105 protein-coding genes (1 of these 105 only partly in view) are annotated in these 114,444 nt (G+C 68.8%); 41 read left to right on the top strand and 64 right to left on the bottom strand.

What is annotated here, in order from left to right; translation table 11 throughout:
• The 4 genes from WA967_RS07810 to WA967_RS07795 form a co-directional block, all read right to left on the bottom strand.
• Positions 1 to 84 carry the 5' portion of an acyltransferase family protein gene (locus WA967_RS07810; protein ID WP_424420862.1) on the bottom strand. 306 nt of this gene lie to the left of the window's left edge, so 84 of the gene's 390 nt are visible here — the first part of the coding sequence; it begins with the start codon at positions 82 to 84; the stop codon falls past the left edge of the window.
• A gap of 141 nt (positions 85 to 225) precedes the next feature.
• The gene (locus WA967_RS07805) at positions 226 to 1,554 is read right to left on the bottom strand and encodes a phenylacetate--CoA ligase family protein (protein ID WP_424420860.1); all 1,329 of its coding nucleotides are present in this window, start codon (positions 1,552 to 1,554) and stop codon (positions 226 to 228) included.
• Positions 1,555 to 1,594: 40 nt separating this feature from the next.
• Positions 1,595 to 2,518, bottom strand: a complete 924-nt coding sequence (locus tag WA967_RS07800; RefSeq protein ID WP_424420858.1) for a glycosyltransferase family 2 protein — start codon at positions 2,516 to 2,518, stop codon at positions 1,595 to 1,597.
• The gene (locus tag WA967_RS07795; RefSeq protein ID WP_424420856.1) at positions 2,511 to 3,524 is read right to left on the bottom strand and encodes a glycosyl transferase; all 1,014 of its coding nucleotides are present in this window, start codon (positions 3,522 to 3,524) and stop codon (positions 2,511 to 2,513) included. Before WA967_RS07795 ends, WA967_RS07800 begins: the two co-directional genes overlap by 8 nt.
• Before the next feature lie 94 nt (positions 3,525 to 3,618).
• Here WA967_RS07795 and WA967_RS07790 point away from each other — a divergent pair, with 94 nt between their 5' ends.
• Together WA967_RS07790 and WA967_RS07785 are read left to right on the top strand one after the other, a co-directional pair.
• Positions 3,619 to 4,356 (top strand): CDP-alcohol phosphatidyltransferase family protein, encoded by a 738-nt coding sequence (locus WA967_RS07790; RefSeq protein WP_424420853.1) that lies wholly within the window; start codon positions 3,619 to 3,621, stop codon positions 4,354 to 4,356.
• The gene (locus WA967_RS07785; protein WP_424420850.1) at positions 4,349 to 5,263 is read left to right on the top strand and encodes a glycosyltransferase family 2 protein; all 915 of its coding nucleotides are present in this window, start codon (positions 4,349 to 4,351) and stop codon (positions 5,261 to 5,263) included. Before WA967_RS07790 ends, WA967_RS07785 begins: the two co-directional genes overlap by 8 nt.
• Here the strand turns inward: WA967_RS07785 and WA967_RS07780 are convergent.
• Positions 5,235 to 6,308, bottom strand: coding sequence for a glycosyltransferase family 4 protein (locus WA967_RS07780; protein WP_424420847.1), 1,074 nt, complete (start codon positions 6,306 to 6,308; stop codon positions 5,235 to 5,237). The genes WA967_RS07785 and WA967_RS07780 overlap by 29 nt on opposite strands.
• 329 nt (positions 6,309 to 6,637) lie before the next feature.
• Between WA967_RS07780 and WA967_RS07775 the strand changes: the two genes are divergently transcribed.
• From WA967_RS07775 to WA967_RS07765, 3 genes are all read left to right on the top strand, one after another.
• Positions 6,638 to 7,051, top strand: coding sequence for a hypothetical protein (locus WA967_RS07775; RefSeq protein ID WP_424420844.1), 414 nt, complete (start codon positions 6,638 to 6,640; stop codon positions 7,049 to 7,051).
• Positions 7,048 to 12,195 carry a PKD domain-containing protein gene (locus WA967_RS07770; RefSeq protein WP_424420841.1) on the top strand — a complete coding sequence of 1,716 codons (5,148 nt, stop codon included), beginning with the start codon at positions 7,048 to 7,050 and terminating at the stop codon, positions 12,193 to 12,195. The genes WA967_RS07775 and WA967_RS07770 overlap by 4 nt, the downstream gene beginning before the upstream one ends.
• Before the next feature lie 69 nt (positions 12,196 to 12,264).
• Positions 12,265 to 13,584, top strand: coding sequence for a hypothetical protein (locus tag WA967_RS07765; protein ID WP_424420839.1), 1,320 nt, complete (start codon positions 12,265 to 12,267; stop codon positions 13,582 to 13,584).
• On the opposite strand, the gene WA967_RS07760 is transcribed toward WA967_RS07765, so the two are convergent.
• Positions 13,471 to 14,769 carry a lipopolysaccharide biosynthesis protein gene (locus WA967_RS07760; protein WP_424420836.1) on the bottom strand — a complete coding sequence of 433 codons (1,299 nt, stop codon included), beginning with the start codon at positions 14,767 to 14,769 and terminating at the stop codon, positions 13,471 to 13,473. The two genes, WA967_RS07765 and WA967_RS07760, sit on opposite strands and share 114 nt — an antisense overlap.
• Before the next feature lie 105 nt (positions 14,770 to 14,874).
• Between WA967_RS07760 and WA967_RS07755 the strand changes: the two genes are divergently transcribed.
• Positions 14,875 to 16,239: a polysaccharide biosynthesis tyrosine autokinase gene (locus WA967_RS07755; protein ID WP_424420833.1), complete on the top strand. Its 1,365-nt coding sequence runs from the start codon at positions 14,875 to 14,877 to the stop codon at positions 16,237 to 16,239.
• A gap of 5 nt (positions 16,240 to 16,244) precedes the next feature.
• On the opposite strand, the gene WA967_RS07750 is transcribed toward WA967_RS07755, so the two are convergent.
• Positions 16,245 to 17,213 carry a DUF6492 family protein gene (locus tag WA967_RS07750; RefSeq protein ID WP_424420830.1) on the bottom strand — a complete coding sequence of 323 codons (969 nt, stop codon included), beginning with the start codon at positions 17,211 to 17,213 and terminating at the stop codon, positions 16,245 to 16,247.
• Between the two features lie 101 nt (positions 17,214 to 17,314).
• On the opposite strand from WA967_RS07750, the gene WA967_RS07745 reads away from it, so the two are divergent.
• On the top strand, positions 17,315 to 17,920 hold the full coding sequence (locus tag WA967_RS07745) for a hypothetical protein (RefSeq protein ID WP_424420828.1): 606 nt from the start codon (positions 17,315 to 17,317) through the stop codon (positions 17,918 to 17,920).
• A gap of 6 nt (positions 17,921 to 17,926) precedes the next feature.
• Here the strand turns inward: WA967_RS07745 and WA967_RS07740 are convergent, their stop codons facing one another.
• The 3 genes from WA967_RS07740 to WA967_RS07730 all read right to left on the bottom strand — a co-directional run bounded on the left by WA967_RS07740 (position 17,927) and on the right by WA967_RS07730 (position 21,315).
• Positions 17,927 to 19,105 carry a DUF1972 domain-containing protein gene (locus WA967_RS07740; RefSeq protein ID WP_424420826.1) on the bottom strand — a complete coding sequence of 393 codons (1,179 nt, stop codon included), beginning with the start codon at positions 19,103 to 19,105 and terminating at the stop codon, positions 17,927 to 17,929.
• A gap of 4 nt (positions 19,106 to 19,109) precedes the next feature.
• A complete protein-coding gene (locus WA967_RS07735) occupies positions 19,110 to 20,642 on the bottom strand; it encodes a sugar transferase (protein ID WP_424420824.1) in 1,533 nt (510 codons plus the stop codon).
• A gap of 229 nt (positions 20,643 to 20,871) precedes the next feature.
• Entirely contained in the window at positions 20,872 to 21,315 is a 444-nt protein-coding gene (locus WA967_RS07730; protein WP_424420821.1) for an adenylyltransferase/cytidyltransferase family protein, read from the bottom strand.
• A gap of 191 nt (positions 21,316 to 21,506) precedes the next feature.
• Here WA967_RS07730 and WA967_RS07725 point away from each other — a divergent pair, with 191 nt between their 5' ends.
• Complete coding sequence (locus WA967_RS07725) at positions 21,507 to 22,034, top strand: VanZ family protein (RefSeq protein WP_424420818.1); 528 nt, start codon at positions 21,507 to 21,509, stop codon at positions 22,032 to 22,034.
• 87 nt (positions 22,035 to 22,121) lie between these two features.
• On the opposite strand, the gene WA967_RS07720 is transcribed toward WA967_RS07725, so the two are convergent.
• The 8 genes from WA967_RS07720 to WA967_RS07685 form a co-directional block, all read right to left on the bottom strand.
• A complete protein-coding gene (locus tag WA967_RS07720) occupies positions 22,122 to 23,435 on the bottom strand; it encodes a lipopolysaccharide biosynthesis protein (RefSeq protein WP_424420816.1) in 1,314 nt (437 codons plus the stop codon).
• Positions 23,392 to 24,177: a glycosyltransferase family A protein gene (locus WA967_RS07715; protein ID WP_424420813.1), complete on the bottom strand. Its 786-nt coding sequence runs from the start codon at positions 24,175 to 24,177 to the stop codon at positions 23,392 to 23,394. The genes WA967_RS07720 and WA967_RS07715 overlap by 44 nt, the downstream gene beginning before the upstream one ends.
• Positions 24,174 to 25,283, bottom strand: a complete 1,110-nt coding sequence (locus WA967_RS07710; RefSeq protein WP_424420810.1) for a Coenzyme F420 hydrogenase/dehydrogenase, beta subunit C-terminal domain — start codon at positions 25,281 to 25,283, stop codon at positions 24,174 to 24,176. The genes WA967_RS07715 and WA967_RS07710 overlap by 4 nt, the downstream gene beginning before the upstream one ends.
• Positions 25,284 to 25,378: 95 nt before the next feature.
• Complete coding sequence (locus WA967_RS07705) at positions 25,379 to 26,470, bottom strand: polysaccharide pyruvyl transferase family protein (protein ID WP_424420807.1); 1,092 nt, start codon at positions 26,468 to 26,470, stop codon at positions 25,379 to 25,381.
• Positions 26,467 to 27,735, bottom strand: coding sequence for a hypothetical protein (locus WA967_RS07700; protein WP_424420804.1), 1,269 nt, complete (start codon positions 27,733 to 27,735; stop codon positions 26,467 to 26,469). Before WA967_RS07700 ends, WA967_RS07705 begins: the two co-directional genes overlap by 4 nt.
• A gap of 11 nt (positions 27,736 to 27,746) precedes the next feature.
• Positions 27,747 to 28,604 carry a hypothetical protein gene (locus tag WA967_RS07695; protein WP_424420801.1) on the bottom strand — a complete coding sequence of 286 codons (858 nt, stop codon included), beginning with the start codon at positions 28,602 to 28,604 and terminating at the stop codon, positions 27,747 to 27,749.
• Positions 28,601 to 29,560, bottom strand: coding sequence for a glycosyltransferase (locus tag WA967_RS07690; RefSeq protein ID WP_424420798.1), 960 nt, complete (start codon positions 29,558 to 29,560; stop codon positions 28,601 to 28,603). Before WA967_RS07690 ends, WA967_RS07695 begins: the two co-directional genes overlap by 4 nt.
• Positions 29,557 to 30,390, bottom strand: a complete 834-nt coding sequence (locus WA967_RS07685) for a glycosyltransferase (protein WP_424420796.1) — start codon at positions 30,388 to 30,390, stop codon at positions 29,557 to 29,559. The genes WA967_RS07690 and WA967_RS07685 overlap by 4 nt, the downstream gene beginning before the upstream one ends.
• A gap of 271 nt (positions 30,391 to 30,661) precedes the next feature.
• On the opposite strand from WA967_RS07685, the gene WA967_RS07680 reads away from it, so the two are divergent.
• On the top strand, positions 30,662 to 32,032 hold the full coding sequence (locus tag WA967_RS07680; protein WP_424420794.1) for a sugar transferase: 1,371 nt from the start codon (positions 30,662 to 30,664) through the stop codon (positions 32,030 to 32,032).
• Between the two features lie 153 nt (positions 32,033 to 32,185).
• Positions 32,186 to 34,204 carry a DUF4012 domain-containing protein gene (locus WA967_RS07675; protein WP_424420791.1) on the top strand — a complete coding sequence of 673 codons (2,019 nt, stop codon included), beginning with the start codon at positions 32,186 to 32,188 and terminating at the stop codon, positions 34,202 to 34,204.
• Positions 34,205 to 34,471: 267 nt separating this feature from the next.
• Here WA967_RS07675 and WA967_RS07670 read toward each other — a convergent pair whose 3' ends face one another.
• From WA967_RS07670 to WA967_RS07660, 3 genes are all read right to left on the bottom strand, one after another.
• The gene (locus WA967_RS07670) at positions 34,472 to 35,299 is read right to left on the bottom strand and encodes a response regulator transcription factor (protein ID WP_424420788.1); all 828 of its coding nucleotides are present in this window, start codon (positions 35,297 to 35,299) and stop codon (positions 34,472 to 34,474) included.
• Between the two features lie 94 nt (positions 35,300 to 35,393).
• Entirely contained in the window at positions 35,394 to 36,521 is a 1,128-nt protein-coding gene (locus WA967_RS07665; protein WP_424420786.1) for a hypothetical protein, read from the bottom strand.
• The gene (locus WA967_RS07660; protein ID WP_424420783.1) at positions 36,518 to 38,176 is read right to left on the bottom strand and encodes a sensor histidine kinase; all 1,659 of its coding nucleotides are present in this window, start codon (positions 38,174 to 38,176) and stop codon (positions 36,518 to 36,520) included. The genes WA967_RS07665 and WA967_RS07660 overlap by 4 nt, the downstream gene beginning before the upstream one ends.
• Positions 38,177 to 38,274: 98 nt before the next feature.
• Between WA967_RS07660 and coaA the strand changes: the two genes are divergently transcribed.
• A complete protein-coding gene (coaA, locus tag WA967_RS07655) occupies positions 38,275 to 39,216 on the top strand; it encodes a type I pantothenate kinase (RefSeq protein WP_424420781.1) in 942 nt (313 codons plus the stop codon).
• Positions 39,217 to 39,284: 68 nt separating this feature from the next.
• Positions 39,285 to 41,132: a glutamine--fructose-6-phosphate transaminase (isomerizing) gene (gene glmS / locus WA967_RS07650; protein ID WP_424420779.1), complete on the top strand. Its 1,848-nt coding sequence runs from the start codon at positions 39,285 to 39,287 to the stop codon at positions 41,130 to 41,132.
• A gap of 184 nt (positions 41,133 to 41,316) precedes the next feature.
• Here the strand turns inward: glmS and WA967_RS07645 are convergent, their stop codons facing one another.
• Both WA967_RS07645 and WA967_RS07640 read right to left on the bottom strand, forming a co-directional pair.
• Complete coding sequence (locus WA967_RS07645; RefSeq protein WP_424420776.1) at positions 41,317 to 42,150, bottom strand: endonuclease domain-containing protein; 834 nt, start codon at positions 42,148 to 42,150, stop codon at positions 41,317 to 41,319.
• Positions 42,151 to 42,418: 268 nt separating this feature from the next.
• Complete coding sequence (locus WA967_RS07640; RefSeq protein WP_424420773.1) at positions 42,419 to 43,861, bottom strand: family 20 glycosylhydrolase; 1,443 nt, start codon at positions 43,859 to 43,861, stop codon at positions 42,419 to 42,421.
• Between the two features lie 66 nt (positions 43,862 to 43,927).
• Here WA967_RS07640 and WA967_RS07635 point away from each other — a divergent pair, with 66 nt between their 5' ends.
• Genes WA967_RS07635 through tsaE form a run of 3 tightly spaced genes read left to right on the top strand, consistent with a single transcriptional unit; the run spans position 43,928 to position 45,872 of the window.
• Complete coding sequence (locus tag WA967_RS07635) at positions 43,928 to 44,287, top strand: holo-ACP synthase (protein ID WP_424420770.1); 360 nt, start codon at positions 43,928 to 43,930, stop codon at positions 44,285 to 44,287.
• Complete coding sequence (gene alr / locus WA967_RS07630) at positions 44,284 to 45,393, top strand: alanine racemase (RefSeq protein ID WP_424420767.1); 1,110 nt, start codon at positions 44,284 to 44,286, stop codon at positions 45,391 to 45,393. The genes WA967_RS07635 and alr overlap by 4 nt, the downstream gene beginning before the upstream one ends.
• Positions 45,390 to 45,872 (top strand): tRNA (adenosine(37)-N6)-threonylcarbamoyltransferase complex ATPase subunit type 1 TsaE, encoded by a 483-nt coding sequence (gene tsaE / locus WA967_RS07625; RefSeq protein WP_424420764.1) that lies wholly within the window; start codon positions 45,390 to 45,392, stop codon positions 45,870 to 45,872. Before alr ends, tsaE begins: the two co-directional genes overlap by 4 nt.
• A gap of 7 nt (positions 45,873 to 45,879) precedes the next feature.
• Here the strand turns inward: tsaE and csrA are convergent, their stop codons facing one another.
• From csrA to WA967_RS07485, 28 genes are all read right to left on the bottom strand, one after another.
• A complete protein-coding gene (csrA, locus tag WA967_RS07620; protein ID WP_424420761.1) occupies positions 45,880 to 46,131 on the bottom strand; it encodes a carbon storage regulator CsrA in 252 nt (83 codons plus the stop codon).
• Positions 46,132 to 46,140: 9 nt separating this feature from the next.
• A complete protein-coding gene (locus tag WA967_RS07615) occupies positions 46,141 to 48,198 on the bottom strand; it encodes a flagellar biosynthesis protein FlhA (RefSeq protein WP_424420758.1) in 2,058 nt (685 codons plus the stop codon).
• Positions 48,195 to 49,280: an EscU/YscU/HrcU family type III secretion system export apparatus switch protein gene (locus tag WA967_RS07610; RefSeq protein ID WP_424420755.1), complete on the bottom strand. Its 1,086-nt coding sequence runs from the start codon at positions 49,278 to 49,280 to the stop codon at positions 48,195 to 48,197. The genes WA967_RS07615 and WA967_RS07610 overlap by 4 nt, the downstream gene beginning before the upstream one ends.
• Positions 49,277 to 50,038 carry a flagellar biosynthetic protein FliR gene (locus WA967_RS07605; protein WP_424420752.1) on the bottom strand — a complete coding sequence of 254 codons (762 nt, stop codon included), beginning with the start codon at positions 50,036 to 50,038 and terminating at the stop codon, positions 49,277 to 49,279. The genes WA967_RS07610 and WA967_RS07605 overlap by 4 nt, the downstream gene beginning before the upstream one ends.
• A gap of 1 nt (position 50,039) precedes the next feature.
• Positions 50,040 to 50,312, bottom strand: a complete 273-nt coding sequence (fliQ, locus tag WA967_RS07600) for a flagellar biosynthesis protein FliQ (RefSeq protein ID WP_424420749.1) — start codon at positions 50,310 to 50,312, stop codon at positions 50,040 to 50,042.
• On the bottom strand, positions 50,309 to 51,256 hold the full coding sequence (gene fliP, locus WA967_RS07595) for a flagellar type III secretion system pore protein FliP (protein ID WP_424420747.1): 948 nt from the start codon (positions 51,254 to 51,256) through the stop codon (positions 50,309 to 50,311). The genes fliQ and fliP overlap by 4 nt, the downstream gene beginning before the upstream one ends.
• Positions 51,253 to 51,759, bottom strand: a complete 507-nt coding sequence (locus WA967_RS07590; protein ID WP_424420745.1) for a FliO/MopB family protein — start codon at positions 51,757 to 51,759, stop codon at positions 51,253 to 51,255. The genes fliP and WA967_RS07590 overlap by 4 nt, the downstream gene beginning before the upstream one ends.
• A gap of 3 nt (positions 51,760 to 51,762) precedes the next feature.
• Positions 51,763 to 52,419, bottom strand: coding sequence for a flagellar motor switch protein FliN (gene fliN / locus WA967_RS07585; protein WP_424420743.1), 657 nt, complete (start codon positions 52,417 to 52,419; stop codon positions 51,763 to 51,765).
• Between the two features lie 3 nt (positions 52,420 to 52,422).
• Entirely contained in the window at positions 52,423 to 53,337 is a 915-nt protein-coding gene (locus WA967_RS07580; protein ID WP_424420740.1) for a flagellar motor switch protein FliM, read from the bottom strand.
• 46 nt (positions 53,338 to 53,383) lie between these two features.
• Complete coding sequence (locus tag WA967_RS07575) at positions 53,384 to 54,205, bottom strand: flagellar motor protein MotB (RefSeq protein ID WP_424420737.1); 822 nt, start codon at positions 54,203 to 54,205, stop codon at positions 53,384 to 53,386.
• A complete protein-coding gene (locus WA967_RS07570) occupies positions 54,202 to 55,053 on the bottom strand; it encodes a motility protein A (protein ID WP_424420735.1) in 852 nt (283 codons plus the stop codon). The genes WA967_RS07575 and WA967_RS07570 overlap by 4 nt, the downstream gene beginning before the upstream one ends.
• Positions 55,053 to 55,304 carry a flagellar FlbD family protein gene (locus WA967_RS07565; protein ID WP_424420732.1) on the bottom strand — a complete coding sequence of 84 codons (252 nt, stop codon included), beginning with the start codon at positions 55,302 to 55,304 and terminating at the stop codon, positions 55,053 to 55,055. Before WA967_RS07565 ends, WA967_RS07570 begins: the two co-directional genes overlap by 1 nt.
• Positions 55,305 to 55,448: 144 nt before the next feature.
• Positions 55,449 to 56,609, bottom strand: coding sequence for a flagellar hook protein FlgE (locus WA967_RS07560; protein ID WP_424420730.1), 1,161 nt, complete (start codon positions 56,607 to 56,609; stop codon positions 55,449 to 55,451).
• Positions 56,610 to 56,629: 20 nt separating this feature from the next.
• Complete coding sequence (locus WA967_RS07555) at positions 56,630 to 57,049, bottom strand: flagellar hook assembly protein FlgD (RefSeq protein WP_424420728.1); 420 nt, start codon at positions 57,047 to 57,049, stop codon at positions 56,630 to 56,632.
• A 14-nt stretch (positions 57,050 to 57,063) separates the two neighbouring features.
• Entirely contained in the window at positions 57,064 to 58,656 is a 1,593-nt protein-coding gene (locus tag WA967_RS07550; RefSeq protein ID WP_424420726.1) for a flagellar hook-length control protein FliK, read from the bottom strand.
• A complete protein-coding gene (locus WA967_RS07545; protein WP_424420723.1) occupies positions 58,653 to 59,075 on the bottom strand; it encodes a hypothetical protein in 423 nt (140 codons plus the stop codon). The genes WA967_RS07550 and WA967_RS07545 overlap by 4 nt, the downstream gene beginning before the upstream one ends.
• A complete protein-coding gene (locus WA967_RS07540; protein ID WP_424420720.1) occupies positions 59,072 to 60,367 on the bottom strand; it encodes a FliI/YscN family ATPase in 1,296 nt (431 codons plus the stop codon). Before WA967_RS07540 ends, WA967_RS07545 begins: the two co-directional genes overlap by 4 nt.
• A complete protein-coding gene (locus WA967_RS07535) occupies positions 60,364 to 60,996 on the bottom strand; it encodes a FliH/SctL family protein (RefSeq protein WP_424420717.1) in 633 nt (210 codons plus the stop codon). Before WA967_RS07535 ends, WA967_RS07540 begins: the two co-directional genes overlap by 4 nt.
• The gene (fliG, locus tag WA967_RS07530) at positions 60,986 to 61,990 is read right to left on the bottom strand and encodes a flagellar motor switch protein FliG (protein ID WP_424420714.1); all 1,005 of its coding nucleotides are present in this window, start codon (positions 61,988 to 61,990) and stop codon (positions 60,986 to 60,988) included. Before fliG ends, WA967_RS07535 begins: the two co-directional genes overlap by 11 nt.
• Positions 61,990 to 63,609, bottom strand: a complete 1,620-nt coding sequence (fliF, locus tag WA967_RS07525; RefSeq protein WP_424420711.1) for a flagellar basal-body MS-ring/collar protein FliF — start codon at positions 63,607 to 63,609, stop codon at positions 61,990 to 61,992. Before fliF ends, fliG begins: the two co-directional genes overlap by 1 nt.
• A complete protein-coding gene (fliE, locus tag WA967_RS07520) occupies positions 63,609 to 63,938 on the bottom strand; it encodes a flagellar hook-basal body complex protein FliE (RefSeq protein ID WP_424420708.1) in 330 nt (109 codons plus the stop codon). Before fliE ends, fliF begins: the two co-directional genes overlap by 1 nt.
• 1 nt (position 63,939) lies before the next feature.
• The gene (locus tag WA967_RS07515; protein ID WP_424420705.1) at positions 63,940 to 64,332 is read right to left on the bottom strand and encodes a flagellar basal body rod protein FlgC; all 393 of its coding nucleotides are present in this window, start codon (positions 64,330 to 64,332) and stop codon (positions 63,940 to 63,942) included.
• Positions 64,332 to 64,673, bottom strand: coding sequence for a flagellar basal body rod protein FlgB (locus WA967_RS07510; RefSeq protein ID WP_424420702.1), 342 nt, complete (start codon positions 64,671 to 64,673; stop codon positions 64,332 to 64,334). Before WA967_RS07510 ends, WA967_RS07515 begins: the two co-directional genes overlap by 1 nt.
• 114 nt (positions 64,674 to 64,787) lie before the next feature.
• Entirely contained in the window at positions 64,788 to 65,060 is a 273-nt protein-coding gene (locus WA967_RS07505) for a hypothetical protein (RefSeq protein WP_424420699.1), read from the bottom strand.
• The gene (fliS, locus tag WA967_RS07500; protein ID WP_424420697.1) at positions 65,057 to 65,461 is read right to left on the bottom strand and encodes a flagellar export chaperone FliS; all 405 of its coding nucleotides are present in this window, start codon (positions 65,459 to 65,461) and stop codon (positions 65,057 to 65,059) included. Before fliS ends, WA967_RS07505 begins: the two co-directional genes overlap by 4 nt.
• Positions 65,458 to 66,828 carry a flagellar filament capping protein FliD gene (fliD, locus tag WA967_RS07495; RefSeq protein WP_424420695.1) on the bottom strand — a complete coding sequence of 457 codons (1,371 nt, stop codon included), beginning with the start codon at positions 66,826 to 66,828 and terminating at the stop codon, positions 65,458 to 65,460. Before fliD ends, fliS begins: the two co-directional genes overlap by 4 nt.
• 83 nt (positions 66,829 to 66,911) lie before the next feature.
• A complete protein-coding gene (locus WA967_RS07490; protein WP_424420693.1) occupies positions 66,912 to 67,799 on the bottom strand; it encodes a flagellin in 888 nt (295 codons plus the stop codon).
• Positions 67,800 to 67,908: 109 nt separating this feature from the next.
• Positions 67,909 to 68,712: a sigma-70 family RNA polymerase sigma factor gene (locus WA967_RS07485; RefSeq protein ID WP_424420690.1), complete on the bottom strand. Its 804-nt coding sequence runs from the start codon at positions 68,710 to 68,712 to the stop codon at positions 67,909 to 67,911.
• A gap of 299 nt (positions 68,713 to 69,011) precedes the next feature.
• On the opposite strand from WA967_RS07485, the gene flgN reads away from it, so the two are divergent.
• The 10 genes from flgN to WA967_RS07435 all read left to right on the top strand — a co-directional run bounded on the left by flgN (position 69,012) and on the right by WA967_RS07435 (position 77,048).
• On the top strand, positions 69,012 to 69,494 hold the full coding sequence (flgN, locus tag WA967_RS07480) for a flagellar export chaperone FlgN (protein ID WP_424420688.1): 483 nt from the start codon (positions 69,012 to 69,014) through the stop codon (positions 69,492 to 69,494).
• Positions 69,495 to 69,507: 13 nt separating this feature from the next.
• A complete protein-coding gene (flgK, locus tag WA967_RS07475) occupies positions 69,508 to 70,917 on the top strand; it encodes a flagellar hook-associated protein FlgK (RefSeq protein ID WP_424420685.1) in 1,410 nt (469 codons plus the stop codon).
• A gap of 10 nt (positions 70,918 to 70,927) precedes the next feature.
• Positions 70,928 to 71,809 (top strand): flagellar hook-associated protein FlgL, encoded by an 882-nt coding sequence (gene flgL / locus WA967_RS07470; RefSeq protein ID WP_424420683.1) that lies wholly within the window; start codon positions 70,928 to 70,930, stop codon positions 71,807 to 71,809.
• Positions 71,806 to 72,177, top strand: a complete 372-nt coding sequence (gene fliW / locus WA967_RS07465) for a flagellar assembly protein FliW (protein ID WP_424420681.1) — start codon at positions 71,806 to 71,808, stop codon at positions 72,175 to 72,177. Before flgL ends, fliW begins: the two co-directional genes overlap by 4 nt.
• A gap of 48 nt (positions 72,178 to 72,225) precedes the next feature.
• Entirely contained in the window at positions 72,226 to 72,822 is a 597-nt protein-coding gene (gene tsaB, locus WA967_RS07460; protein WP_424420678.1) for a tRNA (adenosine(37)-N6)-threonylcarbamoyltransferase complex dimerization subunit type 1 TsaB, read from the top strand.
• On the top strand, positions 72,819 to 73,280 hold the full coding sequence (gene rimI / locus WA967_RS07455) for a ribosomal protein S18-alanine N-acetyltransferase (protein ID WP_424420675.1): 462 nt from the start codon (positions 72,819 to 72,821) through the stop codon (positions 73,278 to 73,280). Before tsaB ends, rimI begins: the two co-directional genes overlap by 4 nt.
• The gene (gene tsaD, locus WA967_RS07450) at positions 73,277 to 74,344 is read left to right on the top strand and encodes a tRNA (adenosine(37)-N6)-threonylcarbamoyltransferase complex transferase subunit TsaD (RefSeq protein WP_424420672.1); all 1,068 of its coding nucleotides are present in this window, start codon (positions 73,277 to 73,279) and stop codon (positions 74,342 to 74,344) included. The genes rimI and tsaD overlap by 4 nt, the downstream gene beginning before the upstream one ends.
• Positions 74,341 to 74,781 (top strand): hypothetical protein, encoded by a 441-nt coding sequence (locus tag WA967_RS07445; protein ID WP_424420670.1) that lies wholly within the window; start codon positions 74,341 to 74,343, stop codon positions 74,779 to 74,781. Before tsaD ends, WA967_RS07445 begins: the two co-directional genes overlap by 4 nt.
• A gap of 396 nt (positions 74,782 to 75,177) precedes the next feature.
• Positions 75,178 to 75,918 carry a hypothetical protein gene (locus WA967_RS07440; protein ID WP_424420668.1) on the top strand — a complete coding sequence of 247 codons (741 nt, stop codon included), beginning with the start codon at positions 75,178 to 75,180 and terminating at the stop codon, positions 75,916 to 75,918.
• Positions 75,915 to 77,048 carry a hypothetical protein gene (locus WA967_RS07435; RefSeq protein WP_424420665.1) on the top strand — a complete coding sequence of 378 codons (1,134 nt, stop codon included), beginning with the start codon at positions 75,915 to 75,917 and terminating at the stop codon, positions 77,046 to 77,048. The genes WA967_RS07440 and WA967_RS07435 overlap by 4 nt, the downstream gene beginning before the upstream one ends.
• 8 nt (positions 77,049 to 77,056) lie before the next feature.
• On the opposite strand, the gene WA967_RS07430 is transcribed toward WA967_RS07435, so the two are convergent.
• Positions 77,057 to 78,241, bottom strand: coding sequence for a THUMP-like domain-containing protein (locus WA967_RS07430; RefSeq protein WP_424420662.1), 1,185 nt, complete (start codon positions 78,239 to 78,241; stop codon positions 77,057 to 77,059).
• A 134-nt stretch (positions 78,242 to 78,375) separates the two neighbouring features.
• On the opposite strand from WA967_RS07430, the gene groES reads away from it, so the two are divergent.
• The 3 genes from groES (at position 78,376) to WA967_RS07415 (ending at position 81,070) form a co-directional block, all read left to right on the top strand.
• Positions 78,376 to 78,672, top strand: coding sequence for a co-chaperone GroES (gene groES, locus WA967_RS07425; protein ID WP_067242196.1), 297 nt, complete (start codon positions 78,376 to 78,378; stop codon positions 78,670 to 78,672).
• 74 nt (positions 78,673 to 78,746) lie between these two features.
• Positions 78,747 to 79,661: an EamA family transporter RarD gene (rarD, locus tag WA967_RS07420; protein WP_424420658.1), complete on the top strand. Its 915-nt coding sequence runs from the start codon at positions 78,747 to 78,749 to the stop codon at positions 79,659 to 79,661.
• 122 nt (positions 79,662 to 79,783) lie between these two features.
• On the top strand, positions 79,784 to 81,070 hold the full coding sequence (locus tag WA967_RS07415; RefSeq protein WP_424420655.1) for an ABC transporter substrate-binding protein: 1,287 nt from the start codon (positions 79,784 to 79,786) through the stop codon (positions 81,068 to 81,070).
• Positions 81,071 to 81,196: 126 nt separating this feature from the next.
• Here the strand turns inward: WA967_RS07415 and WA967_RS07410 are convergent, their stop codons facing one another.
• The 4 genes from WA967_RS07410 to WA967_RS07395 form a co-directional block, all read right to left on the bottom strand.
• On the bottom strand, positions 81,197 to 82,000 hold the full coding sequence (locus tag WA967_RS07410) for an ABC transporter ATP-binding protein (protein WP_424420653.1): 804 nt from the start codon (positions 81,998 to 82,000) through the stop codon (positions 81,197 to 81,199).
• On the bottom strand, positions 81,997 to 82,977 hold the full coding sequence (locus tag WA967_RS07405) for an ABC transporter ATP-binding protein (protein WP_424420921.1): 981 nt from the start codon (positions 82,975 to 82,977) through the stop codon (positions 81,997 to 81,999). The genes WA967_RS07410 and WA967_RS07405 overlap by 4 nt, the downstream gene beginning before the upstream one ends.
• Positions 82,978 to 83,041: 64 nt before the next feature.
• The gene (locus WA967_RS07400; protein WP_424420650.1) at positions 83,042 to 84,019 is read right to left on the bottom strand and encodes a branched-chain amino acid ABC transporter permease; all 978 of its coding nucleotides are present in this window, start codon (positions 84,017 to 84,019) and stop codon (positions 83,042 to 83,044) included.
• A 1-nt stretch (position 84,020) separates the two neighbouring features.
• A complete protein-coding gene (locus WA967_RS07395) occupies positions 84,021 to 85,325 on the bottom strand; it encodes a branched-chain amino acid ABC transporter permease (protein WP_424420919.1) in 1,305 nt (434 codons plus the stop codon).
• Between the two features lie 319 nt (positions 85,326 to 85,644).
• On the opposite strand from WA967_RS07395, the gene guaB reads away from it, so the two are divergent.
• The 3 genes from guaB to WA967_RS07380 all read left to right on the top strand — a co-directional run bounded on the left by guaB (position 85,645) and on the right by WA967_RS07380 (position 90,177).
• Entirely contained in the window at positions 85,645 to 87,150 is a 1,506-nt protein-coding gene (guaB, locus tag WA967_RS07390; protein WP_424420647.1) for an IMP dehydrogenase, read from the top strand.
• A 199-nt stretch (positions 87,151 to 87,349) separates the two neighbouring features.
• Positions 87,350 to 88,720: an MFS transporter gene (locus tag WA967_RS07385; RefSeq protein ID WP_424420645.1), complete on the top strand. Its 1,371-nt coding sequence runs from the start codon at positions 87,350 to 87,352 to the stop codon at positions 88,718 to 88,720.
• Positions 88,717 to 90,177, top strand: coding sequence for a pyridoxal phosphate-dependent decarboxylase family protein (locus tag WA967_RS07380; protein ID WP_424420643.1), 1,461 nt, complete (start codon positions 88,717 to 88,719; stop codon positions 90,175 to 90,177). Before WA967_RS07385 ends, WA967_RS07380 begins: the two co-directional genes overlap by 4 nt.
• A gap of 145 nt (positions 90,178 to 90,322) precedes the next feature.
• Here WA967_RS07380 and WA967_RS07375 read toward each other — a convergent pair whose 3' ends face one another.
• The gene (locus tag WA967_RS07375; RefSeq protein WP_424420640.1) at positions 90,323 to 91,168 is read right to left on the bottom strand and encodes a DUF559 domain-containing protein; all 846 of its coding nucleotides are present in this window, start codon (positions 91,166 to 91,168) and stop codon (positions 90,323 to 90,325) included.
• A 290-nt stretch (positions 91,169 to 91,458) separates the two neighbouring features.
• On the opposite strand from WA967_RS07375, the gene WA967_RS07370 reads away from it, so the two are divergent.
• From WA967_RS07370 to WA967_RS07345, 6 genes are all read left to right on the top strand, one after another.
• Positions 91,459 to 92,577, top strand: a complete 1,119-nt coding sequence (locus WA967_RS07370; protein WP_424420917.1) for a GuaB3 family IMP dehydrogenase-related protein — start codon at positions 91,459 to 91,461, stop codon at positions 92,575 to 92,577.
• Positions 92,574 to 93,413, top strand: a complete 840-nt coding sequence (locus WA967_RS07365; RefSeq protein ID WP_424420637.1) for an SURF1 family protein — start codon at positions 92,574 to 92,576, stop codon at positions 93,411 to 93,413. The genes WA967_RS07370 and WA967_RS07365 overlap by 4 nt, the downstream gene beginning before the upstream one ends.
• A gap of 279 nt (positions 93,414 to 93,692) precedes the next feature.
• Positions 93,693 to 98,270: an ExeM/NucH family extracellular endonuclease gene (locus WA967_RS07360; RefSeq protein ID WP_424420634.1), complete on the top strand. Its 4,578-nt coding sequence runs from the start codon at positions 93,693 to 93,695 to the stop codon at positions 98,268 to 98,270.
• 140 nt (positions 98,271 to 98,410) lie between these two features.
• Positions 98,411 to 98,899 carry a DUF3817 domain-containing protein gene (locus tag WA967_RS07355; RefSeq protein WP_424420632.1) on the top strand — a complete coding sequence of 163 codons (489 nt, stop codon included), beginning with the start codon at positions 98,411 to 98,413 and terminating at the stop codon, positions 98,897 to 98,899.
• On the top strand, positions 98,896 to 100,482 hold the full coding sequence (gene guaA, locus WA967_RS07350; RefSeq protein ID WP_424420629.1) for a glutamine-hydrolyzing GMP synthase: 1,587 nt from the start codon (positions 98,896 to 98,898) through the stop codon (positions 100,480 to 100,482). Before WA967_RS07355 ends, guaA begins: the two co-directional genes overlap by 4 nt.
• 5 nt (positions 100,483 to 100,487) lie before the next feature.
• Positions 100,488 to 101,873: a glycosyltransferase gene (locus tag WA967_RS07345; protein ID WP_424420627.1), complete on the top strand. Its 1,386-nt coding sequence runs from the start codon at positions 100,488 to 100,490 to the stop codon at positions 101,871 to 101,873.
• An 8-nt stretch (positions 101,874 to 101,881) separates the two neighbouring features.
• Here WA967_RS07345 and WA967_RS07340 read toward each other — a convergent pair whose 3' ends face one another.
• The 4 genes from WA967_RS07340 to WA967_RS07325 form a co-directional block, all read right to left on the bottom strand.
• Positions 101,882 to 102,535, bottom strand: coding sequence for a DNA alkylation repair protein (locus WA967_RS07340; protein ID WP_424420624.1), 654 nt, complete (start codon positions 102,533 to 102,535; stop codon positions 101,882 to 101,884).
• A 4-nt stretch (positions 102,536 to 102,539) separates the two neighbouring features.
• Entirely contained in the window at positions 102,540 to 104,459 is a 1,920-nt protein-coding gene (locus tag WA967_RS07335; protein ID WP_424420621.1) for a TPM domain-containing protein, read from the bottom strand.
• Between the two features lie 234 nt (positions 104,460 to 104,693).
• On the bottom strand, positions 104,694 to 104,966 hold the full coding sequence (locus WA967_RS07330; RefSeq protein ID WP_424420619.1) for a GlsB/YeaQ/YmgE family stress response membrane protein: 273 nt from the start codon (positions 104,964 to 104,966) through the stop codon (positions 104,694 to 104,696).
• 188 nt (positions 104,967 to 105,154) lie between these two features.
• A complete protein-coding gene (locus tag WA967_RS07325) occupies positions 105,155 to 106,114 on the bottom strand; it encodes a Bax inhibitor-1/YccA family protein (protein WP_424420616.1) in 960 nt (319 codons plus the stop codon).
• 89 nt (positions 106,115 to 106,203) lie between these two features.
• On the opposite strand from WA967_RS07325, the gene WA967_RS07320 reads away from it, so the two are divergent.
• Positions 106,204 to 107,187: a glycerophosphodiester phosphodiesterase family protein gene (locus tag WA967_RS07320; protein ID WP_424420614.1), complete on the top strand. Its 984-nt coding sequence runs from the start codon at positions 106,204 to 106,206 to the stop codon at positions 107,185 to 107,187.
• 14 nt (positions 107,188 to 107,201) lie between these two features.
• On the opposite strand, the gene WA967_RS07315 is transcribed toward WA967_RS07320, so the two are convergent.
• The gene (locus WA967_RS07315; protein ID WP_298867617.1) at positions 107,202 to 107,600 is read right to left on the bottom strand and encodes a pyridoxamine 5'-phosphate oxidase family protein; all 399 of its coding nucleotides are present in this window, start codon (positions 107,598 to 107,600) and stop codon (positions 107,202 to 107,204) included.
• Positions 107,601 to 107,774: 174 nt separating this feature from the next.
• Here WA967_RS07315 and WA967_RS07310 point away from each other — a divergent pair, with 174 nt between their 5' ends.
• The 3 genes from WA967_RS07310 (at position 107,775) to WA967_RS07300 (ending at position 112,573) form a co-directional block, all read left to right on the top strand.
• Entirely contained in the window at positions 107,775 to 110,255 is a 2,481-nt protein-coding gene (locus WA967_RS07310) for an ATP-dependent helicase (RefSeq protein ID WP_424420611.1), read from the top strand.
• A gap of 47 nt (positions 110,256 to 110,302) precedes the next feature.
• Complete coding sequence (locus tag WA967_RS07305) at positions 110,303 to 111,439, top strand: SseB family protein (RefSeq protein WP_424420608.1); 1,137 nt, start codon at positions 110,303 to 110,305, stop codon at positions 111,437 to 111,439.
• 69 nt (positions 111,440 to 111,508) lie between these two features.
• Positions 111,509 to 112,573: a DNA polymerase domain-containing protein gene (locus WA967_RS07300; protein ID WP_424420605.1), complete on the top strand. Its 1,065-nt coding sequence runs from the start codon at positions 111,509 to 111,511 to the stop codon at positions 112,571 to 112,573.
• Between the two features lie 2 nt (positions 112,574 to 112,575).
• Here the strand turns inward: WA967_RS07300 and WA967_RS07295 are convergent, their stop codons facing one another.
• Complete coding sequence (locus WA967_RS07295; protein WP_424420915.1) at positions 112,576 to 113,586, bottom strand: ATP-dependent DNA ligase; 1,011 nt, start codon at positions 113,584 to 113,586, stop codon at positions 112,576 to 112,578.
• A 61-nt stretch (positions 113,587 to 113,647) separates the two neighbouring features.
• A partial coding sequence (locus WA967_RS07290) for a phytoene desaturase family protein (protein WP_424420604.1) occupies positions 113,648 to 114,444 on the bottom strand: 797 nt, incomplete at its 5' end.

The raw sequence follows: 114,444 nt of genomic DNA, 5'->3' as shown, positions 1-114,444 counted from the left end.
CGCACGCAGATAGCGGCGCCAGTCGGGCGTGCGCATCCAGGACGCGACGATGAGGAAGCCGCTGATCGCGAAGAATCCGTCCACGCCGATCTCCGTGGATCGAATACGTCATCGAACGTCGTTTTCCCATGATGATCCCCAGATCCCCAGTCGATGGATGCGAAAAGAGTAGTGACATCAGCTCGTGCGCGTCCATCCCCATGGAGCGCGCTGACGGCGCGCCGGTCAGTGGGAGGGCGCGTCGCTGATGATGAATCGAGTCTTGCCCGCCACGTGAGGGATGCTGTCGACGAGCTCGTACCCGACCTCGATCTGGCCATGTCCCAGTCCCCGCAAGAGGTCCACCGCTGCTCGGATCTCCTCCTCGGCATGCGCCGAGGATCCGAGGATGCACCGGAGCATCACGCTGTGGTCGGCCGATTGGACGAGCTGGAACTGTCGCACGGCGGTCGGTGTCGGGCTGAACAGCCCGGTCAGGGATTCGCCTGCGATCACGCCGCCATCAGGCAGGTGCAGTGCGTCCGCGGTGCGTCCGTCGATCGGGGCGATGCGGGGCAGCGTCACGCCGCACTCGCAGGGCCCGGTCAGAAGGCGGGTGCGGTCTCCGAGCCGGTACCGGATCAGCGGGAACACGCGGTTGGTCATGTCCGTTACGACGACCTCGCCGCTGCTGCCGGCGGGGGCGCTGCGGCCGGCGGCGTCGAGCACTTCGAGACGGCGCAGGTCGGAGAACACGTGCAGGCCGGAATGCGCGCGGCACTCACCGGCCATCCAGGGGATCTCCGACGAACGGTAGTGGTCGTATGCCGGAGCCCTGAGTGTCTCCTCGATCTCACGGCGCACGCCTTCGGGCAGGGCGGCCGCCGTCAGCGCGACTGCGATGGGGGGCACCAACGTCAGACCCAGACGACGCAGAGAACGGCAGAGCTCGAGGACGCCGCCGACGTATCCCACGATGATCGTGGGTTCGGCGTCGTTCCACTCCGTCACGAAGTCGCGGATCGCCTCGTCAGACATCGCACGGGCGTCGAGATGCAGCCTCTTGGACGGCCACCACTGCAGATCATGGCGGCGTTTCGCGGCGCCGACCAGCTGCTGGCGGTACAGGTCGGCGCGGTGGTCCCAGGGGTTCACGCCCCACCATCGGAAGAGCCGCCATTCGACCGCGCGGATGGGCACTCGCAGATCCCGCAGGATCCGCAGCGGCTCGCCCGTCGTCCCGCCGGACAGCGACTCGGCGCTGGTCCTGTCCGTCGCCTGCGGGGTGCGGATGCTGTCGAAATGATCCCGCACCATCTGCTTGTCGACGAGGGGCAGCTCCGTGAACGCTGCCGGGTCGGCCAGATCGGAGAGCGTGATCCCCTGTGCGGAGTAGAGATCCCGGTAGAACGGACTGTTCTGCATGGCGTACCGCGCGTGCGCGATGGATCGCTCGGCCGTCAGCGCGGCGAGCGACGCGGGTGCGAGACGCTCGTTCCGTTCCAGCTCCGCGGCCAGCGCGAGCGAGGACCGCGCGCCGATGCTCGTCTTGGCCTTGAAGATCAGACGCCTCATGCGCTCCCCTTCTTTCTTCCGTGAGCCCGGATGCCAGCGCTCACCGAGCGTACTCCGCGCCCCAGCGTCCGCGTGCGGCACGCATCCGGCCGACGGCGAACCATGCGCGGCGCTGCCCGACGGCGTTCCTCCTGATGTTCCCCGTGAGGCGACCAGCCAGGTGCAGCATGGTGAAGGTCAGCCATCGGATCAGGCCCCCGGCGAACGCGGCCACCCGGCCCGCGAACGCCCGCGCGCCGGTGAGTCCGTTCAGATCGACGCGGACCCGGATCTCACCGTGGCTGATCGTTCTCGTGCGCACGAATGCCCGCGTGACTCTTTCCAGCGGTATCTCGTCGCGGCAGACGGACTCCGCGCAGGCGACGATCGTGCCGCCGGAGCGGAGGATGTCCTGACCCAGACGCGTGTCCTCTCCACCGGACATCCCGAGAGACAGGTCGAAGCGCACGCCGGTGGCGCGCAGCGCATCGGCATCGAGCAGCACGTTACCCGTGACGAAGGTCTGCAGGTGGGCTCCGGTGGGGTGCGGTGTGCGCCGCATGAACCCGCCCGCGACGATCCACGGGTCGGCATCGGATGGCCAGATGTAGCGCACATAGCCCAGCACCGCGGTCGGACGCTGCGATTCCCACGTCTCGACGAGCGCTCGCAGCCAGCCGGGCTCGGGGAAGACGTCGTCATCGATCATGATGACCAGTTCGCCGGTCATCGCCGCGTCGAGAGCGGCCTGGCGCACAGCGGCGATGCCGGGCACCGGCTGAGCCAGGTATGCGGCGCGCGTCGCAGCGACGATCTGCGCGGCGGATCGTGCAGGGTCGTTGTCCACCACGATCACGCGGGTGCCACGTGGCGGAGCGAGCGCGGCGGCCTGAGCGGTGATCTCGGCGATCAGCCCGGGGAGCAGCTCAGTCCGGCGATACGTGGGAACGGCAATGAGGAGGTCGCGCGGCTGCGGGTCAGGCATTCCTGCCTCGCCGGATCTCGAATGCACGCTGGAACGCCTGGAGGTGTCGGGCGCCTGCGGCCGACCAGTCGCGAGCATCCAGCCTCGGAGGTGCGGCGGGGGCGGTTCGGAGCGACTCGTGGAAGGCGATCAGGTCGTCGCCGTCGAGCTCTCCGTCGAACATCGTGACCCATCCGGTGCCGACTTCAGCCGACAGGCTCTCGTTCACCTCGTTGCGGGGCACGAGCACGCGCCGATCCAGGGACAGCGCGGCGAGGACGGAGCCGGAGTTGTGCATGAAGCGGTAGGGCAGCACGACTCCCTCGGCGCCGAGGATCGCTTCGGCGAAGTCGTCCTCGGAGAGGTAGCGCAGATCCAGCCGGATGCGGTCGTCCAACGCGGCGCGCGCCGTGATGTCGTCGCGGATCTGCGCGCTGGTGGGATTGCCTGCGACGGACAGGCGCAGCTGCGGCGCGCGCTCCCGGGTGGTCTCGAACGCGTCCAGGAGCGTCTCCACGCCCTTGTACCGGCGGACGAGGCCCACGAACGCCAGCGATCCGGGCTCGGCTTCGTGCCGCGTGGCCGTGAACCAGTCCTTGTAGTGACCGTGGGGGATGAGGGCGGCCTCCCCATCGACCGGCGTGAACTCGTTCAGCACGATGCGCAGCGAGGTGCGGTCTTCGACCTTCTGCAGCATCCGCCGCTCCCAGCGGCCCACGTCGGGGAGACCGACATTGTGCGCGGTCCGCACGATGGCGATCCGGCTCAGCCTCACGCGCACCAGCAGGGCGGCGAAGAACATCCTGCGGGCGAGCGCCCTCAGGGGCGTCGAGCCGCCCATCAAAGACTCCGGCCAGTGCAGGTGGAGGACGTCGTACCGGCCGAACAGGGCCTGCCGACGGTCGAACCGCAGGTGCTGCAGCCCCGGCGTGGCCCGCAACGCCGCATCGAGCATGTGGATGTACGGATTGGTCGTCGAGCGGGGCGCCCCGAACGACTGCATCACTCGCAGGTTTGTATCAGCCATGTCTCCCAGATCTCGGCTCCCCCTCCAGTGTGCCAGGTCACTCACGGCCTATGCTCTCAGATGGGGAGAATCAGGGGATGAGGAGGGTCGCGGCATGACGGCCGAGAGCATCAGCGACGCCTATCGGCGTCTGGCGAGCGCGCAGAAGGGCCATGCGCGCGGTGCCCCGGGGTACTCGGTGTACATCAACCGCCGGATCGGTCGCTTTCTGGCGGCCTGCGCCCATCGTTGGGGGCTGACGCCCAACCACGCGACGATCATCAGCGCTGCCCATACCTTCGCGGCTCTGGTGATTCTCCTGCTCGTCACGCCGAGCGCGTGGGGCGGGATCGTGGTCGCCGTGCTGCTGGTGCTGGGCTATGCCTGGGACTCCGCCGACGGACAGCTGGCGCGCCTGCGCGGTGGGGGGAGTCTGTCCGGGGAGTGGCTCGATCATTTCATCGACGCGTTCAAGCTCGCGTCGATCCACCTCGTCGTGCTGGTGGCCCTGTGGTGGCACACGCCCTTCCGGGACACCGCGTGGCTCGTGGTCCCGCTGGTGTTCAGCGTGGTTCAGGTGGTCACGTTCTTCGGCATGCTGCTGAACGACCTGCTCAAGGGCAAGGTCGGCGTGCGCTCCACGCACTCCCGCGGAGGCGGAACCCTCCGGCGCTCGATGCTCCTGGTCCCCACCGACTACGGCCTGCTGTGCCTGATCTTCGTGCTGTGGGGCTGGCTTTCGGTATTCCTGGTCATGTACACCGCGCTGTGCCTGCTCAACGGCGGCTTCCTGCTGCTGGCAGCGGTGAAGTGGTTCCGCGAGATCCGCGCGCTGGAGTCGTCCGATGCATGAGCCGGCGCCCGCGTTCGCACTGGTCGTCGTCAATTACGGCTCGAGCGCGATGCTGGTGGAGAATCTCGCGCCGCTCCGCATGCCCGAAGGGGGATGCGTGATTGTGGTGGACTGCTTCACCGACGAAGCGGAGCGCGCGCGGGTCGCGGCGCTGACGGCGGCGCACGGGTGGCATGCGCTGCTGCTGGCTGAGAACGTCGGATTCGGCGCCGGCGTCAACGCCGGCGCCGAGGTCGCGATCGAACGGGGCGCGGAAGTCATCGTCACGCTCAATCCGGATGCGACCATCAGCACGGACGCGCTGACGGCACTGGTCTCTGTGGCCGCGGCGCGGCGGGCGCTGGTCTCCCCGCGGATCGTGACGAGCACGGGCGCGCCGTGGTTCGCCGGTGCCGATCTCTACCTCGACCTCGGCTTCTCCGCATCGCAGCGCCGGCGCCCGGAGTTCGCGGGGCGCCCCCGGCGCGAGTGGTCCACGGGCGCGTGCTTCGCGATCTCTTCGTCGCTGTGGCGGGAGCTGGGCGGGTTCGACGACTCCTATTTCCTGTACTGGGAGGATGTCGATCTCTCGCACCGCGTGTTGGATCTCGACGGGGAGCTGCTCGTCATCGACGTCACCGCGGTGCACGATGAGGGCGGCACGCACGCCGGCCGCCGGCAGGGACGCGCCAAGTCCGAGACCTACTACTACTACAACATCCGGAACCGGCTGCTGTACGCCGCCATCCATCTCGACGACGAAGGTGTGCTCCGCTGGCTTCGCAGTGCACGCAGGGAGTCGTACCGGGTGCTGCTGCAGGGCGGTCGGCGGCAGCTTCTGACATCCGCCGCGCCATGGCGCGCGTACCGCCGCGGACTGCGGGACGGCAGGGCGCTGGTCAGGCTGCGCCGACCGGATCTGCGCTGAGCGCCTCCCGCATCGTCCGCACCGCCGCCTGCCACGAGAACCGTTCGCGAATGCCGTCCACCGCCGTCTGCGCGGGGCGGTGCCCCCACGCGGCGTCTATCGCCGCACCGAGCGGTTCGGGGGACGTGCCCGGGTCGATGAACGCGGCGATGTCGCCGACCGTCTCGCGATAGACCGGGATGTCGCTGACCAGGAGCGGTGAGCCGAAGACCGCGGCCTCGACCGCAGGCATCCCGAAGCCCTCGTCGAGACTCAGCGAGATCGTCAGCTCCGCGCGCCTGTAGAGCCACGCGAGCTCCGCGTCCTCGACTCCGCCGAGGAACACCACGGCACCGGAATCCAGGAGGCGCCGCGCTTCCTCCGGCAGGGTCATCCCGACCCCGGAGTGCGCGCTGCTGCCCACGACGTACAGCGGCGAGGTCGGCGTGATCCGCGTGGATCGCGCGGCGCCGCGCAGCACAGACTCGAGATTCTTGCGCACGTTGAGACGGCCCACGGTGAGTGCGAACCCGCCGTCCCGCACGACGGGAGGCCGCCGCTCGCCGGCGCGGACGAGCGACGTCGGGGCTGCGAGGCCGGTGACGGCCGGTTGCGGCAGGTTCTTCCCGAGTCGGCGGATCCGGCCGGCCTCGGTGTGCGTGGAGGCGGCGATCACCGATGCAGTCCGCGCCCAGGGGAGCATCGGCGCGAAGTAGGCGCGCTCCTTCAGAGAGAACCACTCCGGATGCTCCTCGTACATCACGTCGTGGATGAAGACCAGGCTGCGCCCGCGTCGGGGGGCGTAGTTGTGCGCGATGGTGACGTCCGCCCGGCACCTCCGGGCGATTCGAGGGAGCTCCCAGCGGTTCGAGAGCGCGTGCGGCCACAGCCTGGTGCGAACCACCTCGGTGCTCCGCAGCCCGGAATCGTCCGCTCCCCGACGCAGCGCGACGGCGATCTCGTCCTCGGGGAAGGCCTCTCGCCAGGCGTCGATGAACTCGCGCTGGACCGTGCGATTGGCCATCGGGCCGCCCGCCCACCAGAAGCCGTCGAACAGCACCTTCATTACGGTCCTCCTGATGATCCGTCATCCGATCAGATGACGCTATCGACTATTGCAGGTTCTTCGTCTATGATTCAGCAAGGCGTCATCGTTTGGGAGCGGTGACCACTGGGGAAAACTGGGGAAACCGCGTGAGTACGTGGAGTGCAACGCGCCGTCGTTTGAAGACGGCGTGCATGGGGATACTGGCCACCGCCGTTCTGGTCGGAGGCGTGTCGATGCTGTCGTCATGCGCTCCGAGCGAGGACGCCGCGCCATCGGCCAAGGGGACGATGATCCCTGCGCCTGTTCAGACGGCGGGGCCCACGGGGAGCCCGCAGACACCGGCGCCGGTGCCTTCGCAGCGGGCGACGTTCGCGAAGCCGGTCGTGTTCGACACGGGTGTGACGGTTCGCATCGCCTCGGTCACAGCCGGAGAGGTCAAGGCCAAGACTCCGGGCGAGGTCAGCGGGTCCGTGGCCATCGTCCGCGTCGTCGCGGAGAACGGATCTTCCTCGAAGCAGGACCTCGGATCCGCAGTCGCCACCATGACGGCCGAAGACGGAACGTACGCCGTCCCCACCTTCTCCGAGCCCTTCAAGCCGTTCACCGGATCGATCGATCCGGGAGCGCGCCAGGAGGCCGTGTACGTGTTCCTCCTCGATCACGCGGCGAAGCGCCCGGTCGAGGTCACCGTCAACTACTCGGCGGGCGCTCCGCTCGCCGTCTTCACTGGGACTGTGTCCCCAGAAGGAGCGAAGAAATGATCGAGAGGTTCCGCCGACTGGGGCGCGGTGCCGCAATCGCGACGGCCGCCGCCGTCGTGGCAGCAGGTCTGCTCGCGTTCACGCCTCCGCCCACCGCCTCGGCTGCCGACGTGCCCTCCGCGCCGGCGCCGTCGCTGCAGCGCAATGACGACGTGGTCACCGCCGACCCGCTGCCCGCTCCGCAGATCGATAACGGCTACATCTGGGCGCAGGCGGCCGTGGGGAACACCGTCTACGCGGTGGGCTCATTCCAGAATGTGCGTCCTCCGCTCACCGCGCCGGGAACGAACCTGATCCCGCGCAGCAACATCCTCGCGTTCAACATCACCACGGGTGACCTGCTCCCGTTCGCGCCGGTGGTCAACGGCACGATCCGCTCGGTCTCGGCGTCCCCCGACGGATCCCGCCTCTACATCGGCGGCTCATTCAACAGCGTCAATGGTCAGGCGCGGTGGAACTTCGCGGCGCTGGACGCGGCGACGGGCCAGTTGATATCGAGCTTCGCGCCCGCCGTCGGCGGTACGTCCGTCAATGGCATCGCCGTGACGGCCGACAAGGTGTACATCGCCGGGTTGTTCACCCAGGCCAACGGCATCGCGCGCCAGAACTTCGCCGCGTTCTCCGCATCCAACGGCTCCCTGCTCAGCTGGGCGCCGACCTCCGATCTGCAGGCCGACGCGCTGGTCGTCGAGCCGGGCGGCGCGCACATCGTCGCGGCCGGGCGGTTCTCGCAGGTCAATGGGGCCACTCAGCGGGGCCTGGTCGGGCTGGACCCGGCCAGCGGAGCCATCGACACCTCGTGGGCGGCCCCGAAGACGGTGATCAATGGCGCCGGCCCGGGCAGCAACTACGCCGGAATGGCCGGCATCTTCTCGCTGAACACCGACGCGACGAGCGTGTACGGCACGGGCTGGTCCTATGCGCCGTACTCCGTCGGCAATCTCGAGGGCGCTTTCGCGGCCGATGCGGGGTCCGGTGCGATCCGGTGGGTCTCCGATTGCCACGGTGACCACTACGGGGTGTACTCCACCGGCAAGACCGTGTACACGACCAGTCACACGCACGCGTGCGAGACGGTCGGCCTCGCGCCCGAGCAGCCCAACAGGCAGTATCGCTACTTCGAGGCGTACACCGTGGATGCACGGGGAACGCTGCCCACATCGCAGACCGCCAGCTCGACGTACATGGACTGGAAGGGGACTCCTTCTCCTTCTGCATACATCGTCGCGCCCGACTTCACCGTCGGCACCACCTCCGGACTGGGCCAGGCGGGGCTGAGCATCACCGGGGCCGGGGACTTCATCTCGGTCGCGGGTGAGTTCACGAGCGTGAACAACCAGCAGTATCAGGGGATCGTCCGCTTCTCGACCAACCCGCCGACGGGCAAGAAGCAGGCGCCGCGCCTGAGCGGGACGAGCTGGGGAACGCCGAACGGCCAGTCCGTCGTGCCGGGCCGTGTGCGGGTGACCATCCCGACGAACTGGGATCGCGATGACCGGAACCTCGTGTACGACCTGCTGCGCGATGGAGACACCGCACCTGTGGCGACCACGACGGTTCCCTCGTTCTGGTGGGAGCGCACGCCCGTGATACTCACGGACCCCAGCGCTCAGCCTGGATCCACGCAGACCTATCGCGTGCGAGTGACGGACTCTGACGGCAACAGCCAGACCAGCTCGCCGGTGGCGGTGCAGGTGAACGCGGGGACTCCGATGCCCTACGCGGGCGCGGTCCTGGACGATGGCGCCAGCCTGTACTACCCGCTCGGCAGCATCAAGCAGGACTGGGGCGGCTCCAACACGCCGTCGTTCGGGTCCTCCGTCAGCACGGTCACTCCGGGGGCGCTCAGCGGCTCGGACGCGTCGAACTTCAGCGGGACCAGCAGCGGTTGGGTCTCGGGGAACTCGCAGCTGAGCGGGCCGACCCAGTTCAGCCAGGAGCTCTGGTTCAAGACCAGCACCAAGAACGGCGGCAAACTGATCGGCTTCGGCAGTTCGCGCACCGGCCAGTCCAGTTCGTACGACCGTCACATCTACATGCAGACGAATGGACGACTGACCTTCGGCGTCTACCCCGGGTCCACGAAGACGGTGACCTCGTCTCAGGCCTATAACGACAACCAGTGGCACCAGGTCGTGACGACCATGGGGCCGGAGGGTCTCGTGATGTACGTGGACGGTGCGCAGGTCGCATCCGATCCCAGCACCACCTCGGCCCAGAGCTACTCGGGCTACTGGCGCATCGGCGGGGACTCCCTGGGCTCCTGGCCCTCGGCACCCAGCAACGTCTGGTTCAAGGGCGCCATCGACGAGGTCGCGATCTACCCGACCGTGCTGCGTGCCGATCAGGTGGCCGCGCACTACGCGCTCGGCACGGGTGTCGAGCTGCCCACGGCAGCCATGACGGCCACGCCGACCGACCTGTCCGTCACGTTCGACGGGAGCGGTTCGACCACCCCGAGCGGCACGATCACCGGATACAGCTGGAACTTCGGCGACGGCTCCGCGGCCTCGACCTCGGCAGCTCCGACGCACGAATACGCGACACCGGGGAAGTACGACGTGATCCTCACGGTGACGGACTCCCGCGGACTGTCGGCCTCGACGACGCAGACGGTCACCGTCGTCGCGCCGAACGCACCGCCGACCGCGTCGTTCACCAGCTCCGCCGACGGTCTGAGCGTGTCGGCAGATGGCTCCGCGTCCGCGGATTCCGACGGTTCCATCGCCGGATACAGCTGGGACTGGGGTGACGGATCGGCACCTGGGACCGGCGTCACCGCGGGGCACAAGTACTCGCAGGCGGGCGACTATGTCGTGACGCTGACGGTGACCGACGACCGGGGTGCCGCCGTCAGCACGACGCGCACCGTCACCGCCACGCACGCCGCGCCCGTTGCGGCGTTCGATCTGGCAGCCTCCGGGCTGACGGTGTCGGCGGACGCGTCCTCCTCCTCCGGCTCCGACGACGCGATGCTGTCGTACTCCTGGAACTGGGGCGACGGATCCGCCGCCGACAGCGGCGTGGGGCGCACCCACACCTATGCGCAGGCCGGCGCCTACACGGTGACACTCACCGTCACCGACAGTTACGGTGCGCACACGACCGCGACCCGTGATGTCACGGTGGCCAAGGTCCTGTACGCCGCCTCCGACGACTTCGAGCGCACGGTCGCATCCGGCTGGGGCAGCGCTGATGTCGGCGGCGCCTGGACGGCGCTGTACTCGCCCGCTTCCCTGGCAAGCGTGTCGGGAGGGAAGGGCGTCATGTCCCTCGCTCCGGGGAACACGATGAACATGGCGCTGCGCGGCGTCTCCGTGACGGATACGCGCACGGAGGCCTCGTTCTCGCTCAGCAGCGCGCCGGCGACGGGCAGCAACTATGTCGGCGTCGTGGCCCGCCAATCGGCATCCGCTGATTACACGGTGCGCGCGTGGATGCGCAATGATTCCACGGTGTGGCTCGTGACCCAGCGGTCCGGTGCCGTACTCGACGCCCGCCAGGTGCCGGGGGTCACCTGGTCCGCCGGTGACGACATGCAGCTGAAGGTCGAGGTGTCCGGCACGAACCCGACGACCATCAAGTCGCGGCTCTGGAAGTCGGGCACCACGGAGCCCGGCACCTGGCAGGCGACCGTCACCGACAGCACGGCGGCTCTGCAGCAGGCCGGCTACGGCGGGGTCCACGCGGCCCGGACGGGTTCGGCGACGAGCCCGACCAACGTCACCTTCGACGGCTTCCGCGTGACGGACCTGTCGAAGCCGGAGATCCTGCCGCCCACCGCCGAGTTCACGGCGAAGGCGAAGTACCTCGGCGTGGATGTGGACGGCTCGGCATCGCACGCGTCGTCAGGCTCGATCACCGACTACCAGTGGGACTGGGGCGACGGGTCTGCGGCCTCGCACGGCGCGACGGCATCGCACACCTACGCTCAGCCCGGCAGTTACACGGTCGCGCTGACGGTCACCGACGAGTACCAGCTCACGCGGAAGGTCACGCACAGCGTCACCGTCGCCGAGAACAAGGCCCCCACCGCGTCGTTCACCGCACCGGGAACGGGCATGTCGGCGAAGGTGGACGCCTCCGGCTCCACGGACCCGGAGGGTGCACCGTTGACGTACGCCTGGAACTGGGGCGATGGGACTCCCGATGCATCCGGCGCCACCGCCACGCATCGGTACGCGACTCCCGGCACCTATACGGTCACCCTGACGGTGACGGATGAGGGCGGGCTGACCGATTCGACCACGCGCACCGTCGAGGCCGTGGATGTTCCGCCGACGGCGGCGTTCACGGCGGTGTCCACCGCCCTGCGCGTCAGTGTCGATGGCGGCGCCTCGTCTGACGGGGACGGCCCCATCGCCGCCTACAGCTGGGACTGGGGGGACGGCTCGACCCCCGGCACCGGCGCTACCGCCGTGCACACCTACGCGGCGGCGGGCACGTACCACATCACCCTCCAGGTGACGGATGGCGGCGGCCAGACGGCGACGGTCACGCACGACATCACGATGACGCCCTTCCTCGCCGCGGACGCCTTCGAGCGCACCGTGGGCAGCGGCTGGGGGACCGCCGACACCGGCGGTGCGTGGGCCGTGCGCTATGGCGCGGCGTCCTCCACCTCCGTCAGCGGGGGAGCGGGCAAGGTCGCACTGAACCCGAGCGACACGCGGAACATGATCCTCACGGGCACCTCCTTCAAGGATGTGACGGTGAGCACCGTGTTCTCGCTCAACGCGGCACCCGCGCAGGGCAGTGCTTACGCCGGCATCGTCGTGCGTGACAATGGCACGGACAACTACATGGTCCGGGTGTGGTTGCGCAACGATGGATCGGTCTGGCTGGTTCCGCAGCACGGCTCCACGGTCCTCGGCACGTACATTGTTCCGGGAATCACTCGCGCTGCCGGTGATGCGTTCTCCCTGAAGGTGTCGCTCACGGGCGCGGACACGGGAACGACCAAGATCAGCGCCAAGCTCTGGCGCACCGGTGCCACCGAACCCGCGAACTGGCAGATCGCCGTGCAGGACAGCACGGCGGCGCTGCAGGCCGCGCTGCCGGTGGGCCTGCACGCCAACAGCTCCGGCGCCGCCACCGGCCCGGCGGTCATCACGTTCGATGACTTCCAGGTACTGCCTGGCTGATGAGGTCCGCGCGGTAGGCTCGCTGTCATCCGGCTCTCGGGTGACAGCGAGCCCATCTGCGGAGGTGACATGAATCCGGACGCGCTCGTGACCGCCGCGTTGGGTCTCTGCGCGCTCGCGGTGACCGTGCTTCTGTTCCGGTCGAGCGGGAAACTCACCTTCGTCTTCTGGTGCGTGACGATGTTCTTCGTGCCGGTGTGGGTCGGCGTCTCGGTCGGCAACTTCTTCCTCTCTGCGATCGTCGGAGTCACCCTGCTCGCCATCGCCACCGGGGGGAAGCGGCTCAGACCATCGCCGGCGGATGCCGTGGTCGCCGTCTTCGCGGCTCTGGTCCTGGGATTGTGGGTGCTCGGTCTTGTCGCTCTGTCGCACATGGTGATCGCGCTGCTGGAGTGGACCGTCCCGTACGTCTGGGGCAGGGTCGCTTTCGCCCGTGTGGGTCTCCCCTTCATCGGGAAGACCATCGCCGCGCTCGCCGTCGCCGCCGCAGGACTCGCCGTCGTCGAGTTCGCGACCGGGACCAACATCTTCCTGCTGATCCCGCTGCACGGCGGCCCGTTCGAGGAATGGGGGACGCTGCAGTACCGCGGCGGGATGCTGCGGGCGGAGGGGGCTTTCGGGCACTCGATCGCGCTGGGCGCCGCGCTGGCGATGTCGGCGTCGTTCCTGCTGGCGACCAGATGGCGGACGCCCGTCAAGCTGGCGGGGCTCGCCGTCGTGATCGCCGGCATCGTGGTGACGTTCAGCAGGATCGGCCTCGTGTCGTTGGTGATCGCCGTGGGCATCACTCTCGTCATCCTGCCGGGATTGACCCGCGCGACGAGGTTCTGGGTGATCGCGAGCGGCGCGATAGCCGCGGTGTTCATCGTCCCGTTCGTCTTCGACGTGCTTCTCACTGCGGGGGAGGAGGCGTCCGGAAGCGCGGACTACCGCTCGGCGATGATTGCGCTGCTGCCGGTCCTGAAGCCGTTGGGCTCGCCGGGTGACTGGACGTCGCTGACGCTGGACGGTTCGTACTTCGGCTACTTCGCGAATTCCGTGGACAATGCGATCCTGCTGATGGCCCTGCGATTCGGGTACATCCCCGCACTGCTGGCACTCGCCGGGGCGGTCGCCATCACGATCCTCGCCGTTCGGCGATCCACCTCGTCTCCCGCGGCGATCGCCGTCGCCTCTCAGGTTCCGGCACTGGTGTCAGTGGCGCTGATCACGCAGTATGGCAGCCTGCTGTGGTTCTTCGCCGGTGTCGCCGTCTCCTGGGCGGCGCAGCCACGGTCAGCGTCCGTACAGCCGGCTGGAGTGGCTGAGGATGTACAGCGAGTACGGGATGACCTGAACGACGGTCACGGATATCGTGTTCGCGACCAGCGGGCCGATCACGCCGAGTGAGGGGGTCAGCACGAAGGTCAGCCCGACAGTGCTTGCTGCCATCAGCAGCGAGGGCGCGATCTGGAACCTCAGCGAGGCGGTGTCCATCAGGAACATCCCCAGTGGGTACAGCGCCGCCTGAGCGGTGATCATCGCGCCGAACCACAGGATGAGCTCGGATGTGATCTCGAGTTTGCCGCTGGAGATCAATCCGAACAGCCAGGGGCCGATGAGGAGGATGACGATGGTGATGACGGCGATCATGCCGGCCATGATCGCCGAGGATGTGAAGGGCTCACGACGGGGGATCCGCCCCCTGGACCGCAGGCGCGTGAAGTGAGGCCACAGGGCGGCTCCCGCGGCCGCTACGAGCCCCTGCAGGGCGAAGAAGACCTGACCCGCCAGGCCGTACTGCGCTACCGCCGTCTGCGTGGCGAGAGCTGCGAGGATGTAGCGCGGCAGCGCCATGGAGACCGGACTCGAGAGCAGCTGGGCCATCATCGGCCATCCGACGTCCATCACCTTCTCGCCGGGACTGGAGCGGACGCGAGGGACTTCGCGTGCGGCATCGGGAAGCAGCCGGCCGCTGAGGCGAATGGCGACGATCGTGCCGACGATGCCGACGACCAGGCTGGCCGTGAAGGAGCCGAGCGCGACGAACGAGGTGAGCGTCTCGTCTCCGGTCGACAGCAGCACCCACACGATCAGGAGCGCGATGGGCGACACGAGGCCCTGCAGCAGGATGATGATGGGGTTGCGGCGCAGGCCGAGGAGCACACGGCTCCAGGCGCCGAAGCAGATGGTGATGCTGAAGAGGCCGACGCAGACGAATGCGGCCAGGTCGGCGTAGGGGACCGAGCCGGCCGCTCCCAGTACCGCCCGCCACCCGCCGGAGACGAGCAGTGCGACGTCGATGATCACCACGGCGATGGCGAAGCCGATCATGATGCGCATGACGGTCGTCGTCCGCCGTCGCAGGGAGACGTCGGCGCGGATGTCCTCGGAGGACGCGATGCCGTTGACGATCGTCGCCCCCGACCCCAGATCCGTGAAAGACACAAGGCTCGGCAGCGCGACCAGGACGGACATCAGCGCGTAGCTGTCCACGCCGCCCTCGGCGAGCACGAGCCGGGCGGTGAGGATACCGCATACCATCGATATCCCCATCGTGATGAACCGTGCGAGGACGGAACGCAGAGCACCCACGCGTCATCCTCCCCAGATTTCGACGGCGCCTCGTACTGTACCATTGCGAGACGGGCTTGACGGCTTCCTCCGGGGATGCGACGCCGTCGACGGAAAGGGGAGCCGATGTCGTCCGAGCCGACCGCATGGACGTTCAGGCGAGTGCTGGACTCGCTGCGGAAATTCTGGCTGGGCATCGTCGCGCTGACTGTGGTCGGCGGAGGCATGGGACTCGGCCTGTCCGTCCTGCAGACTCCGATGTACGATTCGACGGCGTCGCTGTACTTCGCCCTCAGCTCGGGAAACAGTGCGGTGGACCTCAACCAGGGCTCGACGTACACGCAGAACCAGATGCTCTCCTTCGCGCAGCTGGCGACGTCCTCGCGCGTGCTGGAGCCGGTGATCGAAGAACTCGGGCTGGATCTCACTCCGCGTCAGCTGGCGCGGTCGCTCACTATCGAGATCCCGTTGCAGACCGTCATCCTCGAGGTCACGTCCACCGATGCATCCGCGAAGCAGGCGGCGAGGATCGCGAACTCGGTGGCGAGAAGCCTCGTCGACGTGGTGCAGGCAGTCGCGCCCGAGTCGGCTGCGGGGTCGGCGAGCATCACGGCGAAGATCATCGACAAGGCAGTGCGACCCGAGGTTCAGTCGAGCCCGAACAAGACGAAGAACGCGGGGCTGGGTGCCCTCCTGGGCCTTCTCGTCGGCGTGCTGACGGCGATGGTCGTGAGCCTGGCGGACACGAAGGTGCGCAACGCGGAAGTCGCTGCGAGTGTGACCGATGTACCGGTGCTCGGGCAGATCACTCGCATGCCCACCCGTGAGGGCGCCGCGCTGGTTGTCGCCAGGCAGCCGCTCAGCCACGGAGCGGAGGAGTACCGGCAGATCAGGTCTGCGCTGGCGTTCGCGAATGTCGACGGGAGAGCTTCGACACTTCTGGTGACGTCCGCGGGCCCCGGCGAGGGGAAGTCGACGTTCGCCGCCAACATGTCGCTCGCTCTCGCCGAGACCCGAGAGCGGGTCCTCGTGATCGATGCGGATCTGCGGCGGCCGCGGGTCGCACCGTATTTCGGCGTCGAGGGAGCTGTCGGCCTGACCGGCGTGCTCCTCGGCGAGGTGGACCTCGCCGATGCGATCTCCACTCGCGCTGACAGCACCCTCGATATCCTGACCGCAGGGGTGGTCGCCCCTAATCCGTCCGAGATCCTGGCGTCGGCGGCGATGCGGAACCTCATCGCGCAGGCTGAAGAGCTGTACGACCTGGTCGTGATCGACTCGCCCCCTGTGCTCAGCGTCGCGGATGCGAATCTGCTGGCGCCGCTGGTGAGCGGCGTGCTGCTGATCGCCGACGCGACGAAGACCAGCCGTGCGCAGCTGGCGGCCGCGGTAGACGGATTGCGCGTGGCTGGCGCTCACGTGCTGGGCGTCGTTCTCAATCGAGTGCGGCCGCCGCGTCGGCGTGACGACTACTACGTCGACGGCGAATAGGGTCGTCACCCTCTGGATCGTCTCAGGCGCTCAACGAGTCTGGTGATCACCATGGCCGGCCGGTAGGCCCGCCGGAATCGCGTGATGAGGGCGTGGCCCTGTGGTCGGTTCAGCAGATCGCGGGAGGCCCAGAATTCGACGAGCAGCGCACGCGCATCCGCGGGGGACCGCATCATGGCTCTCCGGTGCACTCCCATCACCGGTGCATCGTGATGCCGCACGAGTTCGATCGCGCGCTGGACGGCGGCGGGGCTCGGATCGGATCCCCATACCACCGGCGCTTCGATGGCCTCCCCGTTGGAGATGGCCTGCTGCGGCCGGTGCAGAGTCATCCAACCCGAGTAGTAGAAGAACTCCAGCATCCTCTGGCGCTCGAAGGCCGTGGCGAACGGGAGGCCCGTGCGCCGTTCGAGGTCATCGATGCTCGCACGCACAGCATCCGTGATCATGACGAAGGGCGTCGCAGTGACGGGAAACGAGGCGGACGCCGCGGTGATCCGGGCTTCGTCCATCCCGAGTCCCCTGAGAGTGATTCCGAGATCGTCGCGAAGCGGGTGCCCTTCGTAGGAGTGGCGTCCTCCTCGGGGCGTTCCGGAGCCGTCGATGAAGTCCGCGACGGTGATGTCCCGCACGAAGTGGTTCTTCGCGTCGAGCACGACGTAGTGCTGCGAGTGGATGCGTCGTGACACCAGCAGCTTGGCGGCTTGCTGGCTGCGCCAGCCGTCTGCTCCGCGATCCACGGCGAGGGCCTTGGTGCGCACGACCACCACCCGATCCGAGTGCCGGCCGTAGTCGCTGAGCAGTCGTGACCGGCGCAGGCCGCGGAGTCCCGACACCGTGTTGTCGATGACGATGATCTCGTCCACGACGTCCACGGTCGCGAACCGAGCGAACGACCGTGCCTGCAGTCGCTGCAGCTCGAGTTCCGCGTCGAAGACGACGGATACGAAGACCAGTCCGGGCGATTCAGACATTGCGGTCCATCTTCCTGCTGGTCGCGGTATGGGCGTTTTCCTGGGATGATGGAGGAGTCCTACGGGTTGCAGGAGTAATGCCACTGGGGGTAGGAGAACGCATGATCGCAAGGATCCTTTTCGTGTGTGCGCAGAATGTGTGTCGCTCACCGCTGATGGCGGATTCCTTCGGGCGCGCACTCGATGACGCCTGGTTCCTCGATGCGCATGAGGGTGAGTGGGACATCATCTCAGGAGGCACCCATGCGCGTCCAGGGGCGGACGCGTGCAGCACCGTCGTCGCTCTCGCGCCCGGGGTGGAGGGCCACAGGTCATCGGCGGTGTCTCGCTCCGATGTGGACGAGGCAGACCTCGTGGTCGTCGCTTCGAGGACCGAGCGGTCGTGGATCGCCCAGCTGGAGCCCAGCGCCCGCCCGCGAACGTTCACGCTGCGTGAAGCATTGATGCTCGATGAGCGCGTGGGCGATGTCCCGATCAGGGATGCGGAGTCATTTCGAGAGTATGTCGATGCTCTTGATGCGCAACGCGGGACGATCGATGTGAGTCGCCGGCGACCTGTGCTCTGGCGACGTCGTCCGGAGCATCCTCTGGACGTGATCGATGTGCACCGGCTGGGGGCGAAGGCGCACCGCCGCGGTCTTGAGGTCGCGTCGGTCGATGCTGCTCGTCTGGGGCGGAGCATAAAGCGGCGGCTGGTCTCGGCCTGATGGGCGTCAGCTGCTGACACCCCAGTCCTCATCTCGTCGCTTCGCGCGCCGGGCGAGTCCGTGCACGCTCTCACCCCGGGCCAGTCTTCGCGCCAGGTCCTCGTACGCATCCGTGACGTCATCCCAGCGGAACCGGAGCCGAGCGTGCTCTCGCACCGCGTCGGACAGTTCATCGACCCGTCGCGGCGAGGCCTCAGCGGCCTCGAACGCCGCGGCGACGTCGTCGGAGGCGTGGAAGAACCACCCGTCGTCGCCCAGCACCTCACGATTGAACGGCACGTCGAACGCGATAACGGCCGTGCCGGCGCCCATGGCGCGTAGCAACGAGGGGTTCGTGCCGCCCACGGAGTGACCGTGCGCGTAGGTGGTGGCGTCGGCATAGAGTGTGTCCAGCAGTTCCTGGTCGTACACGCCGCCCAGCAGCCGGATGCGGGGATCGGATGCCGCGATCGCGGCGATCCGGTCGGTGTAGTCGGCGCTGTACGGCGCGGAGCCGACCACGAGCAGCGACTTCTCGGCCGTGCTGCGGTGATAGCCCTCGACGATCTCCAGCACGTGGTTCTCGGGTTCGAAGCGCGCGACGACCAGGTGGTATCCGTCAGGCTGAACACCGTACTGCTCGAGGGAGCGCCCCGGCGAGGTCGCCAGGATGGGGGCTCCGTAGCGGATCAGCTCGGTGGGAACCGAGAACTGGTGCGTGTAGTAGTCGGCGATGCCGGGAGCGTCGGCGATCAGCGCATCCGCGGTGCGGACTCCGAACTGCTCGGCCCAGCGGTAGTAGGCGCGTCCGCGCGGCCCCCACTTCGACCGGCGCCACTCCAGCCCGTCCATGTGCAGGGCCGTCGGCACTCGCCGCAGACGCAGGAACGGCACGAACGGAGAGTTGGCGGCGTTGAACACGAAGGCCGCGTCGGGGCGTCGGTGCATCATCAGGTGAAGGGTGGACAGACCTGTGTGGCTGAGAGTCTCGATCTGCTTGATCGGAACGGCGGGCAGATGCACGACCCGCATCCCCAGATACTCCTTCGCGGAGCTCTCGGAGCCGCGGGTGTACACCACCACGTTGTGCCCGCGCTCGACCAACCGCTTGCCGACCTCTTCGATGGCCGTCTCGAACCCGCCGTACGCCGCGGGCACGCCCCTTGTCCCCACCATCGCAATGGTGAGGCGTTCCCCTGTCCTCATCTGATCAGTATGCCCCGCTCGGTGCGACCATAACCTTCGCGGTGCGCCACATGATCTGCAGGTCGCTGGCCACCGACCAGTTCTCCACGTACCGCAGGTCGAGGCGCACGCTCTCGTCCCACGAGAGGTCGCTGCGGCCGGACACCTGCCACAGGCCGGTGATCCCCGGCTTGATGTACAGGCGGCGGAAGACCTTGCCGTCGTAGCCGGTGACCTCCTTGGGCAGCGGCGGGCGCGGGCCGACGACGCTCATGTCCCCGACGAGCACGTTCCAGAACTGCGGCAGTTCGTCGAGCGACAGCTTGCGCAGGACGCGGCCCACGCGCGTGACGCGCGGGTCGTCCTTCATCTTGAACAGCAGGCCAGCACCCTCGTTCTGCTCCTGCAAGGTGGAGAGCTGCTGCTCGGCATCCGTGCGCATGGAACGGAACTTGACCATCCTGAACAGCCTGCCGTCCTTGCCGACCCGCTCCTGGAAGAAGAAGACCGGCCCCTTGGAGTCGGCCTTGATCAGCAGGGCCAGCAGGGGGTAGATCAGCGCGATCGGGATCAGCGCCGCGGTCGCGACGATGACGTCGAGGGCGCGCTTGACGATGTGGCGCCCGCCGGTGAACGTCGGGATCTCCACGCGGATCAGCGGCAGGCCGTCGAGGGCCTCGAACGACAGGCGGGGGCCGGCGACGTCGGCGAGCCGACTGGACAGCACCAGCTCAGCGGCAGTGCCCTCGAGCTGCCAGCCGAGGCGCTTGACGAACTCCGCATCGCCCTGCGGGCGGCTGGCCACCACGATGGTGTCGGCCCCCAGGTCGCGGGCGACCGCACCCACCGTGTTGACATTTCCCAGCACGGGGTAGGCGCCGTCGCCGATGACGAGCTCCCGGGCATTGCCGTCCAGCAGCGTGACGCCGACGATGCCGAACCCCGCCGCGCGGTTGCGGCTGAGCGTCTGGACGACGTACTCGACGTCCTCACGATTCCCGACGACCAGAGTGCGGGACGAGAAGCGTCCTCGTCCGCGCTGCACGGTCAGCCAGCGACGACACGACCACCGGCTCAGCAGCAGCAGTCCCAGCCCGGAGGGGAGAGCGACGAGCAGGAGCAGCTGCATTCCATGCAGGCTCAGGAGCGCGTCGCCGATGGCCAGGGCGCCGAATGCCAAGCCGGTGGCGTGCGCGACACCGCGGTACTCGACCACACTGGGGCGGAAGAGTGCGGCATCGCGTGTATGGGTGCCCCCCAGCATCGTCCACCACACAGCGCACAGAAGGGATGCGCGCAGGACGGTGTCGAGCAGAGGCGCTCCCAGCTGGAGCTGGATGACCGAGGTGAGGCCCACTGCGAGGGCGATCATCCCGGCATCCGTGATGTGGAGAAGCATCTTGTAGCGCCGCTCCCAGCGGCGGCGCTGCTCCAGCGTGATGGTCGCACGCGGTGCCGCGATCGTATCGGGCACGACGTGCAGAGCTCGTGGTGCCGGAGCATGGCGAACCGTCGCCGCGCCCCGATGGAGGTTCAGGACCTCGTCGACGGAGGTCATGCTGCAGCCTCACGAGCCTTCGATGTGCACATTCCCCAGTGCGACATGATTTCCCCAGTTTCCCCAGATGTTCCCCAGTGCTCACCGCCCCAGACGGTGACCTTCGCCCTCATCGACCCCTCGACGGTTGGGCTGAGCGATCCTCGGATCGCCCGGCGGATTCGGCTCCCCAGCCTTGTCCGCTGTCTCCGCTGTCAGTGCAGCGGAGGGCTTCGCGTGGCGTTGCGGCTCACCCGCTCACCGCCAGTTCGTTGCGCGTCAGCGCATCCAGTGCGTGACGCAGCCTTGTGCTGGACGTGTGCGCGGTGTACGGGAAGTACACGACCTCGACTCCGACCATCCTGAAGTCGGACTCGAGCCGCAGCCCCTTCTCGGTTCCACGCCAGTCGTCGCCCTTGAAGAAGTGCGTGAAGCGCACATCCTCCCAGGCATCCAGCTTGCTCGGACTCGTCTCGACGTACACGTCATCGACGTAGACGATGCTGCGGACGATCTCCGCCCGCTCCGCGGTCGGTATGACGGGCTCGATGCCCTTGACCGCGCGAAGCATCTCGTCGCTGACGACGCCGGCGATGAGCCGATCGCAGTTCTCACGTGCGTGGCGCAAGATGTTCAGGTGGCCGACATGAAAAAGGTCGAAAGCCCCTGCCGCATACCCGATGCGCATCCCCATGATCTCCCCAGATCTGATTCCCCAAAAAGGCGGATCCCCATCCACCTACGACTCCCAATGCCGTAGGTGCGAGTCTAGTGGGAGTTACCCGGGTAGCGCAATGATCATGACGTAACGGTGTGTCGCGCGGCTCCGGGACGGGTGCTCCGGCGCCGGTAGCATGAAGCACCGGCGCAATGATAGGGGATACCGTGACCGACGAGATGACGCGACTGCTGGGCGCCGCGCCGGAGTACGTGGAGGAGCGCCCCGGGAAGAGCCACGTGCGCGTGGGGATCGCCGTGCTCCTGCTGCTGGTCTACCTGGGTGTGGTGCTGGCGATGACCATATCGCCCACTCCGCTCGACCGAGGCTACGCGAGCTCGATCGACAAGGTTCTGAGCGTGCTGCATCGCAACGGCGTCCCCGAGTGGTTCGGCTACTCCAAGCTGGAGTTCACTGCCAACATCGCGATGTTCGTGCCCCTCGGGTTCCTGGTAGGGCTCGCACTGCCCACGCGCGTCGCCTGGCTGGGGCTCTTCCTGCTGCCGGCGTTCTCGGGCGCGATCGAGCTGACGCAGGCCGCCATGCTCTCGCAGCGGTTCGCGACCGTGCAGGACGTGGTCGCCAACAGTGTCGGCGGCTGGATCGGCCTGTTCGTGGCATTCGCCATCCGGGCCATGGTGCATGCGAGGGATCAGAAGGTGATCGCGCAGGCAGAGTGGGTTGCCAGGCGCTAGAGATGGTGAGCGGGGGATCCACGAGATGACTGGTGTCTTTGTCTCATAGACATTGCAGGTGGCCCCGATCTGTGCCGAGTTTGTCAATCAGCTACGTATGAGAGTCTTGATGGCAGGAAAGACGTCTCGCGGGCGAGGCAGCGTGTCACTGACGCGGCCAGCGATCGCATGCGCGACCATGCCGTTCGAGACGAAGAGAGCGATGCTGACTCCAAGTGCAGCTCCAGTTACTGAGTACATGAGGCCCAGCACGACGAACCCGACGACAAGGATGCCCAGAGTTACGACTTGGATGATTGTGAGGCGGAGTCCGCGTTTCTGCGCCGCCATCCATGTCGCGCCACAATATGTAGAGATGGTTGCGGGTACGGCGAGGCACAGCATCACGGTCGGAAGTATCGCGTCAGAGAAGTCTTCGCCGAAGACGATCGGAATTCCCACGTAACTCGCAACGGCCAGCGGGATCACGAGGAGAGTTCCGAGTGCAAAGCCATATCGCATCGACCTCGCTCCGCTTCCATCTGTGGCTGCCGTGTCTCCAGTCATCCCATTGAACATTGCGGCTGCGGTTGCGTGTGCAATCGGGGTGCTCAGCCCAGAGATCGTCGCCGCCACCGAATACAGTCCGGCCCCGACCGGACCGAGTAGCGGCAGTGCGATCACCTGATCCAGACGCCGGGTGCCTACATCGGCGAGCTGGGCGCCGATGAGCGTCCATCCTTCTCGGATCACCAGCCGTAGGAGCTGGAACCCGCCGAAGCCGGAACGGAGCCAGCAGATGCCAACGGTGAATGCGACCAGGTTCCCCAGTGTGGATGCGTAGACAACACCGGCGACTGTGAGGCTCGAAGTCAGCCAGAGCAGCACTATCCCTGCAAACATCGTTGCGGATTGAAGAACTCCGAGGATCCCCATGCGCCGGAACTGCCGGGTGGCTACGAGCACAGAAACATCCTGTGCCCAGGAGACGCTGAGTGGTGTCATCGCCATAGCAATTAGGAAGGCAATCCGATCAGTGAGGGGAACCCCGCTGAATAGCACGGCATCTGTTCCTAGGCCTAAAGCGATGGCCGGCAGAAGTGTTATCGCTGCGAATGCGCGCCCTGAACCCAGAACTGGGCGTAGGGGCTCACCTACGGCTATGCGCCGTCGCAGCACCAGTGGTACTCCGAGCCCCAGGAACACTGTTGCAATGGTGATCACCGCAATCATCGTCGCTGAGACTCCGCGACCGTCGGGTCCGAGAGCCCTCGCGATGATGGGTACGGTGAGGAGGGACATGGTGATGGAGATGTAGCGGCCGATTGCGATCAGCGAGGGGCTACCACCATCTTTTGCAAGGGCGGAGGCCATAAGTTCAATTGAGTCCGAGTCGTCGCGCGATCTCAGCAGGGTCCCCATCCGCGTCCCTTCGGACACGGGCGAATCCTGCTGCTTTGCGTACGCGGAGGTCGAGGTAGACCACGTGGAATGGGATGCGCCGAATGTCGCCCATCATGGTCAACACTGGGAGACTGGACGACCACTTGCGCTTCATAAACTTGTACCCTGCGGCGTAGTCGGGTCCCAGTGAGATAACCGGTCGACTGTGGTGAATCACGGTGACTGGTACGACTACGGCACGGAGACCGCGCTCACGCGCGGTGAGTGCGATGTCTGTGGCGTACAGGTGAAAGCCGGGTAGGTCGACGTCGAATCGTAGCCCGGATGATCGTCGAACGACGATCACGATCTCGTCGAGTGTGGCGACTTCTTCCGCGGTGGAAATCTCATGTCCCACGAGTTCCGACATCCCAGTGGACCAGGCCTGACCAACCGTCTGTCCCTCGACAGAACGTCCGATAAGACCCACAACTGCAACATTATCGGGTTGGGTCGCGAGTAGACCTTCGAGCCTGGACAGAGAGTCCGACGGGAAATAGACGTCCTGATGTGCGAGGGCGACCCATTCGGACGCGCTGGAATCGATCGCAGCGTTCAGAGCAGTGGCGGCACTGTCGTAACCGCGGAAAGCGTTGAAGGTGAACTGCCTGGAGGCGATTTCCGGAGATGCCCCAAGGCATGTGTTGAGTACCCTCTCATCGGCGACTGCTGCTGCGACAGAGAGAAACGCCGATGGAGTGGTCTGGCCGTGCAGGGTCACCGGATACCAATCGTTCGTGTCAACGTGCCAATAGTTGCGCGCGCACTTGCGATGGGGGAGCGCAACAGTTTGCGCAGAATGCCGAATCCGGCGTAGCGCGGAGGGCGGCGCAGCCCGATGAGCCGACCGAGTAGGCGCCCGCCGAGCACCGCTCGCCGAGTGGTCTGAAGTGGTTGTACTCGCGCGACTTCGTCAAGATCGACAGTCCCGATAGTGATAATGCCATCCAGAGCGGCCTGCTCTATCAGCTGATGACCGCGGCGGGTCCGCGCGATGATGACAGAGTTCCCGTCTCCGTCCTTGAATAGCGGAAAGCCGTGCTCATCTGCTTCCCAGAAGTCGCCGACTGAGATATCCGCATACATGCCGGTTCCATCGACGCAAAGCTTGCATCTCCACTGGAGGTCCATCCCGAGGTGCTTCCCCCAGGACTCCTCGTAAGAGCAGGATGCCGATTCCCCGGTGTTGATACGGACGCGGAAGTTGCCGGGCCAACCGTCACCGCGATATTGGAGGTCAGTGATAGCTGTCGACTCGGTTGAAGGGAGGAGCTTCCTGATCAGGCCGTCGGTGGCCCTTTGACTTGGAGTTCCGGCGCAGAAGAATGAGAGCATCACGGGCGAGTCGATGCCGCGCTCCTCAACGATTGCACGGGCGGCGGCGACCTCGCAGGGCTTTGCGATCAGAGCTGTGGCGGGACTCGGGTCCCATCCGGTGAGAGCCGCAACGGGTGCATAGCGAGAGCCCGACGCAGAAATTGCCTCGGCGCGTGAGGTAATGCGAACCGGAGTCGTCTGCTGGGGCGCTTGCGGGGAGGCCGCAACGGCGGAAACTGCCCGGGAACGACCGGTCCGAACGAGCCAATCCGCGAGTGCGGTGAGAACTCCCCCGCTGCTCCCGGCATGACGGATATCCGGGTCAGTGGCAGCGCCTTGCCATGCGCTCCAGTATCGACCGAACACAGGATGCTCGTGTGATTCCGCAGGCGGAGCGGTCAAACGGGCGCCGGGACAGATCCGGCGGAATGAACGTGCTTCATCGTGTGACGACTTGCCCCCCTCAATGTCAACACGAGGTCGATCAAATCCGTCGGCAGAACGAACCATGGTTATTCGGTCAGAGATCAGTGCGCATCCGCCACATCCGCTACAGTTGCCATCAGCAACGACGCGAGAAACAGCGCGAGTCAGCGCGTCGGTCCTCATGCTGCGGCTCTCCGGGTGAGCCGCAGAGCCGCGATTACCTCTTCAAGCCGGGTAGCTGCCATATCATTGATCCTCTCGATCGATTCATGCTCAAATCCGGTTTCGAGGTAGCGCATCGTCGCCGCCGGAAGAGCTTTCGTGTCTCGGACGTCAAGGCTGAGGTTCCAGCCAAGGTCCGACAGCAACGGCGCAAACTTGCGGGAGTATGCCCAGGGTATCGAGGGAGTCCCAGTAGACAATGCGTTCAAGCAGGAGTGCATTCGGGCACCAATGACAACGGACGCGCCAGCAACAATCGATCTCACGTCAGTGAGATCGCGGGGGATGATCGTTTCGATGTCTCCACCTGCGAGGCGCGCCGCTTGACGGATTGCTACGACGTCATTGTCGGTCGTGGGATTGTCGATGACATGGGCCAGCAATGAGACACTTCGGCCAGACGAGCGGATCTGTGCGATCGTGGCGAGCACGGCGGTGCGGTACTCGACGGCGTTAACATGCTTGTCCGAGTTCCAGAGCAAGCCCGAAACGTTCATGACAATGTCGCGAGGCGTCACCTGGGAAGGAATCGGCTGAGGGAGTGCGAATACGACATCGGTCGATAAAACAGCCTTCCGACCCAGTGCACTACTGAAACCCAGGCTGATGGGATCTCGCGCGAATACGGTGGTGGCGGAGCGCAGACTCGAACGGGCAATCAATCGAGACCATACGGTGCCGAAGGGGCCGATAGTCTGAGGCCCCATAACAAGTGCGACGCCGATCTCGTGTGCGACGCGGTGCGCATAGTTCATGGTGATAAGACGCTTCGCCCCGTAGATGTCCGCGAAGCTATCACCGGCGCCTGAGTCGAGAACCAGATCATATTGCGAGAGCTTCGTCTTGATTGGTCCCTCCGGCCTACCAAGATCCTTAAGAATGGTCCGCCCGCCGAAGCCTATCTTCGAGTCTCCTGGGCCGTAATCCTGGAAGTCAACTTGGGTTTCTTCACCAAAGGCAGCGACTGCGAGAGCCTTCATACCTTGTGCGAGGACACGAACGCCGAGGTTGGCGGATTTGGAGTCCGCCCATAGGACCAACACCTTCATTCTGGATCGTCTCCAACCGTGGATCGAGGGCGGAAGAAGGGAGACAGGAACGGACGCCCCGCTCTTCGCCAGGTAAGTGTCGCGGTGCAGGCGCCAAGCAGGCAGTACCAAAGCATGCTTGATGCATCCCAGCCGTGAAGAGACATGATAAATCCCAGAGAATTCAGTAGCAGTGTGGCGATTCCCAATACCGGCGCGTTCCTCAACGCAAGTAATGCGACTGCAAAAGTCGCCATGTACACGATGATGCCGAGCCAGCCTGCCGCAAATACAGCGAAGACCAACTCTGAGTCTGCTGAGCGGGCGAGATCCACCGGTCCTCTGAGTTGCGAGTTCATCATCCATTCTCCGGATGGAACCGTTCCGAGAACATAGCCCAACGGCCGCTCGATAAGCACTTGCTTCAGCAGCGCGTAGCTTGCAAATCTATAGTTCGCACTGTAGTCGACCCCAGTCTTCCCCGGGATGAATGGCGACCAGATGAACGTCGACAGCATCGCCAACGCGAAGAAAGCTATGCCTGTAAGAGCAGAGAGGACCCACCAGCGTTTCTGCATAAACGTGACTGCGCGAGGGAATACCTGCAGGAGTGCCACCAGAACGCACAGCACAGCGGCAGCGCGACTTCCTGTCGCCCAGCAGCCGGCAATGAGCACAAGAGTCAACGGAATTCGGAATCGGAGAGAATTGACGGTCGCGGCGAGTGCGACAGCGACAGCGAGGAGCGCGCCGAGCACGAGTACGTGCTCGGCGCCAACCAGCGCACGCGTCGAGCCTTCCCTCTGGCTGGTCAAGAACGTCATGCCGCGGCCGAGAAGTGAAACAGTGAAAACGGACTCGATAACAGCCAAAACAGCGGTGACGGAGGCTACTACGAGATATGTATACGTAAGAACTCGACCGCCGGCGTTGCGAAATGAAAGTGCGCCGAATATTGAGTACAACGGGAATAACACAAGCATATGCTCGGCATTGACTGCGGACATACGGTCATGATTCGTGTTCGCGATTGTCTCGATTGTGCCGACGGCCACGATTACAGCAATGGTGACGGCAACAGACAGAAGAAGATTCCTTCGCCGTGCGTTTCCACTGAGCCAGACCTCTGAAAGAAGTGCCACCGTGCCGAGGGCAAGTGCCACGACGCGCAACGGCACGAGATCGCCAAGAATGGACGGATAAAATACGAATGCTGCGAGCACGAGACCCAACACGGTTCTAACCCAGTGGGCTGCTGGCGGCATGACCTGTTTCTGCTGCGCCACAACGTGCTCCATCAGATATTGCGCTTTCTGAGTTCTTTCTCAGCGGAAAGCCATCCTGCAATAATTTGTTGTGAGTCGCGCCAAGATCCGCGTCCTGTCACAAGTTTTCGCGCGAATGCGCGACCGACGGCGAATATCAGAGCTGCACGGCCTGTCCAGGCGCTGAAATGACGAGACTGGAAAAGAAGAGTATTTCGTCCCAATAGCCTGGGTGGGATTCCGCTAGATGCCTGGTGGCCCACGGCTGTTGGGACCCAGAGAATCCGGTATCCCGCTTTGCGGAGACGTACGTGCAAGTCGGTCTCCTCGAAATATAAGAAGTAGGACTCATCGAACGGAAACTGCCCCAACAAATGGGTGCGGTACAGGATGAGGGCGCCGTCGAGCCACTCCCTGTCGCGTGGCTCGCCGGGTGCCTCATCGATTTCTCGATAGTGCTCGGCGCGACGCAGGAACCGAGTGAAATAACCACCCGTAGACCACACGAGGCCTGACCCTTCCAGGAGTAGGGTTGGTCCAGCGGCGGCGGCTCCGGGGTGTGTCTGCATTGCGCTCAGAAGAGCGGAAAGCAACTCAAAGTTGACCTCTGCTTCATGAGACGCAACTAGGGTGAGGGGCGCAGGGCTATCGGCTTCTTCGAGAAGCCTCACTCCGAGATTTGCTGCCGCGCCGTACCCATGGTTGGCAACCCTGGCATATCGGACACCTGCGGGCAGTACCAAGTCCGCGTCGTTCGAGGGCGAATTATCAACGACGATGATTCTCTGTGCGGCGATTCCGCTTGACAGCGCGCCATGTACCACTTTATCGACGCTTTTTGGTTGCCGATGGTGGATGATTACACATTGAACCTCCGCCTCGGACCTCACGAACGCTTCCTTGATCGCCAACGTAAGCCGGATGGGTAGCCGAGCATCTTTGCGAGATCGCCCGCCACGACCACGAGGGGAACCAGCAACAGTGCGACCAACAAGCCCGAACCGAAATAGCGTCTGCGGCGAGTAAGGCGTCTCCAGAACTTGGACATGTAGGCGACGGCGCAGATAAGAAGAACGGCCCAGATCCATGGAATGAGGAAGCCTGTAGCAAGTAACGTCGCGCCGAACAGATATGCGGAGTAGCGGACAGCATGGCGCTTCGACCAAAGGTGCGCTTTACCATCGCCGCGTGCGTAGCGGTAGTACTGCTTAATGAATGCTCGGATGGACGGTCGAGCTGACCACGACACCAGAGCCCGCGGCTCGAAGGCAAAGTGCAGTCCGGCATCCTTCATAGCTATATCAAAGACGAGATCTTCGCAATAATCCAGCCACTCGGGGTAGCCGCCGACCGCCTCCCAGGCATCACGTGTAAACGAGACGGACCTGCTCGACGGAAGGAAATGAGCGGGATCGACCTCTTCGAGTGTCGGTGTGACAGCGAATGCGATGGTCCGTTGCATCAGTGTGGTTCCCACGGGGAAGAAGAAGCCGCTGACGACGTCGGCCCCTGTCTCCGCCGCGGTCGCGAGAAGGTTCCGCCCCCAGTCCGGGTCGACTACGGTGCCGGCGTCTGTGATTAGGAGGCGATCATATTTGGCCGCGGAGATCGCGAGATTCCGACCCTTTGATATCCCTGCCCCGATTGATTCGATGACCCTAACGACCACTCCAACAGGCGGGATCCACGCTCGAATGATCTCTGCGGTTCCGTCGGTTGATCCGCCGTCGACGACGACGATCTCACCCGGGAGCTGTGTCTGGTCTCTCAGCGAGTCCAGGAAGCCGGAAATCGAACTCGCCTCGTTGAGCACAGTGATGATCAGGGAAGCTCTTGTGTCTGTCACTGGTGAGTAGCCTCTCTCGGTCCGAACACGGCTCGCGTGATGTTGGTGTGAACTATCGATGCCAGCCGCCGTGGTAGCAGTAGAGAGGGGTATCTCGAATAGAACTTAGTCAATGATGCGATCTCGCGTCGCCAGGGGGTGAAACGGAAGCGGCCCGACGTCTCCCTGGCCCACCCGTGTTCCATCTCTGCCGTTGGTACAAGAAGCACTGGGACTCGAGCTTCCCAGCTCCTCAGACCGAGATCGGAATCCTCGTAGTAGAGGAAGAAGTGTGGGTCCCATACGCCGAACTGATCGAACTGGGCTCTGTGTCCGAACACTGCGGCACCCATCAGCCAGACAACTGGACGTGGCCGTTCGTTGTCGCTGGAAAGCAGGTAGGCGGGGTCGTCGCCGCGGAGACGATTTCGCACTTTTGCCGACAGCGTCGGGAATCCCCGGCCGTTCGGCTGAAGTGTCCCGTCGGCGTTGCGCAACTGCGGACCCACGATTGCGCCGGCTTCTTCCGCAACTTGATCAAGGATGTGCAGGGAGTCGGAGGTAAGCCGTATGTCTGGATTAACAAACCCGATAAAGTTTGATCGTGCGATCTGGTATCCGACATTGTTGGCGTAAGAGAATCCGTGATTGCGGTGCAACCTGATGACAGTTGCGCCCAGTCTTGTCGCGACAGCAACAGAATCATCGGTTGAAGCATTGTCGACCACGACCCACTCGATTCCTTCAATTCCGGGCGTCCAGAAATGTTCGAGCGTGCGTGCACTGTTGTAGGCGACGGTGATGATCGTGCACCACGGTGCTGGGCTGGCGGAACCTTGTATGTGTGTCATCTTGATCGGTAGTTATGCGTGGAATGGAGGCTCGCGGGCTTGAGCTGGTCCTGACCGCGGCGACCGGGTCGAGACTTTGACTTGATCTGCCTCATCATAGCGATTTCGGGTGCCGGGCTCGCGTCGTTGCATCCGATACTCTGAACGCGGTGAGTCGTGTAGGGATCGGAGAGTCGTGTCAGCGTTGAGGCCGGGAGAACCCACGCGCATGCGGATCGCACGCCGATGGCCGAGACGGTACGCGGCGAGACTTCGTCTCACAGACGGTCTGGTGCTGGTCGCTCTGCTCTGGACCTATGTTGTCGTCTCGCGGGGCATGGGCGCCGAACTCGACATGGTCGCATGGCCGGGCGGGCCCACGATCCCCTACTGGGCCGCACTCGTCGTCACCGGGCTTGTCTGGATGATCGCCCTCGACGCGGCCGACAGCCGCGATGAGCACGTCGTCGGCCAGGGCATCACCGAATACGATCGCGTGTTCCGCGCCACGTTGTCATCCTTCGCCCTGCTGATCGTCTTCGCATTCTTCTTCCGGGTGGATCTCGCCCGCACGATCCTGCTGATCGTGTTCCCGGTCGGCCTGGTGCTGCTGGTGGTCTCCCGCTGGCTGTGGCGGCAGTGGCTGCGCAAGCAGCAGCGCGCCGACAGATTCGTGCACCGTGCCTTGGTCATCGGCGAGCTGCGCAAGTCGGCGCACGTGATCAGAACGCTCAACGGCACCGATGACACCGGCGTGAAGATCCTCGGCCTGCTCACGGAGCAGTCCCAGGGAGCCATGGTCGAGGGTGTGCCGGTGCTCGGAAAGTTCCGAGACCTGGAGCGGGTCGTGCAGCAGCTGCACGTCGACTTCGTCGTGCTCTCCGGAGCGGACGACATCTCTCCGAAGGTGATGCGCCGCATCGGCTGGAACATGGCCAGCCAGGACGTCGACTGGATCGTGGCGCCGTCGCTCACTGACGTGGCCGGCCCCCGCATCCACTCCCGCCCCATGGCCGGTCTTCCGCTGGTGCACGTCGACTACCCCCGGCTTGATGGTGCGCGACGCTTCCTGAAGCGCAGTTTCGACATCGTCGGCTCGGGCCTGCTCATCCTTCTGCTCTCGCCGGTGCTGATCGGCACGGCGATCGCCGTCAAGGTCTCCAGTCCGGGGCCCGTCTTCTACAAGCAGGTGAGAGTCGGCCGCAACAGCACCCACTTCGGCATGCTCAAGTTCCGCTCGATGGTGACGGATGCCGACACCCAGCTTGCGGCACTGCTCGAGGAGCAGGGGCGCAGCGACCAGCCCCTGTTCAAGGTCGACAACGACCCCCGCATCACGCGGGTGGGACGTTTTATCCGCAAATACTCCCTGGATGAGCTGCCACAGCTGTTCAACGTGCTGCTCGGGCAGATGAGCCTGGTCGGGCCGCGTCCGCAGCGCGACGCCGAGGTCGCTCTGTACGATGATGCCGCGTACCGCCGGCTGATGGTGAAGCCCGGCATGAGCGGCCTCTGGCAGGTGAGTGGGCGCTCCACCCTGTCGTGGGAGGACACCATCCGCCTCGACCTGTACTACGTGGAGAACTGGTCGTTCATGCAGGACATCGTGATCCTGTTCCGCACCATCAAGGCGGTCGCCGCGCCCGGTGCCAGCGCGCACTGACAGGCAGTCATCCAGCGGGGATCGATAAGATCCCCGTGATTCCAAGGGGCACTCATCAGCGATTCGACATATCCGCTCACACGCAGTGAGGCACGCCGCGCGCGCGAGGCCGCCGCTGCCGCTGCCACGGCAGAACAGACTCCGACGACTCCCGTGGGCGCCGCCGATGGCGGTGGCGAGCCGTTCCTGGTAGCGCGCGATGAGCCGTCGGGTCTGGACGTCTTCGCGGCGCTCCACGACGATGATTCTGCAGCCGAGGACGATGCGATGGCACGGCTGCAACGGGACTACGAGCAGCTGCACGGTGGTCGTGCATCCGCAGCCGGCGGATCAGACGGCGGGGATGGAGACAGTGGCGACGTGGACGGAGATGCCCCGAAGAAGAAGCGCCGGCGCTGGCCGTGGATCGTCTTCTCGATCCTGGTGGTGCTGCTGATCCTGGCGGGCATCGGAGGCGTGTTCCTGATGCAGGCCATGCAGGTGCGGGATGACCTGACGCAGGCCAAGGGAAAGATCTCGCAGGTGGTCCCACTCGTGAAGGCCGGCGACACCGAGGGCGTCACGCAGACAGCATCCGATGTTCTCAAGCTCACCTCCGAGGCGGACGATATCGTCAGCAACCCGCTGTGGCAGTTCGCTGCAGGGGTGCCTTTCGTGGGGCAGAATGTCGTCGCGGTCAGCGAGACGACCAAGGCCACGCACGTGCTGGTGCGGGATGCCATGCCCGTGGCGCTCGACCTGCTCGGCACCATCGACGTGAAGAATCTCAAAGTGGAGGGCGGCGGGATCAACCTGCAGCCGTTCCGCGATATCCAGCCCAAGCTGCCGCAGATCAAGGCAGCGTTCGACGAGGCCAAGACCCACGTCGACAGGATCGACCGCAAGGCGATCCTGCCGTTCGTGGACAAGAACATCGGGCAGCTGGTCGACATCGTCGATCAGGCCACGCCGGCCGTCGAAACAATCGGGAAGTACCTTCCCGAGATTCTTGCCGTGATGGGCGACGGTGGCGAGCGCACCTATGCGTTGCTCTTCCAGAACAATGCCGAGAGCCGCGCGACCGGTGGCAATCCCGGTGCCGGCGCGATCCTGACGGTCAAGGACGGGCACATCGCGATGCGCGAGGACCGCGACGTGCTGCGCTACTTCCTCGCCGGGCGCACCAATGCGCACACCCAGAAGATCGAGCCCGACGAGACGCGCAAGCTGTTCGAGTCGGACACGGCGAAGTACACGCAGAACTACACCCGCCTGCCGAACTTCCCCGACACGGCCAGAATGTTCGACGGGCTGTGGGCGGACTCGACCGGCGGGCGCCTCGACGGCGTGATCTCGCTGGATCCGGTGGTGCTCTCGCACATGCTGAAGGTCGCCGGCCCGATGCCCATCCCGGGTGAGAAGCAGCAGATCACGGCCGACAACGCCGTGAAGCTGCTGCTGTTCGACACCTATCAGCGTTTCGGTGCAGACGGCGCCGCTTCGGACGCCTATTTCGCCAAGGTATCGTCGGCGGTGTTCAAACACATCATGGGCGGCGGCTGGGATCCGGTCAAGATGTTCGAGCAGTTGCAACTGAGCGCGAAGGAACAGCGCATCAACCTGTGGTTCGCCAAGGACAGCGAGCAGGCGATGGCTGCCGATCTGGGCCTCGACGGCACTGTCGCGGCGACCAACGACAAGATCTCGCAGCTGGGCGTCTACATCAACGACGCGTCCTACTCCAAGCTGGAGTACTTCCTGAGCACATCGATGGCCGTCACCTGCTCGGCGGAGAAGCACACGGTCACGACCAGCATCACGCTCAAGAGCTCGGTACCCGACACCCAGCTCAACGGGTGGACGCTCAACTGGCGGCACGCCAAGCTCGGCATCGACCGCAGGACGATGGCCTTCGACGTCATCTCGACGGCCCTTCCCGGTGGGCAGTTGGTCGCCACTGACCCCGGCAACGGGGACAAGAAGGGTTGGGACCGCGACGGCGCGATCAACGGTCGTCAGGCGAAGAGCCTGTTCATCGAGGTGAAGAAGGGCGAGACCCGCACGGTGTCCTTCACCTCGACCGTTCCGGATGATGCGAAGCAGCCTCTCTCGGTGCGCTATTCGCCCACCGTGACCGACACTCCGGTGACGATCGACGCATCCTGCACGGGGATGTTCCCGTCCGCGAAGTGAGGGTCAGGCTGGTCTTAAGGCGATCTTGCGTATAGACGAAGGTCTACATGTAGCGATCTGAAAGTCGATACGGCACAATGTGTATGTGCCGGAAGAACCCGAATCGACCGACACGAATCGAATGGCCGAGTCGGCCGCATCAGCACTGGAGGAGGTCTGATAGGCCGGCTTGATTCCCGTCGCGCTGGGGAAGCGTACTGGGAAACGGGGAACTGGGGAGTTACTCGTCTGCAGCCGGGCCCGCTGGGGTGGGCCCGGCTGCCACATTCACCTGGATCGTGACGGTGTGACGGACGAATCCGCGGTCAAGCGGTACCCGACGCCGCGTACGGTCTCGATGTACAGCGGGCGGCTGGGGGTGTCACCCAGCTTGCGTCGCAGGTTCGTGATGTGCACCTCGATGGCCCGTTTGTCGGCATCAGTGACCAGGTCGCTGGTCACGTACGAGTCGCCGTGCAGGATCAGCGCCAGCTCGGCCTTGCTGCGCACGCGCCTTCGGGAGTCCATCAGCGCGTTCAGCAGATCGAACTCGGTTCGGGTGAGCTCCACCTCGCTGTCGCGCATCATGACGATCCTCGTGGCCGGATTCAGCCGCAGATCGCGATGCGTCGCCCATGAGGTCTCGGACATGGTGCCCTCTGTCTGGACGGTGCCGGTCAGCACGGGGAGGGGCGCCGTGCTGACCGCGCCTTCGACGGCCTGTGGCGCCAGCACGCGCGGCCTGCGCAGCAGTGCGTCGATGCGCGCCCTCAGCTCGCGCGGCCGGAACGGCTTGTTGATGTACTCGTCGGCGCCGGCGGCGAGGCCCAGCACGACGTCGGCCTCCTCGTCCAGCGCGCTCAGCATGACGATGTACGTCTCGCTCTGCGCGCGGATGCGGCGCGCCGCTTCGAAGCCGTCGATCCCCGGCATGTTCACATCCAGGGTCGTCACCAGCGGCTGGTGCTCGAGGACGGCGGCGACGCCGTCGGTTCCGTTGTCGGCAACCACCGTCGAGAAACCGGCGGACTCCAGGATCTCGGCCAGCAGGTGGCGCACGTCCGGGTCGTCCTCGATCACCACGGCGGTCCTGGGGGGCGGCGAAGGCTCGAGCATCACAGTCCTCTCAGGGAGTCGGGGACACAAATGCTGACGCCAGGCTACCGGCGCGGTCCCCTTCAACAGGCCGATGTGACGCTGGGGAGGAATTCTACTCGTCCGGGCCGTGGATCCGCTCCCAGCGGTCCCCGCCCTTCCTGGCTGCGGTCACCGCGGCCTCGGATGCAGCCGAGACCAGCACGTCGTACTCGTACCCCACGACACTCACCGACGCCCAGCCGATGCTGGCCGAGGAGCGAAGCGGCAGCGGCGGCGAGGAGTCGTCGGTCTTCGTGACGCGCTCGAGCAGCTCCGTCAGCAGCTCCCGCACGCCGCCGGGCGAACGGGGGATCAGCGCCACGAACCTGGCCGGATTGATCCGCTCGATGTCGGCATCCGAGGGCAGCGTACCGTCCACAGCCAGCGCGAATCGCTCGCATACCTCGGTGAACGCAGCGGCGCTGGTGGCCTGCCGGATGTCGTCGGGGTCGTCGAGGCGGATGTCGAGCATCGCCCACCACTCGTCACCGGCAGCCCGTGCGCGGCCCAGGCGGTTGCGCGCCGTGAGTTCGAAGCTGCGCTGGGGTGCCGAGGAGGTGTCGTCCGAGCGCGTCGCGAGGAGCAGCGTGGTGACGAGCGCGCACGTCACGTACACGTTCACGCCGATCATGTTGAGATTGCGGATGAACGCCAGGCTGTCCGCGGGACGGATCTCGCCCAGCGCCTGCAGGGTGCCGTTGATGATGGTGATCACGGCGAAGACCGCGTAGGCGGCGGACACGGCCATCAACGGCAGCGCCTCGTTGCGCAGCTGCGGTCCGAGCCGTGCGAGTTCGGCGATGATGAGCGCCGCGAAGACGGACATCGTCGTGAACACCACCCGGAACGCGATCGTGTAGACATCGAGCGCCGTCGCGGTGAGCAGGATCGCCGGGATGGCTGCGAGCAGGGCGAACGTCAGGGGCAGGAACAGCCGCCGCAGGCCGCGATACGCACGCAGCCCGGACCAGATCAGCGGCATCGGCGCGACGACGAGCGACGACCCCAGCGCGCGGAGCTCGGCAGGGTAGGCGTACTCCTGGGCGAGCCATACGTAGGACCCGATCATCGCCATCGCGAATGCGGCTGACCACAGCGCCGTGGCCCGAGAAGGGCGGCGCAGGAATCCGAGTCCGATGAAGATCACGGTCGCGAGAGTGGAGATCGCGATCATCGGCATGACGAGCGTCGATGTGATCATGCGGGCCTTCCGTCGTGAGAGGTGGGGAGCCGAGTGGGGAGGACGACGCTCACCTCGGTGCCTGTGCCCAGTTCGCTCTCCACCTCCAGCCGGCCGCCTGCGGCGACGATGATGTCGCGTGAGATGCTCAGTCCGAGACCGGTGCCGGGGATGCCGCGCGCACGGGCCAGCTCGGTGCGGAACTCCCGCTCGAAGATGCGCGGCAGATCGGGTCCGGCGATGCCGATGCCGGTGTCGGCGACGGTCAGGGCGACCTCGTCGGCGGTGGGACGGTATCCGGTCACCGAGACCCTCCCGCCGCGCTGCGCGTACTTGATCGCGTTGCCGATCACATTGTCGACCACCTGGCGGATGCGGAACGCATCCCCCCAGAGCCTCAGCGGCTCATCGAGAGCGGACTCCACCGTGACTCCGGCGGAGTCCGCCGCGGGAGCGAAGCCCTCGAGCGAGGAGCGTGCGATCTCGGCCAGGTCGAAGTCGATGCCCGGGTCGTCCTGCTGCTTGGCGGGGCTCGACAGCGCGTCGTCGATCAGCCGCTCCATGCGGCCCGCAGCCCGGTCGACCACGCGCAGCTGCTCGAGCGCGGCATCCGGCATCCCATCCCTCTCGATGAGCAGTTCGATGTGCCCGAGGATCGCCGTGAGCGGATTGCGCAGCTCGTGCGAGATCGTCCGCCGCCTCGCGTTCTCGCTGGCGTCGGGATCCGTGCTCTTGGTCACGTCCTCCACGACGAGCAGCAGGCCGTCGCCGGTCACGATGCCGTGATCGATCGTCTTCGTGGAGGCCTTCACCGCGCGCCACTCGCCGTCCAACCCGAACAGCCAGACGACCTCGTCGGTGAAGCGCTCGCCGCGTGACGCACGGGCGATCGTGGTCCGGTCGGAGGGCACGGGTGCACCACGCCGGCTGTGATACTCCACGGAGCGGATCGGATGCTGCTGCGCGTCGCCGCCCAGGGCGAAGATCGTGCGGAACATGTCATTGGATATTTCGAGGAGCCCGGTGGGGCCCACCCGGGCGACGCCCACGTCCAGCGAGTTCATCAGCCGGCTCGTCCGGGCCTTCTGCTCGTTCACGCGCTGCAGCGCCCGGGTGAGCCGGTCGGACTGGGTGCGGAGAAGCTGACGGGCGGAGCGGTTCCGCCGTGCGCCCACCGCCATGATCATCCCGACGAAGCCCAGCGTGATCATCAGCACGACGGCGTTGATCGAGGTCGTGACGGAGATGCCGAGGACGAGCAGACCCGCGAGGCAGATCAGCAGGATCAGCGCCAGCGCGCCGATCAGCACGCCGACGGAGAAGTACGTGCCGACCCAGGCGATCGGGAGAACCCACAAGAAAGCGACCACGGGCGTGTCGCCGATGGCGATCAGCGAGATGGCCACGATGTCCAGGATCGGGAGCACGAGGACTCCGGGCGCGCCGATCTGGTGCCAGGGCGCCGCCAGCGACCCGATCGCGATGGCGATGATCAGCACGAGACCCGCGCTGAAGCATCCGTTGGCGAACCGCGTCGGCGCCAGCAGTGCCACTCCCGCGCTGATCGTCACCACGGTGAAGGCGATCACCAGCTGCCATTGCCAGATCGACCGGCAGCGCGCGTCGCCGAAAGTCCGCGCGACCGGGTGCGAGGGCGCGCGGAAGCCGGTCAGCATGGCCACAGTCTAGCCAGGCGCCGTGCGCTGGACGGCGGCGCGAAGCGGCCGGATTCCGGCATCCGCCTGCGCTTCTGACGGCCGATACGATGTAACCCGTGACATCCGCCGCCAACCTGCCGCTGTCCCAGTACCGCGAGATCGACCGGGCCGACTGGGCGCGCCTGTCGGCGGGGCTGGATCAGCCGCTCAGCGAGACCGAGGTCGTCGGCATCCGCGGCATCGGCGACCGCCTCAACCTCGACGAGGTGCGCGAGGTGTACATGCCGCTGAGCCGGCTGCTGAGCCTGTACGCGTCCTCCACCCGCAAGCTGGGAGCTGCCACCAGCGAGTTCCTGCAGGAGGAGGACTCCACGACCCCGTTCATCGTGGGGGTGGCAGGCTCGGTCGCGGTCGGCAAGTCCACCATCGCCCGCCTGCTGCGCGAGCTGATGAGCCGCTGGCCCGGCACGCCACGGGTGGAGCTGGTCACCACCGACGGGTTCCTCTACCCCAACGCCGAGCTGGAGCGTCGTGGGCTGATGGACCGCAAGGGCTTCCCGGAGTCGTACGACCGCCGGGCGCTCATCTCCTTCCTCACCGAGGTCAAGAGCGGCGCCGCCGAGGCACGTGCCCCCTTCTACTCGCACATGCGCTACGACATCGTCCCCGACGCGACCGTGGTCGTGCGCCGCCCCGACGTCGTGATCGTCGAGGGCCTGAACGTGCTGCAGCCGCCGCCCGCGCCCAACGACGTGGCCGTCAGCGACCTGTTCGACTTCTCCATCTACGTCGACGCCGACCCGAAGCACATCGAGCGCTGGTACACCGACCGCTTCCTCGCGCTGCGTGAAGCGGCGTTCTCCAACCCGTCGTCGTACTTCAACGTGTTCGCGCATCTCACCGACGAGGAGGCCGTGACCACGGCGCTCGGGTACTGGAACGAGATCAACATGCCGAACCTCGTCGAGAACGTCATGCCCACCAAGCACCGCGCGACCCTCGTGCTGCGCAAGGGCGCCGACCACGCCGTGGAGAGCGTGCAGCTGCGGAAGGTCTGAGGCGGAGCGCGTTCGGCATCCGCTTTCGTTCGGATGCCTAGCAAAATGTGCCCGTTACCCTGGAACCCATGTGTGGAATCGTCGGATACGTGGGCCCGCGCCCCAGCCAGGACATCCTTCTCTCGGGGCTGGCCCGTCTCGAGTACCGGGGTTATGACTCCGCGGGCATCGCCGTGATCGACACTGACGGACACCTGGGCATGCGCAAGAAGGCCGGCAAGCTCGCCGCGCTGCGCGGGTCGCTCGAGGACGCCCCGCTCGGCGACGGCACGACCGGTATCGGCCACACCCGCTGGGCCACGCACGGCGGCCCGACCGACGTCAACGCGCACCCGCACCTGGCAGACGAGGGCCGCCTCGCAGTCATCCACAACGGCATCATCGAGAACTTCGCCGCGCTGCGCGACGAGCTCGCCGCCGAGGGCGTGGAGTTCCTCAGCGAGACCGACACCGAGGTCGCCGCGGCCCTGCTGGGGCGCGAGTACCGGGCATCCGGCGACCTTGTCGCAGCCTTCCGCACCGTCGTGAACCGCCTCGAGGGCGCGTTCACGCTGCTGGCCATGCACCAGGATCAGCCGGGCCTCGTCGTCGGCGCCCGCCGCAACTCGCCGCTCGTGATCGGCCTGGGTGAGGGCGAGAACTTCCTCGGGTCCGACGTCGCGGCCTTCGTGGAGCACACCCGCCATGCGCTGGCCATCGGTCAGGACCAGATCGTCGCGATCACCCCGTCGTCCGTGACCGTGACCACCTTCGAGGGCGAGCCGGTCGAGGCGCAGCCGTTCGAGGTCTCCTGGGACGCCGCCGCAGCCGAGAAGGGCGGCTGGCCGTCGTTCATGGCCAAGGAGGTCGCCGAGCAGCCGGACGCTGTGGCCAACACGATCCGCGGGCGCATCCACGACGGCGAGGTCGTCATCCCCGAGCTCGTCGGTCACGACGAGCTGTTCAGCGGCATCAATCGCGTCATCATCACCGCCTGCGGCACGGCATCGTACGCCGCGCTCGTCGGCAAGTACGCGATCGAGCAGTGGGCGCGCGTGCCCGTCGAGGTCGAACTCGCGCACGAGTTCCGCTACCGCGACCCGGTGATCGGAGACGACACCCTGGTCGTGTCGATCAGCCAGTCCGGCGAGACCATGGACACCCTGATGGCCGTCAAATACGCCACTGAGCGCGGCGCGCGCACGCTGTCGATCTGCAACACCCAGGGTGCGACGATCCCGCGCGAGTCGGATGCCGTGGTCTACACGCACGCCGGACCCGAGGTCGCCGTCGCCTCGACCAAGGCCTTCTCCGCGCAGATCACCGCCCTGCTGCTGCTGGGCCTGCACATGGGCCGCGTGCGCGGCACGCTGACCGCCGAAGCCGCCGAGACGATCGCCGAGCTGCAGGTGCTGCCCGAGAAGGTCGCGCAGGTGCTGGCCGAGGAGAGCGAGCACGTCTCGCAGCTGGCCGGCTGGATGGCCGACACCCGCTCCGTGCTGTTCCTGGGGCGCCACGTCGGCTACCCGATCGCCCTCGAGGGCGCGCTCAAGCTCAAGGAGATCTCGTACATCCACGCCGAGGGCTTCGCCGCCGGCGAGCTCAAGCACGGGCCGATCGCGCTCATCGAGCCCGGTCAGCCGGTGTTCGTGCTGGTGCCGTCGCCGCGCCACTCCGCGCTGCTGCACTCGAAGGTGGTCTCCAACATCCAGGAGATCCGCGCCCGCGGCGCCCGCGTGATCGTCGTGGCAGAGGAGGGCGACGCCGCCGTGCTGCCCTACGCCGACGAGGTCATCCGCATCCCGCTGGCATCGCCGCTGCTGGAGCCGATCCTCTCGGTCGTGCCGCTGCAGATCTTCGCCATGGCCCTCGCCACCGCGAAGGGCCTGGACGTCGACCAGCCCCGCAACCTCGCGAAGTCCGTCACGGTCGAGTAGCCCCCGGCCCCGGCATCCGCCCGCCCCAACCCCCGCCCCGCCCCCGGCATCCGCCCGCCCCGGCCCCCGGCTGGTATGGATGTCGGTCGAGGGTACGGATGTCGGCTCGGATGCCGCGGATGAGCCGACATCCGTGATCTGAGCCGACATCCGTCCCGCTGCCTCAGCCTCGGCCGCGGACGGCTCAGGCGCCTGCCCGCGCCAGTGCGGGCAGGATCGCGCGCACCACGGAATCCCAGTCGCGGACGACCTGTGCGTAGTCGAAGCGCAGCGTCTCGTATCCGTGGCCGGATGCTGCGGCATCCCGCACCAGGTCTTTGTGCAGCCGCTCGGCGCTCGCATGGTTCTCCCGTCCGTCCACCTCGATGATGAGCCGCCCGCCGACGACGAAGTCGACCCGCCCGACATCGGGGATGTCCACCTGGCAGTCCAGGCGGATCCCGAGCAGGTGCAGCCGAAAGCGCAGCAGCGACTCCAAGCCGCTCTGGGCATCGGAGCGCGCGAGATCCAGCATCCATGCGGCGGCCTTCGGCAGCTCCCGCCGGATTCGCCGGCGGTCAGCCGCCGTGATGAGTCGTCTGTTCCACGCGGATTCGTACGCCGCGAAGAACGCTTCCGTGCTCAGACAGCGATATGCGTGCACCAGAGCGGTCGGCACGTCGGCCATCCCGACCTGCGCGGTGCCGGGGGAGTGGTGCACGATGCAGCCGCATCCGGGGTGCGGGTGGGTGCGTCCGGCATGTCCGACCCAGACGTGCACCGTGTCGTCCGGGTCGGGGAGAATCCAGACGCGCTGTGCGCGGAGGGCGTCGGCGCAGGTCAGCTCGCCGCCGTGCGCGGCTGCCGAGCGGACTTTGCGGTCGAGCGTTCTGAGTGCGAACACGCCGGGGCGGATGCGGTCGATGCGCCCGCCGTCGACGGCAGCCGCCAGTTCCTTCCGAGTGCACCCGTACCGCTGCAGGAGAGTGCCGCGGGCGACATCGCCGAATCGTTCAAGCAGGTCTTCGGGTTTCAGCATCCTTCGAGCATCCCCGTGTCCGTCGGGCGCGGCGGGTGAGAACAGGCATCTGTGGAGAGAATCGGCGATATTGGCGCCTGTGCAGGGGGAGTGCACGCGCGGCCCGCGGGGACACCTGTCGGCTCACAGTACGGATGTCGGCCCGTTTGCGGCATCCGGACCGACATCCGTGATCTCGACCGACATCTGTGCCGCGAGCCGGCGCGGGAGCAGCGCGTGCGGCGAGCGCCGAGCCCTGAGCCGCGTGTGCCGCGTGCCGTGACCGGGATCAGCCGATCAGGCCGACGCGGGCCTGGAACCCGTCCCAGTCGCGGGCGGCCTGCGGCGACCACGCCGTCTCCGCGTGCGCGAGCAGGCGCGGGAAGACCAGAGTCTCCAGGTCGGCGTACGAGTCGACGGTCTCGGTCCACAGCGGCGCCTCGATGCCGAGGATCTCGCTCTCGGAGACACCGGGGACGACGGATGCCGGATCCCAGTCGTATGCGGTCCGCAGCGGCACGACCCCGGCCCACGACAGACCCAGCGGGAAGTCCTCCGACGGCTTCATGTCCAGGTAGGTGCGGTCGGATGCCGACATGATCAGCGCCCCACCGCGGGCGACGAAGTGAGCGGCCTCTTCGGCATGGGCGCCCTGCGGCGTCACGCTTCCCCAGTACTGGCCCACGGTGCCTGGTGCGATGTCGGCCACCGCGCCGGCCTCGTGCCAGGTCACGGGCGTCTTGCCCGTGGCCGCGGCGATGCGGGTGACACGGGCGATGAACGTCGCGAAATCCGCCGCCGAAGTGCCCAGGCACTCATCGCCGCCGATGTGCAGGTACGGGCCGGGAGTCATCTCGGCGAGCTCGTTCAGCACGTCGGCCACGAACTCGTACGTGCGCTCCTCGTGGATGCGCACCGAGGAGTGCCCCACGGCCCAGCCGGCGAAGTGCTCGCCGTGCACGGGCAGGTCCTGGCCCAGTGCCGCGGCCTCGGCGACGGCGGTCTCGCTGACCCACGGCTCCTCGACGAGCTCGGGGTAGGCCACGCCGACGGCGTGCGTGTGGCCGGGCAGGTCGACCTCGGGGACGACGGTCATGTGCCGCGCCGCGGCGTACTCGACCACGTGCCGGTAGTCGTCCTTGCTGAGGTACCCGCCCGCGCACGGGCCCGCATCGCCGATCGATCCGCGCTCGGTCAGCAGCGGCCACGAGTCGATCTGGATGCGCCAGCCCTGGTCATCGGTCAGGTGCACGTGCAGGTGGTTGAACTTCAGCGCGCTGGCCCGGTCGATGTAGGCCTCGATCTCCGCCACGGAGAAGAAGTGCCGCGCGAGGTCCAGCATCACCCCGCGGTAGGCGAAGCGCGGGACATCGTCGACGAGCACGCGCGGCACGGCCCAGCCGTCGGGGGTCTCCTGCAGCAGCTGCAGCAGGGTGCGCGTGCCGTAGAAGAGCCCGGCTGCGTCGTGGCCGTGGATGCGGATGCCGTCGCCGCGCGTGTCCAGGGTGTACGCCTCCTGCGCGCCCTGGCCGACGAGCGAGAGCGTGATCTCCACGGCATCCGGATCCGTGCCCTCGGGCAGTCGGGCTGCCGTGCGCAGGGCCAGATCGCCGCGTAGCGCGGCGGCGGCGTCCGCATCGCCGATGATGCGCACGCGAGGAATCGCGAGCGAACCGGCGACGTCGGTGATGCGGGCGGGCAGCGGCACCAGCGGCGCGTAAGTGAAGACCATGAACAAAATCTATCCTGCGCGAGCCCGCCCACCAACCGTCGTGACGCCCGCGAGTAGGCTGGCAGGGTGATCATGGGCACGGGAATCGACCTCGTCGATATCGCGCGCTTCGAGCGCTCGGTGACCCGCACGCCGCGCCTGCTGCAGCGGCTGTTCACCCCCTCCGAGCAGCAGCGCAGGCTGCACTCCCTGGCCGCGCGGTACGCCGCGAAGGAGGCGCTCATCAAGGCGCTCGGCGGCAGCGACGGCGTGCACTGGACCGAGATGGAGATCGTCTCGGAGCCATCCGGGCGCCCGGTGTTCGCGCTGACCGGCTCCACGGCCGAGGTCCTGGTCGAGCGCGGCATCACCGCCGTGCACCTCACCATGTCGCACGACGGCGGACTCGCCATCGCGCACGTCATCCTCGAGAGGACGGATGCATGACCCCCACCTTCCCGTTCCGGCAGGCGCGCATCGACCTGGATGCCATCGCCGACAACGTGCGCCACCTGCGCCGGCTCACCGGCGTCGACGTGATCGGCGTCGTGAAGGCCGACGGCTACGGGCACGGAGCCCCCGCCGTCGCCACGGCGGCTCTCGCCGGAGGGGCTGTGCGCCTGGGCACAGCCACGCTCGAGGAGTCGTTCGCACTGCGCCGCGCCGGCATCACCGCGCCGCTGCTGGCCTGGCTGCACGAGCCCGGCCGCCGGTTCGACGACGCCGTCGAGGCGCGCATCGAGATCGGCATCTCCTCGTACGAGCAGCTGCTGGCGGCATCCGAGGCGGCCGGTTCGCCGGCATCAGTGCATCTGAAGGTCGACACCGGCCTCAGTCGCAACGGCATCGCCACGCACGAGCTGGAGCACGTGCTGGCCGAGGCCGCGCGGCTGGAGCGCATCGGCCGCATCCGCATCGTCGGCCTGTTCAGCCACCTCTCCGGCGCGAGCCGCGAGGACGACCTCGCGCAGCTGGCGAAGTACACCGCGATCCTCGAGATGACCGAGTCGTTCGGCATCCATCCCGAGATCCGTCATCTGGCCGCCACCGCCGCCGCCATCTCGCTGCCCGAGGCGAGACTGGATGCCGTGCGCGTGGGGCTCGGACTCTACGGACTCTCCCCGTTCGCGGGGCGAACCTCGGCCGACCTGGGGCTGCGCCCCGCGATGACGCTCACCGCCGCGGTCGCCGCCGTGCGTCGCGTGCCCGCGGGCGTCGGCGTGTCGTACGACTACACGTACCGCACCGAGCGCGAGACCACGCTGGCGCTGGTGCCGCTGGGCTACGCCGACGGCATTCCGCGGCAGGCGTCGAACCGCGGCCCGGTGCTGGTGGGCGGACGCCCGCATTTCGTGGCCGGCCGCATCGCCATGGACCAGTTCGTCGTCGACGTGGGCGACGAGCCCGTCTCGGTGGGCGACGAGGTGGTGCTGTTCGGCGACCCGACGCTGGGTCAGCCGTCGGCCACCGACTGGGCGGATGCCGCGGGCACCATCAACTGGGAGATCGTCACCCGGATCGGGCCCCGCGTGCCGCGACGGACGGTGTCGTGAGCATCGACCCGGCCTTCCTCGGCAGGCACGAGATCGCGACCACGGATGCCATGGAGCGGCTCGGCCTGCACATCGGCGAGCAGCTGCGGGCCGGTGACCTGCTGGTGCTGACCGGCCCGCTGGGGGCGGGCAAGACGACGTTCACGCGCGGTCTCGCCGAAGGGCTCGGCGTGCGCGGGCCCGTGCAGAGCCCCACATTCGTGATCGCCCGCACGCATCCGTCGCTGGGGGGAGGCGCGCCGCTCGTGCACGTGGATGCCTACCGGCTGGGCTCCGCCGCCGAGCTCGACGATCTGGACATCGACTTCACTCGCTCGGTGGTCGTCATCGAGTGGGGCCGGGAGATGGCCCCTTCGGTGGCCGACGCCTGGTGGGACATCGAGATCGAGCGTCCGGTCGGCGGCGTGGCGGATCTGGCCGACGAGGAGCTGGATGCCGACGCGCCCCGGTTCGTGACGATCGCGCGCATCGAGGGCTGAGCGGGGCTCAGGAGTCCGGGTTCCCCCGCAGGCGGGCGATGGCCTCGCCCAGCACCCTGGCGGTGTCGGCGTCGGCCGACGCCGCGGACGCCGCGTTCTGCTCACCGACGGCCTCGACGATCTCCGCCCGCTGGATGCGGGTCTCGCGCGGGGCGTTCACGCCGATCCGCACACTGTCGCCCTTGATGTCGAGCAGCGTGACCTCGATCTCGCCACCGATCAGGACGCTCTCTCCGACCCTTCTCGTCAGAACCAGCATCTGCCCAGCCTACTGGGGCAGCGCGGCGACGCCGGCGTCCACCGCGTCGCGCACCACCCCGACCGTCTCGATCGTGAACGTCCCGCCGGTGGCCTCGTTGTACGAGAGCACCGGGAGACCGTCTGTCTGAGCGGAGATCATGCGCCGCACGGCGCCGCGCAGCGTCGGCGCGCACACCAGCACCGGCTCCCCGCCGCGGTCGGCCGCGTTCGTCGCGGCCTGTCGTGCGGATTCGATCACGGCCTCCATCCGCTGCGGGTCGAACACGATCTGCGGTCCGTCGTCGCCGGCGCGCAGGCTCTCCAGCATGCTCTGCTCCAGCAGCGGGTTGATCATGATCACGCGCAGCACGCCGTTCTCCGCGAAGCGGGCGGCGATCGCCGGCCCGAGGCCTGCCCTGGCGGCCTCGATCAGGCCCTCAGGCTCGGTCGAGACCCGGGCGCGCAGAGCCAGCGCCTCGTAGATTCGGCCCAGGTCGTTGATGGGCACGCGCTCGGCCAGCAGCCCCTGCAGCACACGCTGGATCTCCGCCAGCGAGAGCAGGGCGGGCGTGAGCTCCTCCACGGCCGACGGCGACACCTGCTTGAGGGCATCCGTCAGCTGGCGCACGTCCTCGCGGCTGAGCAGGCGCGCCGCGCCGGCGTGGATGATGCTGGACAGGTGCGTGACGACCACGCTCGCGCGGTCGATGACGGTCGCGCCCGCGAGCTCGGCGCTGTGCCTCATCTCCAGCGGGATCCACTTGCCCTCCAGGCCGAACACCGGGTCGTGCACGGCCGTGCCCGGCAGCGCGCCCAGGCCGTCGCCCAGGGCCAGCAGGCGGCCGGAGGGCACCGTGCCGCGGCCCGCCTCGACACCCGCGATGCGGATCACGTACGTCGACGGCGGCAGCTCGATGCTGTCGCGGGTCCGCACCGGCGGCACGACCAGCCCGAGATCCAGGGCGATGCGGCGACGCAGCGCCTTGACCCGCGCCAGCAGGTCGTCGGGGCCGCCGGTGACCAGGTCCACCACGTCGGTGGACAGCAGGATCTCCAGCGCGTGCACGCGCATCCGCTCCATGAGATCCTCGGTGCTCTCGGATGCCGGCGTCTCGGCCTCGTCTGCCGCGGTCGCCGCGGCGGTCCGCCGCGCGGCGACCTTGATGCGCTGACCCGCCAGGATCAGCAGGGCGCCGATGGCGAGGAACGTCAGCAGCGGCATCCCGGGTATGAACGCCATCACGATCGCCGCGCTGCCGGCGATGTACAGCGCGGTCGCCGACTGGCCCAGCTGCGCGAACGCCGTGCTGCCCATCTCGGTCTCGGCGTTCGAGCGGGTCACGATCATGCCGGTCGACACGGCCATCAGCAGCGCCGGGATCTGGGTCACCAGGCCGTCGCCGATGGTCAGCAGGCTGTAGGTGCTGACGGCCTTGTCGATGGCCATGCCGTGCTGCACCATGCCGATGGCGATGCCGCCGATGATGTTGATGATGATGATCACCAGGCCGGCGATGGCGTCGCCCTTGACGAACTTCGAGGCGCCGTCCATGGCGCCGTAGAAGTCCGCCTCGGCGGCGACCTCTGCGCGGCGCTCGCGCGCCTGGATGTCGGTGATCAGGCCGGCGTTCAGGTCGGCGTCGATGGCCATCTGCTTGCCGGGCATGGCATCCAGGGTGAACCGCGCACCCACCTCGGCGACGCGCTCGGCGCCCTTGGTGACCACCACGAACTGGATCACCACGAGGATGAGGAACACCACCGCGCCGATGATGAGCGACCCGCCCACCGCGATGGTCCCGAACGCCTCGATGACCTGCCCGGCGTACGCCTCGCCCAGCACGAGGCGGGTGGATGCCACGTTCAGGCCCAGCCGGAACAGCGTCGCCACCAGCAGCAGCGACGGGAACACCGAGAAGTCCAGCGGCCTCTTGATGAACATCGTCGTCAGCAGGATCACCAGGGCGAACATGATGTTCAGGATGATCAGCGTGTCCAGCAGCATGGGCGGCACGGGCACGACGAGCAGCATGATGATGCCGACGACGCCGATGGGCACGGCGATCCTGGGCAGCAGCCGGGTCATGTGGTCCTCCTCGGGGGCATGGAGTGCATGCCGCGCGCGGCACCGCGTCGTCGGAGCATGTCGACGAACACGAGCACCCGCGCCACGGCGGTGTAGAGCTCTTCGGGGATCTCCTGGCCCAGATCGCACGCGGCGTGCAGTGCGCGGGCCAGCATGATGTCGCGCACCATCGGCACCCCGGCCTCGGTGGCCCGCTCGCGGATGCGCTCGGCGATGACGCCGGCGCCCTTGGCGACCACCTTCGGGGCGGACCTGCCGGCCTCGTACCGCAGTGCGACCGCGATGTGGGTCGGGTTCACGAGCACGACGTCCGAGCCTGCGACCGCGGAGATCATGCGATTGCGGCTCATGGCCAGCTGTCGGGAGCGGCGCTGCGAGCGGATCAGCGGATCGCCCTCGGATCTCTTGTGCTCGTCGCGCACCTCGCGCTGGGTCATCCTGGTGTGCTTGCGGTTGCGCCGGATGACGACGAAGACGTCGACGGCGGCCAGGGCCAGGCCCACCGCGATCGCCGCCTGCAGCAGCCCCGTCGCCCCACCGGCGGCGGTGGCCAGCAGCTGGGTGATGGACTGCGCACCGCTGGCCGTCAGCACGGGGATCAGACCCGCCACGACCGTCCACAGCGCCAGCGCGATGGCGGCGGTCTTCAGCAGCGCCTTCGCACCCTCCCACAGCGCCTGCATGCCGAACACCCGGCGCAGCCCCGTGACGACGTTGAACTGCTCGAAGCGGCCCTCCATGCGCCGCACGCGCAGGCCGCCCTGCACCACCGAGCCGATCAGCGTGACGATGGCCACGCCGGCCAGCAGAGTGCCGAGCGTGGGCAGCACGGAGCCGAGCCCGCGGGCGAGCGCCTCCAGGGCCGTGGTCGGGGTCGGATCCCTCATCGCCGAGGACAGCAGGAGGGTCTGCTCGGTGCCCGCCGACGCTCCGGCCGAGAGCACCGCAGGCATCGCGATCGCCGCCGCGCCGACGCCCAGCCAGGCTGTCAGGTCCTGGCTGCGGGACAGCTTGCCCTTCTGCCTGGCCTCGCGCAGCTGTCGCTCGGTGGCCTTCTCGGTGCGCTCGCCGCTGTCGCTCATCGAGTCGCCTCCTGCAGCATCCGCAGGGCGTCGGCCACGAGGGCGTCGACCACGCCGGGGAGCGCCGCGTACGTGAAGCCGACCAGGGTCAGCGTGAGCAGGATCTTCACCGGGAAGCCCATCGCGAAGGCGTTGAGGGCGGGAGCCACGCGGGTGATCAGGCCCAGGCCCGCGTCGGCGAGGAACAGCACGAGCATCAGCGGGCCGGCGATCTGCACGGCCGAGAGCACCAGCTGCACGACGCCGTCGACGAGGACGGCCGAGACCGGGCCGGGGCTCAGCGTGCCGGTCAGCGGCACGGCGGTGAAGCTGCGCGCCAGGCCGCCGAGCACCAGCTGGTATCCGCCGGAGGAGAACAGCAGCACGAGCGCGGTGAGATGGAACAGCCTGGTGAACTGCGCGCCGTTGACCAGGGACTGCGGGTCGAACGCCTGCGCGAGCTGGAAGCCGCCGAACACGTCGATCAGCCCTCCGGCGGCCTGGACGGCCGAGAAGCACACCGCGACCAGGAAGCCCAGCGCGGCGCCGGTGAGCACCTGCGCGGTCAGCGCGGCGAAGAACGGCCAGGTGTCCAGGTTCTCGTATCCCCGGGTCACCGCGCCCGACATCGCCAGTGCCAGGCCGACCGAGAGCATCGCGCGGATCCGCACGGGGATGCCGCCGTAGGAGAACGGCGGCGCGATCATGACGAAGGCGACGATGCGCACGCCGGCGAGCATGGTCGCCTCCAGCCACGCGAGATCCAGGGGTATCTGCATCTCAGCCGCCCAGCAGCTGCGGGATGCGATCGAACATCGTGTGCGTGAAGGAGACGATCTCGGAGATCATCCAGTTGCCGGCGACCACCAGCGCGATGCCGACGGCGATGAACTTCGGCACGAACGCCAGCGTCACCTCCTGCACCTGCGTGATCGACTGCAGCAGCGAGATCGCGAACCCGACCACGAGTGCGGTGATCAGCAGCGGGGCGGCGAGCTTGGCCGCGATGATCAGGCCCTGCACGCCGATGTCGAGAGCGGCCTCCGGCGTCATCCGACACCCCCATAGCTCTCGATGAGCGTCTTGATGATGAGCCCCCATCCGTCGACGAGGATGAACAGCAGGATCTTGAACGGCAGGGAGATCATCACCGGCGGGAGCATCATCATGCCCATCGACATCAGCGCGGCGGCCACGACGATGTCGATCACCAGGAACGGCACGAAGATGACGAAGCCGATGATGAACGCGCTGCGCAGCTCGGAGATCATGAACGCCGGGATCAGCGTGTACAGCGGCACGCTCTGCGGATCGGCGGGGTTGGGCTGATCCGCGATGCGCGTCATCAGTGCGAGATCCTCCTCGCGCGTGAACCCCATCATCCAGTCCCGCAGCGGCGGCTGAGCCAGGTCGAACGCCTGCGTGAACGTGATCGATCCGTCGACGTACGGCTGCACGGCCTGCGTGTTGATCTCGCCCAGCACCGGCCACATGATGAACAGCGACAGGAACAGCGCCAGCCCCGCCAGCACCTGGTTCGGCGGGATGGTCGGCAGCGACAGCGCATTGCGGGTCATCGCCAGCACGACGAAGATCTTCGTGAACGAGGACACCATCAGCAGCAGCGCCGGCGCCACCGACAGCAGCGTCATGCCCAGCATCACCAGGATCGATGAGGACGGCGACCCGTCGATGCCGTTGATGTCGATGCTGATCCCCGGGTCCTCCGCCGGCGGCGTGGGCTCGACCGGACCGTCGGGATCGCCGGTCGCGGCCGGGAGGACGGGAGCGGTCGTCTGCACGGATGCGGATGCCGGGGAGCCGACGGATGCCGTTGCAGCGGATGCCGTTGCAACGGATGCCTGTACGGATGCCGACACCCCCCGCGCCTCGGCACGCGCGCCGGCGTCGGCGGACAGCACGACGACGCCGGCGAGCAGCAGCGAGAACAGCACGAGGATGACGACGCGTGCTCGCCGGGTGAGAGCGGTGCTCATCGGGGGCGTCGCAGGAAGTCCGCGGTCTGCCGCCAGGTGCCGGGGGAGAGGATCGAGCCGCGCAGCGGGTCGGCGCGCTGCGTCGCGCGGTCGCGGCGCAGCGGAAGCTCGGAGAGCGCCGTGCCCTGCACAGCGGCTGACGACTGCGACAGCGACTCCGCGGCGAACAGCCCGTCGAAGTCCGGGGCGCCCTCGGCATCCGGTGTCCCGGCCTCCTCCTTCGTCGTGCTCACCGGGGTCGCGCGCATCGGCCTGCGGCCGGGCAGCTTGTCGATCACGGTGACGCCGTGCTCGGTGACGCCCAGCACGTAGCGGTTCCCCTCCGCCTCGGCGACCACGAGCTGCGCCTTCGAGCCGACGCCTCGTCGCCCGAGCACACTGATGACCTCGGCGTCCCGGCTGCGCTGCGTGCGCCGGGTGAGTCGCCGCTGAAGGAACCAGAGCAGCCCGAGCACCGCGGCCAGCGACACGGCGACGCGCAGCAGCAGGAGCAGCTCGTCCAAGGATCAGGCCTCGGCGTTCTCGAGGATCCGGGTGATGCGCACGGCGTAGTCCTGGTCGACGACGACGACCTCGCCGTGGGCGATGACGCGCCCGTTCAGACGGATGTCGGCAGGGGCTCCCGCGGAGCGATCGAGCTCGACGATGCGCCCCGGCTCCAGGCCCAGCACGTCGCGGACCGCCATGCGGGTGCGTCCGATCTCGACGGCGAGGTCCATCTCCACGCCGGCGATGCGCTGCAGCCGGACGGAGTCGCCTGATGCGGCGGCCGGGGTGCGCAGCATCCGCACGGCGATCCGTCCGATGACGTGACCTGCCTCCTGCAGATCGAACACCTGCGCGCCGGGGTGGGTGAACGCCGACGAGGCGTCGCCGAAGGTCGCATCGTCCAGCCGGCCGGCGCCGAGGGGGAGGACCGCGGCCTCGAGCGCACCGTGCAGGCGCTCGGTCAGTGCGGCATCGGGGAGGCCGTCGACGAGGGCGGCCGGATCCAGGATCTGCACGGCGATTCCCGCGCTCGCCTCGCCGACGTACGTCACGATCACCGCGTCTCCGGTGTCGCCGGACGGCTGGGACGCCACTGCCGAGGCGGGCGACGCGGTGGCCAGCCGGGCGGCGAACGCGGCTGCGACGGCGGACTCGTAGGCAGGGGTGCTGGTCACGGGTTACTCCTCGGGGGATTCGGGATCGGGGGTCGTCGCGGTGATGACGCACGCCAGGCGCGCCCCCGACGCGCCCACCGCGGCGGTCGCGATCGGCACCCCGTCGACGGTCAGCTCGAGCGGCCGGTCGGCGGGGTGCGGGAACGTCAGGACATCCCCGACGGCGAGGTCGAGGATCTCGCGCGGAAGCACCGGGCGCGGCGTCAGGCGCAGCGCCAGCTCGATCGGGGTCCGCTCGATGTGGCTGCGGACCAGTCCAGGCACGGCCGCGTCGGCGGCCTCGGCACGGCCGACGGCGAAGGCGTCGAGCACGACGGACGCCGGCAGCATGACCGTGACGTCGGAGGTGCTCCCGCTGGAGCGCAGCGAGAGGCGTGCGACGATGACGAGGTCGTTGGGTCCCGCGACCTGGGCGAACAGCGGGCTGTGCTGGATGCTGGCGATGGAGATGCCGGCGGGGAGCAGGCCGTCCAGCGCCGTGGTCAGGGCGTCGCCGCCATCGCCCATCAGCCCGCGCACCAGCGCCTGCTCGATCGGGGTGAGGGGCCGCTCGTCGGGGGACGCGTCGACCCGCCCTCCGAGCATCTGCATGATCCACTCGATCGCCAGCGACAGCGGGAGCTGGACGACGATGCGCTCATCGGACTCGGGCAGCGCATACACCACCATGGTCGTGGTGGCGGGCAGAGTCCTGGCGTAGTCGTCGTAGGTGAGCAGGCTCAGCTGCTCGAGCGAGGCGTGCGCGCGGCTGTGCACCCGCGCCGACAGCCGCGAGCCCCACTGTCGGGAGAAGGTCTCGAAGGCGACCTCGAGCATGCGGGTGTGCTCTCGCGAAAGGGTCGTCGAGCGCCCGAAGTCGTACGGTTCGACCTCGGGTGTCTCGCTCGGGCTCGCGAGAGCGCCGTCATCCACTGCCACGACTCCGACTATCGGGTGCTGCGGCTGCGGCGTTAGGCGTGTGCTGTCAGTGCGCGGGCTGCTGCGCCTGCAGTGCGGGCAGCAGCTGTCTCACCCCCTCCTCGGCGTCGGAGATGATGACGACGTCCACCCGCCTGTTCTGGGCCAGGTCGGCGTCGCCGCCGCCGTTCGCCACCGGCCGCGTGTCTCCGAAGCCGACGGCTTTGATCTTCGCCATCGGGAACCCGTCGGCCTCGATCAGGTGCCGCACCACCTGGGTGGCGCGCGCGGCGGAGAGCTCCCAGTTCGTGGCGTACGGGGCGACGGAGCGCCGGTTGTCGGCGTGGCCCTCGACGGAGACTTCGTTGGGGATGGTCACCAGCACGGACGCCAGGGTGTCGAGGATCCGCGTCGCCGTGTCGGTGAGCGTGTTGCTGTTGGTAGCGAAGAACGTCTCGGCGCTGACCAGGCTCACGGTCAGCCCCCGCGTGTCGATCGTGTAGGTCGCCGCATCCGCGAGCCCCTGCTGCGCCAGTGCGCTGCGGATGCGCTCGCGCAGCGCGCTGAGGTTGTCGAACTCCACCTTCGCCTGCGACGCGCTGACGTCGATATCCGCGAACGCCTCGCCCTTCTCGGCCACCAGGTCCGGTGGCACGACGACGCCTTGAGAGACGTCGGCCTTCTCCGTCTCGGTCTGGCCGAAGCCGGTGGCCAGCGAGGCGCTGAGGGCCTCGAACTTCTGCTGGTCGACGGTGGACATCGCGAACAGCACGATGAACATGCACATCAGCACGGTCACCATGTCCAGGTACGACGCCATCCAGCGCTCGTCGGGGCCGTCGTGCTCCGCCGCCGCGGCGGCATGGCGGCGACGCGCGCGGACGCTCACAGGATCGCCTCCGCATCCGCGAAGTCGACGCCCCCGACCTGATCCTTCGCCCTGCCCGAGCCCTTCGCCTTCTTCGCCCCCGCCTTCTTCGCGCCCTTGCCCGCGGGCTGCGAGATCAGGGCGCGCAGACGCTCCTCCACCAGCAGCGGAGCGGCGCCGGCCTGCACCGCCAGCATGCCCTCCATCTGCAGGGTCATCCGCTCCAGCTCCATCTCGCCGATGCGCTGCAGCCGGCCGCCGATCGGGAGCCAGATGAAGTTCGCCGAGAGCAGGCCCCACAGCGTGGCGACGAATGCCGCCGCGATCAGCGGGCCGAGCGTGTCGGGCGTGTCGAGCTGCTCCAGCACGTGGGTGAGGGAGACGACCGTGCCGATGATGCCGACAGTGGGCGCGAACCCGCCCAGCGTCATGAAGAACTTCGATGCGGTGCGATTGCGGGTTGCCGTCGACGAGATCTCGTCCTCGAGCAGGATGCGCAGATCCTCGGCGTCGACGCCGTCGGCGATGCTCTGCAGCGCCTGCCGGATGAACGGGTCCTTCTCCTCGGCGACCCCGTTCTCGAGGGCCAGGAGCCCGGAAGTGCGGGCTGTCTCCGCGTAGGCGACGATGCCGGGGATCGCCTGCGCCGGCTTGCCCCGGTCGCCGGTGAAGGCACGCGGCAGCGACTTGATGGCCAGGATGCTGTCCTGCAGGGTGCCGCTGCCGATCCCGACGGCGATGGTCGCGCCGAAGACCAGCAGCATGGGCCCGGGGAGCAGCAGCGCGCTGATCGATGCGCCCTCCATGCTGATCGTGGCCAGCAGGGTGCCGAAGGCCAGGACCAGACCGATGATCAGGGACGGATCCATCAGCGCATCTCCCCGAACTCGGGCCTCGGCGGGGAAGGCGGGGCGAAGGACCGCGTCGGGTCGGCCGCGGCGGCGAGCACCCGGGCGCGGAAGTCGGCGATCTGCGTGATGACCTCGTCCATCGTCTCGCGGACGATGAAGGTGGCGCCGTCGACCATGATGAGCGTCGTGTCCGGTGCAGCCTGGATCCGCTCGATGAGATCCGGGTTCACCGCGAACCGGGTTCGGTTCAGACGCGTGACGATGATCATGGGCTCCATCCTGGAAGATCCGCTCCGGTCGGAACCGGGGCACCGGCGGCCCGTCCTGGGCCGTCGACAGGGACTGTCGGCAGGTGCGGGCGCCGCGTTAGCCCTGGGCCGTCGCGTCCGCGGCATCCGCCTCCGTCGGGGGCGTCAGCGCTTGAGGTTGGTCAGCTCCTGCAGCACCTCGTCGCTGGTGGTGATGATGCGCGCGTTGGCCTGGAATCCGCGCTGGGCGACGATGAGGTTGGTGAACTCCTGCGACAGGTCGACGTTCGACATCTCCAGGACGCCGCTCATGATGCCGCCGAGCCCGTTCTCGCCGGCCTGGCCGATGGTCGGAGCGCCGGAGTTGGCGCTGGGTCGGTACTGCGAGGAGCCGGTCTTCTCCAGTCCGCCCGGGTTGGTGAAGTTCGCCAGGGCGAGACGCGCGAGCACCTCGGTCTCGCCGTTGCTGAACGTGCCCATCAGACTGCCGTCCTCCGTGAGCGCATAGGAGACCAGGCTGCCGGCGGGGCGCCCGTTCTGCGAGGTGAGGGCGAGCGAGCTCACCTCGGCATAGCCGGTGACGGCCGAGAGGTCCACGGTGATCGCGCCGGACACCAGAGACGACGGGCCCGCCTGCGTGCCGTTCGCGAACGCGAGCGAGGTGGATGCGCCGGAGCCGTCCGCGACGTCCCATCCGGTCGCCGTGCGGGTGAACGTCAGCTGCAGCGTGGAGGACGTGCCGTCTGCGCCGTGCACCTCGATGTCGCGCACGAGCGTCTCGCCGACGGCCGTCTCGGAGGGGAGGTTTCCGGTCGCCGTGGTCGTCGTGGTGGCGACCGCGGGGGCGATCGCGCCGACGGGCAGGGTGATGTCGCCCAGCCCCTGGCCGGTGGTGATGATGCCGTTCCGCGCGGTCCACCCCTGCACGAGAGCGCCGTCCGCGGAGGTGAGGCGCCCGCTGGCGTCGAACGAGAAGCTCCCGTTGCGGGTGTACAGCGTCTCGGCGCCCGAGCGCACGGCGAAGAAGCCGTCACCGGCGATCATCAGATCGGTGGGCACGCCGGTGGGCTGGGATGCCCCCGACGAGAAGTTGGTGCGGATCGCGGCCAGCTGCACGCCCAGTCCCACCTGCGCGGGGTTCGTGCCGCCGGCGCCTGCGCGCGGGAAGGTGGAGTTCTGCACGAGCTGCGACAGAGAGTCCTGGAACTGCGCGGACGAGGACTTGAAGCCGACGGTGTTCACATTGGCGATGTTGTTGCCGGTGACGTCGAGCATGGTCTGGTGGCTGCGGAGACCGGAGATTCCGGAGAAGAGCGAACGGAGCATGATGATGCCTTTCGGGTGGGTCAGGAGGCGATGGCGAGGCCGGTGACGGCGTCGAGGAGGATGGAATCGGCGCCGATGGTGACCTTGGGCACGGCGCCGGCGAACGAGACGGAGGTCACGACGCCCCGCTGCTCCTCGCCGTCGGCGTCGGTGTAGGTCGCCTCCCGGCCGATCAGCGCGGCGGCGGTCTGCCGCATGCTGAGCGCGAAGCTCTCGGTCGTCGTGGACGTCAGCTGGGTGAGCTGCTCCATCGAGGCGAGCTGAGTGGTCTGAGCGATCATCTCGTTGGTGTTCATCGGCGAACTGGGGTCCTGGTTCGCCAGCTGGGTCACCAGCAGCTTGAGGAACACCTCGGAGTCGAGGCTCTGCTTGCGGGCCGCGGGCGGCGTGGTGCTGCCGGTGTGGATGCCGCTGTGTGCGATCGGATCGATGGTGGTCATGGGGCTCCTTCCCCTCAGGCGTAGAGTTCGAGGCCGTCGTGCGGCGGCAGTGTGCGGATGAGCGGGGACGAGCGGCGGTCGGAGGGTCCGCCGCGTTCGCCGCGTTCGGCATCTCCGCCGGTGCGGGCGTCGGATCCCGTGCGGGCGTCGGATCCCGTGCCGGCTTCGGAGCGGCCGCCGGTACCCTGACGACCGTCCGTCGATGGTCCCGCGGCGTCGTCGGAGGACATCGCCAGCGATGAGCCCGGGGCGGCGACCGCGAGGTCGCGGCGCAGATCGGTGAGGATCGCACGCAGTGCTTCGCGACCCGCCTCGGACGGCGCGTGCAGCTCGAGACGGATCACGCCTGCCGCGATGTGGGCGCGGACGGTGACGGGGCCGAGCGACTCCGGGGCGACGGTCAGCGTCACGCTGTGCTCGCCGTCGGCGGCGCTCGCGAGTGACAGCACGGGAGCGGACAGCTGCGGCAGCAGCACGTGCCGTGGGACGGCTGCGGCGGGCGGGGGCGCCGTGGATGCCGTGGCAGCACGTGCATCGGCAGGAGCCGACACCACAGGAGCGGTCGGAGCCGCGTCGGGGAGGCGGGGTTCCGCCGCCGCGCGGGTGCTCTTGGATGCCGCGGCGACCGCACTCGCCGATGCCGGTGAGACGGTCGCGGATGCCGGTGGGACGCTCGCGGATGCCGGTGCGACAGTCGCGGTTTCGGTGCCCGCGGCCGCCGGACGGAGAGCAGCCGCGGCGTTCGTGGCCGGCTGCTCGGACGCCGCGTCCGTGCTCAGCGGGCCGGCTGTCAGCAGCACGCCCCGCACCGTCATTGCGGACTGAGCGGTGGGGTCGGTCGGGATCCCTGCATCCTGCCCCGCCGCGGGCCGGTGCCCGGCGTCCGCGCCGGCGAGCGGCTCGGCGGATGCCGTGACCGGCGTCGACGGGGTGGCGCCGGCAGCCGTGATCCGGCCGGTCGGCGTGGTGGCGGGCACGTCCGGGGTGAGCGCGGTGGCGCCGGCCGCGATGAGGGCTTCGTCGGTCACGGCGCCGGTGGCTGCCGTGACCGCGCCGTCTTCCGCACCGGCGGGAGCGGAATCGGAATCGGGGAGCGTGCCCGTGTCGGACAGCGCGGCTCCCGCCTGCGCGGGGATCGCCGTCGTGCCGGCAGGCGGGACGGGCAGTGGCGTCACCCCCGCCCCGACGCCAGCGGCCCACCCGAGCGCGCTGCTCCCGTCCCCGGCATCCGCACCGGTGCCGCGGCCGGCGCCGGAGACGGCGTCGCCGTCGGAGACACCGCCGACGCCGGAGACGCTGCCCGTGCCCGTGCCCGTGCCCGTGCCCGTTCCCGTGTCTGCGCCGGCGTCCGCCGTCGTCCCGGCGACCGGGACCGGTCCGCCGGTCGGAACCGTGCCGGCGCCGCCCGCGGCACCGCTCCCGCACGCCGTATCGTCTCGTCCCGCGCGATCGCGACGCGGCGACGGGCTCGGATCATCACGCCGCACCACCGCGCCCTCCCGCCGGACGGCGTCGGCGAACGCTGCGGCTCCGCAGACGGCATCCGCGCGGGACGCCGGGCGGTGCGCGGGCGGGAGCGCGATGTCGGGGATGCTGAGCAGGCTCATGCGGGGTCCTCCTCGACACCGCGGGAGGCGATCTCGTCGAGCTCCTGCTGCTCGACTCGCAGCTCCTCGGCGCGCACCCGCAGGGCATGCGCCTCGGCGAGGCGGTCCAGACCGCGCACCTCTCGTCGCGCATCGCCGTGCACGGTCCTCGCCTCGCGCAGGACCTGCTGCTGCAGCGCTGCGAGCGACTGCAGCTCGGCCAGCATGCTGCGGCCGGCGACGCGGGCGGCGGCCAGCGCGGCGAGCGACCTGGTGTCGACGGCATCCGAGTCGGACGCACCCAGCGCTGCCCTCAGCCGACGGTCGCGCACCCGGGTCTGGTCGGCGTCGATGACGGCCCGGGACAGCTCCTGCGCGGCCTGGCGCTCCTGGATCGCCCGCACGCGCAGCAGGCCCGAGAGCGAGAAGGAGCGGTTCACGACACGCCTCCGAGATCGGTGACCAGGGCGGACAGCCTCCGCCAGGACTCCTCGACGGGACTCTGCTCGTCGAGCGGCTGCGTGAGGAACGCCGAGATCGCCTCCTCGTGCGCCAGCGCGGCGTCCACTCGGGGGTTCGCGCCCTGCTTGTAGGCGCCGATGTCGATGAGGTCGTTCGCAGCTCGCCGCGCCGCCAGCACCGACCGCAGCGCGGTGGCCTGCGCGCGCTGCGGCGCCGACGTGATCTTGCTCGCGACGCGGGAGATCGAGCCCAGCACGTCGATGGCCGGATGATGGCCGCTGAGCGCCAGCGCGCGGTCCAGCACGACGTGGCCGTCGAGGATCGAGCGCACGGCGTCGGCGATCGGCTCGTTGTGGTCGTCGCCGTCGACGAGCACCGTGTAGATGCCCGTCACCGATCCACCGCGCGATGTCCCCGCGCGCTCGAGCAGCCCCGCGAGCACCGAGAACGTCGACGGCGGATAGCCGCGGGTGGCCGGCGGCTCGCCCGCCGACAGGCCGATCTCGCGCTGCGCCATGGCGACGCGGGTGAGCGAGTCCATCATCAGGATCGCGTGCACCCCCTCATCGCGGAACGCCTCGGTGATCCGCGTGGCCGTGAACGCGGCGCGGATGCGCGCCATGGCCGGCTGGTCCGACGTGGAGACCACCACCACCGAGCGCGCCAGTCCCTCGGGGCCCAGGTCGTCCTCGAGGAATTCCCGCACCTCGCGGCCGCGCTCGCCGACCAGGGCGATCACCGTGGCGTCCGCCGCTGTGCCGCGCGCGATCATCGACAGCAGCGACGACTTGCCGACGCCCGAGCCGGCGAACAGCCCCACGCGCTGGCCGCGGCCGATCGAGGTCAGCGTGTCCAGCGCGCGCACGCCCAGCGGCAGCGGCACGGAGATGCGATCGCGTCCGAGCACCGACGGCGCGCCGTGGTCAAGGCTCGCCAGCGGCGCATCGATCGGGCCCTTGCCGTCGATGGGACGCCCCAGCCCGTCCAGCACGCGGCCCATCAGCGTCCTGCCCACCGGCACCCGCAGCGGGCCGCCGCTGGTGCGCACCGGACTGCCGATGGTCACGGCCGCCGTGGAGGAGAGCGGCATGCACTGCGCCGCGTCGCGGCTGATGGCCACGACCTCCGCGACGCCGTCGTCGCCCAGCGACACCACGTCTCCGACCGCGCAGTCCAGGCCGCGCACCTCCACGCCCAGGCCGCGCACGCGCGAGACGCTCCCCACCCGCTCCGGCCGGGCCGCGTCGAGAACCGCGCTCCAGGCGCTCATGGCATCCTCCCGGCGGCGAAGTCGATGACCGCGGCATCGGCGACCGCACGCCGAGCGCGATCCAGGGCTGCGCCGATGCGCGCGTCGACGAAGCCGTCGTCCACGACGACGATCGCGTCGCCCGGCATCAGCGCCGCGTCGGCGGTGACCTGGATGTCCTCCGGCAGGCCGCCCTGGGCATCCAGCGCCAGCACGTCGTCGGGACTCAGCCGGATCGCGCGCACATCGTCGGCATCGTGAGCGCTCAGTGCCCGGCGCACCGCAGCCACCGCGGCGACGCCGGGCTCGGACAGCTCCGCGGACACGATCAGCTCCGCCAGGTCGACGGCCCTGGCCGACACGTCCCGCTCGGACGCGGCGGTGAGCTCCCTCGCCCTCGCGGTCAGCCGGGCGGCGGCGGTCTGCAGGGCGGTCACGGCGGAGCCGACATCGCGACGCAGTGCGGCATCCGCCGCTGCGCGAGCGGCGTCCGCCCGCGCAGCCTCCGCCTCGGCCCGCGCGAGTCCGGCGCGGAAGCCCTCCGCATGACCGTCGGCGTACCCGCGTTCGCGTTGGCGCTCGCGGAGCGCCTCGGCATCCGCATCGCGGAGCCGCGGGAAGGATGCGGGGGAGAAGACGTCAGCTGACATACTCCTCCTCATCGGTGCGCTGCACGGTGATCTCACCGGCGGCCTCCAGCCCGCGGATCATGTGCACGATCTCGGCGCGGGCCTCCTCGACCTGAGACATGCGCACCGCGCCCAGCGAGCGCGCCTCCAGTTCGAGGTTCTCGCGGTTGCGCTCGGAGATGTTGCCGCGGATGACCTCGGCGATGCCCTCGTCCGCGCCCTTCAGCGCCAGCGCGAGCGAGCGGATGTCGATGCTGCGCAGCACCTGCTGCACGTCGCGCCCCTCGAGCCGGACGAGGTCTGCGAAGGTGAACATGCGCGAGCGGATGTCCTCCGCGAGTGCGCTGTCGATCTGCTCGATGCTCTCCAGGAGCGCCCTCTCGACGGCTGCGTCGGAGCGGTTGATGATGTCGACCAGCGGGGCGACGCCGCCCAGGCGCTCGGGGGAGTCCCGTGCGGCGAACATCCCGGTGCGCTCCTTCAGGGAGTCGGCCACGATCGCGATCGCGTCCTGCGTGGCCGTGCCCATGGTGGCGATGGCGTGCGCGACCTCGGTGCGCGGCCCGTCTGGTATCGCGGCCAGGGCGAGTGCCGCACGATCGGTCGACAGGTGCGCGAGCACGAGGGCGGCGGTCTGCGGCAGCTCTCCGTCCAGCAGGGCGGCCAGGTGCGCGGGATCCACGGCGTCGAGGAAGTCGAATGCCGAACTGCCGCTGCCTGTGCCCACGCGGTCCAGCACGGCGGTGGCGCGCTCCGCGCCGAATGACGCCTCCAGCAGCCCCACGGCCAGATTGCGGCCGCCACGGGCAGGAGGCAGATGCCCGGCCGTCATCCTCTGGAAGTCGCCGAGCGCCGCCGCCGTGGTCATCGCATCCACATCCTGCAGGCCGATGATCTCGGCGGCGATCGCCTCGGCCTCGGCCTCGCTCAGATGCTTCATCACCTCGATGGCGGCGGCGCGATCCAGATTCATCAGCACGATCGCCGCGGTCTGCGCCCCGGTCAGCCCGGCCATCAGCGCCTGCCCTCCGTGATCAGGCTGCGCAGGAGCTCGGCGGTGCGCTTCGGGTCCCGCCTGCTGGCGGCCTCGATCTCGGCACGGCGGCGCTCGATGCTGACCTGCGCCGGCTCGGACTCGATCTCCGGCAGCCCTTCACCGAGCACGGGCTCGGGTCCGGTGAGCTCCATCGGGACCGTGGCGGCGGGGAGCTCCTCGGCGAGCGACGGCCTGAGCACCCCGCGTGGAGCATCCTCGCCGAACATCGCCTCGAACTCGTCCTTCGGGCGCATCCGACGCCGCACCAGGAGGATCACGGCGATCACGACGATCAGCACCGGCAGCCCGATGGCCGCGGCCATCATGGCCGCGCCGATCAGCCCGTTGCGGCGGTCCGCCTCCGCGGCATCCCGCTCCGCCTGCAGCGCGGACTTGGCCGCATCGGCATCCGTCGGACTGAACGCGACCGTCTCGACCGACAGCACGTCGCCGCGAGAGGTGTCGATGCCCGCCGCGGCGGAGACCAGCTGATTCAGTTGATCAGCGGGGATTCCTGCCGCGGCCGCCGCGTCCACGGCGACGGAGACGGAGAGCCTGCTGATCGAACCGGCCGGAGTGGAGCTGGACTCCACCGAGCGGTTGATCACATTGTTGCGGGTCTCGTCGGTGAGCGAGTACCCGCTGTCGCCGCCGGGCGACGGCACGGCGATGTTGTCCGGGCCGAGCACACCGGCACCGCCCTTGCCGTCCGCGCGGGTCTCGGTGCGCACGTGCTCGGAGGAGGCCGCGCCCTTGTCGAGTGGCGTGTACGTCTCGTCGTACTTCTGGCTCACCGAGCGGTCGACATCGGCGGTGACCGTGACGGTCGCCTTGCCGGTGCCGACCAGCTTGTCCAGCATCTGCTGCACGCTGGCGGTGACGCGCGTCTCATAGTCGCTCGCATCCGCGCCGGCGGACCCCGCAGCATCGCCGCCGATCGCGGACAGGGTGTGGCCGGTCTGGTCGACGACGGCGACGTTGGCAGGTTCGAGGCCGCTGACCGCGGCCGAGGTGAGATGCACGATCGCCTCGACCTGCTGCGTGTTCAGCGTGCCGCGGCCGGTGTCGACGAACACCGATGCCGTCGGGTCGACCTTCTCGGAGACGAACACGCTCTCCTCGGGGATGGCGAGGCGGACGGATGCCGTGGACACGCCGTCGAGCGCCTCGATGGTCTTGGCCAGCTCGCCCTCGATGGCGCGCTTGTAGGCGACCGACTGCTGGAACTGCGAGGTGGTGACACCCATCTGGTCCAGCAGCGAGTACCCGTCGGTGCCGGACGAGGGCAGTCCTGCCGCCGCAGCGGCCAACCGCTGGTCGTACACCTCGGCCTCGGGAACGAGCACGGTCGCCCCGCCATCCGCGATCTCGTACGGCACGGATGCGCCGCGCAGCTGCTCGACCACGGCGTTGGCGTCGGAGGCGCTCAGACCGGTGAACAGCGGGCTCATCGTGGGCCGGGTCGCCCAGTTGACCAGGGCCGCCGTGCCCAGCACGAGCACGGCGACGCCGATGATCGCGATGGTGCGCTGCGCGACGGTGAAGCCCCCGACGACGTGCTTGGCGCGCTGCAGCGCGCCGGTGATCGCGGAGGGCATCAGGCCTGCATCCGCATGATCTCGTTGAACGCGTCGACGCCCTTGTTGCGCACGGCCGCGACCAGTTCGAGGGTCACGGCGGCGCGCGTGGAGGCGATCATCGCCGCGTGGATGTCATCCAGATCCCCGGTGACGGCTGCCACCCCCAGGGCATCGGCCTGCGACTGCAGTCCGCGCAGCTCGTCGACGGCACCGGGGAGCGATGCCGCGAACGCGGAGTCGCCGCCGGTCTCGAGGACAGGCGCCGACGGCGCATCGGGTGCGGCGGACGGCGCGCCGACGGCGGGGGAGCCGATGACTGCCGCGCCCACTGCAGAGAGGGGTTCCATGTCAGCCGCGTCCGATCTGCAGAGCCGCCTCGTACGCGTTGCGCGCCCGGTCGACGGTGCCCGCGCTGGCCTGGTAGCCGCGCTGGGCCATGATGAGCTGGCTCATCTGCGAGCCCAGGTCGATGTCGGGGTAGCGCACGTAGCCGTCGGCGTCGGCCAGCGGGTGGTCGGGCTGGTGCACCAGCCTCCCCTCGGGTGAGCCGAACGCCGCGCCGGCCACGTACGCACCGGGGGAGTCGGGACTGGTCTGCGCCAGGATGTACCGCTCGCGGAACGCCGCGTCGCTGGTCGCGACCGCCGTGTTGATGTTGGCGATGTTGTCGGAGAGGGCGTCCAGCCACTTGCGGTGCAGGGTCATGCCCGTGCCGGCGATGCCGATCGCGTCGAAGGTCATCAGTTCATCCTCAGGGCCGTGCGCACCGACGCGAACGAACCGTTCACTGCCTGCGTGGCGAACTGGTAGCGCAGCATGGTGTCGATGCTGGAGAGCGTCTCGGTGTCGAGATTGACGTTGTTGCCGTTCAGGCGGGTCGGCTCGAGCGACTCTCCGACGGTGGCGGACACCGTGCCATCACCCGCGCTGACGGCCTGGGCCAGCGCCTGCTCGAACTGCACTCGCTTGGCGTGATAGTCGGGTGTGTTGATGTTGGCGATGTTGTCGGCGATGGCGCGCTGCCGCATCGACAGCCCGTCGAGGGCGCTGCTGAGCGCCGAGAAGGTCACAGAATCGAACACGGTCGGCTTTCGTCCGTAGCGGCGGTGGCCGGTCCCTGGCCGATGTCAGTCGAGCTATCCGTGCTCTCCGTGTTCTATCGGCCGTCGTGAGGGGTGCGTTAGGCGGATCTCTCGTCAGCCGGCGACGTCGAGGTACGCGGGTGCATCGGACACCGCTTCTGGGACGCGCCGCACGGCCTCCAGATGCTCGGCGATCGTCGCGAGCTCGGCCTCGAGCCCCGCGATGCGGTGCCTCTGGCGGTCGAGCAGGTCGCGTGCGCGATCGGCGAGTGCGACGGGCAGCGGCGCGCCGGGCGCATCCCAGCCGGCGTCCTGCTCATCGCCTGCGTCGCGCAGGAGCTCCCGCTCGAACTCCTCGAGCAGGCTCTCCCAGGCGGATGCCGTCATGCGAGCACTGCGGCAGGACGGGCCGCGCCCGCCAGCGAGTCGGCGGCGGCGTGCCAGGCCTCGCGCAGCGGGGCCACCAGGTCGCGTGCGGCGCGGGTGCGCTCCGGGTCGCGGCCGATGTTCGCGCCGATGAGCGTCTCGGCGAGGAAGGTGTACAGCGCGCGCAGGCCCGCAGCTCCGTCCCAGCCGTCGGTGAGCGAGGACTGCAGCTCGGCGACGATCGACTGCGCGTGCTGCAGCTGCGCGTTGGCCGCCGTCCAGTCGCCGGCGCGCTGCGCGGCCTCGCCGCGGTCGATGTCCAGCAGCAGGCGGTCGTACAGCATGGTCAGCAGCCGTTCGGGCGTCGCGGACAGGATCGCGTCGTCGCGATAGCGCTGCTGGGCTCTCAGTGCGGCGTTCATGAGGCGTCTCCGCTCGAGGTCTTGGGGAGGGCGGCCAGTTGCGAGCCGAGGTAGTCGGATTGCGACTTCAGCCTGCCGAGCATGGTCTCCAGCTGGGCGTAGGTGCGCTCCAGCGTCGTCTTGCGCTGCGCGAGGCGCACGTCCCAGCTCCCGATCTGGTCGCCGAGGCTGCGCACCTCCCGCTCCTGACCGGTGATGCGGGAGGTGAGCAGCCCGTCGTACTTGTCGGAGTACCGCTCGGAGACCTCCTGCACGCGGGCGGCGATGCCGCTGAACACGGCGTCGACGGAGGCCGGGTCGTCGGCGAGCGCGGTGGCGAACTTGTCGGCGTCGAAGCTGAGCGCGCCGTACCGGTCGATCGAGACGCCGACCGTCGACGGCGAGATGCCGCCGACCGGGTGCTGGATGGCGTCGGCGAGGGCTCCGCGCAGCGCGCGCACCGTGCTGTCGCCGGTGAACACTCCGAGCGTGGTGTCCTTGCCCGGGCCGTCGGCGACCGTGGCCTTGGAGCCGTTGTCGATGCGGGTGAGGATGCCTGCCAGCTGCTTCACGAAGTCGCCGTGCGAGGTCTTCTGCGCCGCGATGTCGGTCGACACCGTGATGGTGAGGGGATCGGTGGAGGCCGCGACGACCGTGAGGTCGACGCCGGGGAACAGGCCGGTGAACGTGCCCGAGCCGCTGGTGAGGGTCTGTTCGGCGGCGGTGCCGGCCCACAGCCGGATCCGTGCATCGGCGCCCGTGGTGATCACGGCCGCGCCGGGTTCTGCGGCCAGATCGGTGCTGGTGCCGGAGCCGCGGAAGATGCGGAACGTCCCGTCGGCGCCGGGCTCGTCGGCGGTCACCTGCAGGCGGTAGAGGGTGGTGCCCGAGGCGTCCTCGCCGGAGGGCACAGCGGTGGCGGTGACGCCGAATCCGGATGCCGTGATGGCGCGTGCCACGTCCTGGGCGGAGCCGGATGCCGCGGTGATCTCCCGCAGCTCCCCGGCGGCGTTCTCAAGGGTGAGGATGGGCGGGTCTGCGGGCCAGGTGCTGAACGCGGAGGTGACGATGCCGTGGCGCTGCGCGACGGCATCGACGACGACGTCGGCGGAGACCGGGGCTGCGTCCGCACCGGCGGTCACGGTCGCCGACGGGGAGGAAGAGGTGGCCGTCCAGCGGGAGAGGGACCCCGGGACGGTCGCGGCCTTGGCCTTGGTCGCCAGATCCTGAATCGCGGAATTGAGGGACTGCAGATTCGAGATGATGACGTTCTTGTCGTCCTTCTTCGCGCTCAGCAGGTTGCGCGGGATGGACTCGACGTCCATCAGAGCCTTGATCACTGCGGTGGTGTCCATGCCGGAGACCAGGCCGTCGAGAGAGAGTGCCATGCGAGCCTTCCTCATCGGAGAGCGGATGCCGACACCGGGCGGGGGAGCGGTGCGCCCGCCCGCCCGGTGTCAGTGCGAGCGGATCAGCCGCGGAGCAGCTGCAGCACGCCCTGGTTGGATTGGTTCGCCTGCGCGAGCATCGCGGTGCCGGCCTGCGACAGGATGTTCTTCGAGGTGAACTTGACCATCTCCGACGCCATGTCGGTGTCGCGGATGCGGCTCTCCGCGGCAGACAGGTTCTCCGCGGAGACCTGCAGGCTCTTGATCGTCGACTCGAACCGGTTCTGGTTCGCACCCAGCTCGGCGCGACCGGTCGAGACGTTGGTGATCGCCTTGTCGATCAGGGTGATGGTCGCGGCAGCGGTCGTCGCGTCGGTCACATCGAAACCGGCGGCATCGGTCGCCAGCGTGCCGGCGCTCAGTGCCACCAGGTCAGTGGTCCCGTCCCCGAGTGCTGCCGACAGGTCGAGCATGTTCACGCTGATCTGCGAAGCCGAGGTGCCGTCGGAGCCGACCTGGAAGGTCAGCGAGGCGGGGCCGGCAGTCGCACCGGCCTGGAACAGGTTGATGCCGTTGAAGTTGGTCGACTCCGAGATGCGCGAGAGCTCCGCACCCAGCTGGTCGGCCTCGTTCTTGATGGCCGCGCGCGAGTCGGCGTTGTTCGAGTCGTTGGCGCCCTGCACCGCCAGATCGCGCATGCGCTGCAGGATGGAGTGGACCTCGGTCAGCGATCCTTCTGCGGTCTGGATGACCGAGATGCCGTCCTGGGCGTTGCGAGCTGCGACGTTCAGGCCGTTGACCTGCGCGCGCAGGCCCTCGGAGATCGCCAGGCCCGCAGCGTCGTCCGCTGCCCGGTTGATGCGGAGACCGCTGGAGAGCTTCTCGAGCGACTTCGACAGATCGTTCTGCGTGCTGGACAGATTGCGGTAGGCGTTCAGCGCCGACACGTTGGTGTTGATCTGCATACCCATGGTGTGTTCCTCCGTGATTGTGTTCGTGCGGAGCCCGTCCGTGGGCTCCACGAACCTCTATCGACCAGGGGATGCGACGCGTTAGGAGGACGCCGGCGGCGGGCGCCGATCAGGAGACGAGGGCGTGGCCGCCGAATGCCCGTGCCATGAGAGCACCTCCGGCCGCGCCGATCCGCTCGAAGAACGCGTCCCGCACCGCGGCCGACACCCGCGAGCTGACCGGCGGTTCGCCGTCCTCGTGGAAATACCTCTCCATGGCGTCGCGCAGCAGGCGCACGGCCTCGGACCGCTGCTGGGAGACGGCGGAGTGCGAGACGCCCAGCTCCTCGGCGATGTCCTTGACCGGCCGCTCCTCGATGTACACCGCGCGGATGATCAGCCGCATCCGCTCGGGCAGGGCGGCGACCGCGTGCTCCAGCACCGCGCGGCGCTCCGCGAGGACGGCGGACTCCTCGGGCAGCGGCATGTCCGCGACCAGGTCGAGTTCGCGGCCGTCGTCGAGCGAGGACACCGAACGCGCGGCATCCGCCAGCGCCTCGATGACCTCCTGCTCGGGCGTGGCCATGGCTGTCGCGATCTCGGCGACCGTCGGCGCGCGGCCGAGAGCCGCCGCCAGAGTGTCGTTCACCGCGACCGTCTCCTTGATGCGACGGCGAATGCCGCGAGAGGCCCAGTCCATCGACCTCATCTCGTCGGCGAAGGCACCCAGGATGCGCCGCCGGGCGTACGCGCCGAACGGCACGCCCAGGCTCGCATCGAAGGCATCGGCGGCGGTCACCAGTGCCAGCGCTCCGACCGACGCGAGATCCTCGCGCGGTATGTGCGTGGCGCGGGCATGCGTCTCCGAGGCCAGATATCCGACCAGCGGCAGATTCTCCACGATCAGCCTGTTGCGCTCGACAAGCGTCGACATAGTGGTGCCCTCTCACGTCCTTCTCCCTCAAGAAGGACCAGCTCTCCGGTTCTCCCTCCCTCAAGGAGAACCGGCACTCGATCGGGGTCGCTCGAACCCACCGGTCCCACCCGGTGCGTCCTGCTTCCTCGCCCTCGGTGAGGAGTCTTGCACGGAATCCGCGGCAGGAGAAGTGCGCAGGCCGGAGAATTCGGGACTTCTTCATCTCGGGCGGATAACAATGGTCCGAAGATGGCCGATAGTCAGGGCAGGGCCGCGATCTGCGGCTATGGCTGGGGTCCCTGGGGAAGAGGATGCACGTGGGAGCGAACGAGTTGTCGATGCAGCTGTGGCGGGAGCGTGAACTGCTGGAGATGCTGCTGTTCAAGCTGGAGGAGCAGGAGCTGCTGCTCCTGGCGGGACGCACGCGCTGGCTGCAGCACGCCACGCGCGAGATCGAGACCGTGCTGGAGCGTCTGCGCGAGGCGAGCATGTCCCGGGTCGTCGAAGCGGATCTGGTCGCCGGGGAGTGGGGAGCGCCGGAGGGGTCCGGCATCCGCTCGCTCATCGCGAAGGCGCCGACGGATGCCTGGCGGGGTGTGCTCTCCGACCATCTGCGGGTGATGACTCAGCTGACGGGCGAGATCGCCAGCATGCGGGACTCGAACTCTCAGCAGCTGCGCGCGGTGCTGCGCGCCACGCAGGAGACGCTGGCGAGCCTCGGGGACGATGCCGGCGAGTACACCACCCGAGGGGATCGCGCGACCAGCGATTCCGCTCGCATCGTGGACACCCAGATCTGACGGAGAGGCGGACATGTCCACATTCAGCGGACTGACCACGGCGGCCAGCGCACTGGCCGCGGCACGACGCGGCATGGACGTCGTCGGCCAGAACATCGCCAATCAGGGCACCGAGGGCTACACCAGGCAGCGGGTGGACACCTCCGCCGTCGCGGCCATCGCCCGGTCGGGCCGGTTCAGCGTGGGCGCGCAGCCCGGGCAGGGCGTCCGGGTCGACGGCATCGCGCGGCTGGGAGACGCACTGCTGGACGCCCGCGTGCGCGACGCGGTCGGCGCATCGGGGTACTGGTCGGCACGAGCAGTCGCCGCGACCACCGCGGAGGCCGCCATGGAGGAGCCCACCGAGAACGGGCTGGCGGCGCAGCTGTCACAGTTCTGGTCGGGGTGGCAGGACCTCGCCAACACGCCGGACTCCGGGGCTGCGGCGGCCGTGGTGATCGAGTCCGCGGGCTCGCTCGCGGCGCGCATCGGCGACGGCTACCGTGCGGTGGCCTCGCAGTGGACCGGGGTGCGCGGATCCGTCGATCGCACAGTCGCGCAGGTGAACGACGCGGCCGGGCAGATCGCCGGGCTGAACCGCGAGATCCGCGACGCGCTGGCCACCGGCCGATCCGCGAACGAGCTCATCGACCGCCGCGACTCCCTGGCGCAGAGCGTCTCCCGGCTGACCGGAGCGCGCGGCACTCTGGAGGCCGACGGCACCATGACGGTGCGTCTCGACGGCAATGCGCTCGTCTCGGGCGTCCAGTCGCGGCAGCTCGCCGTCGACGGACCGACGTCGATCGACGCGGGCGGTCGGACGGTGGTGTCGTGGGCGGGCGCGTCCGGCTTTCCCGTCGCGGTGGATTCCGGTGAGCTCGGGGCGGAGCTCGCCCTGCTCGCGCCCTCGGAGGACGGCGGGATGCTGGCATCCATCGCGTCGACGTACAACGCCGTCGCCACGGCGCTCGCAGACACGGTGAACACGCAGCATCGCGCGGGCGTGACGGCCTCCGGAGCCGCAGGAGGCGACTTCTTCACGATCGGGGCGGCGGGCCCCGCCGCGCTGGGGCTGCAGGTCGCCGTCGCCTCTCCCTCGGATCTGGCTCTGGCCGCGCCCGGCGCGGGCCCGCTGGATGCCGGCAACGCCGACGCCATCTCCCAGCTCGGCCGCGCCGCAGGAGCACCCGACGGGATCTGGGCCGACCTGGTCTCCGGCTTCGCCGTCGGCACCGCAGGCGATGTGCAGCGCGCGCGCCTGGCGGAGACGGCATCCGTCTCGGCCGTCTCGGCGCAGCGCTCGGTCTCCGCCGTCGACGGCGATGAGGAGACCGTCGACCTGCTCACCCATCAGAGCGCGTACCAGGCCGCTGCCCGCGTGCTCACCGCGGTCGATGAGGCACTAGACGTCCTGATCAACCGAACCGGCCTCGTGGGCCGATAGGAGCACCATCATGATCTCGCGAATCACCTCTGGAGCCATGACCGACGCCGCCACGCGGCAGCTGCAGGCCAATCTCTCCCAGCTCGCCCGACTGCAGGAGCAGGCGGTGTCGCAGCGCGCCTTCGCCGCGCCGTCCGATGACCCGTCGGCCGCGATCGCCGCACTGAACCTGCACGACGAGCAGCGCCGCACCGCGCAGTACGCGCGCAACATCGACGACGGCATCGCCTGGGTCACGGCCGCCGACTCCGCGATCTCGTCCAGCACGGCGCTGCTGGGCAGGGCCCGCGACCTCGTCGTGCAGGGTGCCAACGGCGGGACCATGAACGCCGAATCGCGCGACGCGATCGCGGTCGAGATCGAGGGCCTCCGCGACGAGCTGCTGGCTCAGGCCAACACGGCGGTGCTGGGGCGCTCCGTCTTCGCGGGGACGTCGGATGCCCCCGCGTTCGATGCGGCCTATGCGCACAGCGGCGCTCCCGGCTCGGCGGTCGTGCGTCGGGTGTCCGACGAGGCGTCGGTGCGCGTGGACACGGACGGCGCCGCGGTCTTCGGCGAGGGCGCGGGCTCGGTCTTCGCCCTGCTGGACCGCATCGCCGCCGACCTTCGTGCGGGTGCCGGCGTGAGCGCGCGGCTCGAGGAGATCGATGAGCGACGCACGGCTATGCTCAGTGCACAGGGCGCGGTCGGCGTCCGCCAGGCCCAGATGGAGCGCGCGAAAGAGGCGACCATGCACGATCAGGTGTCGCTGGAGGCCAGACGGGCCGCCGTCGAGGACGTCGACTCGGTGGAGGTGCTCGTTCGGCTCCAGGCCCAGGAGCTCGTCGTCCAGTCGTCGCTGGCCGTGACTGCGCGCGTGCTGCAGCCCTCGCTGATGGACTTCCTGCGATGACCGCGCTGCTGCACTTCGTCACCCCGCCGCCGGGGTTCGAACCGCACACCGAGTTCGCCCTGGACCCCGTCGACGGAGCCGAGGGGCTGTTCACCCTCGACGCCGTCGAGGATGCGGCGCTGCGGCTGTTCGTGCTGGACCCCAGTCTGGTCGTGGCGGACTACAGCCCCGTGCTCCCCGACGAGCACGTCGCCGAGCTCGACCTGACCGCGCCCGCGGACGCGCTGCTGCTGGTGGTGGCCGGACGCTCCGCCCAGGGCGCCCAGGTGAACCTTCTCGCCCCCATCGTCGCCAACGCGACCACGGGCCGGGCTGCGCAGGTCATCCTCGACGGGCAGGACTATCCGTTGCGAGCCCCGCTGGGCTGATCCGGGTCTCTCGGCTGCATGCGGGGCGCCCGCGACTACCCTGGAGACGTGATCCTCGCCGTCGACACCTCCCTGGGCACGACCGTCGCCGTCATCGACGCCGACGGTCGCACCGTCGCCGAAGCCTCCGCCCCCGACCCGCTCGGGCATGCCGAGGTGATCGGCGATCTGCTGGCCCGGGTCGCGCAGCCCGGCATCACGCACGTCGTCGCCGGCATGGGGCCCGGCCCGTTCACCGGCTTGCGCATCGGCATCGCCGCGGCCCGCGCGTTCGCGCTGGGGCGAGGCATCCCCGTGATCCCCGTGCCCAGCCACTTCGCCGTTGCGCGGATGCTGCTCGAAGACGGCGTCACAGGTCCTTTCGCCGTGGTCACCGATGCGCGTCGGCGCGAGATCGCGGTGAGCGTGTTCGATGGAGCGGATGCCGACGGCATCCCGCACCTGATCCTGCCCGCCCGTCTCGAGAAGCAGGGGACGGCGCTGGAACGCCCCGCGCACGAGGCCGTCGAGCTGCACGCGGCGGCCCTCGCGCGCGTCGGCGCTCGCGTGATCGCCTCCGGCCGCACGCTCACCGGTGCCGAGCCGCTGTACCTGCGCTCGCCGGATGTCGTGCAGCCCGGCCGACCGAAGCGGGTGAGCTCGTGAGCCTGCGCCTGGCCACTGTCGGCGATCTGGGTGCGATCATGGCGCTGGAGCGCGCGAGCTTCCCCACCGACGCGTGGAGCGAGCAGACCATGGCCGCCGAGCTGGCCGGTGAGCACGGCCACTACCTCGTCGACGAGCAGGACGAGCGCGTGGTCGGCTATGGCGGCCTGCGCGCGCTGCGCGGGGGATCGGATGCCGACATCCAGACCATCGCACTCTCGCCCGCAGTCCGCGGGCAGGGGAGGGGGCGCAGCCTGCTGCGCGCCCTGATCGCAGAGGCCGCGGCGCGCGGCGCCCGCGAGCTGTTCCTCGAGGTGCGCGCCGACAACCCCGTGGCCGAGGGGCTGTACCGTTCGGAGGGCTTCGCCGAGATCGGCCGACGTCCCCGCTACTATCAGCCCGACGATGTGGACGCCATCGTCATGCGGCTGGATCTGACGTCGTGGAGTGCAGAGTGAACGAACCCCTGGTGCTGGGCATCGAATCCAGCTGCGACGAGACCGGCATCGGCATCGTGCGCGGGCGGCGGCTGCTGTCCAATACGATCGCCTCCAGCATGGACGAGCACGCGCGCTACGGCGGCGTGATCCCCGAGGTCGCCGCCCGCGCGCACCTCGAGGCGCTGCAGCCCTCCATCGAGAAGGCGCTCGCCGAGGCGCGGGTGACCCTGGACGACCTCGACGCCATCGCCGTCACCAGCGGGCCGGGCCTGGCCGGAGCCCTCATGGTCGGCGTCGGCGCGGCCAAGGGTCTTGCGGTCAGTCTGAACAAGCCCTTGTACGCGGTGAATCACCTGGTCGGGCACATCGCCGCCGACATCCTGGCCTCGCCTGACCACGAGACCGAGCCGCTGGAGTACCCCACCATCGCGCTGCTGGTCAGCGGCGGGCACACCTCGCTCCTGCACGTGCGCGACCTCACCACCGACGTCGAACTGCTGGGCGAGACCGTCGACGACGCCGCCGGCGAGGCGTTCGACAAGGTCGCCCGGCTGCTGGGCCTGCCGTATCCCGGCGGACCGCAGATCGATCGGGCCGCCGTCGGGGGAGATCCTGCGGCCATCCGCTTCCCGAGGGGCCTGTCCAAGGCATCCGATCTGGAGAAGCATCGCTACGATTTCTCTTTCTCGGGGCTGAAGACCGCCGTCGCCCGCTGGATCGAGCGCGCCGAGGCGAACGGCGAGCAGATCCCGGTCGCCGACGTGGCGGCCAGTTTCCGCGAGGCCGTCGTCGACGTGCTGGTGACCAAGGCGCTCGCCGCCTGCGAGGACCGCGGCGTGCCACGGCTGCTGCTGGGCGGCGGGGTGATCGCCAACAAGCGGCTGCGTGAGGTCGCGCTCCGGCGAGCGGATGCCGCGGGCGTGACCGTGCGCATCCCGCCGTTGAGCCTGTGCACCGACAACGGCGCCATGATCGCGGGGCTCGCCGCCGAGCTCATCGCCTCCGGCCGGGGGCCGTCGACGCTGGCGTTCGGTGCGGATTCCACGCTGCCGGTCACCGAGATCCAGGTGAGCTCGGCATGACCGATCCGCGCATCGAGGGGCCCACGCCCGAGGTCGACCGCCCTGAGGGCGGCGCGGCTCTGCCCGGTGCGCGCAAGGGGTACGACAGGCTGCCGACCGGTCCGGTTCCGATGGCGCCGCTGGTGCCGGATGATGCCGAGGAGTTCGCCGGCACGGGATGGGCGCCCACGGTGGAACCTGCTCCCGAGCCGGTGGACGACGCGCGGCTGGCGCCGTGGGCGCTGGTCGCGGCGATCGTGGCGCTGGCGACCTCGATGTTCGTGGGCTGGGGCATCCCCGTCGCGATCGTCGCGGTGATCGCGGCCATCATGTCACTGCGCCGTCCGATTGAGAACCGCGCGATGGCGATGTGGGCGCTGGTGCTGGGTCTGTGCGCGACCCTGTTCAGCGCGGGCTGGCTGCTCTGGGCGGCCATGCAGCTCGAGAGTCTGGGATGACGGATGCTGGATCCTGCCCGGGCTTCACGACGACGTGAGCTGCAGCGCCGCGCCTACGCACCCGGCGGCTCGCTGACGGATGCCGAGGCCGCCGAGCTGAGGGAGCTGGATGCCGGGAACAGCGACGCTGCTTCACTGCGACTCGCTGATGCTCGCTCAGGACGGGCGACGACCTCAGCGGCCGGGGAATCAGAGCCCCGAGGGTCTTGGGCCCCTGAGCCCGTCGAAGGGTCGCAAGCCCCGGGGGCGCCTGGTGAAGGGGGCCCCGAGTCCGTCGAAGGGTCGCCGGTCCATCACGACGATGCTTCTCTTCGACGCACCGGCGCTCGCTCAGCGCAGGCGACGAGCTCAGCGACCCAGGAATCAGAGCCCGCGACGAAGAAGCGCCGCATCCCCTTGATCCCCGTCCTCGCGGCGGTCGCTCTCGTGGTCGGCATCGTGGTCGGCTCCTTCGTCTTCGGCGGCCTGGCGCAGACCCCGATGACCGCGCAGCAGCAGGAGGCCTGGGCGAAGCTGGAGGCGTCGGGTCAGTACGACCCCGGGTCGATCCACCTGGCCGGCACGAAGTACGGCGCGGCGATCTGGTCGGCGACCAGGCAGCAGGGCGATGTCCCGTGTGTCATCCTCACTCGCCCGGGAGCCGTCGAAGAGAACCAGTCCAGTGCGGGCTGCAGAGCATCCACCGCCGAGACCGATCAGGTGTCGTCCGCCCAGGGCACGCTGACGTACAAGGAGAGGGGCGAGGACTACATGCTGTGGGCCACGCTCGTCGACGACATCGGTGGGAATCCGGCGGTGTTCGTGCAGCGGCAGAGCGCGAACGAGCCCTGGGACTGGCGCATGCAGTACAGCGATACGGAGCTGAAGCAGGCTGAGGCTCTGGTGGCAGCCGGCTTCAACGGTGAGATGATCAGCATCCTCGGCTACGACGGCGAGACCCCGGTGTGGACGGGAAATGCCCCCGACGGATCGGGTTCCTGCCTGATGATCGTGCTGGATACCGGCGCCGTGGCGCAGCAGTGCGGTTCGGGCTACGACCAGATCGCGCTGACCGTCGGCGACACGGTCTACGGCGTGCTGACCTCGGACCGCAGCAGCATGCTGAGCATCACGCGGATCCCGGGAGGCGCCCGATGAGCGCCGCCGACGCGCGCAGGCGCGACCTGCAGCGCCGCGCGTTCGCGCCGGGCGGGGGCCTCACGCCGGAGGAGGCGGAGGAGCTGCGGATGCTGTCGCAGCCGGTGCCCGAGGCGATGGTCGCGCCTGCTGAGGAGCCTCGAGATCGGGCCGCTGAGGAGCCTCGACGTTCGGTCGCTGAGCCCGTCGAAGCGTCGTCGGCCCGTCACCCCGACGCTTCACTTCGACTCGCCGGCGCTCGCCCAGCACAGGCGGCGGGCTCGGCGCCCCGGGAGGACGGTCCAGAACCCCCGGCATCCGCTCCGGTTCCCTCCCGCCTGCACCCGCGCTGGCTGATCCCGATCGTGCTGCTGGTGGCGCTGGTGGTGGGGCTGGGCGTGGGCTGGCTGGTCTCTCCGCGTCCCGCCCATGCCGGACCGCCGGCGATGAACGCCGCGCAGCGACAGGTGTACGACGACCTGGTGGCCGACGGCGGCTTCGAAACCGGTTCGGTGTCGTTCGCGGGCACGAAGCACGGCGCCTCGGTGTGGACCGCGACGAAGACCGGGCAGGAGTGCATCGTCATGGTGCTCGACGGGCATCGCCAGACTCAGTGCGCCGACCCGACGACGGGTTCGTACGACGGCCTGATCGGCGTGCAGCTGGAGACCGGCGAGGGAGATCTGCGCTCCACCATCACGGCCGTGCTGTTCACGGACATCAGCGGCGAGCTCTCGGTGATGGTCAACAAGATGAACACGGCTTCGTATGACGACGGCTGGCAGGGGCAGTACTCCCCGTCCGAGCTCGACCTCGTGCAGGTGCTGGAGCAGGACGGCTTCACGGGGCCCGAGCTGATGATCTCCGGCTACGACGGAGACGTCCCGATCTGGACCACGTGGGGCGACGAGTTCTGCATCGCCGTGGTCGACCCGGACTCTCACGACGTCACCAAGTCCTGTACGGACCCGATGGTCGGCGCCGTCGTCGAGATCGGGTTCCGGGATGCGGCCTACAGTGCGGCATTCACGGAGACGCGTGGCATCGCGGTGAGTGTCACGCGTGACCCGAAGGGCATCGCGGCATACTCCTGTGACTCCGCCACCGGGCAGTGCGCGTCCATCGACGACACGACCGGCGACATCGGCTGAGACCCCGGTCAGACCCGGTCGGCGAGGATGGCGATCCTCTGCTCACCCACGCGCGTGAGGATCAGCGTGGCCTCCTGCGAGCCCTTCAGCGTCAGTCTCCTCCGGAACGCGGCAGGGTCGATGTCCATGCCGCGCTTCTTGATCTCGAGCCGCCCGATGTCGGCGGCACGCAGCGCCGCATTGATGGTCTTCGGATGCACGGGCATGGTCTCGCGCACGCGGAACGACTGCACGAACGGGCTCGTCACGGGCTCGTCGCCGGTGAGATAGGCGATGTGCTCGTCGATCATCCCGGCATCCAGCATCCGCCCGGCGTCGCCGATCAGCCGGGCGCGGATGACGGCGCCATCGGGCTCGTGCAGGAACGCGCCGAGTTGCCGCACCGGCACATCCTCGGCATCCGCTCCCGCCGTCAGCTCGTGCGTCTGCTCGCCCGCCACGACCAGCGCTGCCCGGCGGATGCCGTCGCGCGCCAGCGCGCCCGACCACAGCACCAGCTCCACGACGCTGCCGTCGGCGCTGACCCACTGCGCCTCGACGTCGTCGGGGATGAGGTCGCGATCCAGGCCCGGGCCCAGCTTGATCCCGGTGGGGTGCTCTCCTGCGACCTGGAAGCACCAGTCCAGCGACGGCGACCAGTCGGATGCCGACAGCCGGCGCGTCTCGCCGTGACCGGCCGTGCGGCGCGCGGGGTCCAGCCAGACGGCGCCCTCGTGGGGGACGTTCTCCTCCGCCACGCCCTGCGTCACGGCGGCATCCTCACCGAAGGGTGCCAGGTTGTACGCCGCGATGGCCGCGGTCACGGCATCCGCATCCACGGCCGTCACGCGCAGGCCGGCACCGGCGAACGCCAGGCTGTCGCCGCCGATGCCGCATCCGAGGTCCGTCACCGCGCTGATGTCGGCCTGCCGCATCCGCACCGCGTGCAGGGTCGCGACCTTCAAGCGGGTGGCCTGCTCCAGGCCTGCGCGAGTGAACAGCATCCGCTCGGCGAACTCCCCGAACTTGCTCCGCGCCTTCACGCGCAGGTGCGCCTGCCCGACCACCGCCGAGACCAGATCAGGGGAGTGGCCCGCCGCGCGCAGCCGCGAGACCGCCTTCGCGACCTCGCCGGAACTCGTGATCTCGCCGACCTCGTCCAGCAGTGCGAGCCCGTCCCGTGTGAGCAGCGCGCTCAGCTCCGACATCTCCACGCGCCCAGCCTACGTGCCGCGAATTGGCACTCGCATTGCGTGAGTGCCAGCTCACGGCCTACACTGGAGTTAGCACCCTCGGCATGAGAGTGCTAACAGTCTTCTGATCTCAGTCACGAAAGAAGAGGTACACCGTGTCGGTTTCCATCAAGCCGCTCGAGGACCGCATCGTCATCCAGCAGGTCGAGGCAGAGCAGACCACCGCAAGCGGTCTGGTCATCCCCGACACTGCGAAGGAGAAGCCCCAGGAGGGCGAGGTCGTGGCTGTGGGCCCCGGCCGCATCGACGACAACGGCAACCGCGTCCCGCTCGACGTCGCCGTGGGCGACCGCGTGCTCTACAGCAAGTACGGCGGAACCGAGGTGAAGTTCGGCGCCGACGAGTACCTCGTGCTCTCGGCCCGCGACGTCCTCGCGGTCGTCGTCCGCTGACGCTGACGTTCCAGGAGGCCCGGATGCCGTGCATCCGGGCCTTCGTCGTCCCCGCCCGCCACTAGGCTTGATCGGTGAGCACGAAGTCGGCCGGCACCCTGTACACCATAGGCGCGTACCTGCTGTGGGGCGTCTTTCCGCTGTACTTCATCGCGCTCGATCCCACCGGACCGTTCGAGGTCGTGGCGTGGCGGTTGCTGCTGACGCTGGTGTTCTGCGCTCTGCTGCTGAGCGTCACCCGCGGCTGGCAGAGGCTGCTCGTCATCTGGCGGCAGCCCAGGCTGCTGGTGCTCACGGCCCTGGCCGGCCTCCTGATCTACATCAACTGGCAGGTCTTCGTGATCGCCACGATGGGCGGAGCCGTCGTGGAGACGAGCCTGGGCTACTTCATCAACCCGATCTTCACCGTCCTGCTGGGCGTGCTGGTGCTGCACGAGCGCGTCCGGGCGGCGCAGTGGGCCGCCATCGGCATCGCCGGCATCGCGGTGGGCGTGATCATCGTCGCGCACGGCACGTTCCCTTGGATCGCCCTCTCGCTGACGGCGTCGTTCGGCCTGTACGGCCTGGTCAAGAAGAAGATCGGCCCGCAGGTGGATGCCGCCAGCGGCCTCACGCTGGAATCCTTCTGGATGATCCCGGTGGCCATCGTCATCCTCGTGTTCGTCGCACAGGACGGCCGCGGCATCACGATGGGCACGATCAGCCCGCTGCACACCGTGCTGCTCAGCTGCGCGGGCATCGCCACCGCCGTGCCGCTGCTGCTGTTCGCCGCCGGTACCCGGCGGGTGGACCTCTCACTGGTCGGCATGATCCAGTTCATCACCCCGATCATGCAGTTCCTGCTGGGCTGGGCGGTGCTGGGGGAGCCCATGCCACCGGAGCGCTGGATCGGATTCGTCCTGGTGTGGCTCGCCATCGTCGTGTTCGTCGGAGATCTGCTGGTGCAGAAGGCCCGCGGGCGCCGCGAGGAGCCGGCCGAGCTGGTCTGAGCATCCGCGGATCGGATCGTTAAGCGACCGAGACAACCGCGGCCACCACCGGGACGCCCGAGCGAATAGGGTAAGAGGCACCCGAAGGTGGTATTCCACGTTCAGTTACGCAAGGGAGCAACATGAACGCATTGAAGGGCTCGCGTGGAGCGAGGATCTTCGCAGGGATCGCGCTTGTCAGCGCATCCGCACTGGTCATCGCCGGCTGCTCAAGCACGCCGTCCGGCGAGAAGACGAACGACGGGAACAAGAAGCCCGCGGCCGACCTCACCCTCAAACTGGGATCGCTGCTTCCGTCGTCCGGCTCGCTGGCATTCCTCGGACCGCCGATGTACGCAGCCGTGGGACTCGCGACGCAGGAGATCAACGACGCCAAGGCCGGCGTCACCGTCTCGATGAACTCGCAGGACGAGGGCGACAGCGACACCAAGGCCTACGTGACCTCGATCACGACGCTGCAGAACGCGGGCGTCGCCGGCATCGTGGGTGCCGCGGCATCCGGTGTGTCCAAGATCATCCTCGACGGCAACGTCAGCAAGGGCATCATCACGATCTCGCCCTCGAACACGTCGCCCGACTTCACCAAGCTCGCCGAGGACGGCGCCACGAAGGGGCTGTACTTCCGCACCGCTCCCAGTGACCTGCTGCAGGGCGAGGTTCTCGGCAACCTGATGTCGCAGGACGGCCGCAAGTCGCTCGGCATCATCTTCCAGAACGACCCGTACGGCACCGGCCTGCGCGACGCGATCAAGAAGACGTTCGAGGAGTCCGGCGGCAAGGTCGTCGCCACGGCCGGCTTCAACGTGGGCGACTCGCAGTTCGATGCCCAGGTGGAGACCATCAAGGCCGCCAACCCGGACGCCGTCGCGGTCGTCTCCTTCGAGCAGTTCCGCACCATCGCGCCGCTGCTGGTGAACGCCGGCATCACGGCCGATCACTTCTACATGGTCGACGGCAACGTCTCCAACTACGGCACCACCGGCGACAGCGCCATCCCGGTGTCGCTCGAGGGGGCACAGGGCACCCGCCCCGGTCCGGCACTGAAGGACGACTTCACCAACCGCCTGCAGAAGTACTGGACGGGCAAGGGCAACGCCGAGATCAAGGACTTCACCTACGCGGCTGAGTCCTACGACGCGGTGGTCCTGATGGCTCTGGCCTCGCTGGAGGCGAAGTCGGTCAAGGGCGTCGACATCGCCAAGAAGATGCAGGCGGTCTCCGGCGGCGTCGAGGGCGGCACGGCGTGCACCACGTTCGCCGAGTGCGCCAAGATCATCAACGACGGCGGCAAGGCCGACTACAACGGCTACTCCGGCGACATCACGTTCGACAAGTGGGGCGACCCGCAGGGCGCCGCCATCGGCGTCTTCAAGTACGGCGCGGACAACATGTACACCCGCACCAACTGACACATCGCGTGTCGTGAGGGCTCCGGATGCTTCGGCATCCGGAGCCCTTCGCATGCTCGCCAGCTGCACGCCGGACACAGCAGGAGGGGCGGATGCTTCAGCATCCGCCCCTCCTGCGAGTACGACCTACGCGGCGTCCTCGTCCTGTCCCAGCGTGCCCAGGTACAGGCCGATGACCTTCGGATCGTTCAGCAGCTCGCGGCCGGTGCCCTCATAGGCGTCGCGGCCCTGATCGAGCACGTAGCCGCGGTCGCAGATCTGCAGGCAGCGGCGGGCGTTCTGCTCGACCATGATGGTCGTGACGCCGGCCTTGTTGATGTCGCTCACGCGAATGAACGCGTCGTCCTGGCGGACGGGGGACAACCCGGCGGACGGCTCGTCCAGCAGCAGCACCGACGGGTCCATCATCAATGCGCGCGACATGGCCACCATCTGGCGCTCGCCGCCGGAGAGCGACCCCGCGCGCTGCTTGAGGCGCTTGCCCAGTTCGGCGAAGATGCTCGTGACGAACTCCAGCCGCTCGGCGTACGCCTTCGGATTCTGGTAAAGACCCATCTGCAGATTCTCCTCGATGCTGAGCGAGGGGAACACGTTGTTGGTCTGCGGCACGAAGCCCACGCCGCGGCGGACGAGCTTGTCGGCCTTCAGGCCCACGATGCTCTCGCCGTTGACGGTGATCTCGCCCTCACGCACGTGCACCAGCCCGAAGATCGACTTCAGCAGCGTGGACTTGCCGGCGCCGTTGGGGCCGATGATGCCGATCAGCTCGCCCTTGCGGGCTGTGAGGTTCGCACCGTTGAGGATGTTCACGCCCGGCAGGTACCCGGCGTGCACTCCCGTCAGCTCGACGACGACCTCGCGGTCGTCGGTGGACGGCGCCACGGGACCTTCTCCCTGGGCCACTGAGCCTGTCGAAGTGTCGTCGCTCATGACTGCTCCTCCTCGAGCTCTGCCTCGGCTTCGGCGTCGATCTTCTCGCGGATCTTCACGGCCGTCGTGTCGGACATCACCTGGATGCGGCCGGTGACCGCTCCGAGGTCCACGTCCTGGTGCGCGCCCAGATAGGCGTCGACCACGGCCGGGTCCTCCATGACGACCTCGGGCGGGCCCTCGGCCACCACGCGGCCCTCGGCCATCACGACCACCCAGTCGGCGATGTGCCGGACCATGTGCATGTCGTGCTCGACGAACAGCACGGTCATGCCGCGATCCTTCAGACCCAGGATGTGGTCCAGCAGCGACTGCGTGAGCGCGGGGTTGACGCCTGCCATCGGCTCGTCGAGCATGACCAGGTTCGGGTCGCTCATCAGCGCCCGAGCCATCTCCAGCAGCTTGCGCTGCCCGCCGGAGAGGGATGCCGCGAAGTCCTTCTCCTTGGCATCCAGCTTGAACCGGGTCAGCAGCTCGCGGGCCTTCTCCTCGATCTGCTTCTCCTGCTTGCGCCAGAAGAAGGGGAACAGGCTCTGCCAGAAGCGCTCGCCCACCTGATGCGGTGCGCCGAGCTTCATGTTCTCCAGCACCGACAGCAGCGAGAGCGACTTGGTCAGCTGGAAGGTGCGCACCTGGCCCATCCGCGCCACCTTGAACGACGGCACGCCCGCCAGGCTCTTCCCGTCGTACGACCAGGTGCCGGCGTTGGGCTTGTCGAACCCGCACAGCAGGTTGAACAGCGTGGTCTTGCCGGCGCCGTTGGGCCCGATCAGCGCCGTGATGGCGCCGCGCGGGATCTCCACGTGGTCGACGTCGACGGCGACCAGGCCGCCGAAACGACGCTCCACGCCGTCGGCGATGAGGATCGGGTCGACCTTCGCGACGCCCGGGGCCGCAGGGCCCTTGGCGAGGCCGGTCGACTTCTGGCGCTTGGCCGGCGCGATGGACTCCGCCGCCTCGAGCGGGGACGCCGGCATCGCGGCATCCTGCCCTTCGACGGGCTCAGGGACCGGGTTGACGGGCTCGGGGATGGAAAGGTCGTCAGTGGACAAAGGTCATCTCCCTCTTGTCTCCGAGAATCCCCTGGGGCCGGAAGATCACCAGCAGCATCAGCGCGATGCCCACCAGGGCGAAGCGGATCGAGCCCGCCTGCAGGTTCGAGATGGGCAGGATGTCCGCTGTGACCATCTGCGAGAGCACGTTGCCCAGCAGCGCGAACACGACCCAGAACAGCACGGCGCCCAGCGTCGGGCCGAACACGGTGGCCGCGCCGCCGAGCAGGACGATCGTCCACAGGAAGAACGTCAGCGAGGTCGAGTAGTCGTTGGGGACCACGGCCGTCGGCAGCACGAACACGATTCCCGCCGCCGCACCGATCATCCCGCCGACCACGAGCGCCTGCATCTTGTAGGCGAACACGTTCTTGCCGAGCGAGCGGACGGCGTCCTCATCCTCGCGGATGCCCTTGAGGACACGGCCCCACGGGCTGCGCATGAGGGCCCAGACCAGGGCCAGCGCGATGCCGAGCAGCACCAGGCCGAACACGCGGTACCAGAGGTCGTTCTCGTTCCAGGTCCACGGGCCGAAGCCGTACGTGCCCTCCGGGAACGGGTTGGCGTCACGGAATCCGCGCTGGTAGTTGGCCAGGCCGCCGGCCGAGTTGGTCCAGTCGCGGAACAGCTCGGTGGTGAACAGCAGGCGCACGATCTCGCCCGCGGCGATCGTCGCGATGGCCAGGTAGTCGGCTCTCAGCCTCAGAGTCGGGATGCCGAGCAGCAGGCCCAGCAGGGCACCTGCCAGCAGGCCGATGAGCATGCCGATGTACCAGGGGAGGCCGAAGGTCAGCACCGAGATGGCGTAACCGTAGGCGCCGACGGCCATGAAGGCCGCCATGCCGAAGTTCAGCAGGCCGGCATAGCCGAAGTGCACGGCCAGGCCGGTCGCCGCCAGCGCGTAGGCGATGGTGACGGGGCTGAGGAGGTATGCGGCGGTGTCGCCGAAGATGCTTCCGAAGTCCATGTCAGCCCAACCTCTCCTTGCGTCCGAACAGTCCTTGCGGGCGCACCAGCAGGATGATGATCAGCGCGGCCAGCGCGCTGGCGTACTTCAGGTCGGACGGGATCCAGAGGGTGGACACCTCGACGGCGATGCCGACGATGATCGAGCCGATGATGGCGCCGAACGCGGTGCCGAGGCCGCCGATGGTCATGGCGCAGAAGATCAGCAGCAGCATCTGCACGCCCATGTCCCACTTCACGCCGGGGCGGAAGTACGCCCACAGGATGCCGGAGACGGCCGCCAGTGCGCCCGCCAGGATCCAGACCAGGCGGATGACCTTGTCGACGTCGATGCCGGTGGCCGCGGCCAGCTGAGGGTTGTCCGAGATGGCGCGGGTGGCCTTGCCGATCCGGGTGCGGGTGAGGAACAGCCCCACGCCGATGATGACCACGAGGCTGACGGCCATCGTGATCACGTCGATGTACGACAGCGAGATCGGACCCAGGTTCCAGGGCTTCGGGCTGGCGCCCGGCAGCTGCAGCGTGCCTCCGCCGATCACGAACTGGAAGATGTAGCGCATGGCCAGCGCCAGGCCGATGCTGACGATCATCAGCGGCACGACGCTCATGCCGCGTCTTCGCAGCGGCGCCCACAGGCCGACATCCAGCGCCCAGCCCAGCAGCCCGCCGCCGACGATGGCGGCGACGATGCCGAGCCACAGCGGAAGGCTCCAGAACGAGGTGAACAGCACCGCGACGATGCCGCCCCACGTCACCATGTCGGCGTGGGCGAAGTTGCCCAGCCGGGTGGTGCCGTAGATGAGCGCTGCGCCCATCGACGCCAGCGCCAGCAGCAGGCCGAAGTTCAGGCCGTTGAACGTGCGCGAGAGCAGCTGGTTCCAGAACGACTCCGTCACGCGCTCGCCCTGTCCGAGGAACAGGTTCACGATCTTCGTGCCCGTCAGGCCGAACGAGGCCTCGAAGGCGCCGCTGGTGCCGGAGACCGCCTTCACGCCCTGCGGCAGCTTGGACGGATCGATGATCACGCCCTTGGGCAGGGTGTCCTCGTCGACCGTGATCGTGTACTTGGCCTTCTTCGGCACGTACAGGCGCCACTTGCCGTCGGCATCCGTCTTCGTCTTGCCCTTGAAGCCGTTGCCCTCGACGCTCATCCCCACATCGGCGACCGGCTTGTCGTTGTTGGTGATGTTGCCGCCGAAGTAGAACGCGGTGATCTCCTGGCCGTCAGGTGTTGTGGCGGCCTGTGCTGAACCGGCGGGTATGCCGAGCACGATGAAAGTGGCCAACAGTGCTGCGATCAGCGCCATCAGCCCGGTTCGGGGGCGCCGAAGCGCCACAGTTCTCAGTCCCACGCATCCTCCACATCGAGTGCCCTCGAACGAACTCGGGCAGTCGTTCGATGATGGACGTGCACTGAGCGTATCCCCCCGACGGCCCGATCCGCACCAACCGTGTCCAGATCGGAACGTGCGGTCCGCGCGTGTCGCACCCAGCATCCTGGGAATATCCGGGCCCTCGCGACGATTAGACTCATAACACGACGGACAACGCTCCCGTCCAGGCCGCAGTCGTCCACGCGCATTCCCGTCATTCGATCGCGCCCTCAGGCGCAGAGGAGCCAGTTTTATGCCCCAGCACGATCCATTCGGTTTCACCGGGCTCACCTACGATGACGTGCTGCTTCTGCCCGGGCACACCGACGTCATCCCCAGTGAGGCCGACACCTCGTCGCGCATCTCCCGCCGCATCTCGGTCGCGACGCCGCTGCTCTCCAGCGCGATGGACACCGTGACCGAGGCTCGTATGGCCATCGCGGTGGCGCGCGAGGGCGGCATCGGCATCCTGCACCGCAACCTCTCCATCGCCGACCAGGCGGCCGACGTCGACCGCGTCAAGCGCAGCGAGTCCGGCATGATCACCGATCCGATCACGACGACCGCCGACGCCACGGTCGACGAGGTCGACAGGCTGTGCGCGAAGTACCGCATCTCGGGTCTGCCGGTCGTCGACGACGAGAAGCACCTGGTGGGCATCATCACCAACCGCGACATGCGGTTCGTCTCGGGCTTCGAGCGCAAGACCACCCTGGTCAAGGACGTCATGACCAGCGAGAACCTGGTGACGGCGCCGGTGGGCGTGCCGGCGGGCGAGGTCATCGCGCTGTTCGCCAAGCACCGCGTCGAGAAGCTGCCGCTGATCGGTGCTGACGGCAAGCTCGCAGGCCTGATCACCATCAAGGACTTCGACAAGAGCGAGAAGTATCCGCTGGCCACCAAGGACGAGCAGGGGCGCCTGCGCGTGGGCGCGGCCATCGGCTTCTTCGGCGACGCATGGGAGCGCGCTGAGGCGCTGCGCGACGCGGGCGTGGACGTGCTGGTGGTCGACACCGCCAACGGACAGTCGCAGGGCGTGATCGACCTGATCAAGCGCCTGAAGGCCGACCCCACGTTCGAGCACATCGACATCATCGGCGGCAACGTCGCGACCCGCGAGGGCGCTCAGGCACTGGTGGATGCCGGTGTCGACGCCGTCAAGGTGGGCGTCGGCCCCGGGTCCATCTGCACCACCCGCATCGTCGCCGGAGTGGGCGTGCCGCAGGTCACCGCCGTGTACGAGGCGTCGCTGGCGGCGGCCCCCGCCGGCATCCCGGTGATCGCCGACGGCGGTCTGCAGTACTCCGGCGACATCGCCAAGGCGCTGGTCGCCGGTGCGGATGCCGTGATGCTGGGCTCGCTGCTGGCCGGCACCGACGAGTCGCCGGGCGAGATCGTCTTCCAGTCCGGCAAGCAGTTCAAGCTGTACCGCGGCATGGGGTCCCTCGGCGCCATGCAGACCCGCGGCAAGCAGACCTCGTACTCCAAGGACCGCTACTTCCAGGCGGACGTGCCCAGCGATGACAAGCTCATCCCCGAGGGCATCGAGGGCCAGGTGCCCTACCGCGGTCCGGTGTCGGCCGTGGTGTATCAGCTGGTCGGCGGCCTGCGTCAGTCGATGTTCTACGTCGGCGCGCGCACCGTCGAGGAGCTGAAGGCCCGCGGCAGGTTCGTCCGCATCACTGCGGCCGGGCTCAAGGAGTCGCACCCGCACGACGTGCAGATCGTCGTCGAGGCGCCGAACTACAACAAGCGCTGAGCCGGATCCACGAAAGGGGCGGATGCTGCGGCATCCGCCCCTTTCGCATGTCCGCGGCCGGGACGGATGTCGGCTCAGATCACGGATGTCGGCCAGATTCGGCGGATCCGGCCGACATCCGTGAAACGGACCGGCATGTGTCCCGGCGCCCTGGTCCGACGCATCCGCTCGACGCGGCCCTCGCCGCTAGAGTGAGCGCATGCGGTCAGGGTCGAAGACGCTCAGTCGGGGTCAGGTCTCGCGCTATGCGATAGGTTCGCTCGGCACGGGGGGCTTCTCCACGCTGCCGGGCCTGGTGCTGGTCTACTACCTCACCGACTCGCTGGGCGTGACCGCGCTCGCCGCCGGGGCGATCGTCACTGTCGCCAAGGTGTGGGATGTGCTGATCGACCCCGTCATCGGCGGCATCAGCGACCGGGCGCTCGCGCACACCGGCACCAGGCGCCGCACCATGTTGATCGGCGGCATCGGGCTGCCTCTCGCCTTCGTGCTCACCTTCGCCGTGCCCGCGGGCCTCGGCCCGGTGCCCGCGGCGCTCTGGGTGCTGGTCGCGTTCATGCTGGCCGCCACGTGCTTCAGCCTGTTCCAGGTGCCGTACATCGCGCTGCCGGCCGAGCTGACCGACGACTACCGGGAGCGCACCAGGCTGCTGAGCTGGCGGGTGGTCATGCTCACCGTCGCGATCCTGATGTTCGGTGCCGGCGGCCCCGAGCTGCGCGCGCTGTTCCCCGAGAACCCGCTGCTGGGCTATCTCGTGATGGCGGCTGTCGCCGCGGTCATCCTCGGGTTCGGGATGCTGACCTCGGCATCCGTGGCACCGCAGCGGCCGCTGCTGCCGGTGCGCCGCGGCTCGACCATCGCGGAGCACTACCGCGACGGCATCATCGTGCTGCGCGAGAGCCAGCCGTTCCGCGCTCTGCTGGCGACCTTCCTGCTGCAGGGACTGGCCACAGGCATGATGCTGGCCGCCGCGCAGTACGTGGCGCGCTGGGTGCTGGACGACGAGACGGCGGTCACGCAGCTGTTCGTCGCACTGATCGCGCCCGCGCTGCTGATGGCGCCGGTGTGGAAGCTCATCGCAGATCGCACCGGCAAGGAGCGGGCGTTCCGCATGGCCAGCGCACTGTTCCTGCTGGCGACCCTGGCGCTCACGGCGATGGTCTGGGTGCCCGGCTGGTGGATCGTGGCGCCGGTGGCGCTGGCGGGCGCGGCCTACGCCGGTATGCAGACGCTGCCGATGGCCATGCTCCCCGACGTGATCGCGTACGACCGCACCGAGCAGGAAGCGGCGGGAACCGGCGGTGCGAACCGCTCAGGGATCTTCGGCGGCGTGTGGACGGCGGGCGAGACCACGGGGATGGCGCTCGGGGGCACCATCCTCACCATCGTGCTGGCGGCGACGGGCTACCTGGAGACCACTGCCGGACACGAGGTCGTGCAGCCGGCAGCCGCCGTCACCGGGATCGGGATCTCGTTCAGCATCCTGCCCGCGGCTCTGATGGTGCTGAGCCTGCTCACCCTGGCCCGGTACCGGCTGCGAGAGCACGACATCGTCGGGACGTCGGCATGAGCGATCCCGGCGACATCCTCGAGCGGCTGCGGCGGCTGCGCGCGGAGGATGCCCCCACCCACGGCGGGCGCGTGATGTCGTACGTGTACGACTCAGGCAGACCCGAGCTGGACGATCTGGCGGATGCCGCCGCGCGGCTCGCCCGCCCGCTGAACGGACTCGACCCCACGGTCTTCCCGTCGATCTCCGCCATGGAGCGCGACGTGGTCGCCTTCGCCAAGCGGATGCTGCACGGCGGCGGCTCCGTGGTGGGATCGATCACCAGCGGCGGGACGGAGAGCTGTCTGCTGGCGGTGAAGACCGCGCGCGATCTGTGGCGCCGGTCGCACCCCGAGGCACCCGCCGGGTCGCGGCCGCGGCTGGTGACGACCACCGCCGTGCATGCGGCGTTCCAGAAGGCCGCGGCGCTGTTCGACCTGGACTGGGACCCGGTGCCGGTCGGCGCCTCCGGGCACGCGCGTGCGAGCGACCTCATCGCGCGTCTGGGCGACGATGCGGCCCTCGTGGTCGTGTCGGCCCCGGCGTATCCGACCGGCGTGCTCGACCCTGTCGCCGAGGTGGCGGCGGCCGCGTCGGCGCGCGGCATCTCCTGCCACGTCGACGCCTGCTTCGGCGGCTTCGTCCTGCCGTGGTGGCCGGGGCTGCCGGACTGGGACTTCCGGGTGCGCGGCGTGACCAGTATCTCCGCCGACCTGCACAAGTTCGGATACGCGCCCAAAGGCGTCTCGGTGCTGCTGCACCGTGGGCTTCGACGGCATCGCGCGCAGTTCTTCGCCACCACGCGGTGGTCGGGGTATCCGGTGGTCAACCCCACGCTGCTGGGCTCGAAGTCGGCGTCGCCCCTGGCCGCAGGCTGGGCGATCATGCAGCACCTGGGCTCCAGCGGGTATGCGGACCTGGTGGGGTCGATCACGAGGGCGGCGGCTGCCGTGCGCGCCGCCGTCGATGGCATCCCCGGCCTCACGATGCTGGGCGACCCCGTGGGGCCCGCCATCGCGGTCGTGGCCGATCTGTCGGCGCCGGAGGGCGAGCGCGTGGATCCTCATCGGCTGGCCGACGCGCTGGTCGGCTACGGCTGGAAGATCCAGCACCAGCCCGGGCTGATGCAGGCGGACGGCGTGCGCATCCCGCACAGCGCGCATCTCACGCTCACGCCCGTGCTCGAGCAGGGCGTGCACGAGTTCACGGCGGCCCTGGTCGCGGCATCCGATTCCGTGCGGGGAAAACCGCAGGCCGATGCGGGGATGCTGCTGGCGGGCATGCGGATGCTGGGATACGGCGACGGCGGGCGGGTGCCCGGCCCCGCGGCCGCGTGGCGGCTGCTGCGCCTGGCAGGTACAGGGAAGGTGTCCCCCGACCAGCCCATGGCTGTGCTGATGGCCCTCATCGAGCAGTTGCCGCACGAGGTCTCCGAGGCCTTGCTCGCCGAACTGCTGGCCCGCATGTCGGAGCCCTGAGCCGCGGCATCCGCTCTTCGGTGTGACCGCCCTCCGCCTGCCCCAGCCCGCAACAGGAGGATCGTCCCGGAACAGGACAATCCGGTCGGCATCCTCCTGTTCTGGCACCGTCGTCCTGTTCTCGGCAGGCCATCTCGATGGACGTTCAACGCCGCGAGAGCAGGTGCAGCTCCTGTGCGATCGCGTTCAGGATCGTCTGCTGCACGTAGTGCATGTCGAACATGATCTGCTGGTAGTCGAACCGCAGCACGGTGTAGCCCAGCAGCACCAGCCGGGCGTCCTGTCGCAGATCCCTGCGCCGATCCTTCGCCTTGCCGTGGAACTCGAAGCCGTCGAGCTGCACCACCAGACGCTCACCGATGAGTGCGTCGACCGGATGCCCGTCGATGAGGACCTGCTGCTGGACCGGCACGCCGCAGCTCTCCGCGATTCTGAGGAAGATGGTCTCGAGACCGGAGTCGGACCCGGTACCGACGCGGGCGAGCACCTCAGTCGCGGCCGATGAGTGCCACTTCGTGAGCCGCAGCTGGGGCAGCGTCACGGCGTTCTTGCGCAGCGCCGACTCCCACACGGTCGCGGCCGGCTTCGGATCGAGGCAGCGGGCCACGTGGAAGAGCACGTTGAGAATCGGCTCGTCCACGGCGAAGGGCGCGACGGGCACGGGTCCCCTCGCCCAGTGCAGAACTCGCCCGAGCCGAGTGTTGCGGGATGCCGTCGAAGGCACCCAGATGTGAGTGCCTTCGACATCCGGGGTCCATAGACCCTGCTCCCTCGCAGCTGTCACACATGTCACCCGACCGCTCACCTCGGCGGCGGCTCGCCGGGCGGAGGAGCAGTGATCGGCTACCAGCCAGCTGCGGTGCACGCGCTCGAGCATCCCCGCGTCCACCGCCCGCAGGACTGCGTGCTTCGTGAAGCCCGCCTCGCGCAGGTTGCGAGTGTGCGCGATGCCGTGATGCTGCCGCATCCAGTCCTCGAGTTCTGTCCTCATGTCTGTCGAGGATGCTCGATCCCGGCGTCCGCTGGGCGGTCGGAAACCGTGATTGTGGACAACTGCGCGAGTTCGCCGATCGTGGAGGGGGAGTGGCGGGGCGGGGAACAGGCGGAACGACTGAGGACAGGAGGGCACCGCACGGATTCTCCTGTTGCGGGGGAATCGGCCTGTGGTCGGCTGGTGGAGCGTATGGCGAAGGATGCCCAGAACGGGACGGCAGATGGGTGACGCGGGGGAAGCTGCCGGGGAACGGCGAAGACCGCGACGGGTAGGCTGGGTTCGTGAGCATGGACATCGAGATCGGCCGAGGCAAGCGCGCGCGTCGCGCGTACACGTTCGACGACATCGCGGTCGTGCCGTCGAGGCGCACCCGCAACCCGGAGGACGTCTCCACGGTGTGGACCATCGACGCCTACTCCTTCGAGATCCCGGTGCTGGGCGCCCCGATGGATTCGGTCGTCAGCCCGCAGACCGCCATCGCGCTGGGTCGCCTGGGCGGTCTGGGCGTGCTCGACCTCGAGGGCCTGTGGACCCGGTACGAGGACCCGCAGCCGCTTCTCGACGAGATCGCGAGCCTGCCGGAGGCCGGCGCCACCGTCCGCATGCAGGAGCTGTACTCCGAGCCCATCAAGCCCGAGCTGATCAAGCAGCGGCTGGCCGAGATCCGCGCCGCGGGCGTCACGGTCGCGGGTTCTCTCACCCCGCAGCGCACGCAGGAGCTGTACGAGACCGTCGTGGCCGCCGGCGTCGACCTGTTCGTGATCCGCGGCACCACGGTCTCCGCCGAGCACGTCTCCAGCGTGAGCGAGCCGCTGAACCTCAAGAAGTTCATCTACGACCTCGACGTCCCCGTCATCGTGGGCGGCGCAGCCACTTACACCGCGGCTCTGCACCTCATGCGCACCGGGGCTGCCGGCGTGCTGGTCGGCTTCGGCGGCGGCGCGGCGTCCACCACGCGCGCGACCCTGGGCATCCACGCCCCCATGGCGACGGCCGTCTCCGACGTCGCCGCGGCGCGCCGTGACTACCTCGACGAGTCCGGCGGACGGTACGTGCACGTGATCGCCGACGGCGGCGTCGGCACCTCCGGAGACATCGTCAAGGCTCTCGCGATGGGAGCGGACGCCGTGATGCTGGGCGTTGCGCTGGCACGGGCCACGGATGCTCCGGGCCGGGGCTTCCACTGGGGCGCGGAGGCGCACCATCCGCAGCTTCCGCGCGGCCGTCGCGTGGCCGTCCCGGGCGTCGCGAACCTGGAGGAGATCCTCTACGGCCCCGCACCCGTGGCCGACGGCACGGCGAACCTGATCGGCGCACTGCGCAAGTCCATGGCGACGACCGGCTACTCCGACCTGAAGGAGTTCCAGCGCGTCGAGGTCGTGCTCGCGCCCTACGAGCTGGGATGACGCAGCCCCCGCTGCCTGTCGTGCAGGAGTTCCCGCCGACCCTGCGCGAGGTCATGCTGCGCAGGCGGTGGATGGGCGTGCTCGCGCTCTGCCTGCTGGTGGCGGGGATCTTCGCATGGCTCGGACAGTGGCAGCTCTCCCGCGCCATCGACACTTCGCCGCCACCGGCCGGTGCGACCGAGCAGGTGCGCCCGCTGACCGCCGTGATCCAGCCCGGCGAGTACCTGGATCAGAGCCTGGGCGGTCAGCGTGTGACCACGACCGGCACCTGGATGCCCGGCGACTTCATCGTGCTGTCGCAGCGTTTCAACAACGGCGACGAGGGCTACTGGGTCTCCGGCCAGCTGCGCGTGGCAGACCGCACCTCCATCGCCGTCGCGATCGGGTGGGCTCCCACCCGGGAGAAGGCGGATGCCGCCGCCCGGAGGCTTGATGCAGCGGGCGCCGTGCAGGCCGAGATCACCGGGCGGCTCATCGACGACGAGGGAGTCGAGGTGCCGCCGGCATCCGACCCGTCCGAGCTCACGCGCATGTCGCCGGCGGCCCTGCTGAGCCGCTGGCACGACATCGACCAGTTGAACGTGTACCGTCCCTACCTGGCATCCGCCACCGCGACCGCAGGACTCACCGACATCAGCTCGCCGGCGCCCACCGAGGGCTCGCCGATCAACTGGCTGAACATCTTCTACGCGGCGGAGTGGGCGGTCTTCGCCGGCTTCGCGTTCTACCTCTGGTACCGGCTCGCGAAGGACGCGTGGGAGCGCGACGTCGAGGCGTTCGAGGAGGCCGCGGCCTCCGCCGGCACGCCGCCCTCCGCAACGGAAGACGCCGACTGAGACGACCGGATGCCCGTTCGGCGAAGGCTGGATGCACGTTCGGTGACCATCGGGTGGACAGAGCTCCAACATCCGCTCGACTGTCTTGTCGCGCCCGCGACCGTCGCCATATGGTCACAGACATGTGTGCGCGCTGAGAGCGCACGGCGCCCGGTTCACGAGATCGGCGCCCCATCCACACCCGAGGAGACAGCTGTGAAGATGTCCGCCCCCGATGGCCGGAACCGGACGGTTCCGCCCACACCGCACAGGAACCGGGGGCGCGTCTGCGCCCTCGCCATGACCACCGCCTTCGCCCTGGGCTTCGGCACGCTCATCGCCGCGCCCGCCTCCGCGAACACCGCCGGCACGGGCGTGGTCATCAACGAGGCGGCGCTCTCCGGCGGCAGCGCCGGCGCCGCGTTCAAGAACAAGTTCGTCGAGCTGTACAACCCGACCGACGCCGACGTCGCGCTGGATGGCACCTCGCTGCAGTACCGCGCGGCCGGCACGGAGACGGCGTTCACTGCGGTCGTCCCCCTCACCGGCACCATCAAGGCGCACGGCCACTACCTGGTCAAGGGCAGCAGCAACGGTGCGACCGGCGCCGAGCTGCCCGCAGCCGACGCCACGACCGGGGCCTCGTTCAGCGGCACCACCGGAACTCTCGCGCTCGTCGAGGGCACTGCCGCCATCAACCCCGGAACGGGCTCTCTGACAGGTGTCGACGGCATCCTCGACCTGCTCGGCTACGGCACCTCGAACTCGTTCGAGGGCACGGTCGCGAAGGCGCCGACGAGCAATTCGAATGCGCCGTCCATGAGCCGCACCGACGCGAAGGACAGCGACGACAACGGCGCGGACTTCTCGCTGTCGGCATCGATCACCCCGACCAACGCCAAGGGCGAGACCGGGGCGACCGACCCGGGCACCGACCCCGATCCCGACCCGCAGCCGGGTGAGAAGGTCTCCATCTCCGCCGTGCAGGGCACCACCGACACCTCCCCGATGGTCGGGAAGACCGTCACCGTCGAGGGCATCATCACCGCCGACTACCGGGCGACCGGCAGCTACGGCGGCGTCGTCATCCAGACGCCGGGCACCGGCGGCGACAGCAAGACCGCCGGCTCCTCCGACGGCGTCTTCGTCTACCTGAACGGCAAGAGCGTCCCCGGTGCCGTCGGCGACCTCGTCTCGGTCAACGGCTCCGTCAGCGAGCACTACGGCCAGACGCAGATCGCCCCGGCATCCGCCGCCGACGTCTCCGTCGTCACTGCGGGCGTCGGCGTGCCCGCCCCTGTCGCGCTGCCCACCACCGTCGTGGGCGCCGATCGCGAGGCGTACGAGAACATGCTCGTCGCGCCCACCGGCGACTACCTGATCGCGTCCAGCCACCAGCTGTACAACTACGGCACGCTGTGGCTGAACCCCGGCGAGCTGAACGTCAAGAGCACCGAGACCACGCGTCCGGGTGCGGAGGCGGATGCCATCGCCAAGGCGAATCGGGCGGACCGCATCCTGCTCGACGACGGTTACTCCGCGAAGGTCGGAGGCGACGGCCAGCCGTACTTCACCAAGGACGTCGTGGTCCGCAACGGCGATGCCGTCGACTTCACCGGCAAGAGCATGGTGCTGCAGTACGACCACGACGACTGGCGTCTGCAGCCGACCAAGCCCCTCACCGGGGCGTCGCCCGCAGCCGACAAGGTGTCCTTCACGACGAAGAACCCGCGCCCGGTGGTGCCGTCGGTCGGCGGCGATGTGCAGATCGCGTCGTTCAACGTCTACAACTACTTCACGACGCTCAGCTCGCAGAACGCCGACGCTCGAGGCGCGAAGGATGCTGCGCAGTTCAGCATCCAGAAATCCAAGATCGTCGCGGCGATCAATGGCACCGGCGCCGAGATCGTCTCGCTGATGGAGATCGAGAACTCGATCAGACTCGGCGAGCCGATCGACACCGCGCTGGCCGACCTGGTCAGCGGTCTGAACGCCGCAGCCGGCTCCGAGGTCTGGGCATACGTTCCCACGCCCGCAGCGCTGCAGGACCCGGCCACGACCGACTTCATCACCAGCGCCATCATCTACAAGAAGGCTGCCGTCACGCCCCAGGGCGCGGCGCAGACCATCACCGACGAGACGGTGTGGGGCAACGCCCGCGAGCCCATCGCTCAGGCGTTCGACATCGACGGCCGCACCGTGACCGTCGTGGCCAACCATTTCAAGTCGAAGTCCGGCACGGGCACCGAGCCCGCCGACGGGCAGGGCTTCTTCAACGCCGACCGCGTGAAGCAGGCGCAGTCGCTGCTGGCATTCACCGACAGGCTGAAGAAGGACACCGGCAGCGGCGACATGCTGCTGATCGGCGACTTCAACGCCTACGGCCAGGAGGACCCGATCGACGTGTTCACCTCGCAGGGGTGGCTCGACACGGTTCCGGCCAAGGCCGCGGGCCAGTACACCTACTCGTTCGACGGCGAGCTCGGCTCCCTGGACCACGTGATCGCGTCGCCGTCGCTCGCGGCCTCGGTGACCGGAGCCGGCGTCTGGAACATCAACTCCCCGGAGTGGAGCGACCGCGGCTACGCGTTCGCCGCCACCGAGGCGGGCACGCCGTTCCGCTCCAGCGACCACGACCCGATCCTCGTCGGCGTCTCGGCCACCGTGCCGCCGATCAGCATCGACATCGCCACGATCAACGACTTCCACGGTCGCATCGAGGCCGACGGCGCCGCAGCCGGTGCCGCGGTGCTCGCCGGCGCCGTGAAGGACGTGCGCGCGAAGAATCCGAACACGATCTTCGCCGCCGCAGGCGACCTGGTCGGCGCGTCGACGTTCACCTCGTTCATCCAGGACGACAACCCCACGATCGACGCACTGGGCGCCGCCGGTCTCGAGGTCAGCGCCACCGGCAACCACGAGTTCGACAAGGGCTGGGCCGACCTGCGCGACCGCATCGTCAAGCGGACCGACTGGGCGTACATTAACTCCAACGTGTTCCTGAAGGGCACCGACCAGACCGCGCTCGCCCCATCGTGGGTGAAGACGGTCGACGGCGTGCGCGTGGGCTTCGTCGGCGCGGTCACCGAGGATCTGGGCAGCCTGGTCTCGCCGGACGGCATCCGGGAGCTCGACGTCCGCAGCGTCGTGGCCTCCGTCAACACCGCAGCAGATGCTCTTCGCGACGGCGACGAGAGCAACGGCGAGGCGGATGTCGTGATCCTGCTGGTGCACGAGGGCGCGACGACGACCTCGGTCGACAGCATCACGCCCGACTCCGCGCTCGGCAAGATCGTCTACGGCGTCGACAAGGACGTCAGCGCGATCGTCTCGGCGCACACGCACCTCGCCTACAACCATGTCATCGACGGCCGTCCGGTCGTCTCGGCGGGCCAGTACGGCGAGAACATGGGCGTGATGAACCTTCAGATCGACCCGGCAACCCACGGGCTGCTCTCGATCACCAACGAGATCAAGCCGCTCACGCACAAGGAGACCGACGCCGACGGCAAGACCGTCATCGTTCCCAACTACCCGGCCGTGCCGGAAGTCCAGGCCATCGTCGACGCCGCCAAGAAGGCGGCCGACGTCCTCGGCAACGTCAAGGTGGGGGAGATCACCGCCGACTTCAACCGCGCCCTGCAGAGCGACGGCAAGACGGAGAACCGCGGCGGCGAGTCCACCATCGGCAACTTCATCGCCGACGTGCAGCGGGAGTCCACGGGAGCCCGGATCGCACTGATGAACCCCGGCGGCATCCGCACGGTGATGGCGTACAAGGGCACGTCCGACACCGACCCCGACGGCAACCTGACGTACCGTGAGGCGGCATCGGTGCAACCGTTCGCCAACACGCTGGTCACGCTGAGCCTCACGGGGGCGCAGCTGAAGTCCGTGCTCGAGGAGCAGTGGCAGCCGGCAGGGTCGGCGCGTCCGTTCCTGAAGCTGGGCGTCTCGAAGGGCCTGACGTACACGTACGACCCGGCGGCTGCGCAGGGGTCGCACATCACCTCGATGACCCTGAACGGCGAGGCCGTGGACCCTGCCGCGTCGTACCTGGTCGCAGCCAACTCGTTCCTGGCGGCCGGCGGCGACAACTTCGCCACTCTCGCCCAGGGCGCCGACAAGAAGGACACCGGCAAGGTCGACCTGCAGTCGATGGTGGACTGGTTCACGGCGAACAGGACCGCGACGCCCGACCTCGGTCAGCGCGCGGTGGGTGCGAACATCACGCCGGCGGCCCCGGCCGACGGCTACCAGGTCGGCGACCAGGTGACCGTTGATCTCTCCTCGCTGGCGTTCAGCGCCGGTGAGCAGACGCCCACCGAGGTGACGTTCGCGCTCGGAGACGCCGTGCTCGGCACCGCCCCGGTGACCGTCGCCGTGACGGATGCCTATGACGAGGCCGGTGCCGCGACGTACACGTTCACCGTTCCGGCGGATGCTGCGGGCAAGACGCTCACGGTCATGCCGGACGTCGGTCAGGCCGTGGTGCTGCCTGTCGCGTTCGCCGAGGACGCGCAGCCCGGCGAGTTCGCCGGGACCATCTCGCTGGGCTCGTCGAAGGTCGCCGCGGGCAAGACGCTGACGATCGACGGCGAGGGCTACCAGCCTGGTGAGACCGTCACGGTGCAGCTGGTGCCCAAGAAGGGCAAGGCGATCGGCCTCGGCACCGTGAAGGTCGGCGAGGACGGCTCGTTCTCGGCATCCGTGACCGTGCCGGCGGCGACCCATCCCGGCGTCTACACGGTCTCGGTCTCGCAGGCCGACGGCGACGCAGCGACCGCGGTGGTGCACGTCAACCGCAAGGGTGGCATCGGGCATGTCGTGCAGGGCATCGTCGACTGGGTGCTCGGCATCATCTCCGAATGGTTCTGATCATCACCCGCATCGTGTGAGCACACGGCAGGAGGCCGTCGGGAGCGATCCCGGCGGCCTCCTGCCGTGCCGCGCGCATCTCGACCGAGTGCTCCGGGCGGCGGGAGGGCGCACGGTATCCGCCCAGTAGACTTGTGTCCATGCCCGAGCCCAAAATCGCCAGCTTCCCGGCGATCCGCGGCGCGCTGAAGTTCTATCAGATCGCGTCGATCATCACCGGTGTCATGCTGCTCCTGCTGGTCACGGAGATGGTGCTGAAGTACACGCCCATCCACCTCGAGCTGTTCCTGGGGGGATCGGGCGGGTTCCTGTGGTTCGCGCCGGTCGCCGAGGGCGCCGACGGCCTGCAGTCCATGGGCGACGGGGTCAACCTGTCGCTGGGCGTGCTGATCGTGCACGGCTGGTTCTACGTCGTGTACCTGTTCGCCTGCTTCCGCATGTGGAGCCTCATGCGCTGGCCGCTGCTGCGCCTGCTGCTGCTCATGCTCGGCGGCGTCGTCCCGTTCCTGTCGTTCTTCATGGAGGCGCGCGTGTCGCGCGAGATGAAGAGCTATCTCTCCGCACGCGAGGCCGCTGAGGCCTCACCAGGCTCAGCGTCCCAGAATTCAGCCCCGGAAGGTGCCCGTTGACCGAACAGTCCGAGACCCAGCAGCGTCCCACGCTCGTCGTCGACTTCGGCGCGCAGTACGCGCAGCTGATCGCCCGTCGCGTCCGCGAGGCCGGCGTGTACAGCGAGATCGTGCCGCACACCTCCACGGCCGACGAGATCGCGGCGAAGAACCCCGTCGCGATCATCCTCACCGGTGGTCCCTCGTCGGTGTACGAGGAGGGCGCACCCAAGCTGGACCCGGCGGTGTTCGAGCTGGGCGTGCCGACACTGGGCATCTGCTACGGCTTCCAGTACATGGCGCAGACCCTCGGCGGCGAGGTCGCCAACACCGGCCTGCGCGAGTACGGCGCCACCGACGCGCACATCCCCGAGACGTCGAGCACTCTGCTCGCCGGCCAGCCCGCCGAGCAGAACGTCTGGATGAGCCACGGCGACCAGGTGTCCCGGGCCCCCGAGGGCTTCGAGGTGCTGGCCACCACCGACGCCACCAAGGTCGCGGCCTTCGCGAACGAGGAGCGCAAGCTCTACGGCGTGCAGTGGCACCCCGAGGTGAAGCACTCCGACCACGGCCAGGAGATCCTGGAGAACTTCCTGCACCGCAGCGCCGGCCTGCCCGCCGACTGGAACAGCAGCAGTGTGATCACCGAGCAGATCGAGCGCATCCGCGAGCAGGTCGGCGACGCGCGCGTCATCTCCGCGCTCTCCGGCGGTGTCGACTCGGCCGTCTCCACAGCCCTCGTGCACAGGGCCATCGGCGACCAGCTGACCGCGGTGTTCGTCGACCACGGCCTGCTGCGCAAGGGCGAGCGCGAGCAGGTCGAGAAGGACTACGTCGAGTCCACCGGCGTGCGACTGATCACCGTCGATGCGGCTGACACGTTCCTCGGCCATCTGGCCGGTGTCACCGACCCTGAGACCAAGCGCAAGATCATCGGCCGGGAGTTCATCCGCGCCTTCGAGCAGGTGCAGCGCGACCTGGTCGAGGAGGCCAAGGCGTCCGGTGGCGCTCCGGTGAAGTTCCTCGTGCAGGGCACCCTGTACCCCGACGTCGTCGAGTCCGGCGGCGGTGCGGGCACCGCCAACATCAAGTCGCATCACAACGTGGGCGGGCTGCCCGACGACCTGGACTTCGAGCTGGTCGAGCCGCTGCGCGCCCTGTTCAAGGACGAGGTGCGCGCCATCGGACGGGAGCTGGGCATCCCCGAGGCCATCGTCGGGCGTCAGCCGTTCCCCGGCCCGGGTCTCGGCATCCGCATCATCGGCGAGGTCACCCGCGACCGCCTGGAGATCCTGCGCGAGGCCGACGCCATCGCCCGCGAGGAGCTCAGCAAGGCGGGCCTGGACCAGACCATCTGGCAGTGCCCGGTCGTGCTGCTGGCCGACGTGCACTCCGTCGGCGTGCAGGGCGACGGCCGCACCTACGGCCACCCGATCGTGCTGCGCCCGGTCTCCAGCGAGGACGCCATGACGGCCGACTGGACCCGCCTGCCCTATGACGTGCTGTCGAAGATCTCGAACCGCATCACCAACGAGGTGCGCGAGATCAACCGCGTCGTGCTCGACGTGACCTCCAAGCCGCCGGCGACCATCGAGTGGGAGTAAGCGGCATGGCGGATGAGGCGGCGGTGTTCCCGGATGCCGACTTCTTCATCCTGTCCAGTCGTCTGATCCCCGATCTCGACGGCGGCTACACGATCGCGACGCTCGCGCGAGCGCGCCAGATGGCGGCCGCGGGTGTCGAGGGCGGTCTGGGCCCGCAGCTGCTGACCTTCGACCCCGGAACGGCTGCCGCGCACGCCGAGCATCGTGCCGTGTTCGCCGAGCGCGGGGCTCTGGTCGCGCCGGACCGTCTGCGCAACCTCTTCGACGAGGCGGTCGCAGAAGGCGGCGGGGCGGCGGAGTGGGTGCGTGCCGCACTGGCGGATGCCGTCCCCGCCGTCGGCACGGCCGATTCCGACCGCGTGCTGACGGATGCCGAGAACCGGCCGTTCCTGTCCCTGCCGGTGATCGCCGGCAACCCGGACTGGCACCTGAGCACGGCCCCCGTGCGCGTGTACGACGCCGCAGGAGATGTGATCGGCGAGCTGGCGGGCTTCGGCGCGCTGTACCTGGCCTGGCTGACCCACCTGGCGGCGTCGACGACGCGCACGGTGGTCGTGATCTGCGAGTCCCGCCAGCTCGGCGAGCTCATCGCCGGGTGGGACGACCCGCGCGTGCGGATCATCCACACCATCCACACCATGCACCTGGAGCCGCCGTTCGAGGTCGACGGTCCGATGAACCCGCTGTGGACCCGCTGGTTCGCGGTGTGCGATCGCTTCGACGCGGTCGCCTGGCCCACCCGCTCGCAGCGCGCCGACGTGGTGGCGCGGTTCGGCGAGAGCGACGTGCATGTGCTGGTCTCCAACGGGATCGTGCCGCCCGCGGCATCCGCTCTCCGGCGCGAGCCGGGGCTGGTCGTCGCGCTGGGACGACTCGCGCCCGGCAAGCGCGTGGACCACGCCATCCGCGCCTTCGTCGCCGCCGACGTGCCCGGCACGCGGATGGAGGTGTGGGGCGGCGGCGCCGAGCAGGAAAGGCTGCAGCAGCTCATCGACGACCTCGATGCGAACGACCGTGTGCGCCTGGCAGGCTTCACCGCCGACCCCGGCGCCGTGCTGGACCGGGCCTCGCTGCTGGTGACGGCGACTCAGTACGAGGGGCAGCCGCTGTCGATCGTCGAGGCGCTCTCGCACGGCTGCCCGGTGGTCTCGTACGACGTGCGGTACGGTCTGCGCGACATCCTCGCAGACGGCGGGGGAGTGCTGGTGCCCGCCGGCGACGAACAGGCACTGGCAGACGCTCTGCACCGGGTGCTCTCGGATGCTGAGCTGCACGAGCGCCTGCTGGCCGAGGCACGGTCCGCTGCGGCGCCCTGGGACGATCGGTCGGCCATGCGTTCGCTGGCCGACGTGGTCCGCGCGGTCGTCTCCCGCCCGTCGCGCCGCGCGTAGCACGCCGCTCACGCGAGGCGCTTCAGCGCCTCGCGTCGGGAGAGCGGGGAGAGCGGATGCCGGGCGGCGAACGTGCGCACCCAGTCCGGGTTCGTGCGAGCCAGGTCGCGCAGCGCCCAGCCGATGGCCTTGCGGATGAAGAACTCCGGATCGTCGATGCTGGCGAGGATCGCGTACTCCAGCAGGTCCAGGTCGGTCGCATCCCGTCGTCCGAGCTGGCAGATGATGGCGGCGCGGCGGATCCAGAAGTCCTCGTCGTCGGCCCAGATGCGCATCTCCAGCGCCAAGCCGGGGTTCGCGTCCAGCAGCTCGCGCAGCCGGTGCGCGACCTCGTCGACGAGGTCCCACCAGGCGCCGGTGCGGATCATCTCCTCGTGCACGCGAAGCGTCGCGGCATCCCCGCGCAGCGGTGGCAGCGCCATCAGCGCCAGGGCGGCGTAGCGCTCCTCGCGGAACTCCGCCTCGCGCCACAGGTCCAGTGCGGCCTTCTCCGAGGGGCACTGCCCCTTCGCGAGCTCGCGCACGAGTGCCCGCACGACGGGCACCCGCACGCCCAGGAACGGCATGGCCGACTTCATGTACGCCTGCTGACCGGGGGCCAGCGCGGGGTCGGCGAGGTCGCGCAGGCGGGCACGGATGCCGGAGATGAGGGAGTCGGCCATGGTTCTAGAAGTGCCGACCGCCGGACCGACCGGAGGATCGGCTGCCGCCGCCCGACGAGCGGCTGCTGAACGAGGAGCGTGACGAGCTGGACCGCGACGAGCTCCACGACGAGCGCGAGGAGCGGGATGATCCACCCCAGCCCGACGAACTGCCGCCGCCGCTCCCGCCGAATGCGCCGGAGATCGCGCCGATCACGACACCGCCGAGTGCGAACGGCAGCACCAGCCCGGCCTCGCCGCCGCCCATGCTGAAGCCGATGAACGTCCCGGCCACGCCTCCTGTGACCGCGCCCCAGAGGGCCTTCCCCACAGTCGGGCCGTCCTCGTCGTCTCCGCCGGCGGTGCTGCTCCAGCGCCGTCGCGCCGAACCGTTCGACGGCGAGTCGTACATCACGGGTCGTTCGGGCACGGGATCGGGTGCCGCGAATCGCGCTCCCGAGGCCACGGGGGTCTGGATGAGCGACTGCACCTGCTGGGCGGCGCTCAGAGCGGATGACGCGTGGCTGCGCGCCTCTGCGGGGTCCGTCGCATCGATCGCCGAATTCAGGTGCCGCCGTGCGAGGGCCAGCCTGCGCAGCGCCAGAGCGCCGGTCGTTCCCGGGCGCGCCTGCACCGAGAGCTCGGCGGCATGCACGGCCGCTCTCGCCTGTTCGAGCGTGGTGCCGGATGCGGTGGGGCCGACGCTGATCGGGCGACGCGCCGCCACGGCATCCGCTTGTGCGATCACGGCGTCGCGCATCGACACCGCCTCGGCCAGCAGCCGCTCGACCTCATGCACGGACTCCACCACCGCGCGCGAGTGCTTCGCTGCGACAGCCTCCTCCAGCGTTCCGAGCTGCACATCCGCCGCGCGCAGACGGCGGCCGATCTCCTGCGGATTCCCCGCGATGCCCACCAGCTCGGTCGCGGGCACGGCGGCTGCCAGCGCGGACAGTCGATTCGCGGCCTCCTCCTGCAGCCCCGACGCATCAGCCCTGGCTGCCTTCAGGCGCGCGAGCGTGGCGGGCGCATCGACCGTCAGCGACCGCAGCGCCGCGAGATCCTTCGTGCGGGAGTCCACGTCGCGATCCACTCCCGCGCACAGGTCGAGGATCCGCTGCGTCCAGGCGCGGGTGTCCGCCGGCGTGTCGGGTTCGGCGTCCTCGAGCTTCTGCAGCAGCTCGAACGCCTCCTGCAGTCGCTGCCGGCAGGACTTCAGGAGGACGGAGTACTCGGCGGTGGTCTCGTCGCCGAACTCCACGGTCACGAAGCCCAGCTCCTGCTCACTGGTGCGGACAGCCTCGTCGGTTCGCACCAGCTGCCGGGACGCCCGCTTCTTCTGCCCCTCGAGGGTGCGCAGCTCTGCGCGCAGGGCGGCATTGCGGCGCAGCAGCAGGACCAGCCGCGTGATCAGGAAGATCAGCAGCGCCACACCTGCGACGATCAGCACCCAGGCCCACCACGGCCACGGCACCTCGGAGAATTCGTCGGCCACGAACGCGATGCCGCCTGCCCAGTCGTCGTGCGACAGGTAGTCCGCGCCCAGCTGATCCTCGATCTCCAGTACGCGCGACTCGGACAGCGGTCCGGACTTGGCGCCTCCGCCGCCGTACTCGGCGGAGATGGCCAGGGAGCGCCCGTCCGTGGCGATGGCCAGCAGGTACTGATCGGAACCGAGTCCCGTGCGCAGGGCGGTGGCATCGGCCCATTGCAGGGCGTTGCCCGGATCCTCGAAGTCGGGCACCAGGATCACGTACAGCTCCGGCACGCCGTCCGTGGATGCCAGCTCGCTCAGCCTCTGCTCGAGGTGCTCCTCGTCGGCGGTGCTGAGCACCCCTGACTCATCGGTGACATAGCCCTGCCCGAGCTGCTGCGGGGGTTCGGCGGATGCTGAACCGGCGCCGGCGAGCACCATGCCGCCCGCCAATGCGATCGTGCTCATCATCGCCGAGATCATTCGCCGTGGTCCACGCATCGCGTGCCCTCCCGTTCGCGAGGCGGTTCGTGCGACCGGCCCCTCCTCCGTGCCACCATCATGGCAGGGAGCGCGGTCGGGGCCGTTCCGGGGGCGTCCGGAGGCGGGCGGCGGATGCGGGAGCTGACGGCGCGCGGCCGGACCCGGACTCGAGAAGGGGAGGCGGATCCCCCGATCCGCCTCCCCTGGGGTCGTGCCCTGGCGTCAGGCCCGGCTGCGGTCCCCTCGTCCGACGATGAGGCCGTAGATCAGCAGCACGATGATCGAGCCGCCGATGGCCAGCAGCCAGCTCTGCAGGCTCCAGAACTCCGCGAGGTTCGCGCCGAACAGCATGCCTCCGAGCCAGCCGCCCAGCAGCGCGCCGACGACGCCGAGCATCAGCGTGACGAACCATCCGCCGCCCTGCTTGCCGGGAAGGATCAGCTTCGCGATGGCACCGGCGATGAGGCCGAGGAGAAGGAATCCGAGGAAGCTCATGGGAGTCTCCGTTCTGTTCTGTGTGCTGCGGCCGGTTGCCGCTAGAGCATCCTCACCCATTCCGCGACATCCGTGAACCCCCTTGCGCATGCCGGTCGCCATGCGATCTGCGATCGTCTATCGCCTGGCGGGTCGACGAGAAACGGCCGCCCTCCGAGGAGAGCGGCCGTTCTGCGGAGAGAGCGGGATCAGTCGCTGCCGCGCAGGATCGCGAGGATGCGCAGGATCTCGACGTACAGCCACACGACGGTGACCATGATGCCGAACGCGCCGACCCAGCCGTACTTGCGGGGAGCGCCGTTGCGCACGCCCTGCTGGATCTGGTCGAAGTCCATCACCAGCGAGTAGGCGGCCATGAAGACCACGAGGATGCCGATGATGAGGCCCACCGGGATGCCGGCGATCTTCATGCTGTAGGCGCCGAAGGTGTACGAGCTGTCGATTGCGCCGGTCCACATCATGATCAGGTTGATCACCTGGAACACCAGGTACCCGATCATGGCGATCATCACGATCTTGGTCATCTTGGCGGACGCGCGGACTTTGCCGCTGGCGAACAGCGCGAGCGTCACGCCGACGACGGCCACCGTCGCCAGCGTCGCCTGCATGACCAGGCCAGGCCACATGGTCTCGAAGAACGCCGAGATGCCGCCGACGAACAGGCCCTCGAAGACCGCGTAGCCGAAGATCAGCCCGGGACGGACCTTCTTGCGGGACGTGAAGGTGACGATCATGGCCAGGACGAATCCGCCGAAGGCGCCGATCATCCACGGGAGGATGGAGGCGATGGCGCCGGGCCGCGCGACGACTCCGCCGAGCGTCCACACCCAGCCGACGGCCGCCGCCACCAGCAGGATGCCGAACAGGCCGGCGGTCTTCCATGCCGTGTCCTCGACCGTCATCCGGTCTGTCTCGATGGCGCCGGCCGACGGGGCGGTGTACATGCCCTCGAGGTTGGCCTGGGCGGCGGCGTTGATGCCGGCCTGGCCGAACGCGGCCTGCTGCGCTGCCGCAGCGGGCGGCGGCGGGGCGTACTGCCCCGGCGCGTTCTGCCCCTGCCGGGCGCTGCCGGGCGCGCCCGGGTATGTGGCGACCTTGCGCGGATCCTGCTGCTGGAACGCCGGGTTGTTGAAGACGAAGTTGCTCATGGTGTGGCCTCTGCTCCCGAGGGATCGGTCAACTCTTTCCTCAACGATACTGGTGCCCGCCTATGAACGGGGTGCTTTACGCTGAGAACGTGCCCAGGAGAATCCCGCTGATCATCGGGCATCGTGGTGCCCCCGGCTACCGTCCCGAGCACAGCCGCTCCTCGTACGAGCTGGCATTCGCGATGGGGGTGGACGCCGTCGAGCCCGACGTCGTGGCCACCAGCGACGGCGTGCTGGTCATCCGGCACGAGAACGAGATCTCCGGCACGACCGATGTCGCCGAGCATCCGGAGTTCGCCGACCGCCGCACGACGAAGAGCATCGACGGCGAGAGGCTGACGGGCTGGTTCACCGAGGACTTCACCTGGGACGAGCTGGCCGCGCTGCGCACCCGCGAGCGCCTGCCGCGCATCCGCACCTCGAGTGCGACGTTCGACGGCCGGCAGCCGATCCTTCGCCTGCCGGACCTGCTGGCGATGATCCGAGACGCGTCCGCCGAGCACGGGCGTGAGATCGGCCTGGTGCTCGAGGTGAAGCACGCCACGCACTTCGCCTCGATCGGGCTGGATCTCGTCCCTCTGATCGAGCGCGACCTGCGTGCGGGAGGCTGGGCGTCGGGCGAACTGCCGCTGGTGATCGAGTCCTTCGAGCAGACCGTGCTGACGCGGCTGCAGCGCACCGGCATCGCGGCGTCCTTCGTGTACCTGATCGAGGCGAACGGCAGGCCCTTCGACCTGGTCGACCGGCTCGGGCGCGATGCGCCCGACTACGCGTCGTTCGTCACCGCGGACGGTCTGGACGGGCTGAAGGGGGCAGTCGACGGCATCAGCGTCAACAAGCGGATGCTTCTGGAGCCGGGGTCCACGGTCGTCCCTGACGCGCACGCCAGGGGCCTGCGCGTGTTCACCTGGACCTGCCGGCCGGAGAACCAGTTCCTCTCGGAGCGGTTCCGCACCGGGGGCGGCAAGGCCGCCTTCGGGGACTATGAGGCCGAGTGGCAGGTGCTCGCCGACACCGGCCTTGACGGCGTCTTCGTCGACCACGCCGACCTGGGCGTCGCGTTCTTCCGCTGAGGTCGGACGGGGATTCAGGCCTGCGATCGGCGCACGCGGCGACCGGACACCTGGTCGGCCGTGAAGCGCAGCCAGAGCTCGCGCTCGCCACCCGCCCAGGGGCGCACTCGCAGAGCGCCGGGCATGGACGACACCTCGTCCGGGGTCATAGCCCGGACCGTCCCGTTCAGGAGGACATTCCACCCTGTGCCCGCGAGATCATCGTGGTGATCGACCTCGAAGGCGACGGTGGGCTCGTCGGGGAGCCCGGCGAGGGCTCCTTCGGCTTTGGTCCGCAGCAGCACGTCGCGCCCGTCCAGCCGGTAGTTCACCGGGATGATCTCGATCCGCCCGCTGCGCATGATGCCGACGCGCCCCACCGTGGTGGATCCGAGCAGCGCGAAGCACTCCGACTCGTCGAGAATGTCGATCATGGGCCTGCCTCCCACGCCGCCCGAAGAGGGGCAGCCGTGGCTCGATGGTAACGCGCCCGGTGGCGCGGCGTCACGGCGGTATCCCAGGCGGTGTCGACGATCGTGCGCTCGCCGGGATGCCGGGAGCACGACGACCGGGCGGGTGTCGGGGGCACAGCCTAAACTCGAAGGGCCATGACCGACGCCCCACTCATCGTCCCCGCATCCTCCGGCCCTCGCCCCTCAGACGGGCGCGACGCGCTGCTGGCCGGACTGAACCCGCAGCAGCGCGAGGCCGTGACCTATCGCGGGAACGCGCTGCTGATCGTCGCGGGCGCCGGCTCCGGCAAGACCAGCGTGCTCACCCGCCGCATCGCCCTGCTGCTGCAGCAGCGCGAGGCCTGGCCCAGCCAGATCCTGGCCATCACCTTCACCAACAAGGCCGCCGGCGAGATGCGCGACCGCGTGCAGGGGCTGGTGGGAGATGTCGCGCGCGGCATGTGGATCTCCACGTTCCACTCCGCCTGTGTGCGCATCCTGCGCCGTGAGGCCGAGCAGTTCGGCTTCACGAGGTCCTTCACCATCTACGACTCCGGCGACTCCAGGGCGCTGCTGAAACGGCTGGTCAAGGAGCACGAGGCGGACGCCTATGGGCTCACGCCGGGAGCCGCGCAGTCGCGCATCTCCAAGCTCAAGAACGAGCTGCTGGATGCCGAGGGCTACGCCCGTCAGGCGAACATGTCCGACCCCGCCGAGCGCACCTTCGTCGAGGTCTTCAGCGACTACCAGCGGGCGCTGCAGAAGGCCAACGCCTTCGACTTCGACGACCTCATCGCGCAGACGGTGTTCCTGTTCCGGGCGTTCCCGAAGGTCGCCAACGTGTACCGGCGGCGCTTCCGGCACATCCTCGTGGACGAGTACCAGGACACCAACCATGCCCAGTACTCGCTCATCCGGGAGCTCACCAAGCCCGTCGACCCTTCGACAGGCTCAGGGACCCATGGCCACAAGGAGCCGTATGCCTCCAACGGCATGATGATCTTCGAACCCGAGCCGGCGGTGGCCGCCGGGGAGGCGACCCAGGGCGCCTCGCTGACCGTGGTCGGCGACTCCGACCAGTCCATCTACGCGTTCCGCGGCGCCGACATCCGCAACATCACCGAGTTCGAGCGCGACTTCCCCGGTGCCAGGGTCGTGCTGCTCGAGCAGAACTACCGCTCCACGCAGAACATCCTCTCGGCCGCCAACGCGCTCATCGGCAACAACTTCGACCGCAAGGCGAAGAACCTGTGGAGCGACAAGGGCGCAGGCGAGAAGATCGTCGGCTTCACCGGCTACTCGCAGCACGACGAGGCGCAGTTCGTCGCCGATGAGGTCGAGCGACTGCGCCGTGAGGGCTTCCCGTATTCCGAGATGGCGGTGTTCTACCGCACCAACTCGCAGTCCCGTGCGCTGGAGGAGATCTTCATCCGCGCGGCCGTGCCGTACAAGATCATGGGCGGCACGAAGTTCTACGAGCGAGCCGAGATCAAGGACGCGCTGGCGTACCTGGTCGCGGTCGCGAACCCTGCCGACGACATGGCACTGCGCCGCATCCTCAACAGGCCGCGTCGCGGCATCGGAGCCGTCACCGAGACCTCGATCGGCATGTTCGCGGAGCAGCATGGCATCAGCTTCCGCGATGCGCTGCGGCATGCGGGCGACCTCGGCGTGGGCCCCAAGCTGCAGGCGGCCATCGCCCGGCTCGACGCGGTGCTTGCAGAGGCTGCGGAGATCGTGCAGCCGGCATCCGGCGAGGTCCCGCCGTCCACCTCGGTGGCCGAGGGCCTGACCGTGCTGCTGCAGAAGAGCGGCTACTTCGACGCGCTGCGCGCCAGCCGCGACCCGCAGGACGAGGCCCGGCTCGAGAACCTCGACGAGTTCGTCGCCGTCGCCCGCGACTTCGCCCGCAACAACCCCGACGGCACCATCGTCGACTTCCTCACCGAGGTCGCGCTGGTCTCGGATGCCGATGATCTGGACGACGAGTCCGGCGTGGTCTCGCTGATGACCATGCACACCGCGAAGGGCCTGGAGTACGACGCCGTGTTCGTCACGGGCGTCGAGGAGGACCTCATCCCGCACCGCATCTCGGCCGGCGAGCCGGGCGGCCCGCAGGAGGAGCGGCGGCTGTTCTACGTGGGCATCACCCGTGCCCGCAAGCGCCTGCACCTGTCGCTGGCCATGACGCGCGCGCAGTTCGGCGAGGTGTCGGTGGCGATGCCCAGCCGGTTCCTGCAGGAGATCCCCGCCGAGCTCATCGACTGGCGCCAGTCGCCGGGCGACGTCAACTCCCGCGGCGGCATGCAGTCGCGGGCGCTCAACGCGCGGCGCTCCGGCGGCTGGGGCGGCTCCCGTGGCGACGATCGTTTCGGCGTGAAGGCGCTGCCCAAGAGGGACGGCCTCAAGCCGCTGTCCACCGCCATGGACCGCTTCCCCAACAAAGTCACGGCCAAGGTGCGCGACAACGGCGACCTCGAACTGGCGGCTGGTGACCGCATCCGGCACGACGACTTCGGCGAGGGGCGTGTGGATGCGGTGACCGGCGACGGCGCCAAGCGCATCGCGCATGTGCGGTTCGACACCGCCGGGCAGAAGAAGCTGCTGATCAAGATCGCGCCGATCGTCAAGCTGTAGCGGATGCCGTGGCGGAGCACCCCGGCACGGAGATTAGGCTGACACATATGGCCCTCTTCTCCCGCCGTAAGAAGTCCGACTCCCAGCCGGACGTCGAGCCCGAAGCCCCTGTCGACACCGCCGCCGACGAGGCCCAGCCCGATACACCCGCCGCACCCGTCCCCTCCGTGGGCATCTCCGTGCAGGCGTTCCGCGGCGTCGGCGCCGAGGCCGGCCCCGCACTGCAGCTGCCTCCGGAGACTCCCGCGGTGGCCGAGGCGGGCGCAGCGGACACCGAGGCTCCCGTGCAGGTTCCCGGCACCGCGACGGGCGCAGGCGCCCCCCTGGGGATGGGCGGCGTGAACCTGCCGCTTGCACCCGCCATGCCACCCGAGCAGACCCACACGGTCGAGGGCCTGATCGACAACGTGCTGCTGCGCGAGGCCCTCGCGCAGGTCGAGGAGGGCGCCACCAACGAACAGCTGCTGGGCGTCATGCGCCAGTCGCTGCAGGGGCATCTGTACCTGCGCGTGCACGGCGACGCGCGCGAGCAGATGGCCTCGGACGAGCCGCTCTCGATCAGCATCATCCGCGATGAGGACCAGTCGTTCATGCTGGCGTACAGCTCGGGCGCAGCGCTGCGGGCATCCGTGACCAGCGAGGAGGACGCGGCATCCACCTCCGCCATCGCGCAGCCGGTCACCGCGATCTACCAGCAGGTCGTCGACGGCGGATTCACCGGCATCATCATCGACAACTCCTCGGGCCCGCACCGCGTGGTCTTCCCCACCGAGCTGCTGCAGCGCGCTCTCGAGCAGGGCGACGCCGCCACGCGCGTCAAGGCGCTGCTGGCAGGCCCGCGCGACGAGGAGACGCCTGTCAAGATCGCCGAGGCGCTGGCGAAGACGCGCACCTGGGTGGCCATCAACGACGGCACCAACGGTCAGCCGGTCGGCATCGCCGAGGCGCACACCACCGACGGACGCCGCTTCCTGCAGATCTTCTCGCACCCGCTGGAGGTCGTCGTGCTGGGGCGCAAGGACCAGCCCATGCCGTTCGAGCCCGAGCAGCTGGCGAAGGTGCTCACCGATCACAGCGAGATCGCCGGCATCCTGGTCGACATCGCAGGGCCCTCCATCGCCATCGAGCGCGAGGACCTCAGCGCCGTGATGGTGCTGGCCGTCGATCTCGGCGACGAGGACTGAATCCGCCGAGTCGCACCGACGCGGCGGATGCCGCTGTCGCGGCGCCCGCGGAACACGTAGGGTCGGCACATGGCATCCGAGCGCGTGAGTCTGAGAGTCACCGACGCCGACGGCGAGCGTGAGGTCTCGCTGTCCAGCCCGAACAAGGTGATCTGGCCCGACGGCGGTGACGGCATCACCAAGGCGGAGTACGCGGAGTACGTGCAGCAGGTGTCCGAGCCGTTCCTCGCGGCCAACGGGCATCGTCCGGTGTCACTGGAGCGGTTTCGCGATGGCATCCGCTCTTCCGGAGACGACGGCGATCCCGGCGCCGGCGGGTTCTTCTCCAAGAATCCGCCCAAGGGCACACCCGACTTCGTCGATGCCGTGACCGTCACGTACAACTCCGGCCGCAGCCACCCGCAGATCGTGCTGAACCGCACCAGCGCCATCGTGTGGGCCGTGCAGATGAACACGATCGTGTTCCACCCGTGGGCGTCGCTCGCCGCGAACACCGACAACCCCGTGGAGCTGCGCATCGACCTGGATCCGCAGCCCGGGACCGGCATCGCGGAGGCGATCGTCGCCGCGCACGAGCTGCGCGCAGTGCTGCGCGAGGCGGGGCTGGAGCCGTTCATCAAGACCAGCGGCAACCGCGGCTTGCATGTGTTCTGCCCGATCATGCCGGAGTGGGAGTTCCTCACCGTTCGTCACGCCGTCATCGCGGCGGGGCGGGAGCTGGAGAGGCGGATGCCGGATGCCGTGACCATGAGCTGGTGGAAGGAGGAGCGCGGGCGGCGCATCTTCGTCGACTTCAACCAGGCCAACCGCGATCGCACCATGGCCGGGGCGTACAGCCCGCGCGCCAGGCCCGGCGCGCCGGTGTCGACTCCGATCGAGTGGGACGAACTCGACGACGTGGATCCGACCCGGTTCACGATCCGCACGATCCCGGGCAGGCTCGCCGAGGTCGGCGACCCGTGGGGGCGGATGCAGGAGTCTCCCGGCCGCATCGACACGCTGCTGCAGTGGTGGGAGCGGGACGTGTCGAACGGCCTCGGCGAGCTGTCCTTCCCCCCGGAGTTCCCGAAGATGCCCGGCGAGCCCCCTCGCGTGCAGCCCTCGAAGAAGGTCGCCGAGAACTGGCCCGAGTGACGTCAGGTGAGGACGTCGGAGAGGGCGTACGAGGGGACGACCTCGAGCTGCGCGTACGTGCACGAACGCGGGTCGCGGTCGGGTCGCCAGCGCTCGAACTGCACGGTGTGCCGGAACCGCGCGCCCTCCAGCTGGTCGTAGCGCACCTCCAGCACGCGCTCCGGACGCAGCCGCACGAACGAGACGTCCTTCGCGCCGGTGAAACGGGAGCGCTCACCCTCGCCGGTCACCACAGCGCCGGACTCGTCGCGCTCCACCAGGGGAGCCAGGTCGTCGACGAGCTGCCGACGCATCGCATCCGTCCACGCGGCCACGCCGCCGACCTGCCTCAGCTCGCCGTCCCCGCCGTACAGCCCCACCAGCAGCGAACCGACGCCCGAGCCGCTCTTGTGGATGCGGTAGCCGAGCGCCACGACATCTGCCGTGCGAGCGTGCTTGATCTTGATCAGCGCGCGCTTGCCGGGTGCGTACGGGTCATCCAGCGGCTTGGCGACCACGCCGTCGAGACCTGCGCCCTCGAACTCCGCCAGCCAGCGGCGCGCCAGGTCGGGGTCGTCGGTCGTGCGGGTCAGATGCAGCGGGGAGCGGGCGCCGGCCAGCATCCGCTCCAGCATCGCGCGTCGCTCGCGGAACGGGAGCTGCTGAAGGTCCTCGTCGCCCTTCGCCAGCAGGTCGAAGGCGACGAACATCGCCGGGGTCTCGGCCGCGAGCTTCGCCACCCGCGACGCGGCGGGATGGATGCGCTGGCTGAGCGCCTCCCAGTCCAGGCGCTGGTCGCCGGATCCGGTGGCCACGACGATCTCGCCGTCCAGCAGGCAGGGGCCGGGAAGGAGCTGCGGAAGCTGCTCCACGAGCTCGGGGAAGTACCTGGTCAGGGGTTTCGCACCGCGCGAGCCGATCTCCAGCGTGTGACCGTCCCAGGCGACCAGTCCGCGGAATCCGTCCCACTTCGGCTCGTACAGCATCGGCCGCCTCGCGTCGTCAGGCACGGCTGCAGCCGCCTTCGCGAGCATCGGTGCAGGGATCTTGTACACGCCCCCATTCTCGCCGCGCCCGCTCTTGCCGTCGAGGGGGCTAGAACAGGTCGGGGAGCTCGTGGGGCAGGCCCGCGTCGGCCAGGGCGGTGCGGGCGGCCAGCCAGCCGGACATGCCCGAGACGCCGGGGCCAGGGGGCGTGGCGGCGGATGCCAGGTACACGCCGCGCATGGGGGTGCGCCACGGCGACGCAGAGAGCACGGGCCGGCGGAAGGCCTGCCGCAGCGTGAACGCGCCGCCCAGCACGTCGCCGCCGATCTCGCTGGGGTTGATCGCCTCCCGAGCGGATGCCGGCACAGCCGCGCTCGCCAGCACACGATCGCGGAACCCGGGCGCGAAGCGCTCGACCTGCCGGGTGATCAGCTCCGTGGCATCCAGCCCCGACCCCGCCGGGACATGGATGTACGCCCACAGCACCGCCTTGCCGGCCGGCGCCCTGGTGTCATCGAGCACCGAGGGCTGCACGGCCAGCACGTACGGGCGCTCGCTGACCGAGCCGCGGGCCACGGCCCGCTCGCTGGCCCACACCTCGTCGCGCGTGCCGCCGACGTGCACGGTCGGGGCCAGTGCCACATCGGGGTTCGTCCACGGCACCGGGCCGTCCAGCGCGAAGTCCACCTTCGCCGCCGCGGGGCCGTAGCGGTACCCGCGCAGCGCCCTGGCATAGCCGGCGGGGATGTCCGGATGCGTGAGGGCGAGCCTCGGCGAGGTGCTCAGCAGCAGCAGATCCCCTCGAGCGGGGTCGCCCCAGTCGAGTCGGGAGAGGTCCCGCACGTGCTCGCCCGAGCGGATGCCCCCGCCGTGAGCCTCGAGGTCGGCGCGCAGCGCATCGGCGA

This window comes from Microbacterium sp., assembly GCF_049650565.1.
GTDB lineage: Bacteria > Actinomycetota > Actinomycetes > Actinomycetales > Microbacteriaceae > Microbacterium.
Note: the sequence above shows the minus strand (reverse complement) of the source record. Positions and strands in the feature narration are given on the sequence as shown.

Excerpts from the sequence above, each read along its gene's own strand:
- WA967_RS07325 (WP_424420616.1), bottom strand. The coding sequence starts at position 106,114 with ATGAGCAACTTCGTCTTCAACAACCCGGCGTTCCAGCAGCAGGATCCG.
- WA967_RS07400 (WP_424420650.1), bottom strand. The coding sequence starts at position 84,019 with ATGGACTTCGGAAGCATCTTCGGCGACACCGCCGCATACCTCCTCAGC.
- WA967_RS07565 (WP_424420732.1), bottom strand. The coding sequence starts at position 55,304 with ATGATCATCGTCACGCGTCTGAACCGAACCCGGTTCGCGGTGAACCCG.
- WA967_RS07435 (WP_424420665.1), top strand. The coding sequence starts at position 75,915 with ATGAGCGCCGCCGACGCGCGCAGGCGCGACCTGCAGCGCCGCGCGTTC.
- WA967_RS07660 (WP_424420783.1), bottom strand. The coding sequence starts at position 38,176 with ATGCTGACCGGCTTCCGCGCGCCCTCGCACCCGGTCGCGCGGACTTTC.
- WA967_RS07665 (WP_424420786.1), bottom strand. The coding sequence starts at position 36,521 with ATGATCACATCGACGCTCGTCATGCCGATGATCGCGATCTCCACTCTC.
- WA967_RS07335 (WP_424420621.1), bottom strand. The coding sequence starts at position 104,459 with ATGATGAGCACGATCGCATTGGCGGGCGGCATGGTGCTCGCCGGCGCC.
- WA967_RS07795 (WP_424420856.1), bottom strand. The coding sequence starts at position 3,524 with ATGGCTGATACAAACCTGCGAGTGATGCAGTCGTTCGGGGCGCCCCGC.
- WA967_RS07540 (WP_424420720.1), bottom strand. The coding sequence starts at position 60,367 with ATGAGCGCCTGGAGCGCGGTTCTCGACGCGGCCCGGCCGGAGCGGGTG.
- WA967_RS07410 (WP_424420653.1), bottom strand. The coding sequence starts at position 82,000 with ATGAGCGACGACACTTCGACAGGCTCAGTGGCCCAGGGAGAAGGTCCC.
- fliE (WP_424420708.1), bottom strand. The coding sequence starts at position 63,938 with ATGGAACCCCTCTCTGCAGTGGGCGCGGCAGTCATCGGCTCCCCCGCC.
- WA967_RS07740 (WP_424420826.1), bottom strand. The coding sequence starts at position 19,105 with ATGAGGACAGGGGAACGCCTCACCATTGCGATGGTGGGGACAAGGGGC.
- WA967_RS07310 (WP_424420611.1), top strand. The coding sequence starts at position 107,775 with ATGACCGACGCCCCACTCATCGTCCCCGCATCCTCCGGCCCTCGCCCC.
- WA967_RS07340 (WP_424420624.1), bottom strand. The coding sequence starts at position 102,535 with ATGGCCGACTCCCTCATCTCCGGCATCCGTGCCCGCCTGCGCGACCTC.
- WA967_RS07490 (WP_424420693.1), bottom strand. The coding sequence starts at position 67,799 with ATGGGTATGCAGATCAACACCAACGTGTCGGCGCTGAACGCCTACCGC.
- WA967_RS07515 (WP_424420705.1), bottom strand. The coding sequence starts at position 64,332 with ATGACCTTCGACGCGATCGGCATCGCCGGCACGGGCATGACCCTGCAC.
- WA967_RS07535 (WP_424420717.1), bottom strand. The coding sequence starts at position 60,996 with ATGTCAGCTGACGTCTTCTCCCCCGCATCCTTCCCGCGGCTCCGCGAT.
- WA967_RS07730 (WP_424420821.1), bottom strand. The coding sequence starts at position 21,315 with ATGGGGATGCGCATCGGGTATGCGGCAGGGGCTTTCGACCTTTTTCAT.
- WA967_RS07505 (WP_424420699.1), bottom strand. The coding sequence starts at position 65,060 with ATGACGGCATCCGCCTGGGAGAGCCTGCTCGAGGAGTTCGAGCGGGAG.
- WA967_RS07330 (WP_424420619.1), bottom strand. The coding sequence starts at position 104,966 with ATGAGCTTCCTCGGATTCCTTCTCCTCGGCCTCATCGCCGGTGCCATC.
- WA967_RS07555 (WP_424420728.1), bottom strand. The coding sequence starts at position 57,049 with ATGACCACCATCGATCCGATCGCACACAGCGGCATCCACACCGGCAGC.
- flgK (WP_424420685.1), top strand. The coding sequence starts at position 69,508 with ATGTCCACATTCAGCGGACTGACCACGGCGGCCAGCGCACTGGCCGCG.
- WA967_RS07345 (WP_424420627.1), top strand. The coding sequence starts at position 100,488 with ATGGCGGATGAGGCGGCGGTGTTCCCGGATGCCGACTTCTTCATCCTG.
- WA967_RS07720 (WP_424420816.1), bottom strand. The coding sequence starts at position 23,435 with ATGGGGACCCTGCTGAGATCGCGCGACGACTCGGACTCAATTGAACTT.
- guaB (WP_424420647.1), top strand. The coding sequence starts at position 85,645 with ATGCCCCAGCACGATCCATTCGGTTTCACCGGGCTCACCTACGATGAC.
- WA967_RS07785 (WP_424420850.1), top strand. The coding sequence starts at position 4,349 with ATGCATGAGCCGGCGCCCGCGTTCGCACTGGTCGTCGTCAATTACGGC.
- WA967_RS07365 (WP_424420637.1), top strand. The coding sequence starts at position 92,574 with ATGACGCAGCCCCCGCTGCCTGTCGTGCAGGAGTTCCCGCCGACCCTG.
- fliF (WP_424420711.1), bottom strand. The coding sequence starts at position 63,609 with ATGCCCTCCGCGATCACCGGCGCGCTGCAGCGCGCCAAGCACGTCGTC.
- WA967_RS07735 (WP_424420824.1), bottom strand. The coding sequence starts at position 20,642 with ATGACCTCCGTCGACGAGGTCCTGAACCTCCATCGGGGCGCGGCGACG.
- WA967_RS07800 (WP_424420858.1), bottom strand. The coding sequence starts at position 2,518 with ATGCCTGACCCGCAGCCGCGCGACCTCCTCATTGCCGTTCCCACGTAT.
- WA967_RS07745 (WP_424420828.1), top strand. The coding sequence starts at position 17,315 with ATGATCGCAAGGATCCTTTTCGTGTGTGCGCAGAATGTGTGTCGCTCA.
- WA967_RS07670 (WP_424420788.1), bottom strand. The coding sequence starts at position 35,299 with ATGCTCGAGCCTTCGCCGCCCCCCAGGACCGCCGTGGTGATCGAGGAC.
- WA967_RS07570 (WP_424420735.1), bottom strand. The coding sequence starts at position 55,053 with ATGGATCCGTCCCTGATCATCGGTCTGGTCCTGGCCTTCGGCACCCTG.
- WA967_RS07640 (WP_424420773.1), bottom strand. The coding sequence starts at position 43,861 with ATGGTCTTCACTTACGCGCCGCTGGTGCCGCTGCCCGCCCGCATCACC.
- WA967_RS07805 (WP_424420860.1), bottom strand. The coding sequence starts at position 1,554 with ATGAGGCGTCTGATCTTCAAGGCCAAGACGAGCATCGGCGCGCGGTCC.
- WA967_RS07750 (WP_424420830.1), bottom strand. The coding sequence starts at position 17,213 with ATGTCTGAATCGCCCGGACTGGTCTTCGTATCCGTCGTCTTCGACGCG.
- WA967_RS07385 (WP_424420645.1), top strand. The coding sequence starts at position 87,350 with ATGCGGTCAGGGTCGAAGACGCTCAGTCGGGGTCAGGTCTCGCGCTAT.
- alr (WP_424420767.1), top strand. The coding sequence starts at position 44,284 with ATGACCCCCACCTTCCCGTTCCGGCAGGCGCGCATCGACCTGGATGCC.
- WA967_RS07790 (WP_424420853.1), top strand. The coding sequence starts at position 3,619 with ATGACGGCCGAGAGCATCAGCGACGCCTATCGGCGTCTGGCGAGCGCG.
- WA967_RS07305 (WP_424420608.1), top strand. The coding sequence starts at position 110,303 with ATGGCCCTCTTCTCCCGCCGTAAGAAGTCCGACTCCCAGCCGGACGTC.
- glmS (WP_424420779.1), top strand. The coding sequence starts at position 39,285 with ATGTGTGGAATCGTCGGATACGTGGGCCCGCGCCCCAGCCAGGACATC.
- fliQ (WP_424420749.1), bottom strand. The coding sequence starts at position 50,312 with ATGACGCCGGAGGCCGCTCTCGACATCGGCGTGCAGGGCCTGATCATC.
- WA967_RS07645 (WP_424420776.1), bottom strand. The coding sequence starts at position 42,150 with ATGCTGAAACCCGAAGACCTGCTTGAACGATTCGGCGATGTCGCCCGC.
- WA967_RS07375 (WP_424420640.1), bottom strand. The coding sequence starts at position 91,168 with ATGAGGACAGAACTCGAGGACTGGATGCGGCAGCATCACGGCATCGCG.
- WA967_RS07370 (WP_424420917.1), top strand. The coding sequence starts at position 91,459 with ATGGACATCGAGATCGGCCGAGGCAAGCGCGCGCGTCGCGCGTACACG.
- fliS (WP_424420697.1), bottom strand. The coding sequence starts at position 65,461 with ATGAACGCCGCACTGAGAGCCCAGCAGCGCTATCGCGACGACGCGATC.
- WA967_RS07710 (WP_424420810.1), bottom strand. The coding sequence starts at position 25,283 with ATGGTTCGTTCTGCCGACGGATTTGATCGACCTCGTGTTGACATTGAG.
- fliW (WP_424420681.1), top strand. The coding sequence starts at position 71,806 with ATGACCGCGCTGCTGCACTTCGTCACCCCGCCGCCGGGGTTCGAACCG.
- WA967_RS07355 (WP_424420632.1), top strand. The coding sequence starts at position 98,411 with ATGCCCGAGCCCAAAATCGCCAGCTTCCCGGCGATCCGCGGCGCGCTG.
- WA967_RS07360 (WP_424420634.1), top strand. The coding sequence starts at position 93,693 with ATGACCACCGCCTTCGCCCTGGGCTTCGGCACGCTCATCGCCGCGCCC.
- WA967_RS07295 (WP_424420915.1), bottom strand. The coding sequence starts at position 113,586 with ATGCTCGCGAAGGCGGCTGCAGCCGTGCCTGACGACGCGAGGCGGCCG.
- WA967_RS07685 (WP_424420796.1), bottom strand. The coding sequence starts at position 30,390 with ATGACACACATACAAGGTTCCGCCAGCCCAGCACCGTGGTGCACGATC.
- WA967_RS07615 (WP_424420758.1), bottom strand. The coding sequence starts at position 48,198 with ATGACCCGGCTGCTGCCCAGGATCGCCGTGCCCATCGGCGTCGTCGGC.
- WA967_RS07560 (WP_424420730.1), bottom strand. The coding sequence starts at position 56,609 with ATGCTCCGTTCGCTCTTCTCCGGAATCTCCGGTCTCCGCAGCCACCAG.
- fliG (WP_424420714.1), bottom strand. The coding sequence starts at position 61,990 with ATGGCCGGGCTGACCGGGGCGCAGACCGCGGCGATCGTGCTGATGAAT.
- WA967_RS07300 (WP_424420605.1), top strand. The coding sequence starts at position 111,509 with ATGGCATCCGAGCGCGTGAGTCTGAGAGTCACCGACGCCGACGGCGAG.
- WA967_RS07610 (WP_424420755.1), bottom strand. The coding sequence starts at position 49,280 with ATGAGCGACAGCGGCGAGCGCACCGAGAAGGCCACCGAGCGACAGCTG.
- WA967_RS07705 (WP_424420807.1), bottom strand. The coding sequence starts at position 26,470 with ATGAAGGTGTTGGTCCTATGGGCGGACTCCAAATCCGCCAACCTCGGC.
- WA967_RS07405 (WP_424420921.1), bottom strand. The coding sequence starts at position 82,977 with ATGCCGGCGTCCCCGCTCGAGGCGGCGGAGTCCATCGCGCCGGCCAAG.
- WA967_RS07770 (WP_424420841.1), top strand. The coding sequence starts at position 7,048 with ATGATCGAGAGGTTCCGCCGACTGGGGCGCGGTGCCGCAATCGCGACG.
- WA967_RS07445 (WP_424420670.1), top strand. The coding sequence starts at position 74,341 with ATGACCGATCCGCGCATCGAGGGGCCCACGCCCGAGGTCGACCGCCCT.
- csrA (WP_424420761.1), bottom strand. The coding sequence starts at position 46,131 with ATGCTGGTTCTGACGAGAAGGGTCGGAGAGAGCGTCCTGATCGGTGGC.
- WA967_RS07315 (WP_298867617.1), bottom strand. The coding sequence starts at position 107,600 with ATGATCGACATTCTCGACGAGTCGGAGTGCTTCGCGCTGCTCGGATCC.
- WA967_RS07380 (WP_424420643.1), top strand. The coding sequence starts at position 88,717 with ATGAGCGATCCCGGCGACATCCTCGAGCGGCTGCGGCGGCTGCGCGCG.
- WA967_RS07780 (WP_424420847.1), bottom strand. The coding sequence starts at position 6,308 with ATGAAGGTGCTGTTCGACGGCTTCTGGTGGGCGGGCGGCCCGATGGCC.
- WA967_RS07550 (WP_424420726.1), bottom strand. The coding sequence starts at position 58,656 with ATGAGCCTGCTCAGCATCCCCGACATCGCGCTCCCGCCCGCGCACCGC.
- WA967_RS07765 (WP_424420839.1), top strand. The coding sequence starts at position 12,265 with ATGAATCCGGACGCGCTCGTGACCGCCGCGTTGGGTCTCTGCGCGCTC.
- WA967_RS07605 (WP_424420752.1), bottom strand. The coding sequence starts at position 50,038 with ATGCAGATACCCCTGGATCTCGCGTGGCTGGAGGCGACCATGCTCGCC.
- WA967_RS07755 (WP_424420833.1), top strand. The coding sequence starts at position 14,875 with ATGTCGTCCGAGCCGACCGCATGGACGTTCAGGCGAGTGCTGGACTCG.
- flgL (WP_424420683.1), top strand. The coding sequence starts at position 70,928 with ATGATCTCGCGAATCACCTCTGGAGCCATGACCGACGCCGCCACGCGG.
- WA967_RS07395 (WP_424420919.1), bottom strand. The coding sequence starts at position 85,325 with ATGGCGCTGATCGCAGCACTGTTGGCCACTTTCATCGTGCTCGGCATA.
- WA967_RS07415 (WP_424420655.1), top strand. The coding sequence starts at position 79,784 with ATGAACGCATTGAAGGGCTCGCGTGGAGCGAGGATCTTCGCAGGGATC.
- fliP (WP_424420747.1), bottom strand. The coding sequence starts at position 51,256 with ATGAGCACCGCTCTCACCCGGCGAGCACGCGTCGTCATCCTCGTGCTG.
- fliD (WP_424420695.1), bottom strand. The coding sequence starts at position 66,828 with ATGGCACTCTCTCTCGACGGCCTGGTCTCCGGCATGGACACCACCGCA.
- WA967_RS07485 (WP_424420690.1), bottom strand. The coding sequence starts at position 68,712 with ATGTCGACGCTTGTCGAGCGCAACAGGCTGATCGTGGAGAATCTGCCG.